The sequence below is a fragment of the Flavobacterium longum genome (genome assembly GCF_965137575.1).
GTDB classification, from domain to species: Bacteria; Bacteroidota; Bacteroidia; order Flavobacteriales; family Flavobacteriaceae; genus Flavobacterium; species Flavobacterium longum.
Genome location: NZ_CBCRZJ010000009.1, coordinates 57,672 through 161,404 on the forward strand (window position 1 = coordinate 57,672; position 103,733 = coordinate 161,404).

The following is a 103,733-nucleotide window of genomic DNA, read 5'->3' on the forward strand; positions in this document are numbered from 1 at the left end:
CGCCGCCCGGAGCGTGCTTTTCCCCGAGGAGAAAACTAAATACTTTAAAAGACTCTTCTGGCCACGCCAACTGCATCCTAAAGAGCATTGACATCCCAACTCCAATGACACCCATGATAATACCCGTAATGAGGTATTGCTTGGCAATCATCTTATGGTCGATACTAAAGATGTACTTTGTGATGAAAGTATCTTTATGGTGATGTGCGTGATCGTCGTGTCCGTGTGCGTGGTCGTGTGCGTGGTCGTGATCGTGAGCTGACATATCTTATTATCTTTTAGATTTTCTTATTTATTATTTCGACGCGACAACCATTTCTGGTTTCGTAGCCGCTGTTGTATCGTTTGCTTTAGCCGGTGCCGGTTTTTCGCCTGCCGGTGCAGCCTCTTTTTCTTCAGCGCCCGCTTTGTCTTCTTTCACTTTGGCGGCAAGCGTTTTTTGCGAAGCCATCCACTTCTTGAAATCTTCTGGTGTGTCCACCACGACTTTCATCTGCATGTTGTAGTGCGACGCACCACAGATTTTATTACAAGCCACGATGAAATCAAATGTATAAGGGTCGAGTCCGGTTTTGCCTTCCGCGATAAGCGCAGCACTTCTCTTCGAACGCAACTCGTTGATGTGCGCCACTTTTTCGATCATTGCCGGCTTTTCACGCATTTCAGCAGTGGTGACCGTCGGGATGAAAGAAAACTCTGTAACCATACCCGGTACACAGTTCATCTGTGCGCGGAAGTGCGGCAAGTAGAATGAGTGCAGTACGTCCTGCGACCTGAGTTTAAATACGATTCTTTTTCCTTTAGGCAAGTGGAGTTCTGTGGCTTGAACGTCGTCTTGAGCATTCGGATCGGCCAAATCTACACCTAACGTATTGATTCCTTCGATGTAGCGGACATTCGCTTTCCCAAGTACGTTGTCGTCTCCGGCATAGCGTGCTTCCCAGCTAAATTGTTTGGCGTAAACTTCAACAATCATCACATCTTCTTTCTCTTCGTCCACGAACATAATGTTTGTCCAAGCATACAACCCGTACAAAATCAAACCAGCCAAAACGATCGCCGGAATGACAGACCAGATGAACTCAAGTTTGTCGTTGTCTGCAAAATACAACGCTTGTTGCCCTTCGCGACCACGATACTTAAACGAGAAATAGTGCAAAAGTGCCTGTGTGATGATTTGGACGATGAAAATAATCACCATTGAAATCCACATGAGGCGATCCACTTCCGGCCCGTGTGACGATGCCGAATCAGACATCAACGGAAAATGACCATACTTCACGCAGCAGTAAATCATGATGATGTAAATGAAGCCAAGGAAGGCAAACATCAGGTAACCCTGTAAATTATTGTCCTTGTCACTGGCCACTTGTGTATCGTTGCCCGCATTTCCACTACTAATCTGAGTCAGGTCAAAGATTTTAGTCAGCTGCCACACTGCAACAGCCAATAAAACTAAAACTATAATTACCAACAAACTTGTCATCTGTTTCTTGCTTTAAATATTAATAATGAAAATGTTTACTTTCCTCGATAAACGGGTTGCGTTTTGGTACCAGTGGCGCTTTGGTCAATGCCGTAAAGACGACGATGATGAACAAGCCCAGGAAGAACAATACCGAACCAATCTCGGCAAAACCGATGAACCATTGTGTGCCAACAGTTGACGGCATGATCATGTTGAAGAAATCCAGATAGTGGCCACCCAAAATAAACATAGCGGCAGTGATCAAAATCCAGCTTACGCGTTTGAAATCTGTGTTGATGAGGATCAGGATCGGGAATACGAAGTTCATCACGAGCGCCAACCAAAATGGCAGGGTAAAGTCATTGATACGGGTGACGAAATAGGTGACTTCTTCAGGAATATTCGCGTACCAGATCAACATGAATTGTGAGAACCACAAGTACGTCCAGAATACCGAGAAGCCGAACATGAATTTCGCCAAGTCATGAATGTGGCTCGTGTTGACATGCTCCAGGTAACCGCGTGATTTCAAATACAACGTGACCATACAAATCACGGTTACGGCGCTTACGATGAAACTCGCAAATACATACCAGCCAAAGAGTGTGGAGAACCAGTGCGGGTCAACAGACATGATCCAGTCCCAAGACATGATTGATTCCGAAACGATAAAGAACACGAGGAACCCGGCCGACAATTTGAAATTCTTCTTGTAGAAGCTGTCGTCTGTTGATTCGTCTTGCGCCAAGCAGTTTTTCCTTGACAAGTAACGATAAAGGTTCCAGCCTGCGAGGAAAATCACCGCGCGGATGATCCAGAATACTGGGTTCAGATAACCTGACTTGCCAGCGATCATGTGATCGTAATTAGGACTTTTCGGATCGGTAACACCTTCGGCCATCCATGGGAAGATGTGGTTCATGTGGCTCATCGACAAAATCAGGAACACCAGGAAAATGACCGATGCAACCGGAAGATAAGCTGTAATGCCTTGCATCACGCGGAACAACACCGGAGACCAGCCCGCTTGCGCACATTGCTGAATAGCATAGAATGCGAGTACGCCCAATGAAATCAACATGAAGAAGATGCAAGCAACATAGAAAGCTGCCCAAGGTTTGTTCTGCAACTGGTGCAAAACGTGGGTCAAATGCTTTTCGTGCTCAGCATGCGCATCATGGGCTTCCGCCTTTTTGTGATGGGCATCCTCGGCAGGTGCTGCTTCTGTTGCTGCAGGCGCGGCATGAGCCATATCGGTCACCACAGCAATCGTATCTTTATGTACAGTATCTTTTTCTTTTTCTACGATAGGCGTTGTTGGAACAACCGCTTCATGGCTTTCAGCCTTTGGCGCTTCCTCATGGGCTGCGGCTTCATGTCCGGCAGCTTCATGTCCTTGTGCTTTATGGGCATCGCCATGACCGCCACCGTGGTGCGATTCCTGTTCGGCCAGAATCTTTTCAACATCCTGAATTGTCTTTGGTGCAGTTAAAAAACCATATCCAATCCCGAGCAGGCCCAAGACCATCAGGATGATAGAAAATGTTTTTAATTTACTCGAAAATGTATACATGGCTAATCTAATTCAGTTTGTTTTACAATTATTCGGCTTTGAGTTTCATAACATACTTCGCCACCATCCAGCGTTCCTTCGTACTGAGTTGGTTGGCGTATGAACCCATTGCATTCAAGCCGTAGGTTTGTACGTGGAATACACTGCCTTCCGTAATCGGGCGGTCTTTGTAGCTTGGAACGCCAAGGTATTTCTCGTTTTTCACGAGTTGGCCTTTTCCGTCACCTTTGTCACCGTGGCAAATACCACAATAAATGACATACAGGTCTTTCGCTTTCTCTTCATCGTAAGCCAATGAATCTAGTGGCGATTTCAGGTTGGCTTTGGCCAATTCATATCCAGCGGTCGAATTCTCATATTCGTACACCTCGAAGCCGCGTTTTACCGTGCCCTTCGGAGGCAACTGCGCCTCAACGCCGCCACGTGCAAAAGCATCAGATTCTGAATACGTCTCATATCCAACCGATTCATACATCTGCGGCATGTACTGGTAGTTTGGCTGCTTCTTGTTGAAGCAGGATGAAACCGCAACGCCGGCTAAGGCAATAAAGGCTATTTTATAAACGCTTTTCATATATTAATGCTTTTCGTGCTTTTCGATTACTTTCACTTCAACGGCGCCCGTGTTCTTGAAAAAAGACACCATATCGTCTTCATTACCGGCTACGGAAACTTCCATAAGGAAATGATCATCTGTAGTCCTGACATCAGGATTTTCAGCCTTTTTGAACGGCCAAAGTTTGCTGCGCAGATAGAACGTGATCACCATCAAGTGCGCGGCGAAAAATACGGTCATCTCGAACATAACCGGAACAAAAGCCGGCATGTTTTGGTAGTACGAGAAACTTGGCTTACCACCGATGTCCTGTGGCCAATCCACGATCATGATGTTGTTCATCATCCAGATGGCGGTAGAAAGACCGGTCAAGCCGAACAAGAATGCGCAAATCGCGATCCTTGTAGGCGCCAATCCCATGGCTTTGTCAAGCCCGTGTACCGGGAATGGGGTATATACTTCTTCAATATGATGATGCGCGGCGCGGGTTTGCTTTACCGCATCCATCAAGACTTCATCATCATTGTAAATGGCATATATTACTTTGTTAGTGTCCATGTCCTTCGTGTGTATTAGCTTCTCTGTGTTTTTTATAATATTCTCCAGAAGTCTTCAAGATGGTTTTCACTTCCGCTTGTGCAATAACCGGGAATGTCCGGGAGTACAAGAGGAACAAAACGAAGAAGAATCCGATGGTGCCAATGAAGATGCCGATGTCAACAAAAGTCGGCTGGAACATCGTCCATGCAGACGGCAGGTAATCGCGGTGCAAAGAGGTTACGATGATCACGAAACGCTCGAACCACATCCCAATGTTTACGACAATCGAAATAATGAAAGAGAACATGATGCTCGTACGAAGCTTCTTGAACCACATAAACTGCGGCGAGAACACGTTACAAGTCATCATCGACCAATACGCCCACCAATAAGGACCCGTTGCCCTGTTTAAGAATGCGTACTGCTCATACTCGACGCCCGAATACCATGCGATAAACAACTCGGTGATGTAGGCAACACCAACGATTGAACCGGTAATCATGATGATGATGTTCATCAATTCGATGTGCTGTAATGTGATATAATCTTCCATCTGACAAACCTTACGCATAACGATAAGGAGTGTGTTCACCATGGCAAATCCTGAGAATACTGCACCGGCAACGAAATATGGCGGGAAGATGGTCGTATGCCATCCTGGAATCACCGAGGTGGCGAAGTCCATGGATACAATTGTGTGTACAGAAAGTACGAGTGGTGTGGCCAAACCGGCAAGTACGAGGGAAACTTCCTCAAAACGCTGCCAGTCTTTGGCGCGGCCCGTCCAACCGAATGATAAAATGTTGTAAACCCTTTTTGTAAAAGGTGTTACGGCGCGGTCGCGAATCATCGCGAAGTCCGGCAAAAGGCCAGTCCACCAAAACACGAGTGATACAGAAAGGTAAGTTGAAATCGCAAATACGTCCCAGAGAAGTGGAGAGTTGAAGTTTACCCACAAAGAACCAAATTGGTTCGGGATCGGGAGTACCCAATAGCCTACCCATGGGCGACCCATGTGGATGACCGGAAACAAACCGGCCTGAACGACCGAGAAGATTGTCATCGCTTCCGCAGAACGGTTAATCGCCATTCTCCAACGCTGACGAAACAACAAGAGTACGGCAGAAATCAGCGTTCCCGCGTGACCGATACCAACCCACCAAACGAAGTTGGTGATGTCCCACGCCCAGTTTACCGTCCTGTTCAAACCCCAAGTACCGATACCGGTAGAAATGGTGTAGATGATACAGCCGACGCCCCAAAGGAAAGCGGCCAAGGCGATTAAAAATACTGTCCACCATTGTTTGTTCGCGCGGCCTTCGATAGGCTTGGCGATGTCAACAGTTACATCGTGATAAGATTTATCCCCGAGAACTAACGGTTTCCTGATGGGTGCTTCGTAGTGCGATGACATACTTTATATGTTTCTAATTAATACTATACGTTTCTGACTTTAACTTGGTAGAAGACATTCGGCTTGGTACCCACGTGCTCGAGCAAGTGGTACATTCTGTCGTCTTCCGCCAACTTAGCGATTTCGTTTTCTTTTACGTTCACGTCGCCAAACTTGATGGAGCCTGATGTACACGCCGCAGAACAAGCCGTAGCGAATTCATCGACACGTACTTCGCGTCCTTCGCGTTTTGCAGTAAGGATTGTGGCTTGTGTCATCTGGATACACATCGAACATTTCTCCATGACACCGCGCGAACGTACTACTACGTCAGGATTCAGCACCATACGGCCCAAATCATCGTTCATGTGGAAATCGAACTCGTCGTTGTTGCTATACAAGAACCAGTTGAAACGACGAACTTTATAAGGACAGTTGTTGGCGCAATAACGGGTACCCACGCAACGGTTGTAAGCCATTTGGTTTTGGCCTTGACGACCGTGTGAGGTGGCCGCTACCGGACAAACCGTTTCGCATGGCGCGTGCTGGCAGTGCTGGCACATCACCGGCTGGAAAGACACCTGTGGGTTGTCGTTGGCATTCTCCATTTCGTTGAAGCCGCCCAGTGAACCTTTCTCGCCGAACAATCCGTTGAAGTCTTCTTTCTTCTGGTTGTCGCCTTCGAATGTAGTTTCCGATGAATAGTAACGGTCGATGCGCAACCAGTGCATGTCGCGGCTTCTGCGCATTTCGAGCTTGCCGACTACCGGAACGTTATTCTCCGCATGACAAGCAATGACGCACGCGCCGCAACCTGTACAAGCGTTCAAGTCAATCGAAAGGTTAAAGTGATGGCCTGTTGAATGGTCGAAACTTTCCCAAAGGTCAACTTTGGTAGCCGCCACTTCCTGGTGGTCAAGTGACACGACCGGAACCGGATTCCATTCTTCAGCCGGTTTGTTGTTGAAGTCGTCGAGCGTGGTTTCTTTGATGATATCGCCGCGACCCATCAATGTCTTTTGCGACTGGATGCAGGCGAACTCGTGGTTGCCGTCGGCCTTCTTGATGCTGGCCGACTGCAGGTTGTTGAAACCAGCGTATAAAGCGTAGGCGTTAACACCTACTTGCATTTCTTCTTTCAGGGCAGCTTTGCGTCCGTAACCCAAAGCGATGCCTAACGTTCCTACCGCTTGGCCCGGCTGTACAATTACCGGAAGCGTTACTTTGACACCGTTTACGGCTACTTCGGCGTAAGAACCGTCGATACCGCCATTGGCCACCATCTGGTTCATCATCCCGAGCTTTTCTGCGTCGGCGCGTGAAACGGTTACGTAGTTGTCCCAAGAAACGCGGGTAATCGGATCCGGGAATTCCTGCAACCAAGGGTTGTTGGCTTGTTGCCCGTCGCCCAGACCAGTTTTGGTGTACAAATTCAACTCAAAACCTGAAGCATCTTTGGCTTGCGAAAGCGCCGTTGCAGCGGCGGCAGCGTTACCGGCTCCAGCACCTGAGATGACACTGGTCGCTGATTCGTACACACCGTCGTGCAATACTTTGTTCCAAGATGAACCTGAAGTATAAGCGGCCGAGTTGGCTTTGATGTAATCGTAGAAGCTACCGGAATTTCCGTTCCACATCATCAGCGCGTCCTGGAATTGACGCGTGTTGAACAATGGGCGGATGGTCGGTTGTGTCAGGGAATAATTGCCTTTGATGAGCATATGGTCATTCCAAGACTCGAGGTAGTGCGGTGCGGCAGCAGCCACAGTCGCGATGGAAGCCGTCTCGTCTTCTTTAAGCGAAAACGCCACGGACATTTTTGTGTTTTTTAGACCGGCCACGAAATCTGCGCTGTTCGGCAAGGTGTAAACCGGGTTCACGCCGCTCATGATCAGCGTGTGTACTTTTCCTTCTTTCATGTCGGCAACCAATTGGCTGACGGCTTGGTTTGATCCTTTGCGGATCTGGCGCGCACCAACGGTTGTAAAGGCTTCGCTACCCAATGCTTGGTTGATGGCCAGGACCAGCAACTGTGCATTTTTGTCCTGGATACCAGACACCAAAACACCTTTGCTACCGGCCGCTTTCAACTGTTGTGCAGCCTTGGTTACGGCATCTTCATTTTTGCCCAGGGAACGGGTAGAAACACCGCCACCGACGATGGCATTGTAAACTTTCAGCAAGGCTTGTTTTTGGTCGGCGGCTGTCATGGCCACGCGACGGTCTGCAGCAGCGCCAGACAAAGTCATGTTCGACTCCATTTGGATGTGGCGCGACATCTTGCCTTGTTTCGGAATGCGTCCTTTTGCGTATCCCGCATCGTAACCACCGCCTTGCCAATCGCCGAGGAAATCAGCACCGATGGAAACAATCATATTTGCTTTAGAGAAATCGTAATCCACCAACGCCCTTTCGCCGTAAGCCGCTTCAAAAGCGTCGAGGGCATCTGAACATGATACCGCGTCGTACTGTACGTGTTTGGCGTTTGGATATTTAGACAGGAATTCCCCGATAAGTTTTTCTGTAGATGGGCTGGCGAGTGTTCCGGTAAGGATGACCACTTGGCCGCCAGAGGTTTTTGCCGCATCAAGACCTGCTTTTACTTTGGCGTCTACATCGGCCCAAGAAGCGGTTTTGCCAGCGATTCTCGGGTTTTTCAAACGCATGCTGTCATACAGCGAAAGGATTGAAGCATGAACCCTTGCGTTAGCCGAAAAACGTGCACCTGGCATGGTGTTGTTTTCAATTTTAATAGGACGTCCTTCGCGTGTTTTTACCAGAAGGTTTGCGAAATCGAACCCGTCGAAAACCGTCGTTGCGTAGAAGTTAGGAACGCCCGGAATGATTTCCTCAGGCTGCACCACGTAAGGGATCGATTTGTGAACCGGTCCTTCGCAGGCAGCGAGCGTTGCGGCGGCGGTACTAAAACCTACGAACTTCAGGAAGTCACGACGCGAAGTCTGTGCAGACGACAGGCCTTCTTTGTTGCCGAGAAACTCCTCAACCGGAATCGGTTCGGCGAACTCGTTATGCTTAAGCGCCTCAACAATAGAACTGTTTTCGTTTAGTTCTTCAACACTTTGCCAGTATTTTTTGTTTGATGACATCGTATATAAAATTTGCTTCTTAATAATTGATTAGTAGTGGCACTTGCCGCATTCAAGGCCGCCCATTTGAGCAGCAGTCAACTTGGTCACACCGTATTTCTTGGAAAGCTCGTCGTGGATTTTCTTGTAGTAATCGTTGCCTTCCATTTTCACGTCGGTCTTGCGGTGGCAATCGATACACCAGCCCATAGTAAGCGGCGAGAATTGCTGCATGATTTCATAAGTCTCGACCGGACCGTGGCAAGTTTGGCATTCAATACCGGCAACGGTGACGTGTTGTGAGTGGTTGAAGTAGGCAAAATCCGGCAAGTTGTGGATGCGCACCCATTTCACTGGCTTGGTTACACCTGTGTATTTTTGCGCGGTTTTGTCCCAACCTACAGCATCGTAAAGTTTCTGGATTTCGCCATCGTAGAACGGCTTGCCATAGTCTGCCGTATTGGTAGTATCGGAAACCGCAGAAATATTCTTATGGCAATTCATACAAACATTCAGCGAAGGAATGCCTGCATTTTTGCTTACGCGGGCCGAAGAGTGACAGTATTTACAATCGATTTTGTTGATGCCGGCGTGAACCCTGTGCGAATAGTGGATCGGCTGCACCGGCGCGTAGCCTTGATCCACACCAACCTGCATAGACCATCCGTAGAACAGATAGCCTGCGGACAGGATCAAGAAAACAGAAGTTACGAATACCAGGAATTGATTCTTCGCAAACGCTTTCCAAACCGACATGCCAGATGTTGACTCCGGGATTTCAACGCCATTGTTTTGGGCGATTTTGCGCAGCGTGCGGTTTACGGTATAAAGCATCACCACCAAGATGGCCATAACCACAGCAAGCGCACCGAAAATCACGTTGTTGGAAACGCCGCTTTCTACTTTAGCGCCACCTTCTCCGCCGCCAGCCGCAGGTTTCACCGGCGCCGGTTTTGGTTCAGACGTGTAAGCAATGATGTTATCGATATCGGCGTTTGACAACTGTGGGAAAGCCGTCATCACCGCCTTGTTATACTCATTGAATAAAGCCACGGCAGTTGGGTCGCCGGACTTGATCACTTCAGAACTGTTGTGGATCCATTTGTAGAGCCACTCCTTGTCACGCCTTTCAGCGACACCGCGAAGTGCCGGACCTGTTGCCTTGTCATCAAGTTTGTGACAAGCGGCACAATTGGCATTGAACAGCGCTTTTCCAGCCACCGGATCGCCACCGCCGGCAGGCGCAGCAGCCGGTGCTGCAGCAACTGGAGCCGGAGCAGCAGCTGGTGCCGTTTGGGCCGAAGATGTTAAGGAGAAATTCAGCATCAGAGCCAAACCAACGGCTAAAATGCCTGAAATCGAATTATGGTTTCCCACTTTTTTCATATCTAAAATGATTATCGACTGTAAATGGTATATGAACTTTTTGGGCATAATTCGCCCAGTATTTTCAAAACTGCCACAAAAATACGAACTATGCGCTATTCTCAAAACCTTAAAATAGTCTTAAAACCCAATTTATATTTATTCTAAATAGAAAAATTAACAGCGCGTTAAATCGAAATAAGTACATTTGTATAAATATCACCGCTTTATGAAAATTTCCCCTTTGAAATCGGCACTCTTAACAGTTGGCGTTTTGGTTTTCGGAGCCGAAAATTTGTCTGCCCAAGAGGACAAAACGACACTCTCACAGGACGTTAAATTCGAACAATTGTTAGCCGAAAAGCGTAAGATTAATACGTCAATAACGGTAAATGACCGTTACAAAATTCAGATTTACAATGGCGACAGTGAAAACGCAAAAAAAGCGCTGATCGACTTCAAAAAAGAGTTTAAAAGCCTTGATGGCACGATTGTTTTCAGCACGCCGGTTTATAAAGTTTGGGTCGGCAATTTCCGATCGAGAATCGAAGCCGAACGAAGCCTGTCAGACCTTCGGAAAAAGTATCCGAACGCGCTTTTGATCAAGCCGAATAAGTAAAACATTCCAAGTTCAGGGTTCAAAATTATACGGAACCGAACATTCAAGCATAAAAAAAGCATCCGTTTGTGGATGCTTTTTTTATTGAGAAACTTCAAACGAGAAGCCCGTAATTATTTCAACTTCTTCTTCACCGCGACTTCCTGGAAGGATTCAATCAAATCGTTGATTTCGATGTCATTGTAACCTTTGATCTGGATACCGCAATCGTAGCCTTTGGAAACTTCCTTCACATCGTCCTTGAAGCGTTTCAACGCGGTCAATTCGCCAGTGTGAACCACTACGCCGTCGCGGATGATGCGTACCTTGGCCGAACGGTAAATCTTTCCGTCGGTAACCATACAGCCCGCAATCGTACCGACTTTCGAAATCTTGAACAACTCGCGGATTTCCGCCGTACCTGTGATTTCTTCCTTCATTTCCGGCGACAACATGCCTTCCATCGCATCCTTCAAATCGTCAATCGCGTCATAAATGATCGAGTAATTACGGATGTCGATTTCCTCGCGGTCGGCCAACTGTTTCGCGCTCGATGACGGACGCACGTTAAAGCCGATGATGATGGCATCTGATGCCGAAGCAAGATTCACGTCGGTTTCGGTAATGGCACCAACGCCTTTGTGGATGATATTGACCTGGATTTCTTCGGTTGACAATTTCGAGAAAGAGTCGGAAAGCGCTTCTACCGATCCGTCCACGTCACCTTTGATGATGATGTTGAGTTCCTTGAATTGGCCCAGCGCGATTCGCCTTCCGATTTCCGCAAGCGTAATGTGCTTTTGCGTACGTACCGAAAGTTCCCGTTGCAACTGCGTGCGTTTTGCGGCAATTTGCTTGGCTTCGCGCTCGTCTTCGAACACGACAAACTTGTCGCCTGCCGTTGGCGCGCCATCGAGTCCGAGCACCGATACCGGCGTGGACGGGCCAGCTTCCTTGATTACGTGGCCGCGCTCGTCGTGCATCGCCCGTATTTTCCCGTGGTTCTTCCCGGCCAGCATGTAATCGCCAACGCGTAACGTGCCGTTTTGCACCAGGATTGTAGCGACGTAACCTTTCCCTTTGTCGAGTTGCGCTTCCACCACCGTTCCTTGCGCCAGACGATCTGCGTTGGCTTTCAGGTCGAGGATTTCGGCTTCGAGCAACACCTTTTCAAGCAATTCCTTGACTTTCAAACCGGTTTTGGCTGAAATATCTTCGGATTGGATCTTTCCACCCCATTCTTCCACGAGCAAATTCATGGTGGCCAATTGCTCCTTGATTTTATCCGGATTGGCGGTTGGTTTATCAACCTTGTTGATGGCGAAAATGATGGGAACGCCCGCTGCTTGTGCGTGGCTGATGGCCTCACGTGTCTGTGGCATGATGGCGTCGTCAGCCGCGATTACGATAATGGCGATATCAGTAACCTGGGCACCACGGGCACGCATCGCGGTAAACGCTTCGTGACCCGGTGTATCAAGGAATGTGATTTTCTGACCGTTGTCGAGCATTACACCATAAGCACCGATGTGCTGTGTGATACCGCCCGATTCGCCCGCAATCACATTCTCTTTACGGATGTAATCCAGGAGCGATGTTTTACCGTGGTCAACGTGGCCCATGACGGTCACGATTGGCGCACGCGGCGTCAAATCTTCCGGCCTGTCTTCTTCCACCATGAGGTTTTCCTCGATATCGGTGGTGATGAATTCTACTTCAAAACCAAATTCGTCGGCTACGATGGTCATGGTTTCGGCATCCAGACGCTGGTTTTGCGTCACCATGATGCCGAGCGACATACAGGTTCCGATGACTTTCGTGATTGGTACATCCATCATCGCGGCCAATTCACCAACAGTTACAAACTCGGTGACTTTGAGCGTTTTGCTACCTTCTTCGAGCGTTCTTTGCTCGTCTTCAGACTTTAATCGGTGCGTGTCACGCTTTTCCCTACGATACTTCGCGGCTTTGGATTTGCTTCCTTTGCCCTGCAGTTTTTCGAGCGTTTCCCGGATTTGGTTTTTGACCTCTTCCTCGGTTGGCTCCACTTTGGCTACGATGGCAGGACGGCCTTTGCCGATACCAGGACGTTGTCCGCCTTTGCCCGCATTCTGGCCTTGACCCATTCCCGGACGCGATTCGCCCGGTTTGGTTGGGATGCGTTTGCGCTTATTCTTGGCTGCAGCATCGCCGCCAGCCGCTGGCTTCGGATCTTCTTTTTTCTTTTTCGGCCTATTAAATTGAGACAGGTCGATGGTTTGTCCGGTTAAGGTGGCACCGGAGAGTTTTTGGTATTGTGTCTGGAAGGTTTCCTCTGCTGGCTTTTCGGCAGCAGGTTCAACCGATGGTTCCGCCGCAACTGGTTTTACCGGCTCGACTTTAGGCGCTACAGGTGCGGCCTCGGCCTTCGGTTCAGGCGCGGCTTCCGGTTTTTTAGGATCGAGATCGATGCTGCCCACGGTTTTCGGGCCGGTGACCGATGCTTTTGCCTTGATCACTTCCATTTGGCGTGCGCGCTCTTCGTCATAACGACGCTTGTCTTCGATTTCTTTCTCGCGCTCGATTCGCAGCGCCTCTTTTTCCTTGCGCTTTTCCTCGCCCACTTCCATCGAAGCGACCTTGTTGCCTTTGTCGCCGGCAAACTGGGCCTGCAGGATTCCATATTCCGCCTCGGTGATCTTGGCGTTCGGGTTAGACTCGACGGCGATTCCCTTTTCCTTCAGGTAATCGACGGCGCGGTCCAACGAAATATTGAATTCCCTTAAAACCTTGTTGATTCTTATTGTTTTTTCTTCAGACATAAATACCTTTTAAGTTACCTTGGGTTGTGTTGTTGTTGTCGTTTAATTTTCAAACTCGGCCTTGAGGATGCGCATGACATCGAGGATTGTCTCTTCCTCAAGGTCTGTGCGGCGTACCAGGTCAGACACGTCTTGTTTCAGTACGCTGCGCGCCGTATCAAGCCCGATTTTCGCAAACTCGTCAATGACCCAGCCGTCGATTTCGTCTGAGAATTCAGTGAGTTCTACGTCGTCTTCTTCTTCGGCCACATTGCCTTCACGGATGACATCGAGTTCATAGCCGGTGAGCAATCCTGCCAATTTAATGTTGTGCCCGCCGCGGCCAATGGCTTTCGATACTTCTTCCAGTTTCAAAAATACTTCGGCGCGTTTGTTTTCTTCGTCGATTTTAATGGACGATACTTTCGCCGGGCTGAGTGCACGGGTGATGTATAAATTCGTGTTGGTCGTGTAGTTGATCACGTCGATGTTTTCGTTGCCCAATTCACGTACGATGCCGTGGATGCGCGAACCTTTCATACCCACGCAGGCACCAACCGGATCGATGCGGTCGTCGTACGAATCTACGGCGACTTTCGCTTTTTCGCCCGGAATGCGCACCACGTTTTTCACCATGATCAAACCGTCGAATACTTCAGGGATTTCCTGCTCGAACAATTTCTCGAGGAATTTCTCTGAGGTACGCGACATGATGATTTGCGGCTTGTTGCCTTTTAGTTCCACGTTCTCGATGATGCCGCGGACACTGTCGCCTTTGCGGAAAAAGTCCGACGGGATTTGCTTTTCTTTCGGAAGGACGATTTCGTTGCCTTCGTCGTCCACCAAAATAACGACACGTGGCCGTACGTGATGTACTTCGGCAGTATAAATTTCGCCGATCAAATCCTTGAATTGCTTGTATAGATTGGTATTGTCGTGTTCGTGGATTTTAGAGATCAGGTTCTGGCGCAAGGCCAAAATGGCACGACGGCCGAGATCTATCAGTTTTACTTCTTCTGAAACTTCTTCCCCGATTTCAAAGTCAGGTTCAATTTTGCGCGCTTCGGTAAGCGTAATCTCTTCATTCTCCAGGTCAAGATCTTCGTCGGCTACGATAACGCGCCTTCTCCAGATTTCCATATCGCCCTTGTCAGGGTTGATGATGATGTCAAAATTGTCATCTGAGCCATATTTCTTCTTCAATGCGTTGCGGAATACATCTTCTAGGATCGCCATCAGCGTCACGCGGTCGATGAGCTTGTCATCCTTGAATTCTGAAAACGACTCAATCAATGCTAAATTTTCCATTCAAATTGTAATTTAAAATGTTATAGTAACCACTGCTTCTTTTATGTCTGCGTAAGGGATTTCCAGTTTTTTCTGGACGGTCTCCTTGCCTTTTCCCACTTTTTTGGGTTCGCGCGCCTCCCATTCCAGCACGATGGCGTCATCAGTGGCGGCGGTAAGCGGCGCTTTGATGGTCTCCGTGGCTGTTTTTACTTTCAGCGTACGGCCAATGTTCTTTTTATACTGTCGGGCGATTTTCAGCGGTGTCGATACGCCGGCCGAAGCCACTTCAAGTGCAAAATCATGTTCTTCGCGATCGAGGTTGTGTTCGATGGCGCGGCTCACATCAATGCAATCTTGTAGCGTCACGCCGTTATCTCCATCTAAAGTAACAATAATTTTGTTACTGTCGTTGATGGACAACTCGATCAGGAACAACGACGGACGCTCTTCCAGTGCGGTGTGTAACAAGCCGGTAACTTTTTCTTTAAACGTCATAAGTATAAAAAGAGGGGACAATCTGTCCCCTCATTATTTAGCTTTATAAATAACGGTGCAAATATAGGCTTTTTTTCAAAAAACAAAAATGATTGGCGATGTTAAAAAAAACCTTACCTTTATTGGGTAAAAAAGATGTTCAATTTATAATACAATCACTTACAATTTATGAAACGAATTTTAGTCCCGACCGATTTTTCCAAGCATGCCGAATACGCCTTAAAAGTGGCCGCACAAATAGCCCGCGCGAACAACAGCGAGATTATTTTGTTGCACATGCTCGAGCTGCCGCATCAGGGTGGCGACGCTTTGAGTTCGGGAAGCGATATCCCTGAGATCATGTATTTTAAGAACCGCGTCATCAGCAAACTCGAAGACCTGATGGAAGTGGACTACCTCAAGGGCATCACCGTTTCTGAAGTCATCCAGTTTGAAAAGGCTTTCGAAGGCATCATCAACATCAGCAAAAAGAACGATGTAGATTTCATCGTCATGGGTTCGCACGGCGCCAGCGGTTTCCAAGAAATGTTCATCGGCTCGAACACTGAAAAAGTCGTACGCGCTTCTGAAGTACCGGTTTTGGTCATCAAGAACGAAACGCCGAATTTCTCTGCCGCCAACTTCGTTTTTGCGTCAGACTTCTCCGCCGAAATCAAGAAACCATTCCAAAAGGTAAAAGCGTTGGCCGATATTTTCAAGGCGCATTTGCACCTGGTGATGATCAATACGCCAAATAGCTTCAAGCCCACGCACATCGCAGAAGGCATCATGAGCGATTTCATCAGCGAATTCAACCTAAGCAACTATTCGGCGCACATTTACAACGATGCGAACGTAGAAAAAGGCATCTTGAATTTCGCCAATAAAGTAGATGCTGACCTCATTGGCATGTGCACGCACGGACGCACCGGTTTCTCTCACTTCTTCAATGGCAGCACCGCAGAAGATTTGGTGAACCACGCGGTGAGGCCGGTGATTACGTTTAAGATTTGATTTTCGATTCTTCTAAATCAAAAATATATAGACAAAAAGCTTCCACTTACGGAAGCTTTTTTTGGCTGTGAATCGGCCAAAAAACAAAAAATCCCCACTCGATTGAGCAGGGATTTTTTTGTTGACCCACTAGGACTCGAACCTAGAATGACTGAACCAAAATCAGTAGTGTTACCATTACACCATGGGTCATTACCGGGGTGCAAATTTAGTACATATTTTATTTCTTCCAAGCGTTCGGCGAAATTTTATCAAAAAAATCTTTTTAGCATTTCGTTAATCAAAAAAACAGTTTCTTTGTATCACAAAATTAAAACCTTACGCATGGTGCCATTCAACTTCAAGAAATGGGATACTATTCTTGGCTGGACTGCCTTTTTGATTGCCCTTATCACCTACTCGCTTACCGTAGAACCGACCATGAGTTTCTGGGATTGCGGCGAGTACATCGCAACGGCCGCCAAGCTTGAGGTTGGACACCCGCCAGGCGCGCCATTGTTCCAGATGCTCGGGGCGTTTTTTGCGCTTTTTGCATTTGGAAACGACCAGCTTATTGCCTTGATGGTCAACATGCTATCTGTAATTTCGAGCGCATTTACGATTTTGCTGATGTTCTGGTCATCCACGATTGTACTGCGCAAAATCGTATCGGGTTATACCGAAGTCACGAAAGACCATAATATTGCCATTCTCGGAAGTTCATTTGTCGGGAGTTTGGCGTTTGCCTATTCGGACAGCTTTTGGTTCAACGCCGTGGAAGCCGAAGTGTATGCGATGGCGTCATTGCTCATTGCGCTGCTCTTCTGGCTCGGCCTGCGTTGGGAACAAGACATGGACAAACCGCGCGGCAACCGTTGGCTGTTGGTGATATCGCTCGTTGTCGGGCTTTCTTTCGGCGTGCATTTCATGGCGCTCTTGACCATTCCGTCCATCGGGTTACTCTACTATTTCAAACATTACAAAACCATCACGGTAAAGAATTTCATCATCGCCAATGTGGTGATCGTGTCGATTTTGCTTTTCATCTTTAAATTGCTTTTGCCCTGGACGATGGCGTTCTTCGGCAATACCGAGATTTTCATGGTGAACAGTTTCGGGATGCCGTTTAACTCCGGGACGATTTTCGCGCTGTTGTTGCTCATCGCATTCTTCTATTTCAGCCTGCGATATACCAAGGCGAAAGGACATGCGCATTTGAATACGATTTCCCTTTGTTTGCTTTTCCTGTTCATTGGATTCTCAACTTGGATGATGTTGCCGATCCGTGCCAATGCCAACCCGCCAATCAACGAGAACAAACCGTCCGATGCTGCCGAAGTCCTGGCCTATTACAACCGCGAACAGTACGGTGTTAACCCGCTGTTCTATGGCCCACAATACACCGATATGTTTGCCGGGCTCGATAAGGAAAACCCATACCTGGACAAAGCGCCCAACTACGAGCGCGATTACGCGAGCGGAAAATACATCATCACCAACCGCTGGGAAAAAACCGAGCAGAACACGGACGATGCACACAAAGCCATCCTACCGCGCCTTTGGAGTACAGACCATGCGGAAAATTACATGAATTTCACCCGCGTGCCGGACTTCAGGCTGAATCCGAATTATGATTATATCGACGAATTGGGCAAATACGGCATTGACCCGAACCGTTTGACCGAAGAAGAACTGGCCGCCGCCGAACAGCAACTTCGCGGCGAAGTCGAGAAAACCGTGACGGAATTCCGCAAGGCGTATGCGTCAGGACAGATTGACACCGAAGGTTACGTGCAGTTCCTGAAAAGCTACGGCGACTATTTGATCATCGACAAACCGACTACGGGTGACAACCTCAGCTTCATGTTCGAATACCAATTCGGTTACATGTTCTGGCGTTACCTGATGTGGAATTTTACCGGCCGCCAGAATGACATTCAAGGAAAATACGACAACCTCGACGGGAACTGGCTCTCGGGCATTGGTTTCATTGACCGGATGCACTTGGGCTCGCAAGACAATTTGCCGGACGATGTGGCCAACAACAAAGGCCGAAACGTGTATTTCTTCCTGCCTTTCATCCTCGGGATTCTGGGCATGATTTACCACGCCAACAAAGACCAGAAAAGCTTTTATGTCCTACTCGTGCTGTTCTTGTTCACTGGATTGGCGCTCAAGATTTACCTCAACGAAAGGCCGTTTGAGCCGCGCGAACGCGATTATGCACTTGTAGGGTCGTTCTACGTCTTTGCGATTTGGGTTGGGTTTGGCGTGTACGCGATTTACGATTACATCCGGAAGTTCCTCCAGCCACGCACGGCGGGGATAATCGCCGTTGCCGCGTCACTTTTGGCTGCACCGGTGTTAATGGCCTCGCAAAATTGGGATGACCATGACCGATCTGGCCGTTACACCGCCATTGCGATGGCGAAGAATTATCTCAATTCATGTGACAAAAACGCCGTTCTGTTTACCATCGGAGACAACGATACATTCCCGCTGTGGTATGCGCAGGAAATCGAACATGTAAGACCAGACGTCAAAATCGTCTGCACGAGCTTGCTCATGACCGATTGGTACACCGACCAGATGAAGTTCAAGACCTACGAAGCCGATGGGCTGCCGATTTCCTTCAAACACGAAGAGTACGTCGGCGACAAACTCGATTTCGTGGCGCACCAACCGGTGTTTGATTCGATTATTACGTTGAACGAACTGATGCGTTTCATTAAAAGTGACGATGACCGGACGACGCTCGAATTGAGCAATGGGCAAAAGATCCACTTCTACCCGACCAACCGCATCCGCATTCCGGTGGACAAAGAAGCCGTCATCAAGAACAAGGCCGTAAGCGCCAAGGATTATGACTCCATTGTGCCGTACATCGACATCAAAATCACCGGTTCAGGTTTGTACAAAAACCGATTGATGATGCTGGATTTCCTGAACAACAATAATTGGAAACGCCCGATTTATTTCACCGGCGGCAGCTTTGGAGACGAAGATTACCTTTGGATGAAAGATTACCTGCAACTCGACGGCATGGTGTACAAACTCGTACCAATCAAAACGCCGATTGCGAAAGACGCCAGCCCGTTGGACATGGGCAAAATCGACTCGGATAAAATGTATGACCTGGTCATGAAATTTGACTGGGGCAATGGCGAGAGCACGAAAATTTACCAAGATCCGGAAACGCGCAAAAACAGCATTACCTATCGCACCAACTTGTCGCGACTGATGGACCAACTCATCAAGGAAGGCAAGATCGAAAAGGCCAAAAACATCATCGACCTGGCCATGACCAAAATGCCGGTTGATCTTTATGGCTACTATACGATGGTTGAACCTTTTGCCGCCGGCTATTACAAAGTGGGCGAAACCGAAAAGGCGCGCCAACTACTGGACAAACTGGCAAAGAAATACCAACAGAACCTGACATTCTATCACGGGATGGACATCAGCCAGCAAAGCAGCATTTCGATGGACATCATGACCGATATTGAGCGCTACCGCAGTTTGCTCATCGTGATGAAAGACCACCGCGATTTGGACTTCTATAATAAGAACCGCCCGATATTCAACAAGTACAACGAAATGTTCAAGCGGTTTGGACGCGACAACGAATAAATAATAAATGCCGGTGAATGCCGGCTTTTTTATGAAACCGTATTGGATTAAGACGCACTGGCTCATCAAGAAGTTGTTCCCGGAGTATATTTGGAGTATACCGTCGGGCAACAAGACTGTTTACCTTACGTTCGACGACGGCCCAACTCCCGAAATCACGCAATGGGTTCTCGATAAACTCGAACCCTACAACGCCAAAGCCACGTTTTTCTGCATCGGGCACAACATTGCATCCCACCGTGACATTTTCCAGAAAGTCATCGCAGCCGGACACACCGTAGGCAACCACACCTACAACCACATGAACGGCTGGAAAACCGACCACGACACCTATTTGGATAATGTGGCAAAATGCGAACAGGAAATGGCAGGCATCAACAAACAACTGTTCCGTCCGCCGTACGCCAAAGCGAGCAGGTCGCAATCGCGCGCGTTGCGTAAAATGGGATACCGGATTGTCATGTGGGATGTATTGAGCGCCGATTTCGACCAAACCATCACGCCGGAGCAATGCCTTGAAAATGTCCTGAGAAACATCCGGCCCGGCAGCGTGGTGATTTTTCACGACAGCGTAAAAGCGTTCGAAAATCTGCAGTTCGCCCTGCCGAAAACCTTGGCGTATCTAAAAGAAAATGGCTTCGCGATGGAAGCCATTCAATAACCTATATAAGTAAGATTAAATCTGTTCTTGGACCAACCCTATCAAGGTGTTGGCATCAAGTTCTCCCGACTGTCTCCAAACCATCTGGCCTTCCTTGTAAATCATCAAGGTCGGCAGGTTTTTAATCCTGAGAGCATCGGCCAATTCCTGGTTTTTGTCAACGTCTATCTTGATTACTTTCGCCTTATCGCCCAAGGCCGCAGCCACATCCCTGATGACAGGATGCATCGACACGGACTGGTCATTCCACTCGGTGTAGAAATCTATCAGGACCGGAACCGGGGCATTAATAAGTTCTCCGAATTTTGACATCTTAATGAATTTTAGTTGGCGTTTTAGCGGGTAAAATTGCGCTTAGTGATACAAATGTAACATTTTAAACGAATTATGCCATATCACCTCGTTTTTTTAGTTCAATAACGGTTATTTCAGGCCTGATGCCTACGCGACCCGGATACGCATGGTAGCCAAACCCGCGGTTGACATATATATAGCGGCCCAGATGTTCGTACAGGCCGGCCCATTGCTTGTAAAAATACTGCGCCGGACTCCATTTTACGACACCTGGAATTTCAATCCCGAACTGGAAGCCGTGCGTGTGCCCAGACAATGTTAAATGATACGGCAAGTGGTAATCCTTGACTTCCATGTCCCAATGTGACGGATCGTGTGACATCAAAATCTTGAAATCATCAGGCGCCAAGCCTTCCGAAGCCTTTTTCAAATCGCCGGCCTTCTTGAACTTGTAGCCCCAGTTCTCCACGCCCACCAGCGCAATCTTGTCGTTGCCTTTTTTAATGTAACGGTTTTCGTTGAGCATCAAGTTGAACCCGATTTGTCGGTAAACGTCTTTGATACCTTTAAAGTTTTCCTCTTTTTCCTTGAGCGATTTCCACTGAATGTATTCGCCGTAATCGTGGTTCCCCAAAACGGCATGTTTCCCGAATGCCGGCGTATGCATTTTGTTGAACGTCTCAATCCAAGGATGCATTTCGGTCGCGTGCGTATTGACGATGTCACCGGTGAACAAAATCATGTCGGATTGTTGCGCGTTGATGAGATCGATCGCATATTGGATTTTCTCCGGATTGTCAAAACTGCCCGAATGGACATCTGAGATCTGTGTGATTGTAAAACCGTCAAAAGCATCGGGCAAATCATCGAAATACACCCGCTGGCGCATGACGTGGTAATCATACTTGCCTTTGACCATGCCATAAATCAGCGACAGGAAAGGAATCGCGGCCAGTCCAAGACCAATCTGGCTAACGAATCTCCGACGGCCCGGAATATATTCTTGTAACTCCGTTCCCGATGGCTTGCTGAATCCGCGGAAAATCGTGGTGACGAAACTGACCAGGTCTTCGCCCAAGAGCACAATGGTCAAGACCAATTTGGGAACGAACCAGAGCAGCAAAAGACCGAGCGTAAATAATGTGGTTTTGGTTTGCCCGACAGACCGATCAAATTGCGCCATCTGCCAGACGATATATATAAAGGTAAGAATGCTGACGATTTCATAGGCCGTCGCAACCCATTTCACCTTCACCGCTGCCCGGACGGCTTGGTAGGCATAATCCTCGATCATTATGAAAACGGCAACGAAAAGCAACAGCCGAAACACCATGGGCAAAAGAAATTTACTTTGTAGTACGAGGCTTTTGGCCTTTGCGTCACAAATTAACGACGATTACCTATACAAATGTAGCCGCACTAGGTAATTTTTAACATTTGTTGCAGAAGCGAAAATTCATCCAATAAATCAAGAGGTTTGTTATCTTTGGGAGAATGTCTGTCCTCGCGAAAAATAAAAGTTTCATCGGGTATGCGCTGTCCATGGCGGTCGTGCTCATCGCCTTGCGTTGGCTGGAAGTGAAATTCCTGATTTACCGCCATTCGTTTGAGATTTACGCCGGGCTGATTGCGTTGATTTTTACAGGTTTGGGCATCTGGCTCGCGCTGAAACTGAACCGCCCAAAGGAGAAAACCGTCATTGTCGAAAAGCAGGTTTTGCCGCCTCAGGAATTCAGTCGCAACGAGGCCGAATGTACCGCACGGAATATCAGCAAACGCGAAATCGACGTGCTCGAACTCATGGCATCGGGCCACAGCAACAAAGAAATCGCCGACGCATTGTTCGTTTCCACCAACACCGTGAAAACCCACGCCACCAATCTATTTGAGAAACTCGAGGCCAAACGGCGCACGCAGGCGGTGGAAAAAGCCAAGCAACTCGGCATCATCCCGTGACTCATCAAAAAGGGTGAAAAGCCGCATATGACGGTCAATTCACCCGAAAGTATGACCGCATAAAAATCCCGATTGTGCAACTTTGCGTCAATTAAAAACCATATCACATGAAAAAAATTGTACTTACTTACGGCTTGATTGCAGGCGTGATTTCTTGCCTGGCCATGATCATCACTTTGATTATCGGAATGGATTGCGTGGACGGCATCTGGGGAATGGTGCTGGGCTTCACCGGAATGATCATCGCGTTCTCGTTCATTTTCGTTGCGGTCAACAAATACCGCGAAAAGCACGGCAACGGCGCCATTTCGTTCGGGAAAGCATTCTTGATCGGGCTGCTGATCAGCGTGATCGCTTCAACGGTTTACGTGAGCGCTTGGACGTTTGAACATTCTTTCTTCGTGCCCGATTTCATGGAAAAATATTCCGCGGGAACGATAAAACAGATGCAGGATTCAGGTGTTTCGGCCGATGTCATCGCAGAAACCCAAAAAGAGTTCGACGTCATGATCGAAAACTACAAGAATCCCGTGTACGTTTTCTTCTCGACCTATCAGGAAATCCTTCCCGTGGGCATTCTCGCCTCGCTTCTGGCTGCCATCATTTTGAGGCGAAACCGCCAGGCGCCGTTGGCCAACACGTAAACATTTCCAAACAAAAAAGGAGGCCGAAAAAGCCTCCTTTCATATAAGTATGATTCTGATTGATTAGTACCGGGTGCTACACTAAAAGTATGACCGGACATCGGAACTTCTTTGCGATGATATAAACCATCCGAAAGACGTGTTTTCCAAATCATTAATAAATCAGAACCACGACTTAAAATTACATCACAATCAGCAAAATGCCAAATTCAAAATACACTTTTTTAGAATTTTAACACGTTAACAACCAAAGGATTACATTTTTGATTGACTTGCAACTTTATCAACATCATCATGGGCAAACTCGTACAAATAAAAACCCAAGCCACGACGGCAGTCGTTGAAGATTTCCTCAATACGATTGCCGACCCAACCAAGCGCGACGACAGCTTTAAACTGCTTTCGATTATGATGACATCCACCGGGGAAAAACCGAAAATGTGGGGCACATCCATCATCGGCTTCGGCGAAGTGCGTTACAAAAGTCCAAAAACGGGGCGCGAGGTCAATTGGTTTAAGATTGGTTTTTCGCCACGCAAGGCCAATTTGTCGCTTCACTTGGTTATTGACATTAATGCCCTGCAGGACGAATTACAGATGCTCGGTAAACACAAAACAGGCGTGGGTTGCCTTTACATCAACAAGCTCGAAGACGTGAACCTATCGGTATTGGAAAAAATCATCCAATCGGCGGCAAAGAACCCGTAGCGTTTTTTAGTTTACGCCGCTTTGCGTACTTTTACGAGCCTACGCGACTGCGTAAAAACTTGTAAATTTTCTTTTTATGGCCGAACAAAAACGCCTTTTCCTGCTCGACGCGTACGCCTTGATTTTCCGTGGCTATTATGCTTTCATCAAAAACCCGAGGATCAATTCCAAAGGCATGGACACGTCCGCGATATTGGGTTTCATGAATTCATTGCTCGATGTCATCAAACGCGAAAAACCCGATCATTTGGCCGTAGCGTTTGACAAAGGCGGCAGCCATGTGCGCAGTGAAATGTTCGCCGAATACAAATCAAACCGAAGCGAAACGCCCGAAGCGATACTCATCGCCGTGCCGTACATCCATAGGATTCTCGAAGCAATGCACATCCCGATCATCGAGCTCGAAGGTTGCGAAGCCGACGACTTGATCGGCACGATCGCCAAACAGGCCGAAAAGGAAAATTACCAGGTGTTCATGGTGACGCCAGACAAGGATTTCGCGCAACTCGTTTCAGAGAATATTTTCATCTACAAACCGGCGCGGCTGGGCAACGGCATCGAAATCTGGGGCGTGCCCGAAGTCTTGGAACGCTTCGAAATTGAAAGGCCGGAACAAGTCATCGATTTCCTGGGCATGATGGGCGATGCGGTCGATAACATTCCCGGGTTGCCCGGCGTGGGCGAAGTCACGGCCAAGAAACTCCTGAAGGAATTCGGGTCGATGGAAAACCTGCTCGAGAACACACACCAACTCAAGGGCAAGATGAAGGAAAACATCGAAGCCAACAAAGAACTCGGACTGTTGTCCAAACAACTGGCCACTATTCTCTGCGATTGCGACGTAAAATTTGTAGCCGAAGATTACGAATTGTCGAAACCGGATTCCGCCAAAGTGGAAGCGCTGTTCCAGGAATTGGAATTCCGCAGGCTCGCCGAGCAATTCAACAGCTTGTTCTACAGCAATCCGGCATCTTACGCAGCTGTGGAAACCACCACGGAACTTGCCCCGACAAAAACCATCACCAAGAGCGACCAATTTGATTTGTTTTCGGGGCCCGACGGTGAAACAGACTACGTTAAAAATAATTTTAATACCCTCGAAAATACCGAACATTTCTATCAAGTCGTGCAAGGCGACATGGGCGTTAAAATCCTCGTACAAAATCTCTTGAAACAAGCTGCCGTGAGCTGGGACACCGAAACCACCGGCATTGATCCGCTCACCGCCGAACTCGTCGGGATGTCATTTTCGTGGGAAAAAGGCAAGGGTTTCTATGTGCCGTTCCCCGATGATTTCCAGCAAGCGAAGGCTTTGGCCGAGAAATTCCTGCCGTTTTTCGAGCATGAAGGCATAGAGAAAATCGGGCAAAACCTGAAATACGACATCAAGATCATGATGAATTACGGGATTGCGGTAAAAGGCAAATTGTTCGACACGATGCTGGCGCATTACCTCATCAACCCAGACATGCGCCACAACATGGACGTACTGTCTGAGAGCTACCTGAATTATTCGCCCAAATCCATCGAATCGCTCATCGGCAAAAAGGGCAAGAACCAAAAGAGCATGCGCGACGTGGATTTGGAAGACATTAAGGAATATGCCGCCGAAGATGCCGACGTGACCTGGCAACTCAAGGAAGTATTTGCGCCACAACTCGACCAGACCGGCACGCGCAAACTCTTCGACGACATCGAAACACCGCTCGTGCAAGTCCTGGCCTCGATGGAAATGGAAGGCGTGCGGCTCGATACGGATTTCCTGAAATCGCTGTCGGGTGAAATGGCCGAAGAAATCAAAATCCTTGAAGCGAAGATCTACGAAGCTGCGGGAGAAAAATTCAACCTCGCCTCACCGAAGCAACTCGGTGAAATCCTGTTCGACAAACTCAAGATCGGCGGCGCAAAACAGAAAAAGACAAAAACCGGTCAATACGCCACCGGCGAAGATATCCTTTCCTACTTGGCGCTTTCGAGCCCATTTGTGCAAGACATTTTGGATTGGAGACAATTGGTGAAACTACAAAATACGTATGTGGAAGCCCTGCCGCTACAAGTGTGCACCAAGACTGGGCGCGTGCATACAGACTATATGCAAGCCGTCGCCGCCACCGGAAGGCTCAGTTCCAACAACCCAAACCTGCAGAACATCCCGATCAGGACCGAGCGTGGCCGATTGATCCGGAAAGCGTTCGTGCCCCGAGATGAAAACTACATTTTGCTCTCTGCCGACTATTCGCAGATCGAACTCCGCATCATTGCCGCACTCAGCGGCGAACCGAATATGATTGAAGCATTCCGCAACGGCGAAGACATTCACCGCTCAACGGCCGCCAAAGTATTCAATGTGTCGCCCGAAGACGTTACGCGAGACCAACGCAGCCATGCCAAAACCGTCAACTTCGGGATTGTGTATGGCGTGTCTGCATTTGGACTGAGCAACCAAACGTCATTGTCCAGAAGTGAATCAAAAGACCTGATTGATGCATACTATAAAACCTATCCGAGGCTGCGTCAATACATCAACGAACAAATCGATCTGGCGCGCGAAAACGGATATGCCCAAACTATTTCGGGCCGCCGTCGCTACTTAAAAGACATCAATTCGCAAAACATCGTGGTGCGTCAAGCGGCAGAACGCAACGCCGTCAATGCACCGATCCAGGGCAGCGCCGCCGACATCATCAAGATTGCGATGATTAACATCTACAAGAAACTTTCGTCAGAAAATTGGAAAAGCAAGATGCTTCTGCAGGTCCATGACGAATTGGTTTTCGATGTACACAAAGACGAATTGGACGCCATCAGGCCGATGATTAAATCGGAAATGGAAAATGCATTTACGTTAGCCGTGCCGCTTGAAGTGGAAATGGGGACAGGAGAAAACTGGCTGTCAGCGCATTAAGTAATTTATTTCGTGCTTGTACACCTAAAATCTACCTGAAAACCGGACGAATCGGAGCGGTAAAGCTGTAACTTTGGGGAAACTTAAAACTCCTTATTGGTATGAAAAAAACTTTACTCGCGATGTTGTTTGCCGGAGCGGTATGCCAGGCACAAACAACCCACATGGTCAATTGGTTCTTCGGCGTGCCGTCCAGCCAAACGACTTTAACAATCCAGTCGGGCGACACGGTGATGTGGATGTGGACCGACACCTCAATGCCGCACACGGTAACCAGTTTGGGCAGCGCCGTTGAATCTTTTAATAGTGGCACCATTACTGGGGCAGGCCAATCGTTCGAGCACACATTTACGGTTGTGGGCGCCAATCCTTATCGTTGCGCCTTCCACGCGGGCATGACTGGAACCATTACCGTTACGGCACTTTCAACACCAGAAGTGCGTCAGGACGAATTCAAATTCTACCCGAACCCTGTAACCGATTACATGACGATTTCCAGCCCAGTAAACATTGGCCGTGTAACCGTTGTTGACCTTACCGGCAAAACCATTATCGACATGAACGCCGGAACGCCGGAAGTTGTCGTGCATTTCGAGAATTTCCCGACAGGCCAATATTGGGTAAAAGCCGAAACTGCCTCTGGCATACGCACGTTTTCCGTAGTGCGGAAGTAATTTTTCGCGGCGTGGTCGCAAAAGTTCGCGCGGAATTCCTATTTTTATTGGACACATAAACCAATTCTTATGAAGAAAATGTTATTCCCTGCTTTGGCGCTGCTGTTGGCTTTTGGCGCCTGCAAAAAAGCGGAAGACAAAGCCAAAGATGAAACCGCCGCCGACACAACGGCCACGGTAAAAACCGAACCTGCGGAAGCTGCCAAACCGATGGATTCTGCTGCCGTCGAAAAAGCATGGACCGCTTACATGACACCAGGCGAGCCGCACAAAATGATGGCCGCCGAAGCCGGTTCATGGACCACCGAATCAACGATGTGGATGGGCGCCGATGCACCGCCGCAAAAATCCACGGGAAGTGCCGACATCAAGATGGTATACGGCGGGAAATACCAGCAATCCGTCCACAAAGGAACCGCGATGGGCATGCCTTTCGAAGGAACAGCCACGGTAGCCTACAACAATGCGTCGAAGAAATACGAATCGACTTGGATTGATAATATGGGAACCGGCATGATGTTCTTGACCGGCGACTACGATGCCGCGACCAAAGCCATAACTTTCACTGGAAAATGTGTCGACCCCATCAGCGGTGGTGAAAAATCGCTTCGTGAAATCTGGACGGCACCCGACGACAACACCCGCAAGATGGAAATGTTCGAAACTGGTCCCGACGGGAAGGAATACAAGTCGATGGAAATGATCATGAAACGAAAATAACCGAATTCTCTTGAAATGTAAAACCAGTGAAATTCACTGGTTTTTTTGTGGTTTGATGTTACAGTTTATTCGTAGAGTCGCGCTGGCGCAATTCGGTTTTGATGGTCACCGTTTTGGGCTTGAAGAATTCCTCTTTGCTTTCAAGGCGTTCAATCAAGAGGTTGGCGGCTGCCGCGCCGATTTCCGGGCCGTGTTGGCTTACGGTAGATAAACTCGGCGTCAATCTTCTGGACCAAACGCCGTCAGCAAACCCGATGAGCGACAAATCCTGCGGGATTTTCAAACCTTTCTTCACGCCTGCCTTCATCGCCGTGACCGAAGCGTGTTCATCGAGCGCAAAAATACCGTCGATACTTTCCTTGTCGAACAACGCCGGAAACCTGCTGTCGAAGTCCTCGGGCGAATCTGTCTGGAGTACGAGTTTATCGTTTACCTTAATATTGTTCTTCGCCAACGCCTCGAAATAACCTTTGGCCCGCAATTTTCCGACACTGAGATTGTCTATGGCCGACAGCAATGCAATGTTTTTACAGCCGGTTTTGATTAAATGCTCAGTGGCATGCACCGCCGACTCGAAATCGTCCACGATGACTTTGTCGCATTCCACATCGTCCGAAACCCGGTCGAACATCACCATCGGGATGCCTTCCTCGATGATTTGTTTGAGGTGATCGAATGATTGTTCCTTTTGCGCTTCTTCGGAAATCGACAGGATAAAACCGTCAATCGCACCACGGCTGAGAATGTCCAGCGCATGGATTTCCTTCTGGAGCGATTCGTTGGAAATGCACGTAATGATATTGTAGCCTTTCGCTTCCGCCGCCTTTTCAATCCCGCTGAACACTTTCGCGAAAAACGGATTCAAGATGTTTGGGATGACCACGCCAATGGTCATCGTGCGGCGGTTTTTGAGATTCAAACCGGCCACGTTCGGGCGATAGTTCCTGAGTTGCGCATATTCCTGTATGCGTTGCCGCGTTGGTTCGCTGATTTCCGGGCTTCCGTTAAGCGCTTTTGATACCGTTGAAACCGATACGTGCAGTTCGGCGGCGATTTGTTTTAGCGTGGCTTTCTCTTTCATCGCAATGGGCTTAATGCTGTAATTTATCTAGTAGACTGTGTAAGTCAGGTTAACAAAATCGACGTGAACTTTACAATTCTCGAAATTAGAGAATTCCCTACCAATAGCAATGCAATCCGGATTTAATTTTTAACACTGTTCCGAAAAACTGGACGTTGCATTATTTCGTATCAATTAGAACCAATAGAACCGACATACAAGCCTATTTATCAACTAAACATTTGTATTATGAAAAACCAAGTTACGGTTCATGAAGTCAATCCGGCGGTACTCAAAGGGCGTCGCGACTTTTTGAAGATCAGCGGGCTCGCCATTGCAGGGACCGGATTATTGCTCGCGGGCTGCTCGAGCGACGACGACGGTACGCCCGATTCACAACAATTACCCGGCATCCGAAACGGAAAGTTCGACTTCGGCGGTGGCGATTTGGGCGTGCTTACCTATGCGTATGCGCTCGAACAACTCGAAGCCGATTTTTACACGAAAGTAGTCAACGCGACCGGATTCACTAGCACATTCAATGCAACAGAGCAGCAAGTCCTGACCGATTTGTACCGGCACGAAGTCATCCACCGCGAATTTTTCCGTACCGCTATCACCGGTGCGCTAAACAGTATGGGCGAAGACGTGGACGCGCGCTTGCTCCCAGATTTGACCTTCCAATATACCGGATTGAATTTCTCGAGCCGCGACCAAGTCCTGGCTACCTCAAAAGCGCTTGAAGATACCGGCGTGGCAGCATACAATGGTGCAGGTTACATCATTGCGAACCCGGATTACTTACTGATTGCGGGTAAAATCGTCTCGGTCGAGGCGCGACATGCATCGGCCATCCGGAGTTTGATCAATCCGAACTCAAAAGATTTTGCCGGCGACGACATCGTGAGCAACACCACCGGGCTTGACCAAGCACGGAAGCCTTCGGTAATCTTGGGCGAAGTGGCATCGCTCAACATCATCCAGAACGAATTCACCGCCATGTATTTACCATAATCTTAATCCGAAATAGTCATGAATATCTTAAAATTTATATCATCGTTCGCCGATGAGAGAATCCTCAATGCAACCGGTTCGCGCCGCGAAAGTTTCAACCAATTCGGAAAGATTGGCAAAAATATGGCACTGGCCTCTATCCCATTCGGGTTCGCCGCGCTCAACACTAAGGCATTTGCTGCAGACATACAACCAACGCCCGCGACGGCCATCGGTGCATTGCAGTTGGCCTTGACACTCGAATATCTAGAAGACGAGTTTTACCAGACCGCGCTCGATACAGCAGGACTAATCCCGCCTTCCGAAAACAGTGGTCGCGACTTGAAAGTCTTTCAACAGATTTCGCAGCATGAGGCCGACCACGTGGCATTTTTGATTGCCGGACTCGGCGGCACGGGCAGCGCGAATTTTGTTGCGAAACCAACGTTCGATTTTACGGCTGGCGGTACATTCCCTGACGTATTCAGCAATTACCAAACTTTCCTGGCTTTGGCGCAGGCTTTTGAAGATACGGGCGTGCGTGCTTATAAAGGACAGGCCGGAAACTTGATTGGCGACGATGCGCTATTGACCGCAGCGCTTCAGATTCACTCGGTGGAAGCGCGCCATGCCTCTGAAGTGCGCAGGCTGCGTTCTGAAAAAGGATGGATTACGGGCAACACCAGCGCGCCGGCGCCAGCTGCACAAGCGGTGTACGACGGCGAGCAAGTCACCACACAAGCCGGGTATAACACCGCTGCGCTCTTTGGTGCAGGCGCTGGATCAGAGGCTTTCGATGAACCTTTGACCACGGCCGAAACGGTGTCCATCGCCAACCTTTTTATCGTGTAACGACGCGTTTTATGTCGTTTCCGAAAGCCGCCTCGACCAAGGCGGCTTTTTATTGTCAAAAAGTTTGTTGACAAACACGCTGTTATACAAGGCGAAAACCCCAATAAAAATAATATTTACAAGGCGTTTGCATTTCACGGAATTAATTGTACTTTTGCATCCCCTTTTATTGGGGATGGAATGTTTAATTAAATAAAATTTTATTGTGAACACATTGAGTTACAAGACTATTTCAGCCAACAAGGCCACTGTCACGAAGGAGTGGGTTGTTGTTGACGCTGAAGGGCACAACCTGGGCCGTCTTGCTTCTAAGGTCGCGATGATCCTTAGGGGAAAGTACAAGCCTAGCTACACGCCTCACGTAGACTGCGGCGACAACGTGATTGTCATCAACGCAGAGAAAATCAATCTCACAGGAACCAAAATGGACGACAAAATCTACATGCGTCACACGGGTTATCCTGGAGGTCAAAGAACCCTTACTGCCAAAGTAATGCAAGCAAAAAATCCTGCTTCATTGGTAGAGAAAGCCGTAAAAGGAATGTTGCCTAAGAACAAACTGGGTGCAGAACTTTTCAGAAACCTGAAAGTAACCGTAGGCGCTGAGCACAAATACGAAGCTCAGAAACCTAAAACTGTAAACCTTAACGATCTTAAATAATGGCTACAATCCACAAAATCGGAAGAAGAAAATGCGCTGTAGCACGTGTTTATGTTACAGAAGGCAGCGGTAAAGTTACCGTGAACAAAAAAGAAATGGCAGTGTATTTCCCAACTGCAACGTTGCAATACAAAGTGATGCAGCCGATGTCTATGACAAACAACGCTGAGAACTTTGACGTAAAAGTAAACGTTACAGGCGGCGGCACAACTGGCCAGGCTGAAGCTGTTCGTATGGCTTTGTCACGCGCCATGTGCGAAGTTGACGCTGAGAACCGCTCGATCCTGAAACCGGAAGGTCTTTTGACCCGCGACCCACGTATGGTGGAACGTAAGAAATTCGGTCAGAAGAAAGCACGTAAGAGATTCCAGTTCTCTAAACGTTAATCGTTATTTAGACGAAAGTCAAAAGACGAAAGAGACACGAGTTGACTACAAGAATTAAAAAGAAAATTAAAAACTGTTATTGTTGCATTTAGTTTAGCATCCAAATGAAGCCTTGCTAAAGCGCTTATAGGCGAAAGCCGACAGCCAAAGGGAACATTGCTAAAACAACAGAACGTAAACTAAAAATTAAAATGGCAAACAAAGTAGACGTTAAAGAGTTGCTGGAAGCCGGAGTCCACTTCGGACACATGACCCGCAAATGGGATCCAAACATGGCGCCGTATATCTATATGGAGCGCAACGGCATCCACATCATTAACCTGTATAAAACCGCTGCGAAAATCGAAGAAGCAAACGAAGCTTTGAAGAAAATCGCTGCCTCTGGACGCAAGATCCTTTTCGTTGCGACCAAAAAACAAGCAAAAGACATCGTTGCAGAGAAAGCTGCTTCGGCCAATATGCCTTACATCACCGAAAGGTGGCCAGGCGGTATGTTGACCAACTTCGTCACCATCCGTAAAGCTGTTAAGAAAATGGCTTCTATCGACAAGATGAAGAAAGACGGCACTTTCGCAACCCTTTCTAAAAAGGAGAAATTGCAAATCGAGCGTCTGCGCGCTAAGTTGGAGAAAAACTTAGGTTCTATCGCCGACATGTCACGCCTTCCTGCTGCGCTTTTCATCGTAGACATCAAGGCCGAGCACATCGCCGTAAAAGAAGCTCAAAAATTAAACATTCCAGTTTTCGCCATGGTCGATACGAATTCTGACCCTCGTGAGGTTGATTACGTAATCCCGGCGAATGATGATGCTTCTAAATCGATCGACAAAATCATGTCTTTGGTCACTGCCGCCGTCATCGACGGATTGCAGAACCGCAATGCTGACGCCATCGTAGAAGATGCAGAAACGGAAGAAACTGTTGATGCAGTTGAAACCGCTGCACCAGTTGCGGAAGCACCGGCTGTTGAAGAAGTAACTGCTGAAGTAGCAGAAACTCCTGAAGCAAACGAAGAAGCCAAGTCAGAAGAATAAATCTTTTTAATTCCAGTTTATCCGGCCGGTCCGATTCTGTGAATTTGCCCGAGGGTAAACTGGAATTTTCTTTTCAAACATTAAAAATTAAAAAAATAATTACAATGAGTACAGTTGCAATTACTGCTGCAGATGTAAATAAATTGCGTACCGCTACCGGCGCCGGTATGATGGACTGCAAAAAAGCTTTGGTTGAAGCCAACGGCGACTTCGAAGCTGCTATCGAAATCCTTCGCAAAAAAGGCCAGAAAGTGGCTGCAAACCGTTCAGACCGCGAGTCGACCGAAGGTGTTGCGATTGCTTTGGTAAATGCCGACAAAACAGAAGGTGTTGCCATCACTTTGAATTGCGAGACTGACTTCGTAGGCAAAAACGAAGGTTTCGTGAAGTTGGCCAACGATTTCGCTGCCATCGCTTTGAAATCAGCCGACAAAGACGCATTCCTCGCTGCCGATTTCGGTGGTATTTCAGTGTCAGAGAAATTGATTGAACAAACAGGTGTCATCGGAGAAAAAATCGAGATCGGTTCTTTCGAGAAACTCTCTGGCGCGTTCATCGGTTCTTACGTTCACTCAGGCAAAATCGCCGTTTTGGTCTCTTTGTCTGCCAACGTTGACGGTGCCGAAGAAGCCGCCAAAAACGTAGCAATGCAAGCGGCCGCCATGTCGCCAATTGCACTTGACGAAACCGGTGTTGACCAAGCTACCATCGACAAGGAAATCGAAATCGCGAAAGATTTGCTCCGTCAGGAAGGCAAGCCAGAAGCAATGCTCGACAACATCGCCAAAGGCAAATTGCAGCGTTTCTTCAAAGACAACACTTTGGTGAACCAAGATTACATCAAGGATTCATCTATGAGCGTTGCCGCTTACATCAAGTCTGTAAACGCTGATTTGAAAGTGACAGGCTTTAAGCGTGTGGCTTTGGGTTAATCCAAAACATCCAATAATAGAAAAACCCGGTTCGTTTGGATCGGGTTTTTTGTTGGGCGTTGCGCAAGCGCCGGGCTTTCCGCAGTGCACGGCACTTTGCTCCAATCCCTAACGCAGTCCGCACGCACCCGAAACATTCTTCAATGTCCTACGGACGCAACCATTTCATTAAAAACATATTTCCCAGATTTAATCCACGTATACTGTGAAACCTGTGTTTATTTTCTTGCCGGCCCGACCCTAAAACCGGCAATCTATTTTTAACGAAATCAACACCACTCATTTCGAAAAAATCTTACATTTGAAATCTTGTCGAAATTGCTATGTTCCAAACCAAGAAAGATACGGTGTATGTCATCCTTGCCGGGATTTTCATCACCAACGCCGTCACCGCCGAACTCATTGGCGGCAAACTCATCGATGTCTTCGGCATTCCGATGAGCATCGGCATCCTGCCTTGGCCAGTGGTTTTCCTCACGACAGACCTAATCAACGAATACTTTGGTGAGAAAGGCGTCCGGCGCTTGTCGTTCATCACGGCCTGCCTCATCGCCTATTGCTTTTTCATCCTGTTTTTCGCCATGCGTATTCCGGCGCATCCAGACATTCCCGGCGTGACAGACGCGCAATTCTCGGCCGTTTTTGGGCAAAGCCAATGGATCATCGTAGGCAGCATCACGGCGTTTTTGGTGTCGCAGCTCATCGACGTCACGTTGTTCCATTTCGTGAAAAGCAAAACCGGCGGCAGAATGCTATGGCTGCGCAGTACGGGTTCAACGGTGATTTCGCAGTTCTTCGACAGTTTCATCGTGCTCGGTATCGCGTTTTACATGACCGGGAAAATGACCACCGAACAATACATCCAATCGGGCTTGGCGGGTTATCTTGTCAAGTTGTCCATCGCGGTATTGCTCACCCCTTTGATTTATCTCGCCCACTCACTCATCGACAAATACATCCATGAAGACAAACGATAAAATCCGGTGCGCTTGGTGCGGCCAAGACGAACTGTATATGAAATACCACGATGAGGAATGGGGAAAACCCGTGTATGACGACCGCGTGTTGTTTGAATTCCTCATCCTGGAAACCTTCCAAGCCGGCCTGAGCTGGATCACCATTTTGCGCAAACGCGAGAATTTCCGCGCCGCTTTCGACAAATTCGACTACAAAAAAGTCGCGAAGTATTCAGAGGACAAAATCGCCGAACTCATGGACAACGAAGGCATCATCCGCAACGGTTTGAAGATCAAAGCCGCCGTGACCAATGCGCAGGCGTTCATGGAAGTGCAAAAAGAATTCGGGAGTTTCTCAAACTACATCTGGGGTTTCACCGGCGGCAAACCGCTGGAGAACAACCGCAAAACCTTGAAAGATATTCCGGCCACGACGCCATTATCTGACCAAATCAGCAAAGACCTGAAGAAGCGCGGGTTCAAATTCGTGGGTTCAACTGTGGTGTATGCGCACATGCAGGCCACCGGAATGGTGAATGACCACGTTGCCGATTGCTGGATCATGAACGAAATTTCGAACGGCGAACAGCGAACGGCGAACGATTGAAACATCAGACCAAAAAGATGCATGCCATGAGAAATGTTTTTGTTTTGACCTTGTTGCTGATTTCGGTTGTGTTGTCGGCACAATCCGCAAAGCCCAAGTCATACATCATCAGCAAGGAACAATACTATACGATTGACGTACGCGCAGGGAAACCGGCCATTGAAGCCTTTTCGCAAGAACGCAAATGGGTCGGCGACAAGGACGACTCGTTCGTGAAAGGCGACCGCATCAATTACACCGCGGCGTTCGAAGACATTTCCGATATTGAAGCCTTCAGTATTTCGCCCGGACAAAAGAAGGAAAAAGTAAAGAACATCATGACCGAAGACGTCGAGATTGAGAACATCTTCTACCATGACATGAAATACAAATATTTCTTTTTTGACAGGCTGGAAGAAGGTTCACAGACCTTTACGTCTTTCCGGAAACAATTCCGCCAACCGCATTTCCTGGACGCGTTCTATTTCCGCGACGGCATCGATTGCAGAAATGCCAAACTCGAACTCAAAGTGTCCAAAAACGTCGAAATCGGCTACGTGCTGCAAGGTAACGACACCGACAAGATTGAATTCTCGTCACAGCCAGACGGCGATTTCACCAAATACAGCTGGCAAATGACCGACAGCCCGCGCGACGAGCAGTTCAACGACGCGCCAGCACGTTCGTATTACAGCCCGCACATCATCTTCTACATCAAGAATTACAAAACGGAAAAAGGCGCGCAGGAAGTCGTAGGCTCGGTTGACAATTTGTACAAATTCTACTATCAAACGGTCAAGAATATCAACAAGACTGATCAATCGGCGCTAAAAACCTTTACGCTCGACCTGATCAAAAATGCCAAAACCGACGCAGAAAAAACCGGCGCGATTTTCAACTACGTACAATCTAAAGTGAATTATGTGGCCTTTGAGGACGGTATGGGCGGCTACATTCCACGCGATGCCGCCGATGTGTTCCAGAAGAAATACGGCGACTGTAAAGACATGGCCAACCTGCTGAATGAAATGCTGAAGTACGCCGGCGTGGAATCGTACATCGCCTGGATCGGGACGCGCCACAACAACTATACGTATGAAAAAGTCCCGACGCCGATCGTGGACAACCACATGATTGCAGTAGCCAAACTCGATGGACAATATGTATTTCTCGATGCCACCGGCCAATACACGATTTTTCCGGGTTTTACGCCGTTTATCCAAGGGAAACAGGCGCTGTTGAAGATCGACGAGAACAACCATAAAATTGTGCCGGTGCCCGTGATTGCGGCCAAGGAAAACAACACCACCGGCAAAATGCAAATCGGTTTCAACGGTGGAAAATTAACCGGGAAGGCGGTTTTTGCCCTGACAGGTTTCACCAAATCGCAATTCAACGGCTATTACAAATCGACGATCGAAAAGACCGACATGCTCAAGAATTACCTCTCGCGGTTCATCAACAGCATCAACACGGGCAACATCCAGATCAGTGGCGATGATTTGACCGCGCAGCCGCTGGAGATCAAATACGATTTCACACTAGAGAAATGGACCAAAGACACGGGCGGCGAAATGCTGTTCAAGCCGATACTGTTTTTCCCGTACGCCGATTCGCGCATCGACATCGAAAAACGCAAAGTGCCGTATGAATTCCAGTTCAACAAGTCGTTTGATTTCGAGTATGAGATTGCCGTCCCGGAAGGCTACAAAGTGGAATTCATCCCTGAAAACTTCAACCTGAAAACCGACTTGATTGAAGCCGACATCACTTACACGGCCGGTGGCGGGAAAGTCATCGTCAAACAAAAAATCGCGACCAACGTGCTGTTGCTGCAAACCGGCCAATTCGAGGCTTGGAATAACGCCATCAAAAGCATCACGAAACAATACAACCAGAACATCATTTTTAGCAAAGCATGAGGAATTTTTTAGCCGTCATCGCCTTTTTGGCCGGCATGCACACCTTCGCCCAGGTTGAGGAAGTCAAAAATTACACTTGGCAGGCCGTCCCGAAATTCAGGGAAATCCCAAAGGAATTTGAATCCTATCCGGCCGTTGTCCTGAAGGATTACCGTTTGTACGAAAACCGCATCGGGCAATACGCCTACAAAGCATTTGTGGTAAAACACACGGCCATCAAAATTTTGACCGACGACGGCATCAACAACTACAACAAGGTAAGTATCAACAAGAAATACGTTCGGGATTATCGGGATTTACAGGCGCGCGTGATCAAGCCCGACGGTAAGATTATCCCGCTGGCGGAGAACCGCATCATCGAAAAAGAAAAATCCGACGAGAAACAATTCGTGTTTGAAGGCGTCGAAAAAGGAGACATCATTGAATATTATTACGTCATCAAGGATTATCCAGATTTCAATAACGTGGAATATTTCCAGCGCGATATTCCGGTGCTTGAAGGGAAATTCCAGCTCAACCGTATTCCCGAAGGCAAGGCGTATTTCCTAAACGTAGGCATGAATGAACAGGTTTTCAAGAAACACCATCTCTTTACCGTAAGCAATCTGCCGGCCTACAAGGAAGAAATCAGCGCGACGAACCTGGCCAATTTGACCAAGGTGTACTATTTCGTGAGCGGGAATTTCAACTACGATTTCGACAGCTTTTACTGGGAATTGAACGGTTTTGCCGATGGCGTCAGCGCGAAATCGATGGTGAAGGATTTCATCAAGGAACTCCAGCTGGATGATGCGTCGGTACCGGTGGACGACCGGTTGAAAAAAATGGACATCTTCCTTAAGGAAAACATCGAGATTGACCGTCAATACCAGTACAAGAAAATCCTGGAGACCAAGAAAATGATGCCCGCCATGGCGCTGTATCTGTACAAAGACGTGCTCGACGCCTTGAAAATCCCGTACAAATTCATGGTCTCGACAGACAAGTTCGACAACGCGTTTCAGAAGTCTTTCGCGATACCGTCGACGCTGACGGAAATCCTGATTTACATTCCGGAAACCAAAAAATACATCATGCCTTTTTACTATTGGATGCCGTACGGGCCGCCGAGTTCGGTGTGTTTGAACAACGATGCCGTGGTATATCATCCAGAGAAAAAGAAAGTGACGTACGAATACACCAAGATTGGCGGCGTATCTATGGAAGACAACGTCAACCATACCTTCAGTGAGATTACCGTGGATGCCGACATGGAAACCGTTTCAGTAAAAAAGAAAAGCGACTTTACGGGCTATCGGGCTTATTATTACCGAAGCGTATTGAAGGACATCCCGGAAGACAAAATCAAGGAATTCGTAGGGAATGCGGTGTTCAACGACATCGACATCGACTTGAAGAAACACGAATTCAAGAATAAGGAATACCGCCACAACTACGGCAGCGAACGGCCATTCACGTTTGAGACCGAAGCGGTCATCAAGGAATCGTGGCTGGAAAATGCCGGCAAGAATTACCTCATCACGTTAGGGAAAGTCCTCGGCGACCAAACCAACCTGTATCAGGAAACCGAGCGCAAATACCCGATTGATATTGCGTATCCGCGAAAATTCATCCACGCCATTACCCTGAACATCCCGGACGGTTACACCGTGAAAGATGTCAACACTTTAATTTTCAATAAAGAATTGAAGGATGACGAAGGAAACGTCGTGGGCAAGTTCACATCTTCGGCCGCGGTCAATGGGAAAAAAGTGGAAATTTCTATTGAGGAATTCTACGATTTTACGCATTTGGGTGTCGAAAAATACCCGCAATACCGCGACGTGATGAACGCTGCGTATGATTTCTACAAATCGGCGTTGGTGTTGGTGAAGGTTTAAATTTTAGGAAAATGTACGGGATTCCCGTCGTAAAACCTGAAAGGTTTTAAAAACCTTTCAGGTTTTACATTTTTAGCCTTTCGACAAAATACTCATAAACGCATCCCGAGAAATTTCCCGCGCACCCAAACTGGCCAAATGATCATTATGGTTTTGACAGTCAAGTAACTTGTAGCCTTTTGATTCTAGTTGTTGCGCCCAATAGATGAAGGCGGTTTTTGACGCATTCGGCACTTTTGAAAACATACTCTCGCCACAAAAAATATGGCCGAGGTCTACCCCGTACAAGCCACCCACCAGCAAATCGTCTTGCCAGACTTCTACCGATTGCGCGATGCCTTGACTGTGTAGTGCACAATAGGCTTCCACCATTTCGTCGGTGATCCATGTGCCGTCCTGGCCTTCCCGGTAAATGTGTTTGCACGCCAACATCACGGCTCGGAAATCTTGGTTGACTGTCACTTTAAAAATCCCTTTTCGGATGACTTGACGCATGCTCTTGGACACCTTCAGCTCCGGGAAAAACAATACCATGCGTTTAGGCGGCGCCCACCAAAGAATAGGGTCATGCTCGTCGAACCAAGGAAAAATGCCGCTGCGGTAGGCCAGCATTAACCTTTCTGGGCGTAAATCGCCGCCAATGGCCAGCAGCCCGTGCCGGTCGGCCTTGATGACAGGCGGAAAATACAGCGATTCATTGAGGATGTACATGGTCAAAAATAAAAGCCAGAATTACTCCTGGCTTGTGTTGTTGAATGTCGTTGAATGTTAGAACGGCAAATCGTCGTGCTCTTCTTCGTTGAAGTTTGCAGCCGGTTCAAACGCCGGAGCGGCCGGCATTGGTGTTTGTTGCGCTTGTTGTGCGTACTGTGGTTGCGCCGGTGCTTCGGCCTGTACACGCTCAATGCGCCAGCCTTGGATGCTGTTGAAATATTTCGTCTCGCCCTGCGGATTTACCCATTCACGGCCGCGCAGGTTGATGGAAACCTTTACTTCCTCGCCCGGGCGGTAATTGTTTAGCAAGTCACATTTGTCTTGCGTGAACTCGATCATGATGTGCTGCGGATACTGCTCATCTGTCGTGACGACCAATTCCCTTTTCCTGAAACTCGCGCTCACTTGCTGCTCCGGGTTGATCACTTTAATTCTTCCTGATACTTCCATCTTCTACTGTTTAAAAAATTAATATTATTGGGCCAAAAGGACTTTCCAGGCCGAAGCCACGTCATTCTTGCCGATGTATTCCTTGGCCAGTTCGTGCTGAAGCTTGCGGTCGTCGGCGCTCAAGACGCCTTTAACCGCAAAATGCTCCTTTACAAATGTATCGATTTCTTCGCGCGTAGGCAAGGCTTCCACATTGCCGAGCATGCCCAGATCGTTCCCATCGAAAACCGTACTGTTGCGGATGTGTTCCGGGATTTGATCGACACCGATGCCTAGCGTGGTAAGCGGTTTGGGCACTTCAAACAATCCTTGGTTGGAACGCGAATACCAGTTGCCGCCAAGCCGCGATACGAGATCTATTTTGTATTGGTCGATGTGGCCATTCTCGTCCAAGATGTTCTCGCCGACGTGGATTTTCACCACTTCGCAAATCACGAGGTTTCCGGCGCCGCCATTTTCACCAAGGGCGATGATGTCATTGACCTTACACTCGAATTGCACCGGCGATTCGGCCACGCGGTACGGTTTGACGATGTCCGACGGCAACATGGTAAGCCCGGATTTGACGAATTCGTTCACGCCTTCCGGATATTCGGTGCTTGAGAGCGACGCCTGTTGCACCATGGCGTAATTCACCACGTTGATGACCACTTGCTTGGTTTGCCGACAATTTTCAAGCGTGTGTTTGGTGGTATTGTCACGGACGCGGCGGGCCGGAGAAAATACCAACACCGGTGGGTTCGAGCTGAACACATTAAAGAAACTGAACGGCGACAAATTGGGTTTCCCGTTGGCATCAATCGTACTTGCGAAGGCGATCGGTCGCGGCGCAACGGCACTTTGCAGGTAACCTTGCAATTGGGCGGGCGATACTTGTTTCGGGTCTATGCTGCGCATGGAAATGGGTTTACGCAAAAATACGACGGGCAACGGATATTGGACAATGGATGTGGGATAATTTATTAACCGTGCGCGCGTTTTTATGAGACATTGGGCTTGTGGTTTCGGCTACGGAATTCTCGCTTTTCAACCGAAGCATTCGGCGGCGCGGGAGCCGCGTTAAGGATGGAAACGGCAGCCCGGAGCGCCAGCGAGGACTACAGTGGACAGCCTGGGCCGAAGGCAACGCCCAAGAAACTAATTTTGCTATCTTTACCGATGCCACTCATCGGGGTTTGCTTATGGATTTTTCCGAAAAAAGAAATGTCACGCGCTGGATCATCATTGCCGTATCGTTCTCGATTGTCTTGCTGATCCTTTGGAATACGTACACCTTTTTCGTGTTTTTCAAAGATGAGGAACGCGCCAAGATGGAGTATTGGGCCGAAGCGCAAAACGTGGTGATGACCTCTGACCTCGACGCCGATTTGTCTTTGCCACAGACAATCTTGAGCCACAACACCACAATCCCGATTATTTTGACCGACGAAAAAGGCAACATCATCAGCGCAAACAACGTGGATGAAATGGTGCTGAAAGACAAAGCCTTGGCGCGGCGCATGCTCTTGAAACTCAAGAAGGAAAACGACCCGATCGTGACCGAGTACGTCAAAGGCAAATTTCAATACATCTATTACGGCGATTCGTCGCTGCTCAACAAGCTCAAATATTACCCGATTGCACTGGTGCTGATCATCGTGCTTTTTGGCGGCGTGGTGTACAATTATTACCGAAGCACCAAAATGGCCACGCAGAACAAACTTTGGGCAGGTATGGCCAAGGAAACCGCGCACCAGATCGGGACGCCATTGTCGTCGCTCATCGGGTGGCTCGAGATCATGAAAGCCGACAACGTGGACGAAACCACGATAGCCGAAATCGAGAAGGACATCAACCGGTTGCAGACCATTACGGATCGTTTCTCGAAAATCGGGTCTGAGCCGGCTTTGGCCATGCTCGATGTCGTGGCCGAAACCGCAGAGTCTTATGACTATCTCAAGTCACGTTTTGGCGGGCAGGTATCGTTTTCATTCCATGCACCCAAACACGCCATCATGGTATCGCTCAACCAAGCGCTGCACAGCTGGACGATTGAAAACCTCATCAAGAATGCCATCGATGCCATGCGCGGCCGCGGCCGATTGACCGTCAGGATTGAGGAAGACGCGAAATTCGTCAAGATTCTCGTGTCCGACACCGGAAAAGGCATCCCGAAGAAGCAGTTTACGCGCGTATTCGAGCCGGGTTTCACGACCAAGAAACGCGGCTGGGGTTTGGGTTTGTCACTCACCAAACGCATCGTGGAAGATTACCACAAAGGCAAAATCAAAGTATTGCATTCTGAAGTCGGGAAAGGCACGACAATGCAAGTCTCATTTAAAAAACAAAACGTATCATGAACCAATCACTCCGTAAAATTTTGGCTATTGTATTTGTCCTGGGCTGTGTTACTGTAGGACAAAGCCAGACCGCCGACACCGAAAAACTTATCGCCAATTCATGGATGCTTATAAAATACAGCCGCAACGGCGAAATGCTGCCGCCGCCCGCCGGGCATGAAAAAGACAAGCTCAATTTGTATGTTGACCATACTTTTTACAACGAATCTGAACAAGATGAAGGCACGTGGAAATATGACGCGGAACAGAAAATACTGACGGTTTCAGGACAGATGACCATTGACTTCCGCGTCATCGAGGTTTCCGCAGACAGCTGTGTTTTGGAAGCCGAAAACCCCGGCGACAAAAGTATCTTGAGGCTGTTTCTGAAAGCCGCGCCTAAAGAGTAAAAAAAAGCCCGAACGAATCGGGGCTTATTTATAGTTTCTCTGCGATGGATCGGGCAACGGCCTGAAATTCTTCGGGCGTGAGTTTCACTTTCCGCTCAAAGCGCATGTCGTCCATGTCTTGTAATGGGATCAAATGGACGTGTGCGTGCGGCACTTCTAACCCGACGACCGCCATTCCCACGCGCTTGCACGGCACGGCTTGTTCGAGCGCAATGGCCACGCGACGCGCAAACTGGAGCAATCCGGTGTACCAATCTTCGTCCATATCGAAAATCTTATTGACTTCTTTTTTCGGGATACACAACGTATGGCCTTTCGCGTTTGGGTTGACATCCAGGAAGGCGAGGTAATTTTCGTCCTCGGCGACTTTATAGGCCGGAATTTCCCCGTTGACGATTTTGGTGAAGATTGTTGACATACTATGAATTATTTTCAAAAGCAACGGTTCATAAAACCTTGAACCTTAAACTTTGAACCTTATAACTAATCGCGTGAAATTTCCAACACCTCAAAATTCAACTTCCCGTTCGGGACGGTGATCTCGGCTACATCTCCAGCAGACTTGCCCAGCAAACCTTTCCCGATGGGCGAGGTTACTGAAATTTTCCCTGATTTAAGATCGGCTTCGCTTTCGGCCACCAACGTATAGGTCATTTCCATTTTGTTGGCCTGATTCCGGATTTTCACCCGCGAATGGATCAACGCTTTAGACAAATCCAGTTGTGATTCATCGATCAGACGCGCGTTGGCGTGCACTTCTTCGAGTTTCGCGATACGCATTTCAAGCAAGCCTTGCGCTTCTTTCGCGGCATCGTATTCGGCATTTTCAGACAAGTCGCCTTTGTCGCGCGCATCGGCGATGGCCTGCGATGCTTTCGGGCGCTCTATGTTTTTGAGATGGTCTAATTCGTCTCTTAATTTCTTTAATCCTTCTGCTGTGTAATAAGATACAGTACTCATAATCGTCATTTGTATAAAATAGAAAAAATCCCGTTGCGGGGATTCTTTTCGCAAAGATATTGTTTTCGTTTTTAACCTTTGATTAGGCGTTACCAAAGTTAAATAATTTATTTTTGTTTTCAGAACATATTGCCATGAAATCTTTAATTCAACAAATCCAAAAAAACGGCATCCGTAACGCGCGCAGAAAAACGTTGCTATTGCTTTTGACAACGGTTTTCCTTGCCTGCAATAACGACAATTTCAACAACCGGAATCCGTACATCCCGAGTTATTCTTTTTCGACCCAGATAGACATGACCTTGCCGTCGTTTAGCCAATTGCAGTTCCCGAGCAACGCCAAATATTACAACGATGGAATTACCGGTGTGCGCGGTGTGATTATCTTCAATACCGGCAGCGGTTACAATGCTTTTGATGCGGCTTGCCCGAATCAGGAATTGGGTTCGTGTTCAACGATGGTCATCAACGGAATTTTTGCCCGTTGCAATTGTGACGATGCCGAATATAGTCTTTTCACCGGGCAAACCGATGAACCGGGCCACGAATACCCGATGAAGCCTTACCGCGTCTCGAGAAACGGAAACATCCTCACGATTTACAATTAAACCGCGGACAGACAATCATCCGTCCGCAGTTAATCTTTAGAATTTCAAGGTCACGCCGCCCAGGACATTGATTCCGGCCTGCGGGAAATAACTCACATAATCTTCACCGTATAAATAGGCATTCGACACGTATTGCTTGTCGAAAAGGTTGTTCGCCAATGCCGTGAATACGATGGATTTGAACAATGTCTTGGTTTTCCATTCGTAGACAATGTTCAGGTCGGTCACGGAATAGCTGTCAAGTTTGGTGGCTTCGGTGTCGAGGTTTCCGGCATATTGCTCGCCGACGTATTTCGATAATAGCGACACCTGGAAATCGGGCGTGAACTGGTACGATGCCAAAATCCCTGAAACCACGTTGGGCGAAAACGAGATGTTGGTTGTCCCGAAGTTGCGCAGGCCATCGGCCGTCATAATCGTGTAATCCTTGATTTTGTTGGTACTCACCGCGAGGTTCGGGCTGAGCGTGAATTTTCGGGTAAGCGCGAGTACAGCGTCAATCTCAATGCCGGCGCGGTAACTGTCTGCGACATTCGCATGGATTTCGTTGCCCACATCGTCCAGTTCACCGGTCTTGACCAATTGGTCTGAATAGTTCATCAGGTAAAAGTTGGTGTTCACCCTTATTTTGCCCGATGCATAACGCCAGCCCAATTCAAAATCATCGAGTTTCTCGGAAGCAGGATTGCCGTTTTCGAAATCAGTACGGCTCGGCTCCTTGTTGGCGCGCGCGTAGGAGAAATAAAGGTTGTTTTTCTCGTTTACCGTAAACGTGATCCCTGCTTTGGGGTTGAAGAAATTGAACTGCGCGTCGATGTCGCGGGCCGGATCGACGGTGGTTTTGTAATCGACGTAGCGGTATTGCAGGTCGCCGAACAAACTCCATTGACGCGTGAGTTGGTAAGTTGCCTTCGTGAAAATATTCCCGTCGGTCTTAACTGCATTTTGGTCGTAATAACGGTCGCCCAATTCCGAAGTGGAAGCGAATCGCGCCCAGATGATATCGCCGAAATGGTCGCCTTCATAGTTATTTAACCCGCCGCCGATGGTTACGGCCAGTTTGTCTTTTTCATAATTGGCCGAAAACGTCATCCCGTAGAAATCGTTGTCGAGCCACTTGCGGCGCACCAGATCGGTTTGCGTGATGGTTTCGCCACCGATGACTACCGGCGTCAGGCCATACTCGGCAAAATCTGCATCTTCCTTGTAATTTTCATAATACCCTTTTCCGATGGTGTAATGCAACGACACGTTGGTGTTCCAATAATCTGACACCCGTTGGCTCCAGTGCAACTGGAAATGGTCTTGCTGGTAGTTGTCGACTTCGTTTTCATAGAATCGCGTATTGCCGAACTCGTCGGTGTAAATGCCTGCGTAATTAAACCTTGGGTTGGCCGCCAGTGTTTCGGCATCAAGGCCGTTCCACGCTTGATAGGTGCGTTCATGCCCGCCGAAAGCCAGCGCCTTGATGAGCGTATTTTTGCCGACGTAACTGCCCTGGAGGAAATACGATTTGAGGTCGGCGAACGCGCGGTCTATATAACCATCTGAATGGATGGCCGACAACCGCCCGGCGAGTTCGAAATGATCGCTGATGCGGCCCGTGGTGAATTTCACGGTATGCTTCCGCGAATTGAAACTGCCGAACGAGTTGGCGATTTCAGCCGAAGCCGAATCGGAGACTTTTCCGGTTTGCAGGTTCAAACTCGCACCGAATGCGCCCGCACCGTTCGTGGATGTGCCCACGCCGCGCTGCAGTTGGATGCTTTCGACCGATGAGGCAAAGTCGCCGATGTTGACGAAGAACGTCCCGCTGCTTTCGCTGTCGTTGTACGGAATGCCATTGATGGTGACGTTCACGCGTGTGGCGTCGGAGCCGCGGACACGAATGCCCGTGTAACCGAAGCCATTGCCCGCGTCTGACGTGGTGACCACTGACGGCAGGAAATTGAGCAGCAACGGAATGTCCTGACCCAGGTTGCGTTTGGCGATTTCCTTCTTACCGACGTTGCTGAACGTGACCGGCGTCTTGGCCGAAGCGCGTGTGGCGGAAATGGTCACTTCGTCGAGCGAGACGGTTTTGGTGGAATCTGTGGGTTGGGTTTGGGCTGCCGCCGTCAAGGATAACAAAAACAGGCTAAGACTGACGCCGTTGTGGAAACGGAAGCCCGCGTGAGCGGTTGGAGCGGCATCCTTTGGGAAACCCCAAAGGTTTTGAAAACCTTTGGGGTTTTTCCCAAAGATAAAGCGGAAGACGCGACGGCGGAGCGCAGCGGAGCCGGCACGCCAAAAAATGAACAAAGTTTTCATTCGTAAAATGGTTTACGAATAAAAGGGGCAATTATTCTGGTTAATATTGCTTGATACTCTGGCTCTGAGAGTTTGCAAGTCTGGGTCAGCTTGGCCTTCGCTGATCCGTGTTGCGCTGACGTCCTTAAAGACATCTTCTCGCTCGGCCGTCCCTAAACAGCATTACCTGTTCCAGGTTCTATGGGTATGATCTCAGCCCGATGGGCACCCCTTTGAGACGTTGCAAAGATAGGTTGATTTGACAACCGACAATGTTAATTCCGAAGATTTTATTCGTCTTTGCGTAAGTTATTGAGGTTTGGCTTTTTGCGGAACTGCTTCAGTGCGGAAATGGATTTTTTGTGCGCGATGCGTTTTTCAATCACCGCTTTCGGCACCTTGGTTTTCTTTCTTTTTTTGGGAACGATGAGCGCGTTGGCGATGATATCCAGGAAGCGTTGCGTGACGATTTGCTTGTTCCTGAGTTGGCTGCGGTCTTCGTTGCAGGCCAGCATCAATACATTGTCGGACGTAAGTCGCGGGGCAAGTTTGGTTTCGATGAGCGCTCTTTCTTCGTCAGACAGTGCTTTGGACGCAGAGACGTCAAACGTCAAAATGACCTTGCTGGATACTTTGTTGACGTTTTGTCCGCCCGGACCGCTGCTGCGGACCGCTTTGAACTGTAATTCGGGGATGAGCGCTGCGGTTTCCATTACGAGGGTTGGTGCGCAGGTTTGAGCAAGTCATTCACCGTTTTCACCGGATTAAACGTAATGAGCGGTACCTCAACGAACACCGTAATCCATTTGGCCATGGCGCCGTTCCACAAACCGGGCAACTCATACGCCTTGAGCGGTCGGCCGCCTTTGGTTTTCTCGACGATGAAGCCGCTGTTCGGATCCGTGAACCGATTCAGGTTAAATTTGTCGCCACGGTAATTTTTGGTGCCGCAAACCACATCTACCGGATTGAAATGGGTAGATCTGGCCCAAATGGCCGCCTGTTGCGGATTGTTTAGATCCACCTGCGAACTCTCAACGATTTGGAGCGACGCATTCCCTTTCTTGTCGAGCACCCAAAATGGACCGCCGCCTGGTTCGCCTTCGTTCTTGACCATGCCGCACACCCGGATCGGGCGGTTCAGGATTTCTGCCACGTGCTGGATTTTATGTTCGAGCGTGTATTTTGAAAAGTCCTCGATAACCTCAATGTTAAGGCTATTGCGGATAAAATGGGCAATGGCTTCCACACCGGTTTCGCCGATATCGCCGCTTTCTATTTCCCGTAGGCATTGGAAAATTTGGTGCTGCAAATGGGTCAGCAAACCCGCGAGCGCTTTCTTGTAAAAGGCGATTTCCTGTGAACGCTCCTGGATGACGTTGTCTATGTTCTTGACGAAAATGATGTCGGCGTCGAGCGTATTGAGGTTTTGCAACAGCGCACCGTGCCCTGCCGGACGGAACACCAATTTGTCGCGACTGTCTCGGAACGGGTTGTTGTCCAGATCAACGGCAATGGTGTCGGTAGCCGTGTCCTGATAGCTGAAACTGGCTTCGATAGTACAATTGGCGCGCGATTCTACTTTGGGCTTTACTTCGGCGATGATGTTCTCGAACAGCCGTTGGTGGCTTTCCGTCACGGTAAAATGCAGGCTGGTGATGTTGCCCGCTCCGTTGCCGTAATGGACAGTTTCATTTAAATGCTCTTCGACCGCCGTGGCCACGTAACCATCGTAATTGTGGAACGGCAACACGCCTTTGGGTTTGCTACAGTAGTCGAGCGCGTCCTGATCGAGCATCGTCTTGATGAAGGCGTAGTATTTTTTGTCCTGTTCCCAATCGTGGAACTCCGGATGTTGCGCCGAAAGCTTCCGGATAATATGCTCGTAGAACGGAAACTTCTCGATACCCGCCAAGAAAATACTCATTCCAGACGCGTTGCGGCGGTTGATGTATGCATTGATGCTTTCGTTCTCAGGGTCGAAATCATTGAGGAATTCGTTCAGAAATTTGAACATGCGGCTGGCCGCGCCAGATGCCGGAACGAATTTCTCGAGTTTCAGGCTGGTGCGTTTTGCGTCAAAAGCCTCGGCGAATTCGTGAAACTCTTTTTCGGACAACCGGATGACGCCGTCGCCCACCACTGCCGGCCGATCCAACACTGCTTTCGGAATGCCGCTCTTGAACTGCTGCATTTCGCTTTCGATGTCGTAGATCGATCTTCCATGCTGGTAAATCTGCACGAAATCATGCGAAGAAAAGCCGAGGCGTTTGGCTTTCTCCAAATCGTTCAGGATTTTGATGGCGCGTTCTAATCGTTGTTCTGGCGTTCCCGAAATGACGACAAAAGGCTTTTGGTTTTCTTCGAGGGCTTTCCGGAAGGTGTCGAACATGGCCTCGCGGTCATCTGGACGGTCTCGCAGATCGTCGGCTTCCCACGGCACATCGATATCGGTCAGGAAGAATAAATCGTATTTGTGCTTGCGCGACGGTTTCTCCAGCAATGGATCGACCGAACCATAATAAATTTCGGAATATACACGTGTCTGCAACAAGCAAGTATCACAAAACAAATACTGATTGGCTTTGCGCAGTTGCTCGTTTTCTGACGCGACCTGTCCGTAAGCAATCGGGAGAATGTCTTCGGGCTGGCAAATGGTACCGGCGTCGTTAAACTTCTGTTGCAGATAATCCCGGGCGAATTCCGGCGTCCAGACGGTGTTGAAATGCGCGGCAAGCTGAGATGCCAAAGTGGTCTTGCCCGTACTTTCGGGACCGAAGATGGCGATTTTGATGATATCGGAAATCTCGGGACTTACCGCGAGTTGTTTAAGCTTTTCCTCCATGAGACATAGGCCGCAATGGCCAGGATTGTAAAAAACACATACTGCAAAGACAACATTCCCAAGCCGCGATAAGCATACAACGGCACAGCGATGATGTCGCCTACGATCCATAAAGCCCAATTCTCGATTTTCTTGAGCGCCATATACCACATGGCGGTGAAGAACATGCCAGACAGGAAAATGTCTATCCAGTTGTCTGTGGCAATCGGGTGATCGGTGATTTTATAGAGGGTGAAAATTACGACAATTGTCGCAAAAAAAAGGAGCGCGCCTGTGATTTTTTCTTTATCATTTGTCTTTGTTATGGGCAAATCCTGCCCGACTTTCCCCTTGTGCCACCTATACCAGCCGTAAAAGCTTATTACGGTGTAATAGCCGTTCACGAGCATGTCGCCGAGGTAGCCCGCGGTGTAAAAAAGCCAAGCAGTGATGGCTGTGGCGATTAGCCCGACCGGATATACCAAGATGTTTTCTTTCTTGGCGAACCAAACGCTCGCGATACCAAAGAAAAACGCGACGGCTTCCAGTGCGATGTTGTACCACGCCATGCCGGAATAGTAGTCGAGGAAAAAGTGCGACAGGCTTTCCATCAGTCAAAGAAGTTCAGGTCGTTTTCAAACGCGGTCCCGATGACCACCATGTCGGCGCCTGCGGCAAAAGCATCATCAATGCCCTTTTTGCTTTTGATGCCGCCGCCAACGATGACGGGAATGCCGATATTTTTTGACACCAGTGAAACGATTCCCGTCGGGACAGGCTTTTGCGCACCGCTTCCTGCTTCCAGATAAATGAGCTTCTTGCCGAGCAATTCGCCGGCCTGCGCCGTGTGCAAAATGGTATCGGGACTTCTGAGCGGCAACGGCAGCGTGCGACTGACGCGGGCTACGGCGGTTTCGCTTCCACTCTCAATGAGCAAATAGCCTGTTGGAATGACTTCCAAATGTGACGCCTTTAGGATTGGCGCGGCCTGGGTCTGGTGCCCAATCAGGAAATCGGCATTGCGGCCCGAGAGCAGCGACAGGAAAAGAATCCCGTCGGCGTGGAGCGAAATCTGCGACGGATTGCCGGGAAACAAAACCACGGGCAACGAACAATTTTTTTTCAGGGTTGTGATCAGTTCATCTATCTTTTCTGAAAAAACCTGGCTGCCGCCAATGAGCAGATGTGTGGCTGGCGAGGCATTTATTTTTGCAGTCAGAACGGCCAGATTTTCCCAATCGATCTTGTCCGGATCGAGCAACACGGCAAGTAACTTTTCGCCCTTTTTTTTGGCTGCCAGTATTTGGGTATAAATGGGGTTTTCGGGTCTCATCTGCCGCAAATATAGCCAAAGATTCGGGCTATGTGGCACCCGTACATGGTCAAAAAAAATCCCGAATAACTTTACTCGGGATTTTTATGATTATAAGTGAACACGCAGTTATTTCAGGATTAACCGCTTCACATAGGATTGCTGCCCGGCGCGCACATTGAGTATATACATTCCTGTTGGGAATGCAGACAAGTCAATGGTCGAACTTTCGGTCTTCAGAATAGTCCGGCCTGTCAAATCGTTTACCTCAAAACTGGCCTGTGCTCCGGGCGGCGTGTTTACATAGAATACGCCCTCCGACGGGTTTGGATAGACGGTAACTTCATCCTGTCCTACAGCGAACTCAGGAGCATCCAGCACGCCGGCACCACTATTCAAGTATACTTTCCAATACCGGTTATTGCCGGTACCAAACGCGATTGCCTGATTCGAAAATTGTTCAAAATCAACAGACTCTGCGGTCACGACCAAATCAGGTTTGTTATCGTTATTCATGTCCAGCACGCTCCAGGTCTGGTTGCCCACATCGCCGCCCGTGGTAGAAGCGGCCAAAGCATTGTACCCATAATCTATCGTGGAATATACTTCACCACCCTGCGGAAGCGCCCAAGCGGAAGCTCCTAGGTTAAATCCCGTGCCATTGTTGATATACACTTTCCAGTACTTGGCATTCGCGGGCCCGAAAGCGGTGGCCTGATTGGAGAAACCAGGCAGCGATTTCGATTCAGCGGTCACGACCAAATCTGGTTTGTTGTCATTGTTCATGTCGATGACGCTCCAGCTCTGGTTCCCAACATCGCCGCCCGTCGTGGAAGCCGCAATGGCGTTGAAACCATAGTCGATGGTGGAATACACTTCGCCACCTTGCGGGAGTGCCCATGTGGTTGATGTGGTGCTGAATCCGCTGCCGTTGTTCAGGTATACTTTCCAATATTTGGCGTTGGCTGGCCCGAACGCGGTCGATTGATTGGAGAAACCAGCAACTGCTTTTACTTCTGCAGCCACAACGAGGTCTGGTTTGTCATCGTTGTTCATGTCCAAAACGCTCCAGGTCTGGTCACCAATGGTGCCGCCCGATGAATATCCGGCAATCGCATTGAAGCCGTAAGGAATGGTAGAATACACCTCACCGCCTTGTGGAATCGGCCAGTTGACCGAAGTGGTGTTAAACCCGCTGCCCGTGTTCAAATACACTTTCCAATATCGGTTGCTTCCCGACCCGAATGCAATCGGCTGGTTTGAAAACTGCGCGAATTCCGTCGATTGTGCCGTAACGACCAGGTCTGGCTTGCCATCGGCATTGATATCCATGACGCTCCAGGTCTGATCACCCAGCGTACTTCCGGCGGTATCCGCAAGGGCATCGAATCCGTAATTGATGGTAGAATACGTGTGGCCACCCTGTGGAATGGGCCAATTGACCGCAGTGGTATTGAACCCGCTGCCCGTATTCATGTAAACCTTCCAGTAACGGTTACTGCCGGTGCCAAAAGCAATCGCCTGATTTGAAAATTGCGCAAATTCGACAGTCTCTGCAGTGACCACCAAATCGGGCTTGTTGTCGTTGTTCATGTCCAAGACGCTCCAGGTCTGGTCGCCGAGCGTACCTCCGGCGGTATCCGCAAGCGCGTCAAATCCGTAGTCGATGGTTGAATACGTGTGGCCACCCTGCGGAATGGGCCAATTGATTGAATTGGCACTGAAGCCATTGCCGTTGTTTAAGTATACTTTCCAATACCGGTTGCTTCCCGAGCCGAAAGCGATGGCCTGGTTTGAAAACTGCTCAAATTCTACGTTCTGTGCCGTGACCACCAAATCTGGTTTGCCATCGCCATTGATGTCAAGGACACTCCAGGTTTGATCGCCTAATTCGCCGTCATCTGTACCGGCGACGGCATCGAAGCCATAATTAATCGTTGAATAGGTATGGCCGCCTTGTGGGATGGGCCAGTTGGTGGGCGTAGTTCCAAAGCCCTGCGAAAACGCTTGCCCGACGGCAAGACAGGTAATTAAGGAAAAAGTAGTGGTCAACTTCATGTCAAATATTTGGATTAGGTCCGATAAAAATTCAAGGTGTCAAAAGTAAACAAATCGATAAAATAAAATCAGGCAATGTATAAACGCTCGGATTACTCGGATGAACGTCCCATCGGCCGGGACAAGCGTCGTGACCAAATTTGCTCAAAGCCTGCCCAATGTTGTGGAATCAGGCAAAAATAGCAATGGCTGAACTGCTTGCCTTGGTTTGTGTACGCTGTAAATGTGATGGGTTAGACTTCGAAAAGATAGACCAAGCTATAGTCTCCAATCTCCTCGAAAAAAACCGAAAATTGGCGTTTCACGTCTTTGAAATGTAAATGTGCGGTTGTCTTTCTGTCGGCCATGTCAAATGGCTCGACATTGATATGGTCTTTGAAACTGATGCCTTTTTCGTTGCAGACTTTAAACACGGCTTCCTTCACGCCCCAGTTGACGGTGAGCTTGTTGATGTAGTCGGGTGCTGTTTTGTCTAACACAAACGATGGTTCGATGAACTTGTCTGCAATGAGCGCAATTTTTTCCCGTCGAAGTTCCAAATCAAGTCCGGTTATTTTGTCGCTGAGGATAACGGCCGAAAATTCGTGCGAATGGGAAATGGAGATGTGCGTCCCGTCGCGCAAATGCGGTTTACCGAACGCATCGTAATACAAATCGTGATCGGTATAGCCCGCGTGTTGCAAAAGCATCCGGACGGCAAGGAAACCACGTTTATGCGATTCGGACTTCATATTGCCGATGCGAAACAAAGATTGGTCTGTGACGTTGGCGCTGTCAAACAAATCGATCAGGCTCTCGGTGATGTTCCAAACCAGGATTTGGGTTTTCGCGTCGTGTTGTATGGTTTGGTGTAATGGCATTTGGTGTTGTTAGTTGTTAGTTGCTAGTTGTTAGTTGTTCGACGTTTGACGTTTGACGTTCGACATTAGCCCGGATGGCAGCAGATAGCCTTGTGAAAAAACCGCTCTCATTTGTGCGGTTTTGACGGCGACCAGCAGAAGCCGGAACAAAACGCAAACAAATGACGCGGGTTTGAGAAAGCTATGAGCGTACAGCCGGATTTGCTTCTGATAAAACAACCGTTGTGACACAGAAAGTTACACTTTTAAACAACTCATAAATATTTCTAGCGGCTGCTTTAAATAAAAAGTATTCCGTAAATTTGCGCCACGAATTTTCGCAAATACAAAGATAAAATAATGAGTACAACGACAATGCCTTATGTGGCACACAAAGTAAAAGACATTTCTTTGGCGTCTTGGGGACGAAAAGAGATTGAGTTGGCCGAGGCCGAAATGCCTGGATTGATGGCGCTTCGTGCGGAATATGGCGCATCGCAACCGCTGAAAGGCGCACGCATTGCCGGCTGTTTGCACATGACGATTCAGACTGCGGTTTTGATTGAAACACTGAAGGCTTTGGGCGCCGAAGTGACTTGGTCTTCATGCAACATTTTCTCTACGCAAGACCACGCGGCGGCTGCGATTGCAGACGCGGGTATCCAGGTTTACGCTTGGAAAGGCATGAACGAGGAAGAATTTGACTGGTGCATCGAGCAAACGTTGTTCTTTGGCGAAAACCGCCAACCGCTCAACATGATTTTGGATGACGGCGGCGATTTGACCAATATGGTTTTTGACCGTTACCCTGAACTGGCTTCGGGAATCAAAGGCCTGTCTGAAGAAACAACTACTGGCGTGCACCGTTTGTATGAAAGGATGAAAAACGGCACTTTGTTGATGCCGGCCATCAATGTAAACGACTCGGTAACCAAATCTAAATTTGACAACAAATACGGCTGTAAGGAAAGTGCGGTGGATGCGATTCGTCGTGCTACCGACGTGATGTTGGCCGGAAAGCGTGTGGTGGTTTGCGGATACGGTGACGTGGGCAAAGGTACGGCGGCTTCATTCCGCGGTGCAGGTTCCATTGTAACGGTAACTGAAATTGACCCGATTTGTGCGCTGCAAGCTGCGATGGACGGTTTTGAAGTGAAGAAATTAGATACTGTAATCGCGAATGCCGACATCGTCATTACGACAACCGGAAATAAAGATATCGTGGTTGGCCGTCATTTCGAGCAGATGAAAGACAAAACGATCGTTTGTAACATCGGGCATTTCGACAACGAAATCGACATGGCTTGGTTGAACAAGAACCACGGCGGGTCTAAAATCGAAATCAAACCACAAGTTGACAAGTACACCGTAAATGGCAAAGACATCATTATCTTGGCCGAAGGCCGTTTGGTGAACTTGGGTTGCGCCACCGGCCACCCGAGTTTTGTAATGAGTAACTCGTTCACGAACCAAACCCTTGCGCAAATCGAGTTGTGGAACAACGCAGACCAATACAACAATGAAGTGTATATGCTGCCGAAACACCTCGATGAGAAAGTAGCGGCGTTGCACCTCTCGAAATTAGGCGTTGAGCTTGAAACATTGAACAACGAGCAAGCGGCTTACATTGGCGTTGCTGTCAATGGGCCGTTCAAACCAGAATACTACAGGTATTAATCCTGTGCAATCGGATAAGAAACCCTCGCAGCGATGTGAGGGTTTTTTATTTAACATTTGATGCGGCTTTCCCGCAATTACCCCACCGTCCGCTCCTATAGTTTTACATCAACTTAAAATCATTATCATGAAAGATCTAAAACTTTATTTTGGTATCTTGGTCTTGTCAGTGGGCGTATTATTTTTGGCTTCATGCAGCGACCAGGAAAGTGCAACACAATTGCAATCGGTCAACTTGAAATTCAAGAATCAAGACCAAGTAACAAGACGCTTGAGCGATTCCATCTTTTCCGTGCATGTTATTATAGAATCCACGCAGCCTCTTCGTGTCATTTCTGACGAAGTCGTTGTGATGGAAGCCCATGGGGAAAACGGCGAATCGTTGGAAGGCATAGCATTGATAACCAACGACACAGCACGGGAAATCAGTCGCGCGGGTTACATTTTTAACAATGCAACCCAATGTTGGATTTGGGGCCGATACGTGACCAATACAAGTACTGGCGAAACGTATTTCCAGCCTGGGACGGCATCTGAACAAGCATACCACAATGTTTGCGCCCCGCAAGGCAGTTATTATGCAAGACCATGAAAAAGAAGACGATACTTTATTTACTGCTGGCGCCGCTTTTTTCATTCGGCCAGGTGGCGCCGGGTGGCACAACAGGCCAAGTCAAAATTCGCTATGCCAACCAACCCATCAGGTTACATGATCCGGCGCGAGAAAATCCGGTATTGGTGGTGTTTGGAAACCAAAGTTTCTTTGTGAAAGACAAGCGCACCGTAACCGACACGCTCGAAAAGCACTATAGATACCAGGTATTGACTAATTCCGACAGCATCCGCCGGTACACAAACTCTGCTTTTGTAAACGAAGTTTTGTTAGTCATAAGAAAGTAATTGCCGACGTTTGCCTCAAAAATTTTTGCAGCATGTATTCTTTTCTTATTTTTAAGGGAATTTAAAAACCCAAACACATGAAGAAAATAACACTGGCGCTGGCCGCGATGTTGGTATTCGCAGCCTGCAAAAAAGAAACAACCACCGTAGAAACTGCTGCCGGCGAAGACACTTTGACCACAACCGCCACAACGGTTGAAACGCCTGCCTTGCCAGACGGAGAAGACTTAGCTGAAGCGCAAAACAAGGCCGAAGCCAACTGGGAAGAGGCAAAAGCCAAACTCAAGGAAGCTATTGAAAAAGGCGATAAAAAAGCCGAAGAAGCAGCCCGTAAAGCCGAAGCCGACGCTAAAGCCGCTTGGGAAAAGGTTAAAGCCGAAACCAAAGAAGCCAGCGAAGACGTTAAGGAAGGTTTGGACAAAGCGAAAGAAGACGCAAAAGAAGGCTACAACGACGCGCTCGAAAAAGCCAAAATGAAGTAAGCCGCTTCGTCACAAAACAAAAAACCCCGACTCAATGAATCGGGGTTTTTATATTTAAAATCTTTTGCTGATTACGCCTCGAAAGGAGCAATTGAAACATAAGATTTGTTACCGGCTTTTTTCTGGAATTTCACAATGCCGTCAACTTTTGCATGCAGCGTGTGGTCTTTGCTGATGTAAACGTTTTCACCCGGATTGTGTTTCGAACCCCTTTGCCTTACGATGATATTGCCAGCAGCAGCGGCTTGTCCACCAAAAATCTTCACGCCCAAACGTTTCGATTCTGATTCCCTACCGTTCTTCGAGCTACCGACGCCTTTCTTGTGAGCCATAACTTTACAGGTTTATTTTTTAAGTTCGTTAAATCTTGTGATGTTTTCCACGATAGCCGCATCAACGTCTTCGTGTGTCAGGATGTTTTTTCCTGTAGCTTCTTTCACTTCCTTGCCCAAAGCAATCAAAGTTTCCCGGTTCTCTTTTGACTGAGAAAGATTGTTTTTCTTCAAGTGGTAGTTCAGTTCGTGGTCCTCGCCGAAGTTTACGGTAGCCCTGTCGCCGGTAGCGGCAGCTTTTGTTTCCGTTTTCTCTGCTGGAGCCGCTTCTTTCTTGGCAGCTGCTTTTTTAGCGCCACCGAAAGTGATCGCAGAAATCTGGATTTGCGTCAGAGATTGACGGTGTCCGTTTTTCTTCTTGTAACCTTTCCTTCTTTTCTTCTTGAAGACGATTACTTTGTCACCTTTCAGGTGCTGGAGTACTTTGGCTTCTACCGAAGCACCTTCTATAGCCGGGGCGCCCAAAGTGATGTTCCCGTTGTCGTCAGCCAGAAGGACTTTGTCGAAAGTAACTTTCGCTCCTTCATCGCTGGCCAAACGGTGAACAAAAACCTTCGAGTCTTTGCTTACTTTGAATTGTTGCCCTGCTATCTCTACGATTGCATACATAACAATGAAATTATTTGTTTATAAAAATGTGTGCAAATATACGACTAAATCGCATACGCGCAACCCGTTGAAGAAAAAAAGTTGTCGAATGTCGAATGTCGAATGTCAAACGAGTTGGAAATTGAGTATTTGTCTCGACTATTCATTCTTTTGGGCGTTGCCTTCGGCCCGCGCTATCCGCTACAATCTTTTGCTAAACCGCTGAGGTTTACAAAACCTCAGAGGTTTCCACAAAAGGATTTCCGCTGCTATCGCTAACGCGTGTTTCCGCTTCCATTCAAGAGTTGTTAACACTTTTGACTTTCCCCTTTCCTCTTTCGACTAAAAAATCTACTTTTGGCGTAACGAAAGAAACCATCTTTCGTCAAATCCAACTCAAAAATTCAAATTATTAATCTTTATGAAAAAATCACTAATGGCTTTAGGTGCTGTGCTTTCATTGGGCGCATCGGCTTACGCCCAAAAAGTTGCTTTTGAGCAGTATGACCTGTCCAACGGCATGCACGTCATCCTGCACAACGATCCGTCGGCCCCGGTGGTCATCACTTCGGTCATGTACCATGTTGGCGCCAAAGACGAGCAGCCAGACCGTACCGGCTTTGCGCACTTCTTCGAACACTTGCTTTTTGAAGGCACGCAAAACATCAAACGCGGCGAATGGTTCAAAATCGTAACTTCTAATGGCGGAACCAACAACGCCAACACGACAGACGACCGCACGTACTATTTTGAAGTTTTCCCATCGAACAACCTCGAACTCGGTCTTTGGATGGAATCTGAAAGATTGATGCATCCGGTGATCAACCAAATTGGTGTAGACACGCAAAACGAAGTCGTTAAAGAAGAAAAAAGGCTTCGTGTAGACAATCAGCCATACGGAAACCTGATTGCCGAAGTGAAGAAAAACATGTTCACCAACCACCCGTACCGTTGGGCAACCATTGGTTCAATGGAACACCTTGACGCTGCAAAGCTCGAAGAATTCCAAGCCTTTAACAAGAAATTCTACACGCCAAATAACGCGGTGCTGGTCGTGGCCGGCGACATCAGCGACATGGCGAAAACCAAAGATTGGATCCAGAAATATTTCGGCACCATTCCGCGTGGCGAAGACATCAAACGCCAAACGTTCTCTGAAGCGCCGATCACCCAAACCATCAAGGCCAATTATCAAGACCCGAACATCCAAATCCCGATGGTGGTTGCGGCTTACCGCACACCGTCGATGAAAACCCGCGATGCCCGTGTATTGGATATGATTTCTACTTTCTTGTCAGACGGAAAAAGTTCTAAACTTTACAAGAAAATCGTCGACGACAAAAAAATGGCCTTGCAAGTAGGCGCGTTCAGTTTCTCACAAGAAGACTATGGCATGTACATCTTGTACGGCATGCCGCAGGGCGACAACAAAACCGACGCTATCCTTGCGGAAATGGACGCTGAGATCGTGAAACTCCAAAACGAACTGATTTCAGAGAAAGACTTGCAGAAGCTAAAAAACAAATACGAATCAAACTACGTAAACAGCAACTCGAGCGTTGAAGGCATCGCCGAAAACCTTGCAACTTACTATCAGTTGTATGGCGACGTGAACCTCATTAATACCGAAATCGACATCTACCGTTCGGTAACCCGTGAGGAAATCAGGGATATCGCCAAGAAATACCTCAACCCCAACCAACGTTTAGTGCTGGATTACGTCCCTGCAAAAGATAAAGCTCAAAAATAAGACATCACGATGAAGAAAATTATAATAGCAGCATTAGGTTTGTTTCTTACCTTCAATATGCAAGCACAAGACAACAAGGTGTCGGGAAGTATTGCCGGCAAATCTGACCGACCGCAACCGAAACCGGGACCGGCACCAAAAATCAACATCAAGAAGCCTGAAACCTTCACATTGCCGAATGGTCTAAAGGTCATGGTCGTGGAAAACCATAAATTGCCTCGCGTTTCCTTTAACTTAACCATCGACAACGCTCCGTTCGCAGAAGGCAGCAAAAAAGGTGTTGACGAACTCACCAGTGCACTTATCGGCAGCGGCACCAAGACGATGACTAAAGATGCTTTTAACGAGGAAGTAGATTATCTGGGTGCAGACATCAACTTCGCGACAGACGGCGCTTATGCAAGTTGTTTGTCTAAATATGCAGGCCGCGTGCTCGAACTCATGGCCGAAGGATCACTCAACACCGTATTTACGCAAGAAGAGCTCGACAAGGAAAAAGCAAAACTCATCGACGGCTTGAAAGCCTCTGAGAAAAGCGTTCCTGCCGTTGCCGGCCGCGTGAGCAATGTGTTGGCTTTCGGAAAAACCCATCCGTACGGCGAATACCTGACTGAGGAAACCATCAACAACGTGACGCTCGACGACGTGAAAAAGCATTATGCTGACTATTTCGCGCCAGGCCGCGGCTACCTCGTTGTGATTGGCGATGTAAAAGTGAAAGATACCAAGAAAATGGTAGAAAAACTCTTCGGTGACTGGGTGGCTTCAACAGCGCCGGTACTGACGTATTCTGATCCGCAAAATGTACAGTACACACAAATCAATTTTGTGGACATGCCGAATGCCGTGCAATCTGAACTCTCGCTGATCAACAACGTAAAACTCCAGATGAAAGACCCGGATTATTTCCCGGTAATCTTGGCGAATCAAGTGTTGGGCGGCGATTTCAACAGCTACCTCAACATGAACTTGCGCGAAGCCCATGGCTGGACGTACGGCGCCCGCTCTTCTTTGAATGCAAGCCGTTGGCCAACCGTATTCAAGGCTTCATCACAAGTAAGGAATGCAGTAACCGACAGCGCCATCGTTGAATCGTTGAAGGAAATCAAACGCATCCGTACCGAGAAAGTAACCGATGAAACCCTTAACAACGTAAAAGCCGGCTACATCGGGCGTTTCGTGATGCAAATCGAAAAGCCACAAACCGTGGCCCGTTATGCGCTCAACATCGAAACTGAAGGCTTGCCTGCAGATTTCTACGAGAACTACATTAAGAACATCAACGCTGTAACGCCTGATGACATCATGCGTGTGGCCAACAAATACTTCATGGGCGACAACCTGCGCATCTTAGTCGTTGGTAAGGGCGCCGACGTCTTGCCAGGATTAGAGAAACTCAAAATCCCGATGTTCTATTTCGACAAATTCGGAAATCCGGTAGCCAAACCCGAAATGAAAAAACCGGTTCCTGCGGGCGTTACCGTAAAGACTGTGGTTGACGCTTACGTCAAAGCCATCGGTGGTGAAAAAGCAGTAAAAGGCGTTAAAACCATCGCTTCTACAGGTTCTACGAACATTCCGCAGGCACCAATGCCTTTGAGCTTCGTTTCTAAAGTCGACGCGAAAGGAAAAATGATGGTGGAACTGGCCATGGGTGGCATGAGCATCATGAAACAAGTGGTGAACGAAAAAGGCGGCTACATGATGCAGCAAGGCCAAAAGCAGGAAATCACCGGCGACGACCTCAAGGAAATGAAGGAAAGCGCTGTTCCGTTTGAGGAATTGACACTTGCCAGCAAACCGGGCGTAACGGTAAGCGGGATCGAAAGCATCGAAGGCAGCGACGCCTACGCCGTTAAAAATGGCGCCAGCACGTATTATTTCGACGTGAAATCAGGTTTGAAAGTAGCCGAATCGAAAGAAGAAGAGCAAGCTGGCCAGAAGATGACACTCATGACCAACTACAAAGATTACCGCGATGTGAAAGGCGTGAAATTGCCATTCAACATCATCCGTAATGTTGGCTTTGAGCTTGACATCAAACTCGACAGCGTTAAAGTCAATGAAGGTGTTACCGACGCTGACTTCCAATAAGTAAAGATTGATAATGTGAAAAAGGCTGCTCTCGGGCGGCCTTTTTTATTACTAAATGATGCCTTTTTACTATTTTCGACCAGAAAGATATACCCCGATGAGGATAATGGCCGCACCCAAAAGTTGCCAACCCGTCAAGGTTTCGCCGTAAACAATTCCCCAAACGCAAGCAACAACCGGAATCAGATAAGTAACCTGTGTTGCAAAAACCGGTGAGGAAATCTGAATGAGCCTATAAAACAATACATTGGCGATGCCTGTCCCGAGAATGCCCAATATCACCACGAATAAAGAGGCGTATTGGACATTGGCCTGGCCAACAACATCGAAATACCCTGAAGCCGCCAAAATAATGGAAGCCGGAATGAGCATCACGGCAAAGTTGCCTGCGGTGATGGTCATCGGGCTCAAATCAGACAAATATTTCTTTACGAGATTGACATTTGTCGCGTAACAGAGCGTGGCTACAATCACAAATCCCGCGAACCAGTAATTCTGTGACGGATTGTCCATCGCGCCCGATAAAATCAAGACAAGCGTTCCGGCCAGACCAACGGTTACCCCAATGGCCTGCGTCCGTCTTACGGTCAGACCAAAGAAAAAAGTTCCCAAAATCAAAGCGTTCACAGGCGTCAACGAATTTAAGATTGCAGTAACCGAACTGGTAATCTCGGTCTCTGCGATGGCGAAGAAATAGGCAGGGATAAAATTCCCGAACAAGCCCGTCATGGCCACGAATTTCCACTGCCGTTGCGGAATCTTGGGCAAATGCCTGAAACCAATAGCCAACAGGAAAACCGCTGCCGAAACAATCCTAAGCGAACCCAATTGAAATGGGTTGAGCGCGCCCAGCCCGAGTTCAATCAAGATGAACGAACTGCCCCAAATCAAGGCGAGCAGCAGTAGGAAAACCCATTTAATTTGGTGATTGGACATGGTGGTGATTTGCCCGCAAAGTTTAGAATAATTTAGGAATAGCGCCTGCTTTTTTTGCTAATTTTGTATTCGCTTCGCTTTCAGGTTGAAGCATCAAAAATTATCTTATTAAAATCCACAACTATGAACATCACAAAATCACTGCTGTCTTTGGTGTTGGCCAGCGCCTTGTTCACTGGGTGCAAAGACACGGCAAAAGAACCATCTGTCGCCGAAAACACGACTGCATCGGCCAAATCGAGCGCGCCCGTCGGCAAAGTTGAAACCGCCAGTTTCAACATCGAAGGCATGACCTGCGCCATGGGTTGTGCCAAAACCATCGAAAGTAAACTCTCACACATGGACGGCATCCAGAAAGCTTCGGTTGATTTCGACAAAAAATCAGCGACGGTAGAATATGATTCCGCCAAACAATCTCCGGAAAAAATCACTGAAGCCGTCGAAGCGGTTGCGGGCGGCGACACCTACAAAGTCACCAACATGAAATCATCGCAAGACCACGCGATGCTCATCAAGGAAAAAGAGAAAAAGAAAAAGAAAGCGAAAACCGAAGAGAAAAAAGGCGAAGAGAAAAAAGACTGCGGCACTGAAACCAAAAGCGGCGGTTGCTGCGCGGGTAAGAAACCAGCGTCTTGCCATTCTACGTAAAACCTCTTAAATTAGAAAGCCACGGATTCACTTTATGTAAATCCGTGGCTTTTTATTTTCTATAGTTCCGTTATTTCCACTTCAGCGTTTCCATCAACGTGCGCATGTCGTCGCGAACGTACGCAGCGGCCGGCAAGATGGAGTCGAAATTGGGCTTGGCGTAAAAATAGACCGATGCGGTTACGAAATGCCTGACGCTATCAGTCGCATAAAATTGTGCGTTGGTAGCCGCGTTGCCCTGAATCCGATAAAACATACCGTACACTTTATCTTTGTCGTTGATGAACGGCTGTTCCACGATGTCATCGGCCTTAATCACATGTTTATAGGTCAGCGTCTGGGCATCGCGCAGCAAATCGTTGATGTTGTTGTTGACGGGTTTGTAGCTCAGGTAAATCGTGGCCTTAAGCTTCGGGTAATTCACTTCGAAACTGCAATCGGGGTTGCCTTTGATCACCGCATCGTAGTTCATGTCAAAAGTGAACGGACATTGGTTCGAAAACGAAGCATACTCCGGCGCTTTGTACTCCAGCCGCAATTGTCCTTTAGGCTTCGGCAAGACGTCGTCCTTACAACTTCCCAGACAAACGGCCAGCAACAAAAAAAATGGGGTTTTCTTCAGCATATCAGAACGGGAGGTCATTCTCCGGCATATTCGGCGCATCATAACCGCCAGTTTTTGCATCGGGCGTACGCGTCGTCTCAGTATCTTTTTTGGTGGTCAGGAAAGTAAACTCGGTCACCTGGATTTCCGTGGTGTATTTCGTGACGCCGTCTTCGGCCTGCCATTGGCGCGATTTGATCCGGCCTTCCACGTAAATCTTATCGCCTTTCGACAAATATTTCTCGCAGATTTCGGCGGCCTTGTTCCGGACTACGAGGTTGTGCCATTCGGTGGAAGTGATCTTTTCGTTGGTTTGACGGTTGATATAAACTTCGTTGGTCGCCAACGGAAACCGCGCGATACAGTTGCCGCCTTCAAAATAGTGCATCTTGACTTCATCGCCTAAATGGCCAATGAGCATGACTTTGTTTAACGTTCCATTCATTTTTTTGGTGGTTGATAGCTACCAAATGTACAAAACATTTGAAGATTATTTCCAATGGTTTTTTATAAAGTTGGCCAGCACAATTGGGAACGGATAGGCTTCCAAATCGGCTACTGCCACGCCGTCAGCCAATCGGCCACGGACTTTGACCGAAACGAATCTGATGTGCAACGATTGGTGTGTCAGTTTGTGCGTTGTCGCTTTCGAGTCAAGTGTTTTTACGGAAATAATATCTTGCTTTTCCATTGCGCTTTCAATAACTTTCGAAAGGTCTGCTTGCGCCGAGACCGATTCAACGAGCGGAAATTCGTACAAGTTATGCCATATGTCCTTGGCTGTACGTTTTTGAATCATTGTATGACCCGATTCGTCCTCATACACCAAGTAACTGAAATACCTCGATTTAGATTGACTTTTTTTGGACTTAACGGGCAATTGTGAAACCTTATTGTATTTAACGGCCAGACAACCATCGTTCAATGGACACGTATCGCAATCTGGATTTTTCGGAGTGCATTGCAACGCGCCGAATTCCATGATGGCTTGGTTGAAGAGCGCCGCCGAATCGGGCGGCATGAGTTCGGCAGCCAAGGCCGTAAACTCCTTTTTTGTGGCTTGTTGCGCAATGTCGGACTCGATACCGAAATAGCGCGACAACACGCGAAACACGTTTCCATCCACAACCGGAACAGCCTCGCCATAAGCAAACGACGCAATGGCCGCAGCGGTATAGTCGCCTACGCCTTTGAGTTTCAACAAATCATGGTAGTTTTCCGGGAATTTTCCAGCCAGTTCAAAAGCAATGTACTTGGCCGTCTGATGAAGATTGCGCGCCCGTGAATAATAGCCTAATCCTTGCCAAAGCCGTAGCACCTGCTGTTCATCGGCGCGGGCCAGATCTGACACCGTCGGGAAATGTTCCGAAAATGTTAAAAAATAGGGCAACCCTTGTGCAACGCGCGTTTGCTGGAGCATGATTTCCGACAACCAGATCAAATAGGGATCGGTCGTGTCGCGCCACGGCAAATCACGCTTGTTGTTTAAATACCACGTTATTAGAAGTTTAGCAAAAGGCATGTTTTGAAAATCGGAAGTTGCCAAAAGTAAAAGTTTATGTTGTTAAATTTTAATTGATTAGATTGATTATTTCTTTTTTAAATCCATATATTTGCACACTCAAAAATTTACACATAAACTAAAAATCGAAAAGAAAATGACGAAAGCAGACATCGTAGCGAAAATCGCTGAGAAATTGGGTCTTGAAAAAGGAGACGTTCAGGCAACTGTAGAATCTTTCATGGACGAAGTGAAAACGTCACTCGAGACCGGCGATAATGTTTACCTCAGAGGTTTCGGCAGCTTCATCATTAAGACAAGGGCTGAAAAAACGGGAAGAAACATCTCTAAAAACACCACGATTAAAATCCCTGCTCACAACATTCCGGCATTTAAACCTGCGAAAGTTTTCGTAGAAGGCGTAAAAACCAACACCGAAGCAAAATAATTAACACCTTAAAACTCTAAGTATGCCAAGTGGTAAGAAAAGAAAAAGACATAAGGTAGCGACGCACAAGCGCAAGAAGCGGGCGAGAGCTAACCGTCACAAGAAGAAAAAGTAGTGTGATGCTACTTTTTCTTTTTTTAAACGTTCATTGAAATCAGGTAAGTCAAAAGTTTAAAGTCGAAAGTCGAAAGGCTGTTGACCGAAACTAATGACTGAACCTACCGGGTAATTAATACCTGTTTAAATTATTGTTTAATCCATCCTTGCAGCAGCGGCTAGTATTGTAGTAGCTAGGGGCTAGAGAAATTGTCTAGCAACTAACCACTAACCACTAGCAACTAATCCTGGATAAAAATTTACAGTGTGAATAAAGAATTAATCATCAGATCAAGTTCTGAAGCCGTAGATTTTGCCTTATTAAAAGATGGAAAACTCATAGAATTACACAAGGAAGAAGAAAAAAGCAACTTTCAGGTTGGCGACATTTTCATCGCGAAAATCCGCAAGCCGGTTGCCGGGCTCAACGCTGCGTTTGTCAACGTCGGTTTTGAGAAAGATGCATTCCTGCATTACCACGACCTCGGGCCGAACCTTTCTTCCCAACTGAAATTCTTAAAACTTGTAAGCACAGGTAAATTAAAAGATTTCTCACTCAAAAATTTTCAGTTTGAAAAGGAGATTGACAAGAATGGTGCAATAGCCGATGTGCTTGCCACCAACCAGTCAGTCCTGGTCCAAGTCGTCAAAGAGCCGATTTCCACCAAAGGCCCGCGCATTTCCTCGGAATTGTCGCTCGCCGGACGTTACATCGTGCTCGTGCCTTTTTCCGACCGGATTTCCATCTCGCAAAAGATTGAATCCAAGGAAGAAAAAGACCGTTTGAAACGACTGGTCCAATCCATCAGGCCGAAAGGCTTCGGTATCATTGTTCGTACCGTCGCCGAAGGCAAAAAAGTCGCAGAACTCGACAAAGACTTGCAGAACCTGCTCAGCAGATGGACTGCAATGTGTAAAAAATTACCAACCGCCCATCATCCGTCAAAGGTGTTAGGAGAGCTCAACAGGGCATCTTCCATCCTTCGAGACGTGTTCAACGATACCTTCACCGGGATATTCGTCGATGATGAAGAGTTGTATCACCAAACCAAGGACTACATCGAAGAAATTGCACCTTCCAAGCAGAACATCGTCAAGTTCTACCAACACAAGGACATTCCCATCTTCGAAAAATTCCACATCGAGAGACAAATCAAGACTTCATTCGGCAAAACCGTTTCCATGGCACGCGGCGCGTACCTCATCATCGAGCACACCGAAGCGTTGCACGTCATCGACGTCAACTCCGGCAACCGCTCCAACAAAGCGTCCAACCAGGAAGACACCGCGCTCGAGGTCAACATGATTGCCGCAGCCGAAATCGCCCGCCAGTTAAGGCTTCGCGATATGGGCGGCATCATCGTCATCGACTTCATCGACATGTCAAACCCAGACAACCGCAAGAAACTCTTTGACCACTTGCGCGATGAAATGTCCGACGACAAGGCCAAGCACAAAATCCTGCCGCCTAGTAAATTTGGGCTTATCCAGATTACACGGCAACGCGTTCGTCCGGAAGTCAACATCAAGACCAGCGAAGAAAACCCAGATAACGGAAACGGGGAAATCGCCGCACCGATCTTGATCATCGAAAAAATCGAGTCAGACCTCGAAAGAATGCTTAAAACCCACAAAAACGTGACGCTCAATACGCATCCGTTTGTGGCTGCTTACCTCAGTAAAGGTTTTCCATCCTTGCGCGGGAAATGGTTTTTCCAGCACAAGAAATGGGTGAAAATCATACCACGTGATGCTTACACGTTCCTGGAGTATCATTTCTTCGACAAAGAAGGAAATGAAATTCTGGATTAAAATTAAACCGCCTCTCAATTATGATTGGCGGTTTTTTTTATGCCTTCTGTTTTCGATAAATCGAAAATACCTGAAGCCCACTGGGCTTCCTCCTCTCAAGCTCAAATGCGGGAAATGGTTTTTCCAGCACAAGAAATGGGTGAAAATCATACCACGTGATGCTTACACGTTCCTGGAGTATCATTTCTTTGACAAAGAAGGAAATGAAATTCTAGATTAAAATTAAACCGCCTTTCAGATATGATTGGCGGTTTTTTTATGCTCAAAAGCGCTGTTCTAAAATTTTTACCGATGCTATTTGGACGTTGCGCAGAGCGCCGGGCTGTCCGCTGTAGTCCTCGCCGGGCTGCGGGCTGCCGCTTCCATCCCTAACGCGGCCTGGCGGTGGTGCCATGCACGGCAGCAACCATAAAAAAAGAGGCTTGCAAAACGGCAAACCTCTTTCTTTTAGAAAATAATTGTGCTATTTTTTCAATAACTTCTTCACTTCCGAACCATTGTCTGTGGTTACTTTCACGAAATACAAGCCTTGCTGTAACGCAGACACGTCTAGCGCCAGTTGGCTTTCACCGTTTCGCTCCATAATCTTCTTACCCTGAACATCATACAATTCCACGGTAAATTCACTCGCGGCGTCAATGTATACCAGTTGTGTTGCCGGGTTCGGATAGAGTACAAACAAGTTTCTCTCATTTTCGCCAATGCCCAATTCGGCCAAAACGGTCATCACGGTATTGGTGACGATTGGCGCATTGAAATCAAAGAAAATATTGGCGGTGTTGTAAATGTCGTCGTTGCTGTTCAGCCCAGATTTCAGGTTTACTTCATAGGCCACAAACCCTTGGCTGTCCGGATCGCTCACAGACATTGGCGGCAGGTTGATGTTGTCAAACCTAAAGTCAACCAAACCGGTTTCACTCATGGTTGTCGTAAATGCATGGCTCGCAGCCACCGGCCTGAACGTTGTCCAATCCAAATTGGCGTCGAGTTGGTCGGTAATGTGTACGTTCACCGCATCGGCCGTACCCGTATTTTGGAATCGTACCACATAATGCAGGGCATTTTGTGTATCATCTGCCGCAAAACCGCTTTCTAAAACTGTCTTGTCATTCGGATCGTAAGAATTGACTACCATGGTGGTAAACGTCGATGAATTGTTGTACGGCGTGGCGTCTGGCAGCTCGAGCGGCGTGAAAGCATACAATTGCAGGAAATTGCCCTGCTCCACAGTCGGCGGCAAGGCCATCTGGAAAACAACTTCGGCTTCGTATGTTGCCCAAGGCGCCAATGCGCTGTAATCAAGGGTAATCATGCCCGCAGACTGCCCCGAAACAGCAGGAACGGAACTCGAAAAAGCCATATACTGTGGTTGGGTATAATTGAGCGTTAACGTCCCGCTTTGTGTGGTTGTTCCAACGTTTTTAAGAATCACCTTGCACGCAAATGGGAATCCCGGCCGCGCCACCGTCAACGGAACAATGTTCACTTGAAGATCGTCGGTTGTTCCGCTCGGCACGACACATAAATTCGCAATATCATTAGAAACAAGGGTAACGTTGACCACAGCCGGCGCGGAACTGCCGTACCCTTCGGTCATCACGGCAACAGTATGGCTTCCAACAGCCAACCCATCAAATGAATAGTTCCCATTGGCGTCGGTAACGGCATATTGCACGTTTCCATTTACCGTATCGCTCACCAAAATGTTCCCCATCGGCGGATCAGATTCGGTGCAGCCATTCAAATCGGCATCGAATCTTACCACACCTGAGATTGAATTGCAAACCGATGCAACAAGTTTCATTGTCGTGATGCCGTAACAACCGGCGACTTCGTCTGTCACCCGGATATAAATGGTCTGTGCAGGCGTGATATTGACGTACGGAGACAGGAGTGCGTTGGTTCCAAGTTCGGCATCTATCATCGTTTCATAAAAAGTCGCAGACCATGACGGCTGGCCGTTTACAATTTGCGGCACTTTAGACTCTAGGTCAAATGTCGCGAAACCATCGCCGTTGTCGTCACAAACCACAAAATCAGGCTGCGGTGGTACTTGAAGCGTCCCGATGGTCACGAAAAAGGAGCCTTCCGCAATACAAGGAGGCACGGTCGGCGTAGCGAAATAGATATAAATTTGCTGGGAACTCGTGATGACATCTCCGGCAAACAGCATGGTGCCGGTGCCGTTCGGGCCAGTATAGTAATTTCCACTATTTAGCGCAGGCAACACGTATGAGCCGCAGGCATAAACATCCGGAAGCTGATCTACGACAGGTGCAGGGAGTACAATCACCATAAAACTCGATTCGTCTGTACAATTCGGCGTGGTACCGGTCTCAGCAAAAACATAGATCGGCGTCACAGACGTAATCATCATGCCCGGAGGAATAAGGGTTTCAGGCGCGCCGCCCGGTGCAAAATGAAAGCTCTGCCCGGCCGGTAGCGGAAAAGGAACCCAAGCCTCACATACTACAAAGTCAGGAAACTGCAAGGCTACTGGTGGTGGAATAATCGTAACTTGAAATGAGCTTGGAATACTGCACGGGAAATCCGTCAGATGCCGATACACGGTCATCGATTCCGTAATGGTACTCGGTACGGCAATTGTCCCGGCCATATCCGCGGTATAATTCACCCCGAAAACGGGCAGCAACGTGTAACTTCCGCATGCCGTAACATCAGGAACATCAGGAACATCGAACGGCATCTCCCAATACACCAAAAAAGATGTCGTGGCAAAACTGGCGTCGAGGGCACTGTCTACACGCGCATAAACGGTTCCGAACTCTGGGGCGATGTAGAACGATGGCGTGGCAATCGCATTCGATCCGTTCTCCGCATCGGATAGCGATACATAGTAAGTGACCGAAAAATCCGAGGGCGATTGTGTCCCGAGAATGACCGACGTTTGAACGGTAAGATCAAAGACTTCGTTACCGCACTGGTACAAGTCTGAGGGTTGCGTGGCCGTAGCTTGCGAAAACGCAAAACCGGTCGAGACGCACGTTAAAAAAAGTAGTAATTTCTTCATCGTGTTAATTTTTAGCATTTTAACCAAATGTAATCAAAAAATCACTCGCTGATGATTTCTATTTTTCTTTTGATTTCGTTCCCATTCTCATCGGTCACGGTGATGTAGTGCAATCCCGTTTTAGGCTTGATGGCGAGTTCATGAAACGTTTTCGTCATGCCTTGGTATTGGTCATCCACATACCAAAAAAGAGGCGTTTCCCGACGCGAGTGTGCCACTTTCAAGATAACAGGTTGCACTTCTGAATTGAAGTTTCGGGTCAAGTAAATCTTGCCATTGTTCTTCGGATAAATAAAATCCATGACTGCGGTCGTGCCGGTGCAATCGTCGCGCATGGGCGGCAACGGCAAGTATTCTATGTGCTGGCTTTTGTAGTACCATTCCATCACGGGCGGCAGCACGAACCATTTTTTGGTGATCATTTCATCCACGCTGGCGCACGAACTGTTTACGCGATAACGCCCGCTCGCGTCCAGATGGACGGTTTTGTGATACGGGCAAACGGCTGTGGTTTTTCCCTTAAGCGGCACAAATTGTTTGATCTTGGGACAATCCGGTTGGGCAAGATAGCCGCTTTGTCGGCACACGTCCACTTCCTCCAAATCATTCAATGGCGCGCCAAACCATTTCTTTCTCGGCAATAGGTTAAATACGTCGAACAACAGCGGCGCCGCCGATTCAACGCCCGTCAACTCCGGTCTTCCTTCACCGGTCGCGTTCCCGACCCAAACGCCCACGACGTAACGGGAATTCGTGCCAATTGCCCACGCGTCTCGGTTGCCGAAACTGGTGCCCGTTTTCCACGCAATCTTGAGCGAACTGTCGTAAAATTTCCACGCTTCGTCGCCTTCGGGCCGGTTCACTTCTTCCATCGCATTGTAAGCCAGCCAAATCGATCCTGCGCCCAGAATGGTTTTCTGGTAACTTTCCTTGCCGAAATTATTTTCAAATCCGGCGATGTAATTCAACTCCGCAAACTCTCTCGTTCGGTATTTTCCCTGATGCGCATTGAAATAGTTCACCGTCGCCGACATACCAGCGTACGTGCGAGACAAATCCCATAAGTTGCTTTCGGCGCCGCCTAAAACTAAGGACAGGCCGTAATTGTCTGGCCGTCTTGAAACATCACGTAAATTAAACTGTTGTAGCTTTTCATAGAATTTATTTACACCGAAATCTTGCAACATTAGAACGGCCGGGATATTCAGCGAGCGTGCCAATGCCCGATGCGCAGGCACCGCGCCGTCAAAGGTCAAGTTAAAATTTTGCGGCGCATACCCAGAGATTTGCGTCGGGATGTCGGCCACCAAAGTATTCGGCAACAGATAACCATCGTCTAGCATCGACGCGTACAACAACGGCTTCAGGATGCTGCCCGTACTTCTTGGCGCGCCAATAATGTCCACATCTTTTTGATGCGCCGCGTCCGTTGGCGCATTGCCCACATAGGCAATGATGTCCCGATTTTGGATGTCCACGACGATGACCGCCAAGTTGTTCACGTCATTTTGCTTGAATTGGCTGTGGTAATACTTGGCCAATTGGTTGACGCGGTGCTGTAACGAGGCATCAACGGTAGTAGTGATGCGCGCCCCAGCGTGTGATTTGGCGACACGCTGTAATAAGTGTTGCGCCGTCTGGGGCAAATCAAAAGGCTTTTGAGGCAGCGGTTCGGCCAACGCGAGGCTGCAGGTCTGCGCATCGATGATGCCATCGCGCTTCAATTGGACAAGCAACCGATTCCTTTTTGCAAGCAGGAGTTGTTGGTTCTTTCCGGGATAAATCAGGCTGGGTGCATTGGGCAATACCGCCAGAGTAGCGCTTTCGGCCCAAGACAATTGGTGGGATTGGACGCCAAAATAACGCCACGAAGCCATCTCCAACCCGATGACATTTCCGCCGTACGGTGCGTGCGCTGCATAGAGCGCGAGAATTTCTTCCTTGGAATGTCGCAATTCCAGCCGCGTGGCCAGAATGACTTCAATGATCTTCTCGAAATAGGTACGCTTCTTTCCTTTTCGAGAGAGCCGGATGACTTGTTGGGTCAACGTACTGCCTCCACGCACGACGCGCCCGGCGGAAGCGTTCTGCCGCGCGGCGTTCACCATAGCGGCCGGATTAAATCCGGGATGTCGATAAAACTGCCGGTCCTCAAAGGCGACAATGCATTTCCTGAATTTGTAGGGAACGCTGTCTTGCGCCGGAAAACGCCATTGTCCGTCGGCTGCAATCTTGGCCGCCAACAATTCACCGTCACGGCTTTCAATGACCGTGGCATAAGGCTCGTGGAAAAGTTCTCGCGGCAAACAGAAATAATACCCCAACAGCAACAAGGCGGCAACCGCAGACTTGATCGGGTTGCGCTTGATCGCTTTCGCGATGCGGCCCGGAAAATTGCGTATTTTGGTCTTCAAATCCGTCATCGTTGTCGTGTAAGGTGGAAAATTGGATCCATTGCGCCGGTAAAACTACGGAGATGATTTTTCAAAGTCGTGGGAATCTGGAGTGTTTCAAATTAGCCCTGATTGCAGCGGCATCCTTTTGCGGCTGGCAAGCGCAAACGATACAGCGGAAAGCAGGACGAATCTCGTTGGGACACGTCCTGCCGCGCTACTTATTTACTTTATTACCTTAATCCATTGCCCTTTGTTACGCGCGATGAACGTGTGGTCATACATGGCTTCGCATTGCAACCCTGGCAAGTAATAGCTGCCGAGATACGACGCATTCAACAACACACGGAACGTTTTGGTTTCTCCGGCTTTCATGCCGAAATAGAAGTTGGTTCGGTCGTCGCGGATGTCGATATAATCGGCGGTATTGGCCGTGGCATCGCCGTAGTCGGTAAACCGCGTATTGACGATTTCAAAACCGGACGGCAGGATTTGCGTCAAAGCGATGTTCTGCACATACTCGTTGCGCTGGTTGGTCACCGTGATCTCTGCTACGAATTCGGTTCCTTGATTGATTTTCGAAACATCGATGGCCTTGCCTTTCCGGTCTTTGTAGGTCACTTTGGCCGAAACGTCACTTTGCATTGGCTGTTCCTTGCCAATCGGTAAAATGCCGGAATACAGGACCCGGACATAGACCATGTTTCCTTTTGTATTGCGCACCGTAACGCCGTTTGTGCCAGACTTGATGACTAAGTTCCGGTCTGCCAGTGACTTCGTCGTGGCAATCGTTTCGGATTTTCCGTCCTTGATATATTGGACACTGATGCCGCCTCCGCCGTTGCTTTTAGCGAATTTCGACATCGCGTACAGGCAGTAGGCCGTGGTTTGTGTGCTCATCCATTCGCTGCTTGCCATATCTTTTGCCACTTTCATGGCCATCGTAAATGCTTTCTGCTTTTGGTCGAGCAAGATGAGCGTTTCCAGTGCCATGGCGCGGTTCCGGTCGGCAGAACCGTAATAATACCAGCGATAATTGTCATCGGCATCATCTATTTTACTCTTGGCGAGCAACGTCAATGCGGCTTGTTTTTGGCCTGCGATGGCATAGGCGGCCGCAAGCCTCAATTTACTTTCGTTCGAAATCCCGACGGTTTCCCGAAGGCGGTTCATGGAGGCCAAGTCCGGCGACCCGGCCAAAGCCAAAGTGTACAATCTGTAAGCCTGCGCGAAGTCGTTTCCGTAGTCCGGGATAAACCGCCAATTTTTCGCTTCTTTCTGCTGGTAGCCGATCCATTTGCTGCGGAAGCTGATTGGAAGGACATACCCTTTCTTCTCGGCTTCCAATAAGAAATGTCCGGCGTATGATGTGCCCCAATCGTCAACACTGGTCTCGCCTGGCCAGTACGAAAACCCGCCATTGGGCTGCTGGAATTTTGACAGCCTGTTGATGCCCGCCGTAACGTTGCGCTGGATAGCCGACTTGCGGTTGGCATCTACGTCGGCCACCTCGGTCAAATACAATTGCGGGAATACGGATGACGTAGTTTGTTCGATGCAACCGTGCGGATATTCGATTAAGTATTGCAACCTTCGGTTCGAATCCATGGTAGGCAACGATGACACTTCCAGCCGTGCTTTGTTGGTGCCGGCCACGCCAAAGGTTTCCCAGGAAATGGTTTTGGCCGAATTGGCTTCCAGAATGACGTCTTTGTAGGCGTACGTTACCGGATTCGGGTTGGTCATGTCAATCTCGACCTCATAAGTAGATTTTTCCTTACCCGAAGTCGCGATGACCTGCACTTTCCCGATGCCGGTCAGTGCACCCACTTCCAGATTGAAATAGGCCAATTTTTCGTCGGGCTGTGTGAACGTCACGTTTTGCGATGCGCCGCCGACAATCTTCAGGCCGTTGGCTTTAACCTGAACATTCACATTCTTGACGTGCTTTTCCATCGCGAAAACCGTTACGGGCAATGTCACGCGCTCAGCGGGCGAAATTTTACGTGGCAAAGAAGCCAATACCATCAGCGGGCTGCGTACAGGCGTGGCTTTTTCGGCACTGCCGTAGGCGCTGCAAGACGCATCGCCGGCTACCACCATCGTCCGGACCGAGCCGACGTATTTCGGCAATTTCACCTGATGCGCCTTTGTCTGTCCTTTTTCGAGTTTAAAGGGCCCGAGATAGATGACCACCGGCTTGAAACGGTTGGCTTTTTTGGCTTTTCCGCCACCCAAATCTTGGTCGCCGCCGATGCTGAAGATTTGGTTGACTTTGCCGCCGTATGCGCCGATGACATTGTCGTAAATATCCCAGGTCTTGACGCCCAAGGCTTCGCGTGCATAGAAATTATCCCACGCATTTGGCGTCTTGAAACGGGTAAGATCAAGTAAGCCTTCATCGACAATGGCAATCGTGTAAGTCATCGCGCGACCCGACTTCTCGCCTACAGTGACCGTGAATGGCTGTTCGGGTTTGAGCACTTCCGGCATTTTGACGGTCGGTTCAAGTATCGTATTCTTGTCTATGACTTCCACCGGAACGATGCCATACATCCTTATCGGCGAATCATTTTTGGTTGACGCATGCGGTTGCAGCAAAGTGATGTTGAAGTAAACGTTTGGCGCCATAGCGGCGGTAATCGGGATTTCAACTGCCGTCTCGCCCTTTTTGGTTTTCGCCCAATAGGTCTTGACGACTTTGGTGCCGTTTTCGATGGAAATCAGTGCGCGGCCGCCTTCGCTGGACGGGAATGAAATCCGGGCCTTTTCACCGACGGCATATTTTTCCTTATCGGTCGAGAATACGAGCATCGTCGCCATGGATGCGTCGTTGTTCCTTGTCTTCCCGGACCAATACGGCCAATCGATAGAAACCGTTGTTGCGGTGGAATGGCCACTTTCCGGATCGGTTACGCGTATCAGATACCTTCCCCATTCATCGTCGGTGAGTGCAAATTGGAAATGGCCTTTGCCAGACGCATCGGTGTTGATTTCAAAATTCTTGAATGCTGTCGTGACATTGTCTGCATTATAATTAGACAGATCATCATCGTTTGACGCGTCCCACCACCAGCGCCAATCCACTTTGTAAATGCGCACATCAAGATTTTTAGTTGGTTTCGGACGGCCGTTTTCATCGACGGTCACCACATCGAAACGATTCATCCGACGCGTTTCCAACATCCCGTATTTGCTTGGCTCGGGCGTTCTCAAACCGACATAGGCACGATATGGCGAATAGGTTGTGGATACGACATCCGTCGAAACATCGCCGCCTTCTTCATACACTTTGGTGATGAACGAAGCCTTGAGCATGCCCGGCGCGACGCCTTCCAGATTCGGGTTGATGGGCACCGAAGCGCGACCGACATCGTCAATCTTGCCGGTGAAAATATTGATTTCCTCCGTGCTGAATTTGTGCACGACATCATCAAACGTATATTTTTCAAACCCTTTGAACGCCGTTATCTGTTGCGAAAACTTGGCTTGCATGTCCACTTTAAGATTCTTCGCCACGGCGCCGTGCAGCCAAGTCACTTCCAGGTTTGCGGCATTGCCGTAGGCAGATGATAACACCGCTTTCTTGAATGTATTCTTGATGCGCAGTCGGTTCGGCTTGATGGTTTCGATTTTGATATTCTTGTAGAACCGCGCGCCGCCCACGCTGACCATGGCTTCCCAACTGCCGGTTGGCGCGTCGCTGCTTGTAGGCACGATGAACGAATAATGGTTCCATTCGTTGGCTTTTTGTACGGTTTGATAGGTGATTTTTCCCTTCGGATCAGTCAACCGGAATTTGATCGGGTGCGACTTCGGCAGTTTGTTGTTCGCGTCATTCAGGAAAAAGGACAAATACAATTGGTCGCCCGGACGCCATACGCCGCGCTCGCCGTAAATAAACCCTTTGAGTCCCTTTTGCAGCGTTTCGCCCGACACGTTGAAATTGCTCAGCGATAGCGAATTCCCATCGTCGAGCTTGACATATGTGGCATTCGTACCCTGCGTCACGATGGCGAAGTAAGCATACGAATTGAGCTTGAAACTCGCCGTGCCCATGGCGTCGGTCGTCCCGGTGGCCAGCCTTTGTTGCTGGTAGCTGTACAAGTCAACCTTTGCCCCGCCGACAGGTTCCGTGGTTACGATGTTGTTCACCGCCACGAAATACGATTTATTTTCCCCGCGCTTGGCAATCACGCCCAGATCTGTGGCGAGTATGTTTGTGCCGATTTTGGTGTCGTAATAATACGAGCGCGTACACGGATCTTCGCGTTCCTCCCAATTGTAGTAACCGTAATATTCATCGTCGTAATCATAATCGTTGCCGCCGCTGTAGTTTACGTCGTTTTCGTCAATTTCTTCTTCGTCACGTTCAATATCGGCGTCGGTTTCTGCAGGCGCTTCGGTGCAGGCGTACAAGGAATATGCACGTTTGAAGGACATTTCCACACGGTAAATCGCTCCGGGTTCGGGCGTAATGAGTTTAGACAAATCGAGTGCGTACGCATTCCACTTCCCGGAGTTGGAAAGTTTGCTGTCTTTCAGGCTTAACGTGGTCTTGGCCACCGGTTGGCCCACGCGGCGTAGCGCCGAATTGCCGTTTAACTCGTTGTTTTGCAGGAACTGCAGGATGTTGTTCTTGTAGATCTTGAAGACCTTGACATCCACATGGCTCAGGTTGACCGCTTCAAAATTGAGCTTAAGATTGTTGGAACTCGGCAAAATTGTTCCGCTTTTCATGAAGCGTACACTTGGTTTGATCTGCTCGAACAGCACGCGTGTCGCGAACGACTTTTTCATTTTGAAACCGTCTTCGCTTTCCATGCCTTGGAAAACCTCCAACAACTGGCTACCGCGCAACGGCTCGTCGAAAAACACTTTCAACACATTTCCCTGCGTCGCGTACCGTAAATCCTTGGCCGACTCAATAGACACCAATCCTGAAAAATCCTGGTCGGTCTTGAGCGGATCCGAAAAATTAATGTGCACGGATTGGTTGCCTTCCGGCACTTCCACGTCGATGATCTTAAAATTGTCCTTGCCCACAATCGGATAAGTCACCTTGCCTTTCTGGGCTACGTCGGCAAGATCGCCGTCATATTTTATTTCAAGCGTCGTGTCTTCCGGGTAACGCCTAATGCTGTCCACTACGAACTTAAATTCTGTGGCCGTGCTCAGCGCTTTGTCGAATTTCACCTGGAGCTGAAGGCCTTTCTGTTCGGCGGTGATGAGTTTTTTCGCGACCTCGAAATCCATGTGGTCGGCGGTCTTCATGACGCAATTCAAATACTGGAAATCCTTGCTGTACGATTGCAGGTCGTTGGTCGTGATGATGAAATCCTGTTTGATCGTTTTGACGGTGAACCGGAATTCTTCAAGTCCTTTCGTAGTCTTGATGACTTCGGAGAGTTTGAACTTTACTTGATATTCGGTGTCTTGGTCTAGTGTTTTTTCGGGAATAAATGCGACAGTGTTGCTAGACAGCGCAACGACTTTCCCGTCAACCGACGGCGAGATGTCAAATAGGCTGTTGTCCAAGACCTGTTGCGGTTTCCAGTCTTTCTTGTCGAAAGCCAGCACAACCCTGATATCCGATCGCGTCGACACTATACCGCTGGTAAAACTCGAAATGTACTCCTTGAATAATGAAAAATCTGAATTGAAATCTGCAGCCGACTGCTTTCTGCAGGATTGGAACACGACAAATAATAATAATGCGCAAACAAATCCTTTTGTTTTCATTTGTATCAAGGGTTAAGGGTTACGAGAAAGAACGGCGGAATTTAACACTTCCGGTTTTCGCCATAACTGCGAAGCCGCACTTTATATTGCATTAAAAGTAGCGTATTTTTTAAATTTCTTTGAGAAGAATTTTCCGCCAAAAATTTAGCCTTATTTTGCTGGGTTTTTGGGCGTTGCCGATGGCCGGGCTGTTCGCTCCTATCTTTTGCAAAAACGCGTCTGTCCACGCGTATTTACAAAAGGATATCCGCTGCCATCCCTAACGCGCCGCACCGGAAGATTGGCTATTTCCTTCGGGCCTGAAAAAAACGCAACATCAGTTCGCCGCATTCTTTGGCCAAGACGCCACTCGTGATTTGCGTTTTTGGGTGCAGTTTTGTTCCCATATTTAAATAGCCGCGTTGCGGATCGGCCGCACCGAACACGATTTTCGAGATTTGGCTCCAATACAACGCGCCGGCGCACATTTGGCAAGGCTCAACGGTAACGTACAACGTACAATCTTTCAGGTATTTCCCGCCCAAATAATTGGCCGCGGCAGTAATGGACTGCATTTCGGCGTGCGCCGTTACATCGTTGAGCAATTCGGTCAGATTATGACTTCTTGCGATGACCTGATTATTCACAACGACCACGGCGCCAATCGGGATTTCACCTTTCTCAAAAGCCATTTCGGCTTCGGCGAGCGCCTTTTTCATGAAGTATTCGTCGGTGAAAATGTTTTCCATGCGGTAAAAATACAATTTCAAAATGTACCTTTGTCTCATGCCTGAAAATTTGCTTTCGCATATTGATTTCCCGCATGATCTTCGCAAGCTCCAACTGGCGCAGTTGCCGCAACTGGCCACGGAATTGCGCGACTTCATCATCGATGTCGTGTCCAGAAGCGAAGGCCATTTGGGCGCCAGCCTTGGCGTGGTAGAACTCACCATTGCGCTACATTATGTATTCCATACGCCGGATGATTTGTTGGTTTGGGATGTCGGACACCAAGCCTACGGACACAAAATCCTGACGGGAAGAAGAAGTGTTTTCCACACGAATCGTCAGTTTGGCGGGATTTCCGGTTTCCCGAAAAGAAGTGAAAGCGTGTATGATACGTTCGGCGTCGGACATTCGTCCACGGCTATTTCAGCGGCTCTGGGTATGGCCATCGCCTCCAAATTAAAAGGCGAAAACCGGCATCATATTGCGGTAGTCGGCGACGCATCGATTGCATCAGGCATCGCCTTCGAAGGGTTGAACCACGCGGGTGTGACAGATGCGAACCTGTTGGTCGTCCTGAACGACAACGCCATCGGCATCGACCCTAGCGTGGGCGCACTCAAAAATTACCTGACAGCGGTCAAAGACGGCAAAAATCCCAAACAGAACAACATCATCAAGTCGCTCAATTTTGACTACTCAGGCCCGATTGACGGCCACGACTTGTCCGCATTGATACGCGAACTCGAGCGCCTAAAGAACGTCCCAGGCCCGAAATTCCTGCACGTCATCACGACCAAAGGGAAAGGCATGCAGCTGGCTGAGGAAAACCAGGTGAAATATCATGCGCCCGGCAAATTCGATAAGGCTACGGGCGAGGTCATCATCAAATCAGAGGAAAACCTGCCGCCAAAATTCCAGGACGTGTTTGGGTTGACATTGCTTGATTTGGCTCGGAAAAACGATAAAATCATTGGCATTACGCCCGCCATGCCAACGGGCTGTTCATTGAAATTCATGATGGATGAATTTCCCGAGCGCGCCATCGATGTAGGCATTGCCGAACAACATGCCGTTACATTATCGGCAGGCATGGCTACGCAAGGCATGACGGTTTTCTGCAACATCTATTCGACGTTCCTGCAACGCGCTTACGATCAGGTCATCCACGATGTCGCACTGCAGAATCTTCCCGTTATTTTCTGTTTGGACCGCGCGGGTTTGGTAGGCGAAGATGGCGCTACGCATCACGGCGTTTTTGACATCGCCTATTTGCGCTGCATCCCGAATCTCATCGTTTATGCGCCGCGTACCGAAGCCGATCTTCGCAATATTTTATATACGGCGCAACTAGGGCTGGATCACCCAATAGCCATCCGGTATCCGCGCGGCCGCGGCATCACCGCAGATTGGCAGCAACCATATCAAAAAATAGAGATTGGGAAAGCGAATGGCTTGAAAGGCGGTGAAAAAGTCGCGATTTTGTCTACCGGTTTCATTGGCAACAACGTCGTCAAAGCGCTGGCCACGATGGAAAACAGCAGTGATTTTGCCCATTATGACTTTGGCTTCGTCAAACCGTTGGACGAGCGCATGCTGCATGAAATCTTCCGGAAATTCACCAAAATCATCACGGTCGAAGACGGCGTCATTGCTGGCGGATTTGGAACGGCTATTTTGGAATTCGCTGCCGAAAAAAGTTACGCCGCCGTGGTAAAATGTCTTGGAATTGATGATGAATTCATTGAGCACGGCACCGTAGACGAGCTTCAGAAATTAATCGGTATTGACGTAAAAACACTACAACATAAGTTCTCAACTTTTTGAAAATCAATCAAAGCACTAATCTGCCCCGATGAAACGCATTTTTTTTCTGACCGTACTGTTATTTCCACTACTTCATTTTTCGCAGACCAAAGATTCCACGATTGTCGTCGAACAAAAAATCGTGATTCAAGTGCCTGCCAATCCTTCGAACTGGACCGCCAAGAACAACGTGGGTTTCGACCTCAGCCAGATTGCATTCGTGAACTGGAATGCTGGTGGCGTCAGCTCTGTTACGGGTTTGGCCAAAGCAGGATTTTCGAGGATTTACGCCAAATCGAATTTCAAATGGGGCAATGAGCTGCTGATGCGCTATGGCCTGAACAAACAAGATGGCATCGAATGGCGCAAAACAGACGACGCGTTTCAGTTCACCTCAACGGCGGGCTACCGAAAAGACACGCTGTCTCATTGGTACCATTCGGCGAAATTCAACTTCAATACGCAATTTACCTCCGGATACAATTATCCAAACACGGCAGAATCCATCTCAAAACCATTTGCGCCGGCGTACTTGTTTCTGGGTATCGGTGCTGAATACGCAAACAAGGAAGAAAAAATCAACGTCTATCTTTCGCCGTTCACGGTAAAAACTACGCTCGTCCTGGAACAGCGGCTGGCCGATCTGGGTTCATTCGGCGTCGATCCTGCGGTGTATGATTTGCTCACTGGCGGAAAAGTGCGCGACGGAAAGAAATACCGGACAGAAGTAGGTGTTCTGGTCGCTTCCGCCTTTAAAAGGGAAGTCTTCAAGAACATCAATTGGGAAAACCGCCTCAGTTTGTATTCAGATTACCTCAACAGTTTTGGAAATATCGACGTGGATTGGTTCACGCAATTCGACTTTGTGGTAAACCAGTACGTCAAGGCCAATCTGGGTGTGCACCTAATTTACGACGACGACATCAAAACTTCCGAAGAAGTGAACGGCCAAACCGTGAAACGCGGTGCGAAAATCCAGCTCAAACAATCACTCGGGATTGGCATGGTGTACCGTTTCTAGACGCGCTTGGTGCCATTGATGGTATTGTACAACTCCAGCGCGTTGCCGTCGGTCAGGAGTGACACGTAATGGCAAATGTGCAGTAGTCTTTCATAGACCGTGTCCTTTTCGCCTACGAACTTCTCTGGCAACAACTTTAGTATCAGCCGGTCGTAGTTCGACATCGTGCCTTCCGCCTGGTTGTTGAACGCCGAAATGAACTTGTCAAGCAACGTCTGGATGATTTGGTAGCCCACGATTTCCTTCTCTACAACTTCCCGGCTCTGGTAAATGTTCTTTACACTCAGTTTGATGATGTCGTCCATTTGGGCCTTATACTTGCTTTTGTCGGTCAGCGCGTGTGGAAATTTTCCGGCGAGTATGGCTTCCTCATTTTCGACAAAAACATTGACGGCGTCGTTGATCAGGCTTCCGATGGCGAGCGCGCGCAAATAGCTGATACGGTCTTCCTTGGTAGTCAAGGCATGGTATTTTGCGTTGTCTATGGTGTCTTTCACGAGCTTGATCAAATATTCCAAAGCAAAATCTTCAGATACCAAGCCGAGGTTGATGCCGTCTTCAAAATCAATGATGGTGTAGCAAATGTCGTCGGCGGCTTCCACCAAATAAGCCAACGGATGCCGTTCGTAGCGGATGTCATCGCCGCCCTTTCTGATCATTCCCAGTTCCGTCGCCACTTCCGCGAAGAAATCCTTATCGGCTTGGAAGAAACCGTATTTCTTGTCGGAAATATCGGCAGTCGGCTTTTTCGGAAGGCTTTCCTTCGGATATTTGAGAAACGCTCCGAGTGTAGCGTAAGAAATCCTAAGCCCGCCTTCATTGCCCGGACGCGATGCCGTCAGCACCGAAAAACCATTGGCATTTCCTTCGAAGTCCACCAAATCCTGCCACTGCTTTTCAGACAATTGGCTCTTGTAACGCTGCCCGTTGCCATTCTTGAAATATTCGCCGATGGCTTTCTCCCCGGAGTGCCCGAATGGCGGATTACCGATGTCATGCGCCAACGCCGCAGCGGCCACAATGGCACCGAAATCGTTCATGTGGAAACCGTGCACTTCCTTAAGCGCCGGATATTTCTCGATGATTTTCTTACCGACCAACCGCCCGAGTGAACGTCCAACGACCGACACTTCAAGACTGTGGGTGAGGCGCGTATGGACAAAATCGGTCTTTGAGAGCGGAATAACCTGCGTCTTGTCTTGCAGACTGCGGAACGGTGCCGAGAAGATTATCCGGTCGTAATCTACTTCAAAGCCGAGACGTGTATCGTCCTGTTCCTTGCGAAGCCTTTTATTTTTGTCGCCTTGCCGTTTTAAGGACAAGAGCTGTTCCCATTGCATCATGATACGTCCGTTACGTTGTTGGTTTGTGTTTGCCTGCGGTGTTCGGCCATCATGTAATCGAGTTTTTTCTTGTCGACCACATAAACATCAGGAATACTGTCATGCCAGCCGCGTGCCGTTGCGCCTAAAAAAGACAATGGGTCAAACGGGATAAACCGGCAAAATGTCCTTTTGAGGATTGTGTTCGAATCGGGTCTGGAACCGTCTTCCATCACGACAACTGTTCCTGTGATAAGCTTGCCGAGTGTTCGGGCTGATGCAGTTTCACTAATGCCGTAATACAAAATGATGAGCAGCGCACTGATCAAATATTCCTGTAGCTTACCCATATTCTGCATCCAGTAAAGAAATCCGTCATTCCCGACAAGAATGGCTAAAAAGCCGATACAAAAAAATACGATGAACATGAAAATCATCATGAACACGAAATCTATAAAATAGTTGGCTATCCTTTGCCCGTGCGATGCCAAGACATCATCGGTCACGTAAAACTGTTGCATATTCTTGCTATGGTTTATAATCAAAAAAACAGCTGCCAAAATTTGACAGCCGTTTCTTGGTTATGGAATGTTGATTAAGATCCGCACATTTCGCAATCTTCCGGGCCGGATTCACGCGACCGTTCGAGCATGGCGCGGAATTCATTCGGATCAATGGCTTCTACTTCTACCGACGGCGCAGCGGTTTCCTGCCTGACCAAGCTCGGTTCTGCAACGGCTGCCGCGACTTCCTGTACTGGCTGTTGCTTTTTGTCGTTGTTGAGCGTGAACTTGATGGCATCCACGGCAGACTTGGTACGCAGGTAATACATGCCCGTTTTCAAACCAGACTGCCATGCGTAGAAGTGCATCGAGGTCAATTTGGCGTAATTCGCATCCTGCATGAACAGGTTGAGCGATTGCGATTGGTCAATGAAATAACCGCGTTGGCGAGACATGTCGATGATGTCTTTCATGGACATTTCCCAAACCGTTTTATACAACTCTTTCAAATCCTGCGGGATGCGTTCGATGTGTTGCACCGAACCGTTGTGGCGCATGATTTCTTGCTTCAATTCTTCGTTCCAGAGGCCGCGCTTCACCAAATCTTCCAAGAGGTGTTTGTTCACGACGATGAATTCGCCGGACAATACACGACGTGTGTAGAGGTTTGATGTGTAAGGTTCGAACGCTTCGTTGTTCCCAAGGATTTGCGAGGTCGAAGCCGTCGGCATCGGTGCCACGAGCAGCGAGTTGCGCACGCCATGTTGCATGACTTCTTTGCGCAGGCTGGCCCAATCCCAACGACCGGAAAGTTCTTCGTCTTTCAATCCCCAAAGGTTGTGCTGGAATTCACCCTGTGAAATCGGCGAGCCTGCAAAAGTCGAATATGGTCCTTCTTCCTTGGCCATTTCCATAGATGCGGTCACGGCTGCGAAATACAGCGTCTCGAAAATTTCTTGGTTGAGTTTCTTGGCTTCGTCGCTGGTAAACGGCATACGGAGCATGATGAAAGCATCGGCCAGACCTTGCACGCCCAAACCTACCGGACGGTGGCGCATGTTGGAATTTTCCGCTTCCGGCACCGGATAATAGTTGCGGTCAATTACCTTGTTCAGATTTTTCGTCACGCGCTTGGTGACATCATACAGCAACTGGTGGTTGAATTCGTTGTTTTCGATGAACATCGGGAGCGAAATCGACGCAAGGTTACATACTGCAATCTCGTCAGGCGCGGTGTATTCCATGATTTCGGTACACAAGTTCGAAGAGCGGATCGTGCCCAAATTCTTTTGGTTGGACTTACGGTTGGCCGCATCTTTATACAACATGTACGGCGTTCCCGTCTCGATTTGCGATTCGAGGATTTTTTCCCAAAGTTCGCGCGCCTTGATGGTTTTGCGGCCTTTGCCCTGCGCTTCGTACGACTCATACAGTTTTTCGAATTCCTCGCCGTAAACATCGTACAGTCCCGGGCATTCGTTCGGGCACATCAGCGTCCACGAGGCGTCTTCCTGAACGCGTTTCATGAACAAGTCAGATGTCCACATTGCGAAGAACAAGTCACGCGCACGCATTTCCTCTTTTCCTGTGTTTTTCTTCAAGTCGAGGAAATCGAAAATGTCGGCGTGCCATGTTTCCAGGTAAATCGCAAAACTGCCTTTGCGCTTGCCGCCACCTTGGTCCACGTAACGCGCCGTATCGTTGAACACGCGCAGCATCGGGACAATACCGTTTGAAGTGCCATTCGTGCCACGAATATACGAACCGGTTGCCCTGACATTGTGGATTGACAAACCGATCCCGCCTGCAGATTGCGAAATCTTAGCGGTCTGTTTCAGCGTGTCGTAAATGCCGTCGATGGAATCATCACGCATCTGCAAAAGGAAACAAGACGACATTTGCGGTTTTGGCGTACCGGCGTTGAACAGTGTCGGCGTCGCGTGGGTAAAATATTTTTTCGACATCAAGTCGTAGGTCGCGATCACTGCATCCAGATCGTCCAAGTGGATGCCTACGGCCACGCGCATAAGCATATGCTGCGGGCGTTCTACGATTTTGCCATTGATTTTCAACAAGTAAGAACGCTCCAAAGTCTTGAAGCCAAAATAATCATAGTTGAAATCGCGGTTGTAGATGATATGCGAATCGAGGAATGCTGCGTTCTTCTGGATGACTTCATGCACTTCATCCGAAAGCAGCGGCGACGCTTTACCCGTACGCGGATTCACGTAATGGTACATGTCGGCCATCGTTTCGGAGAATGACTTCTTGGTGTTTTTATGTAAATTGGAGATGGCGATACGCGCCGCCAACTGGGCATAATCCGGGTGCGCTACCGTCATGGATGCTGCGGTTTCTGCAGCGAGGTTGTCGAGTTCTGAAGTGGTCACGCCGTCATACAATCCCTCAATGACGCGCATGGCTACTTTAACCGAATCGACCAGGTCGTTCAAACCGTAACACAATTTCTTGACACGGTCTGTAATTTTGTCGAACATTACCGGCTCTTTGGTGCCGTTCCTTTTTACTACGTACATAAGTTTAGTTTTTGTGAAACAACGAAATCCCTTTCGTGCTTCTGGTTATTTGTAAAGATCAGTGGCTAGTTGCTAGTAGCTAGCGGCTAGATATTTTCTTGGGATTCGGGGGCATTTCATTTCCGAGTTTCCCAATTTTTCAATTAAAAATCGGCGTCGAATGAAATCTTCTGCGCCTCGCTGTCGCCTTTAGCGGTGTTGTTCAACACGCCTGCTTTCTGGTATTCCGATACGCGCTTCTCGAAGAAATTGGTTTTCCCCTGCAACGATATCATGTCCATGAAATCAAACGGATTGGTGACGTTGAACACGCGGTCACAACCCAATTCAACGAGCAAACGGTCGGTGACGAATTCAAGGTATTGCGTCATCAAGGTAGAATTCATGCCAATCAAACTTGCCGGCAACGACTCGGTAATAAACTCGCGCTCAATACTTAAGGCATCGGTCAGGATTTCGGTAATGCGTGCCTTTGACACTTTATTCACCAAATGATGGTTGTGCAAATGCACGGCAAAATCACAGTGCACGCCTTCGTCGCGCGAAATAAGTTCGTTGGAGAACGTCAAGCCCGGCATCAATCCGCGTTTTTTCAGCCAGAAAATAGAGCAAAAGGCACCCGAGAAGAAAATGCCTTCCACGGCGGCGAACGCAATCAGCCTTTCGGCGAACGAATCAGACTTGATCCAACGCAGCGCCCATTGCGCCTTTTTCATGATGGCCGGAAACACTTCAATGGCGTGGAACAGTTCGTTCTTCTCGGCTTCGTCCTTTACATATGTATCGATGAGCAAAGAATACGTTTCGCTGTGGATGTTCTCCATCATAATCTGGAAACCGTAGAAAAACTTTGCTTCCGGATATTGCACTTCGTTGACGAAATTCTCGGCGAGGTTTTCATTCACGATGCCGTCGGAAGCCGCAAAAAAGGCAAGAATGTGTTTGATGAAATATTTTTCGTCTTCACTAAGTTTGTTGTTCCAGTCGTTCAAATCCTGGTGCAGGTCGATTTCCTCCGCTGTCCAAAAACTCGCCTCCATTTTCTTGTACCATTCCCAAATGTCGTGGTGTTTGATCGGGAAGATGACAAATCGGTTCTTGTTTTCCTGCAAAATCGGTTCAATCTGGACTGACATATTGGGGTAGTTTTAAGGTAATATTTAAGAAATTTTTAAGGCTTTTTTGGTGTTACAAAGATTGGGATTCGAAACGGAAATTGAAAGCCATACTTTTCCACAATCGCCAATAGTTTTTAACAACGGCTTGAAAGCAACATCGCATTTTCAACGAAACGCAAAAGCCTGCAAATTAACGTATTGTAAAAGTTAAATTTCGCGAACGCCTGAAAACAAAGGGAATTCTAAGTAGTAGGATCGAGCCGGAAATCAGCGGCGTTTGCCGAACTGTTTTTGGTACTCTTCGGCCACTTTTTCGAGTTCCAAATACCAATTTTCGCCAAACCGCCTGATGAGTGCTTCCTTTACGAATTTATAGACCGGAACCTGCAATTCCTGGCCGAGCGAACACGCCGGATCGCAAATGTCCCATTGGTCGTAATTCACGGCAGCAAACTCCGAAAAATCCTTTACGCGGACAGGGTACAAATGGCAGGAAACGGGTTTCTTCCAAGACACTTCGCCTTGATTGTAGGCTTGTTCGATGCCACAGAGCGCGGTTTTCCCGTCAAAGATCACGTAGGCGCAGTCTTTGTCGTCGATGAGCGGCGTCTCGAGCGTACCATCGGTCCCGACAATCCATTTGCCTTGGGCTTCAATGGCCGCAATGCCTTCCGGACGCAGCATTGGCTTGACTTTCGGGTAAATTTCGTCGAGGATTTTGGTCTCTTCTTCGCTGAGCGGCGCACCGGCATCGCCATCTACACAGCACGCGCCGTGGCATGCCGTGAGGTTGCACACGAATTGCTTTTCGAGAACGTCTTCAGAAACGATGGTTTTGCCGAGCTGGAACATGGCGCAAAGGTAAGCGAAGCGAAAGATATTTGGACGGTAAGGGGAAATTAATTCTCCCAGACGTAATCTGCTTTTTTGATTTCCAAAACGTTGCGGGTTAAACCGGTACACTCGATTTTGGCGTGGCCTTTCTTCTTTTTTAGATGGATGTCAGACAACATCAACAACGATCGGTCATTGAACCCTGCATTCACCAAATCAAGCAAGTAGCGGTGCACGGGCAACTTATTGTACGAACCGGGATGTGCGGCGGGCGCGTCGTTGGTAAAGTAAAACACGGCCACTTCGTTCTCTGACTCGGCCTTGATCCCGATACAGTGGTAACCCAGGATGACTTTGTTTGGCAGTCTTGTACACACGTGTCTGGACGCGATGCGTTCTTTTAGTTTTTCGGGCTGAGCTATCTTAGCCTTTTTCCAGAACGTCCGAAACGCGATATTTCGATCAAAATCATTCACCTGAATGGCACCGGGCAATAGTTTCACGCCGAAACCGACATAATTCGCGTCTGGCTCCAGATAAAATGTGGTCGTGATGCTGTCGTTCTCCACCGTGACCTTTAAATCATAAGCCCAACTGAACTTGTACACATCGCGCACCCGGACGGTATCGGCCAATGTAACCTGCGCCGAACCAGCCACAAAACTGCACAAAAACAACATCGAGAAAAGCGCTTTCATCGGCGGGCGTATTTTCGCCAAAAGTACCGAAATAACTTAACGTAAATTTGGCTATCTTTCCTTTTTAATCGGCGTACTTTTGCACCCGCAAAAAATAGGGTTATGGAATTGAATTTTAGGGAAATGCTCACCGTGGGCATGGTGCTTTTTGCCGTCATCGATATCGTCGGAACCATTCCGGTGATTGTGGATTTGCGCAAACGCCACGGACACATTGAATCCGAGAAAGCCGCGCTCGTGGCCGGACTCATCATGATTACGTTTCTATTCGTTGGCGAAGAAATCCTGAATTTGATTGGCATCGACGTGAATTCATTTGCGGTAGCCGGCGCGTTCGTGCTGTTCTTCATCGCCTTGGAAATGATCCTTGGCATCCGGATTTACCGAGACGAAGAGTCGAATTCGGCGTCCATTGTCCCGATTGCGTTCCCGCTGATTGCAGGTACAGGAACCATGACAACCTTGCTGTCGTTGCGCGCGCAATACCAAACCGTGAACATCATCATTGCCATCGTTTTCAACATCATATTGGTGTACGCCGTGTTGAAATCGTCGGCGAAAATCGAGAAAATCCTGGGGAAAAACGGCCTGAACGTGGTGCGGAAAGCCTTTGGCGTCATCTTATTGGCCATCGCTGTTAAATTATTCGCGTCGAACGTTAAAGCGTTGTTTGTTTAGTCGCGATTTTTTTTACTTTTACCGCACAATTTTTCCCCATGAAAATATTCACTTTCATCTTGATGTTTGTGGCGCTGGCACTGATTGTCTTCAACATCACGCTCATCAATTTCGACAGTCCGTTTGAAGGCGACAGCATGGTAGCCCTTATCGGGATTGCGGCTTCCATCTGCGCCCTGCTGATCCTGGCGATTTTCCGGATGTCGAAAATGATTGCCGAAAAAATGAACGACAAATAATGTTCGACGTACTGATCATTGGCGGCGGCGTTTCCGGGATTTCCTGCGCGCTTGTGCTGGGTTCGGCCCACAATAAACCCTACGCTGCCGATAAAAAAATAGGCATCATCGCACACCAAAAAGCTTCGTCACTTCAAGAAGCTTTGTTCAACAACGCATACGGCATCGCGCCCGGGAAATTGGGTTCCGAGTTGCTTACGGAAAGCACGCAACACCTGGCCGATATGTATCCGCATGTGGCGCAAATCCCGAACGAAAAAGTACTTTCGGTCTCGGGCGAAGCGGGTAATTTCACCGTCACGACCAACAAGAATGTTTACCTGACGAAAATCATCGTAGTCGGCATTGGGTCGGCCAATACGTTCGCTATTGAAGGTTTGATGCAATACGTCATGCCGCACAAAAAAGCGATTCCGGAAAAGAACCGCATACAACTGGCCAATGAAGATCACAAGGTTTCAGACGGAATTTACGTTATTGGAACACTGGCCGGCTGGAGAAGCCAACTCGCGATTGCGGCCGGAAGCGGCGCTGCGGTGGCCACAGATATCCTGACGTTGTGGAATGGCGGCAACCAGTCACAAAGCCACGACAGCATCCGGAAATAACTAGGGCTGTTTCAGGACTTCCTTCACCATCGGATCTTCACGCAGGGTAATTTCAAAGTATTTTTCGTCGCCGAAAAGTTGCCGCGCGAACTCGGCCGTCAGGTAACGTTTCACCATGGGTTTGTTCTTGGCGACGTTAATCTGGACGCCATTCTCGGACAAATATTCCCGGAATGCATTGAAGTATTCGTCTGTCTTGTCCATTTTCTGAAGGAATGCAGTATATGAAATCCCGGAAAACGGCTTGCGGTTTTTGTCGAGTTGCTCGAACACAAAATGCCCGACAACGCCCGATTGCATGATGTACGCAAGGCTTTCCTGGCCGTGTTCGGACTCGATCGGAACAAAAATATCAGGCACGATGCCGCCGCCGCCATACACGATACGGCCTTTCTTGGTCTTGAACTTCAAGGTATCGGCAATCTTGATGGAATCTTTCGAATACAATTCGCCATTTTCAAAGCGCTTTTCGAAGTCGCCGAAATACTGCTCGGTGCCTTCGCTGTAGGATTTCTGGATGGAACGTCCGCTCGGCGTGTAATAGCGGGCCACGGTCAACCGAACTGCCGAACCGTCGTTGAAATCCATCTCGCGCTGCACCAAGCCCTTCCCGAATGAACGCCGCCCTACGATAATGCCGCGGTCGTTGTCCTGTACGGCGCCGGCCAGGATTTCGCTCGCTGACGCGCTGTTTTCGTCGATCAGTATGAAGAGTTTACCTTTTTCAAAAATACCTTCGTCGGTCGCAAACATCTTGTTTACGCGGCCTTTGCGGTTTTTCGTAAAAACGATGAGTTCTTTTTCTTTCAGGAAATCGTCGGCCATTTCTATCGCGCGTTCCATGTAGCCACCGCCGTTTTCACGCAAGTCCAACACCAGTGAATTCGCGCCTTTTTTCTGCAATGATTCGAGTGCTTCCCTGAATTCATCGTACGTCGTCTCCGCAAACCGATTGACTTTGATGTACGCCGTTTGGCTGTTGAGCATCACGGCCGCGTCGACGCTTTTGATTGGAATGACATCGCGCGTTACATCGACTTTAAATGTCTTCCCGATGCTTTTGCGGAAAATCGTCAGCCGGACTTTGGAGTCGACTTCGCCCTTGAGTTTCGAAAACAAACTGTCACTGGGCAGTTTGCGGCCATACAATTTGGTGTTGTCGGCAAACAGGATGCGGTCGCCAGACTTGATGCCCGCTTTTTCGGATGGGCCGCCTTTGATGGGATTGATGATGGCCACCGTATCATTGTGCATGTAAAAATTCACGCCGATACCCACGAAATCCCCTTTCATGAGTTCGGCTTCCGAGGATTGTTCGCTCGGCGGAATGTAAACCGAGTGCGGATCGAGTTCGGCTAAAATGTTATTGACGGTCAAGTCTACGATCGAATCCGTATCGACGTCATCGACATATTCGTTCTCGATGAAATCTATGAGCTTGTTGAGCTTCCCGCGGTAATCGTTTTGCGCCGTAATGCGGTTCATGGGCGATGGGAAATTCAAGAGCCAGCCCAACACGACGCCCATCGCCAGACATAAAAAAACAACAATCGGCAAATACTTACTTTTCATCTGCAACGCCTTCCTCAAACGGAATGTATTCTACTTCAACACCGGCCTTCTCCAGAAAATCCACACCCGAAGTATCGCGATAGCCATTCTGATAAACGACGCGCTTAATGCCCGATTGGTGGATCAACTTGCTGCATTCGCGACAAGGCGAAAGTGTGATGTACAAAGTTGCACCTTCGCAGGTTTGTGTTGAGCGCGCCACTTTCAGGATGGCATTCGCCTCGGCGTGCAGCACATACCATTTGGTGATGCCGGCTTCGTCTTCGCAACAATTCTCGAAACCAGACGGCGTTCCGTTGTAGCCATCGGAAATGATCATGCGGTCTTTGACGATGATGGCGCCCACCTGCTTGCGTTTGCAATAGGAAAGTTTGCCCCATTCCTTAGCGATTTTCAGGTATGCCCGGTCGTATTTATTCAGTTTTTTGCTATCCATTTATGTCCAGATTTCGCTGGTGGCAATCATCGGCAACACCACGCCGATAACGAAGGCCGAGGTGACGAGCGTCCAGTCGCGCTTCGAGAACCGAAGAAACGTCTGGGCGATGTAAGCCAAGATCAAAACCGCCAGAACCACAATGATTTGCGCACATTCAATCCCGAGCGCAAACTCGAGCAAAGGTAAGAGTTTATCGGCCGCATCGCCACCCAAAATCGCGTTAAAATAATTGGAGAACCCAAGCCCGTGGATGATGCCGAAAAAAACCGTAATCAAAACCGTCGCGCCAGCGTTGTCCATCTTGGCCGGCTTGCCCGCCGTAAACAGCCCGTAAAGCGCCGTGATGAGAATGGTCACGGGAATCAGAAACTCCACGATTTCCGCTTTAATAATCAAGATTTTGTACACCGAAAGCAGCAACGCGAGTGTATGGCCAAGGGTAAAAACCGACACCAGCAACAAGATTTTCTTCCAATCCTTAAAAGTGTACGGCACCATGAGTGCGGCCAGGAACAGCATGTGGTCGTAGCCTTTTAAATCCAAGACATGGCGCAGACCGAGTTGTAGGTAAATCCAGAATTCAGACATGTTATTTTATTTGAGGACAATAAACATACGATTAATTTCAATACGCCGTCAGTGCGCAAGTGATTAAAACGCCGCTGCCTATGGTTTGTTTTACACGGCAAACTTTTTAAAAAAGATTTTCGGCAAGTAACGAAATCGGTTATCTTTGCAACACTAAATTTTAAGATATGTCTATTGCAGATTTATTTGACAGCGAATTCAAAAGCAGGAACAAAGGACATTTTTCGGCAATCGTACGCGTGGCCATGGCCGACGGACATTTGGAACCAGCCGAAAAAACATTCCTTGACAAACTGGCTGTAAAGCTTGAAATTACGCCTGACGAATACGAAGAAATCCTCGAAAACCCACTCAAATACCCAATCAACCCGCCGACAATGTACATCCAAAGGCTGGAGCGTTTGTATGATTTGGGCCGCATGGTGCACACCGAACATCATTTGGGCGACAAGCAAGACATTATGTTGCGCCGTTTTGCACTCGCTTTGGGCTTCACCCCGGGCAATGTAGATTACATCGTGGACAAAGCGCTCAAATTGATTGACCAGAAAGTGGATTCGGACACATTCGTGTACGAGATGACGCACATGAACAAATAAAAAAAGAGCCAAGACCGCTTCGCTGAAAGACGCAAGACTTGATTCTGTATATAAAAAAATCCGCTCGATGTAGCGGATTTTTTATTGCTGTGTTTTTGACTGGTCTTTTTTCTTTTTTTGGCGTATTCTAACGATACTTTGCCATGAATTCCTCGGCCTTTTCCACCATGTTTTTGCTGCCGCAGAAAAACGGTACGCGCTGGTGCAATTCGGTAGGCGTGATTTCCATGATGCGCCCAAAACCGTCAGAGGCTTTCCCGCCAGCTTGTTCAGCGATAAACGCCATCGGGTTGCATTCATACAGCAAACGCAATTTTCCTTTTTGCGCCTTCGTGCTGGTCGGGTAAATGTAGATGCCGCCCTTGATCATGTTGCGATGGATGTCAGACACCAAGCTGCCGATGTAGCGCGACGTGTATGGCCGGTCGCCTTCTTCCATCTGGCAATACTTGATGTAATCCTTCACGCCCTGCGGAAAGTGGACATAATTTCCCTCGTTGATGGAGTAGATATTTCCATCTTCCTTGAATTTCATGTTCGGGTGCGACAGGTAAAACGTACCGATGGCCGGGTTCAACGTAAAGCCGTTCACGCCATGGCCAGTGGTAAATACCAACATCGTAGATGTACCGTAAATGACATAACCCGCGGCCACCTGCGCCGTTCCGGGCTGGAGGAAATCTTCCAGTTGCACCGGCGTACCCCCTGGCGTTACGCGTCGGTACACAGAGAAAATCGTCCCGACCGAAACGTTGACATCAATATTGGACGAGCCGTCAAGCGGATCCATCAGCACCACGTATTTATTATTGTGGCCACTGTCCAGGCCTTCAACCGTAATAAAATCGTCGTTTTCCTCGGACGCGATGCCACACACGATTTCGCGGTTCTTCAAGGTTTGGATGAAGATGTCGTTGGCGTACACGTCGAGTTTTTGCTGGTCTTCGCCTTGGATGTTCTGCTCGCCCGCCGCGCCGGTGATGTCAACCAATCCGGCTTTGTTGACTTTATAGTTGACGACTTTGGCGGCCAATCGGATGGCATTGATGATCTTGGAAAGTTCTCCCGTAGAATAATTGTGGTCCTTTTGCTTTTCAATGATGAACTCGCCTAAGGTACTGTTGCGTTCTTCCATTACGAAATCGTTGTAGTTGTGGCGCAAAGATAGGGTTGAAAATTTGAAAATTTGAAAATTTGGAAATGAATTTCCACTTTCAACTTTAGACTTTCGACTTTAGACTTTTCTCTATATTTGCTTCATGCCAAATTTCCACATCCGCAAAGCAACTCCCGCAGACATGCCGTCAGTCCTCGAACTGATTACCGAACTCGCCGTTTTTGAGCGGGAACCCGAAGCAGTTGTGGTGACCGTTGACGATTTGCGGCGCGACGGCTTTGGCGATAACCCGTTGTTTCATGCTTTTGTCGCGGAACAAGACGACAAAATCGTGGGAATGGCGCTGTATTATTACCGATATTCCACCTGGAAAGGAAAAACGATCCATCTCGAAGATTTGATCGTCACACAAACCATGCGCGGCACCGGTCTGGGCATGGCGTTGTACACCGAAATCATCCGTCAGGGCAAGCGCGACAACGTTAGAAGGATTGAGTGGAACGTGCTCGATTGGAACACGCCTGCCATCGACTTTTACGAAAGATCCGGCGCGAAAGTGCTTCCCGATTGGCGTGTGGCACAAATGGACGAGCACGGCATCGATAATTTTTTAAAATCAATTAGCAGTCAGGTCTGAAGCTCTTTCATTCGACATTCACATTTGACTTTTGACTTTCGACTATTATGAGAATATTCAAATTTGGCGGCGCATCGGTAAAAGACGCCGCAGGCATCAGGAACGTACACGAAGTGTTGAAATTTACCGGGTACGATGACGTATTGCTCGTGGTATCGGCCATGGGTAAAACCACCAACGCACTGGAAGCCGTCGTAAACAATTATTTCAACAAATCGGCGTCGTTGCAGGCGTCGATACAAGAAGTCAAGAAATACCACAACCAGATTTTGCTGGATTTGTTCGACGATGAGAAACACGCGGTTTTTACAGACGTGTCCAGGCTTTTCGGTGATATGGATTATTTCCTGTCGCACAACAAATCGCCCAATTACAATTTTGTGTATGACCAAATCGTGAGTTTCGGGGAACTCGTTTCAACCACGATCATCAGCCATTTCATGCAATCGGTGGGCATCAAGAACCAATGGATCGACGTGCGCAATTTCATCAAGACCGATGCAACCTACCGCGACGCTGGCGTAGATTGGGAACAGACGCAGAAAAACATTTCCAAAAACGTCAAAAAGAAAGCGCTCAATATTACGCAAGGGTTTCTGGGCTCAGATGAGAACGGCTTTACCACAACGCTCGGGCGCGAAGGTTCAGATTACACAGCTGCGATTTTCGCTTACTGCCTCGGCGCCGAAAGCGTCACGATATGGAAAGACGTTCCCGGCGTGATGAATGCCGATCCGCGCTATTTCGACAAGGCTGTTTTGCTCAATCAGATTTCGTATCGCGAAGCCATTGAACTCGCCTTTTACGGCGCGAGTGTCATTCACCCGAAAACGCTGCAACCGCTCCAGAAAAAGGAAATCCCGCTTTATGTAAAATCGTTTGTTGATCCTAAATTGCCCGGAACCAGCGTCAGCAAAGGCGCCGATTTAGAACCGTATACACCGTGTTTCATCGTCAAACGCAACCAACTGCTCATTTCGCTATCGTCCATCGATTTTGAATTCATCATGGAAGAAAACATCAGCGACATCTTCGCGCTGCTGCACAAATACCGCATGAAAGTGAGCTTGATCCAGAATTCGGCGATTAGTTTTTCGGTGTGCGTCGAGGACAAATTCGGGAATTTCAACGACTTGAAAACCGTTCTCGCGCGAAAATTCAAAGTGGCATACAACGAAAATGTGTCGCTTTACACGATCCGCCATTTTACCGACCAGGCCGCGCGGCTCATTTCAGACAACAAAACCGTTTTGCTGCGCCAAATCAGCCGTGAGACGATGCAGATTGTGACGAAGGAAAGTTAAGCCCGAAAATTGTCCGCGATTAACACTACTTTTGAAGCAATTGCGTTTTAATCCGGTATGCTGAAAAATGGGCTTTTAGCGGTGTTGCTGTTTTGGGTTTCCGTGGCTGTCGCACAAGACAACCAGTCGCCGTACCGAAGCAGGAAAGTCATGGCTTCAACCACGCCAATCCAACTCGATAGTGTCAGCATCAACAAAGTATTCTTCAAAGTGCTTGATGCCACGGGCAATCTCGTCGATACTACATTCTACAAAGTCGATTTTAAAAAAAGTACGCTCACATTTACCGACGGATTTTCTTCGCCTGACAGCCTTACCGTGCGCTTTCTGAAATATCCGGACTATCTCACCAAAACCTACAGCGTGTATGACGACAGCCGGGTAGTGTCCAACGAAGCCGGGCAAAACTTGTATTCCGTAAGCCGAGATCCGCTGAAGAAATTCACGCCCTTTGACGGTTTGAACACCTCGGGCAGCATCACGCGCGGCATCACCGTGGGCAACAACCAAAACGCTGTGGTGAATTCTAACCTCGATTTGCAGATTTCCGGAAAATTGTCCGACAAGGTAACCTTGCGCGCCTCGATCCAGGACAGCAATATTCCGCTTCAGGAAGGCGGTTACTCGCAGAAGTTGGATGAATTCGACCAAATCTTCATTGAACTTACAGGCGAGCGCTGGGCGATTCGGGCTGGCGATTTGTTCCTCGAAAACCGGCAGTCGCGCTTTTTGAATTTCAACAAGAAAGTGCAAGGCATTTCCACCACGTTCAATTTTGGGAAACCGGAAAACAGAACCACGGTATTTGCATCGGCGGCGCTGGTTCGCGGGCAATACGCCAGAAGTGCGTTTAACGGTCAGGAAGGCAACCAAGGCCCGTACAAATTGCGCGGACAGAACGGCGAATTGTACGTTTTGGTGATTTCGGGTTCCGAGCGCGTATTTGTCAACGGCATTTTGCTCGAACGCGGCGAGAACAACGATTACGTCATCGATTACAACGCGGGCGAAATCACCTTTACGCCTACTTTCCCCATTACATCCGAAATGCGGATCAACATCGAATACCAGTTCTCGGACCGGAATTATACGCGGTTCGTTGCCTACGGCGGCGCGATGCACGAGCAGAAAACCTGGAGTTTGGGCGGTTTTGTCTATTCAGAAAACGATGTGAAAAACCAACCTTTGCAACAGAACTTGTCCGAAGAACAGGCGCAAATCCTAGTAGCTGCAGGCGATGACCCGACTTTGATGACCGCACCTTCGGCCTATGAAGACAGTTATTCCGAAAACAAAATCCTGTATAGGAAAGTCACGGTAAACGGCGTGGAAATCTTCGAATATTCAAACGATGCCACACTCACGCTTTACAACGTCAAGTTTACGCTCGTTGGGAACAATCAAGGCGATTATGTCTTGGCGAGTACCGCAGCCATCGGTCGGATTTACCAATATGTTGCCCCGCTGAACGGCGTTCCCCAGGGCAATTACCAGCCCATTACCCGATTGGTGCCGCCTACAAAGATCCAGATTGCGACCCTGCTCGGTAAATACAATCCAAACGAGAAAACAGCATTAGATTTTGAAGCAGGCGTGAGTAACAATGACCTGAACTTATTCTCCAGGCTCGACGACAATGACAATGTTGGCATCGCCACGAAAGTCAACGCCCGGCAACGGCTGTTCACGAAAACTTGGAAGGCCGATGCCTTTGCAAGTCACCAATTCGTGCAAAAAAATTTCCGTACGATTGAGCGCTTGTTCACCATAGAATTCGACCGCGATTGGAATTTGACCAATCCGGCCGGCGACCAAAGTCTGCTGGTGGCAGGTGTCAATTTCGAGCTAATAAAACCCAAGGATTCCATATCGTCAGGGTACGCGCGATACCAATTCGAGAAATTGGATTTCACGGAGAATTTCAATGGCAGCCGACAGGTTGTAGACGCGTCGGTCAAACTCAGAAACTGGAACATCCGCCAACTGGGCAGTTACCTGAAAAGCGATGGCGATGAATCGACGTCCGAGTTTACCCGGAACACCACACTCGTGAAATATAACTTCAGTAAAAATTGGATTGGTGGCTCGTTCCGGTTTGAAGACAACCGCCAGAAAATCAGGGCAACCGGGCAATTGTCGGCACTCAGCCAGAAGTTCTCGGAGTATGGCGCATTTATCGGACGCGGCGATTCCACGAAAGTATTTGCGGAAATCGGCTACTTGCATCGCACCAACGACAGTTTGCAGAACGGCATCCTCCAACGCGTCAATACGTCGCAATCCTACTATTTGCGGTCTAAACTCATCCAGACCGATAGAAGCGATTTGTCGGTGTTCATCAATTACAGAAACCTCTCGTTCACGGATGCCGTCCGCGAAGACGAACCGTCGTTGAATTCCCGCGTGCTCTACAACGACAAATATTTCAACCAGTTCATCCAGTTGCAGACAGCGTATGAGGCATCGTCTGGGACCATCGCGCAACAGGAATTTACGTACCTGAAAGTAGATCCAGGCCAAGGCGTTTACATGTGGAACGACTACAACGACGACGGCATACAGCAGTTAGAGGAATTCGAGATTGCGCCCTTCCCGGACCAAGCGGTCTACGTGCGTGTTTTCTTGCCGAATCAGGTATTTGTCAAAACGCACCAAAACAAATTCTCCACGTCGGTTACGCTCAATCCGGCGCAATGGCAAAACAAGAGTGGTATCCGGAAACTGCTGTCGTATTTCTATGATCAGGCGGCGTTTATCGTCGATCGAAAAATCAGACGCGATGGAAGCAATTTCGATTTGAACCCTTTTGATTTTTCCGACGAGAACATGCTTGGCCTGAGCAATGGCTTTCGGAACACGCTGTTCTACAACCGTGGCAAGCAAGACCATTCGGTTACGTACACTTATTTGGTGAACCGCGCGCGAAACTTGCTTTCGGTTGGGTCGCAGGAAAGCCGGAATGAATCGCACCAATTGCAATACACGCATCTGTACAGAAAGCATTGGTTGTTCAACATGGGCGGCAAAACGGTATGCGCCGATGTGTTTTCGGAAAATTTCCCCGACAAGAACTTCGAAATCAAGGCCTATCAATTGGCACCTAAGATTTCCTACGTCTTTTCAAAAAATGCGTCTTGGGATGTCTTCTATGAATACCAGATAAAAGACAATACCATCGGTAACCTGGAAAACCTGACGCAGCATAGGCTCGGCACTTCCTTTACATATGCCGGCGAGAAAAAACTCACCATGAACGGCGAATTTTCATTGTACGAGAACAGGTTCACGGGCAACGAACTTTCGCCGGTGGCGTTTCAGATGCTCGAAGGATTGCAGCCCGGCGAAAACCTCACTTGGCGACTGCTTGTCCAGAAAAACCTAACGGATTATCTAGACATTAACATCAATTATCAGGGCCGGAAGAGTGAAACAAGCCAAACCATCCATACGGGAAGCATCCAATTGCGGGCATTCTTCTAAAAACGTGTAACAATTGCGGGGAATCGCGTAAGAAGTCGCAGGGATTTAGGTCGGAAATTTGACAAAAACCTAAATACTGAAATTATGACTACTACAGAATCCATTACCGCACTCAACGAACTCATCGAAATCAACAACGACCGTATTGCAGGTTACAAGACCGCGATTTCCGAAACCAAGGACAGCGATTTGCGCCGTACTTTCGTGGAGTTGATGGCAACAAGCGAGAAAAATCTCTCAGAACTCATTGAAGCGGTCTACAACTTGGGCGGTACTCCGGAAGAAAGTACCACGGCGTCCGGGAAAATCTACCGCGTCTGGATGGATGCGAAAGCAGCGCTCACCGGCGGAAACAAACACCAAATCCTGTCCTCTTGCGAATATGGCGAAGATGTTGCGCTCCGCACGTACGAACATGTCTTGGACCAACACGGCAACGAACTCAGCGCAGCACACCTTCAGTTGGTTCGTGCACAGCGTGAGAACATGCAACGTGACCATGACCGCGTCAAGATGATGCGCGATGCCGAGTAAAATTTCAACAGGAAACATTAAGCCACCGCAAGGTGGTTTTTTTATGCCAATTGTTTTGCGCGGTCTGATTAAAAAAATGAAAAGTATTATATTTGACGATATCCCAAAAACAATTGGACCGATGAGAAAGAAACATAGCCTTAATATTTTGATGGTATGCCTCGGCGGACTGACGCTGATTTCATGTAAGCAAGAATTGGAGCCGCAAGACAGTTCGCCTGCACAGGAATCTGTCGCCCCGTCACAAAACCAAGCGCCGCAAGCATCGCAAATCAATTCCCAGCCAACACCGGCGCAACCAACCGGGCAGCAAATGGCCGCAGCACCGGTTACCGTTGGTAAAGGAATGAATCCTGCACACGGCCAGCCCGGTCACCGGTGTGACATTGCTGTGGGCGCGCCGCTGAATTCCGCACCCGCCCAGCCACAGGCGACGCAAAACAAGTCTTTCACCGTAACGCCCGCCCAAGTTGGGGCGGCCAACGTAAAAGAAATTAAAGGAAATACCGCACAATTGACTTCCGGAAACACGAAGACCGCGCCGGGAATGAACCCGCCGCATGGGCAACCCGGACACCGATGTGATATCGCCGTGGGTGCGCCGTTAAATTCTACACCAACGCCAACACCGGCGGCCAGCGCAACGCCAGCGCCCGTCAACGCCGTGCCAGCGGTCCTGACACCTGCAGCCGGAGACACAAAAACCCCATAAAGCAAAACCCCTGCAACAATGTTACAGGGGTTTTTTACTGTGGAGAAGATGGGGCTCGAACCCACGACCTTTTGGCTGCCAGCCAAACGCTCTAGCCAACTGAGCTACATCCCCAGAGCGGATGCAAATATACAGCAATTCCTTTTTAAAATGCAAGCTGCTCTTAGAAAATAATAAGTTATTACCTTTGCCGAAAACCTCTGCAATGGCAAATATCAGGATTACCAAGCAATTCAGTTTTGAAACCGGACACGCCTTGTTCGGCTACGATGGTAAATGCCGAAACGTCCACGGGCACAGCTACAAGCTCTCGGTGACCGTCATTGGTACGCCCATCGCAGATTCCAACCACGTTAAATTTGGGATGGTCATCGATTTTACCGATCTCAAACGCATCGTCAAGGAAGAAATCGTCGATTTGTTTGACCATGCTACTGTCTTCAATCAAAATACGCCACACGTTGAACTGGCAGATGAATTAAAATCGCGCGGCCATCATGTGATTCTCGTCCCTTACCAGCCCACGAGCGAAAACATGGTGATTGACTTTGCCGAGAAAATCAAACTTCGCCTTCCCGAAAACATTTCGCTACATTCCCTAAGGTTACAGGAGACCGAGACTTCCTTCGCGGAGTGGTACGCCTGTGACAATTGATTTCCCTGGGGCGTGCCGGCGTTTGGGCACCACTCCCGGGATTGGCGCAGGGACGACGCCGTCGCGCAGAGCTTCGCTCGATATCTTCGAACAAAGTTGCACTTTGCTCTCGATAGTGCTGTATCTTTTGCTCGTAGCCTCACAAAAGGATGCCGCTCCCATCGCTCACGCGAATGCGCGCTCAACCCGGGACATGCCATAAAATCATCAAATGAAAAACCCCGGCTTGCCACCGGGGTTTATATTCCAATTTGGTTTGTTCTCTTTTTAAGGTTGCGGTGCGCCCTTTACGATGATGAACTCCGAGCGGCGGTTCTGCGCGTGCTGCCCCTCGGTGCACTCGGTGCATGGTGCCTTGGGCTCGGATTCGCCGTAGCCCTTGCCCGAGATGCGGTCGGCCTTGATGCCCTTGGAGAGGATGTACTGCACCGTGGACTTGGCCCTCCTCTCGGAGAGGGACATGTTGTAGGCGTCGGTGCCGCGCGAGTCGGTGTGGGACTTGACCATGATCACCATCTCGGGATACTTGCCCATCGCCTGCACGAGCTTGTCCAGCTCGAAGGCGCCCTCGCGGGTGACGTTGCTCCTGTCGTACTCGAAGTAGATCTCGTTGAGGGTCACCGCCTGCGGCCCTACGATGG

The 103,733-nt window shown here is 48.5% G+C and carries 91 protein-coding genes and 2 tRNA genes (1 of these 93 only partly in view); 44 read left to right on the forward strand and 49 right to left on the reverse strand.

Annotated features, from left to right (window positions below; genetic code table 11):
• The 8 genes in view from ACM9J1_RS13820 to ACM9J1_RS13855 are tightly spaced (at most 30 nt apart) and all read right to left on the reverse strand, a layout consistent with a single transcriptional unit that may run on beyond the window.
• Positions 1-265: the start of a cytochrome c oxidase subunit I gene (locus ACM9J1_RS13820; RefSeq protein WP_415582674.1), read on the reverse strand. Its footprint begins 1,547 nt before the window's first position; 265 of the gene's 1,812 nt are visible here — the first part of the coding sequence; it begins with the start codon at positions 263-265; its stop codon lies off the left edge, out of view.
• A 30-nt stretch (positions 266-295) separates the two neighbouring features.
• Positions 296-1,486: a cytochrome c oxidase subunit II gene (locus ACM9J1_RS13825; RefSeq protein WP_415582675.1), complete on the reverse strand. Its 1,191-nt coding sequence runs from the start codon at positions 1,484-1,486 to the stop codon at positions 296-298.
• Positions 1,487-1,505: 19 nt separating this feature from the next.
• Positions 1,506-3,041 (reverse strand): quinol:cytochrome C oxidoreductase, encoded by a 1,536-nt coding sequence (locus ACM9J1_RS13830; protein WP_415582676.1) that lies wholly within the window; start codon positions 3,039-3,041, stop codon positions 1,506-1,508.
• A 28-nt stretch (positions 3,042-3,069) separates the two neighbouring features.
• Entirely contained in the window at positions 3,070-3,615 is a 546-nt protein-coding gene (locus ACM9J1_RS13835) for a c-type cytochrome (protein WP_415582677.1), read from the reverse strand.
• A 3-nt stretch (positions 3,616-3,618) separates the two neighbouring features.
• A complete protein-coding gene (locus tag ACM9J1_RS13840) occupies positions 3,619-4,155 on the reverse strand; it encodes a DUF3341 domain-containing protein (RefSeq protein WP_415582678.1) in 537 nt (178 codons plus the stop codon).
• The gene (gene nrfD, locus ACM9J1_RS13845) at positions 4,145-5,551 is read right to left on the reverse strand and encodes an NrfD/PsrC family molybdoenzyme membrane anchor subunit (protein WP_415582679.1); all 1,407 of its coding nucleotides are present in this window, start codon (positions 5,549-5,551) and stop codon (positions 4,145-4,147) included. Before nrfD ends, ACM9J1_RS13840 begins: the two co-directional genes overlap by 11 nt.
• Positions 5,552-5,574: 23 nt before the next feature.
• Complete coding sequence (locus tag ACM9J1_RS13850; protein WP_415582680.1) at positions 5,575-8,637, reverse strand: TAT-variant-translocated molybdopterin oxidoreductase; 3,063 nt, start codon at positions 8,635-8,637, stop codon at positions 5,575-5,577.
• 30 nt (positions 8,638-8,667) lie between these two features.
• Entirely contained in the window at positions 8,668-10,002 is a 1,335-nt protein-coding gene (locus ACM9J1_RS13855; protein WP_415582681.1) for a c-type cytochrome, read from the reverse strand.
• A gap of 208 nt (positions 10,003-10,210) precedes the next feature.
• On the opposite strand from ACM9J1_RS13855, the gene ACM9J1_RS13860 reads away from it, so the two are divergent.
• Positions 10,211-10,600: an SPOR domain-containing protein gene (locus ACM9J1_RS13860; RefSeq protein ID WP_415582682.1), complete on the forward strand. Its 390-nt coding sequence runs from the start codon at positions 10,211-10,213 to the stop codon at positions 10,598-10,600.
• Between the two features lie 113 nt (positions 10,601-10,713).
• Here ACM9J1_RS13860 and infB read toward each other — a convergent pair whose 3' ends face one another.
• From infB to rimP, 3 genes are read right to left on the reverse strand one after another with little or no spacing between them, the layout of a single operon-like run.
• The gene (gene infB, locus ACM9J1_RS13865) at positions 10,714-13,380 is read right to left on the reverse strand and encodes a translation initiation factor IF-2 (RefSeq protein WP_415582684.1); all 2,667 of its coding nucleotides are present in this window, start codon (positions 13,378-13,380) and stop codon (positions 10,714-10,716) included.
• A gap of 42 nt (positions 13,381-13,422) precedes the next feature.
• Entirely contained in the window at positions 13,423-14,667 is a 1,245-nt protein-coding gene (gene nusA, locus ACM9J1_RS13870) for a transcription termination factor NusA (protein ID WP_415582685.1), read from the reverse strand.
• 12 nt (positions 14,668-14,679) lie between these two features.
• A complete protein-coding gene (gene rimP / locus ACM9J1_RS13875) occupies positions 14,680-15,144 on the reverse strand; it encodes a ribosome assembly cofactor RimP (RefSeq protein ID WP_415582686.1) in 465 nt (154 codons plus the stop codon).
• Positions 15,145-15,312: 168 nt separating this feature from the next.
• On the opposite strand from rimP, the gene ACM9J1_RS13880 reads away from it, so the two are divergent.
• A complete protein-coding gene (locus ACM9J1_RS13880) occupies positions 15,313-16,137 on the forward strand; it encodes a universal stress protein (RefSeq protein ID WP_415582687.1) in 825 nt (274 codons plus the stop codon).
• A gap of 121 nt (positions 16,138-16,258) precedes the next feature.
• On the opposite strand, the gene ACM9J1_RS13885 is transcribed toward ACM9J1_RS13880, so the two are convergent.
• Positions 16,259-16,329, reverse strand: a tRNA-Gln gene (locus tag ACM9J1_RS13885).
• 132 nt (positions 16,330-16,461) lie between these two features.
• Here ACM9J1_RS13885 and ACM9J1_RS13890 point away from each other — a divergent pair.
• Positions 16,462-19,746 (forward strand): glycosyltransferase family 117 protein, encoded by a 3,285-nt coding sequence (locus ACM9J1_RS13890; RefSeq protein WP_415582688.1) that lies wholly within the window; start codon positions 16,462-16,464, stop codon positions 19,744-19,746.
• Positions 19,747-19,753: 7 nt separating this feature from the next.
• Positions 19,754-20,407, forward strand: coding sequence for a polysaccharide deacetylase family protein (locus ACM9J1_RS13895; RefSeq protein WP_415582689.1), 654 nt, complete (start codon positions 19,754-19,756; stop codon positions 20,405-20,407).
• Positions 20,408-20,422: 15 nt separating this feature from the next.
• Here ACM9J1_RS13895 and ACM9J1_RS13900 read toward each other — a convergent pair whose 3' ends face one another.
• Together ACM9J1_RS13900 and ACM9J1_RS13905 are read right to left on the reverse strand one after the other, a co-directional pair.
• Positions 20,423-20,719 (reverse strand): thioredoxin family protein, encoded by a 297-nt coding sequence (locus ACM9J1_RS13900; RefSeq protein ID WP_415582691.1) that lies wholly within the window; start codon positions 20,717-20,719, stop codon positions 20,423-20,425.
• A gap of 73 nt (positions 20,720-20,792) precedes the next feature.
• Complete coding sequence (locus ACM9J1_RS13905) at positions 20,793-22,034, reverse strand: metallophosphoesterase (RefSeq protein WP_415582692.1); 1,242 nt, start codon at positions 22,032-22,034, stop codon at positions 20,793-20,795.
• 161 nt (positions 22,035-22,195) lie between these two features.
• Here ACM9J1_RS13905 and ACM9J1_RS13910 point away from each other — a divergent pair, with 161 nt between their 5' ends.
• The 6 genes from ACM9J1_RS13910 (at position 22,196) to ACM9J1_RS13935 (ending at position 28,308) form a co-directional block, all read left to right on the forward strand.
• Complete coding sequence (locus tag ACM9J1_RS13910; RefSeq protein WP_415582693.1) at positions 22,196-22,657, forward strand: helix-turn-helix transcriptional regulator; 462 nt, start codon at positions 22,196-22,198, stop codon at positions 22,655-22,657.
• A gap of 107 nt (positions 22,658-22,764) precedes the next feature.
• A complete protein-coding gene (locus ACM9J1_RS13915) occupies positions 22,765-23,301 on the forward strand; it encodes a DUF4199 domain-containing protein (RefSeq protein WP_415582694.1) in 537 nt (178 codons plus the stop codon).
• A 294-nt stretch (positions 23,302-23,595) separates the two neighbouring features.
• The gene (locus ACM9J1_RS13920; RefSeq protein WP_415582695.1) at positions 23,596-24,009 is read left to right on the forward strand and encodes a DUF1801 domain-containing protein; all 414 of its coding nucleotides are present in this window, start codon (positions 23,596-23,598) and stop codon (positions 24,007-24,009) included.
• 76 nt (positions 24,010-24,085) lie between these two features.
• A complete protein-coding gene (gene polA, locus ACM9J1_RS13925; RefSeq protein ID WP_415582696.1) occupies positions 24,086-26,914 on the forward strand; it encodes a DNA polymerase I in 2,829 nt (942 codons plus the stop codon).
• A 101-nt stretch (positions 26,915-27,015) separates the two neighbouring features.
• On the forward strand, positions 27,016-27,588 hold the full coding sequence (locus ACM9J1_RS13930) for a T9SS type A sorting domain-containing protein (protein WP_415582697.1): 573 nt from the start codon (positions 27,016-27,018) through the stop codon (positions 27,586-27,588).
• Positions 27,589-27,657: 69 nt separating this feature from the next.
• Positions 27,658-28,308, forward strand: coding sequence for a DUF1579 domain-containing protein (locus ACM9J1_RS13935; RefSeq protein ID WP_415582698.1), 651 nt, complete (start codon positions 27,658-27,660; stop codon positions 28,306-28,308).
• A 58-nt stretch (positions 28,309-28,366) separates the two neighbouring features.
• Here the strand turns inward: ACM9J1_RS13935 and ACM9J1_RS13940 are convergent, their stop codons facing one another.
• Positions 28,367-29,389, reverse strand: coding sequence for a LacI family DNA-binding transcriptional regulator (locus ACM9J1_RS13940; protein ID WP_415582699.1), 1,023 nt, complete (start codon positions 29,387-29,389; stop codon positions 28,367-28,369).
• A 228-nt stretch (positions 29,390-29,617) separates the two neighbouring features.
• On the opposite strand from ACM9J1_RS13940, the gene ACM9J1_RS13945 reads away from it, so the two are divergent.
• The 10 genes from ACM9J1_RS13945 to ACM9J1_RS13990 all read left to right on the forward strand — a co-directional run bounded on the left by ACM9J1_RS13945 (position 29,618) and on the right by ACM9J1_RS13990 (position 39,570).
• Positions 29,618-30,382, forward strand: a complete 765-nt coding sequence (locus tag ACM9J1_RS13945; protein WP_415582700.1) for a ferritin-like domain-containing protein — start codon at positions 29,618-29,620, stop codon at positions 30,380-30,382.
• Positions 30,383-30,400: 18 nt separating this feature from the next.
• Complete coding sequence (locus tag ACM9J1_RS13950; RefSeq protein WP_415582701.1) at positions 30,401-31,213, forward strand: ferritin-like domain-containing protein; 813 nt, start codon at positions 30,401-30,403, stop codon at positions 31,211-31,213.
• Positions 31,214-31,418: 205 nt separating this feature from the next.
• A complete protein-coding gene (gene rplM, locus ACM9J1_RS13955) occupies positions 31,419-31,874 on the forward strand; it encodes a 50S ribosomal protein L13 (protein ID WP_415582703.1) in 456 nt (151 codons plus the stop codon).
• Positions 31,874-32,260: a 30S ribosomal protein S9 gene (gene rpsI, locus ACM9J1_RS13960; protein WP_415582704.1), complete on the forward strand. Its 387-nt coding sequence runs from the start codon at positions 31,874-31,876 to the stop codon at positions 32,258-32,260. Before rplM ends, rpsI begins: the two co-directional genes overlap by 1 nt.
• Before the next feature lie 191 nt (positions 32,261-32,451).
• Positions 32,452-33,294, forward strand: a complete 843-nt coding sequence (rpsB, locus tag ACM9J1_RS13965) for a 30S ribosomal protein S2 (protein ID WP_415582705.1) — start codon at positions 32,452-32,454, stop codon at positions 33,292-33,294.
• Between the two features lie 104 nt (positions 33,295-33,398).
• Positions 33,399-34,226 (forward strand): translation elongation factor Ts, encoded by an 828-nt coding sequence (gene tsf, locus ACM9J1_RS13970; protein ID WP_415582706.1) that lies wholly within the window; start codon positions 33,399-33,401, stop codon positions 34,224-34,226.
• Between the two features lie 323 nt (positions 34,227-34,549).
• A complete protein-coding gene (locus ACM9J1_RS13975) occupies positions 34,550-35,203 on the forward strand; it encodes a queuosine precursor transporter (protein WP_415582707.1) in 654 nt (217 codons plus the stop codon).
• On the forward strand, positions 35,187-35,789 hold the full coding sequence (locus tag ACM9J1_RS13980; RefSeq protein ID WP_415582708.1) for a DNA-3-methyladenine glycosylase I: 603 nt from the start codon (positions 35,187-35,189) through the stop codon (positions 35,787-35,789). The genes ACM9J1_RS13975 and ACM9J1_RS13980 overlap by 17 nt, the downstream gene beginning before the upstream one ends.
• A 26-nt stretch (positions 35,790-35,815) precedes the next feature.
• Positions 35,816-37,690 carry a DUF3857 domain-containing protein gene (locus tag ACM9J1_RS13985; RefSeq protein ID WP_415582709.1) on the forward strand — a complete coding sequence of 625 codons (1,875 nt, stop codon included), beginning with the start codon at positions 35,816-35,818 and terminating at the stop codon, positions 37,688-37,690.
• Complete coding sequence (locus ACM9J1_RS13990; RefSeq protein WP_415582710.1) at positions 37,687-39,570, forward strand: DUF3857 domain-containing protein; 1,884 nt, start codon at positions 37,687-37,689, stop codon at positions 39,568-39,570. The genes ACM9J1_RS13985 and ACM9J1_RS13990 overlap by 4 nt, the downstream gene beginning before the upstream one ends.
• A 72-nt stretch (positions 39,571-39,642) precedes the next feature.
• Here the strand turns inward: ACM9J1_RS13990 and aat are convergent, their stop codons facing one another.
• From aat to ACM9J1_RS14005, 3 genes are read right to left on the reverse strand one after another with little or no spacing between them, the layout of a single operon-like run.
• Positions 39,643-40,281, reverse strand: coding sequence for a leucyl/phenylalanyl-tRNA--protein transferase (gene aat / locus ACM9J1_RS13995; RefSeq protein ID WP_415582711.1), 639 nt, complete (start codon positions 40,279-40,281; stop codon positions 39,643-39,645).
• A 57-nt stretch (positions 40,282-40,338) separates the two neighbouring features.
• On the reverse strand, positions 40,339-40,734 hold the full coding sequence (locus tag ACM9J1_RS14000) for a DUF3127 domain-containing protein (RefSeq protein ID WP_415582712.1): 396 nt from the start codon (positions 40,732-40,734) through the stop codon (positions 40,339-40,341).
• 24 nt (positions 40,735-40,758) lie between these two features.
• Positions 40,759-41,631: a flavin reductase family protein gene (locus ACM9J1_RS14005; RefSeq protein WP_415582714.1), complete on the reverse strand. Its 873-nt coding sequence runs from the start codon at positions 41,629-41,631 to the stop codon at positions 40,759-40,761.
• Positions 41,632-41,915: 284 nt separating this feature from the next.
• Here ACM9J1_RS14005 and ACM9J1_RS14010 point away from each other — a divergent pair, with 284 nt between their 5' ends.
• Both ACM9J1_RS14010 and ACM9J1_RS14015 read left to right on the forward strand, forming a co-directional pair.
• A complete protein-coding gene (locus tag ACM9J1_RS14010; protein WP_415582716.1) occupies positions 41,916-43,073 on the forward strand; it encodes a sensor histidine kinase in 1,158 nt (385 codons plus the stop codon).
• The gene (locus tag ACM9J1_RS14015) at positions 43,070-43,462 is read left to right on the forward strand and encodes a hypothetical protein (RefSeq protein ID WP_415582717.1); all 393 of its coding nucleotides are present in this window, start codon (positions 43,070-43,072) and stop codon (positions 43,460-43,462) included. The genes ACM9J1_RS14010 and ACM9J1_RS14015 overlap by 4 nt, the downstream gene beginning before the upstream one ends.
• Before the next feature lie 28 nt (positions 43,463-43,490).
• Here the strand turns inward: ACM9J1_RS14015 and ACM9J1_RS14020 are convergent, their stop codons facing one another.
• Together ACM9J1_RS14020 and greA are read right to left on the reverse strand one after the other, a co-directional pair.
• Positions 43,491-43,880 carry an HIT family protein gene (locus tag ACM9J1_RS14020; RefSeq protein ID WP_415582718.1) on the reverse strand — a complete coding sequence of 130 codons (390 nt, stop codon included), beginning with the start codon at positions 43,878-43,880 and terminating at the stop codon, positions 43,491-43,493.
• A 65-nt stretch (positions 43,881-43,945) separates the two neighbouring features.
• Complete coding sequence (gene greA, locus ACM9J1_RS14025; RefSeq protein ID WP_415582719.1) at positions 43,946-44,422, reverse strand: transcription elongation factor GreA; 477 nt, start codon at positions 44,420-44,422, stop codon at positions 43,946-43,948.
• 134 nt (positions 44,423-44,556) lie between these two features.
• On the opposite strand from greA, the gene ACM9J1_RS14030 reads away from it, so the two are divergent.
• Positions 44,557-45,030 (forward strand): Rieske (2Fe-2S) protein, encoded by a 474-nt coding sequence (locus ACM9J1_RS14030; RefSeq protein ID WP_415582720.1) that lies wholly within the window; start codon positions 44,557-44,559, stop codon positions 45,028-45,030.
• Positions 45,031-45,066: 36 nt separating this feature from the next.
• Here the strand turns inward: ACM9J1_RS14030 and ACM9J1_RS14035 are convergent, their stop codons facing one another.
• The 7 genes from ACM9J1_RS14035 to ACM9J1_RS14065 all read right to left on the reverse strand — a co-directional run bounded on the left by ACM9J1_RS14035 (position 45,067) and on the right by ACM9J1_RS14065 (position 54,373).
• Positions 45,067-47,340: a TonB-dependent receptor gene (locus ACM9J1_RS14035; protein WP_415582721.1), complete on the reverse strand. Its 2,274-nt coding sequence runs from the start codon at positions 47,338-47,340 to the stop codon at positions 45,067-45,069.
• 269 nt (positions 47,341-47,609) lie between these two features.
• Positions 47,610-48,032 (reverse strand): alternative ribosome rescue aminoacyl-tRNA hydrolase ArfB, encoded by a 423-nt coding sequence (arfB, locus tag ACM9J1_RS14040; protein WP_415582722.1) that lies wholly within the window; start codon positions 48,030-48,032, stop codon positions 47,610-47,612.
• Positions 48,032-50,164: a DUF4301 family protein gene (locus ACM9J1_RS14045; RefSeq protein ID WP_415582723.1), complete on the reverse strand. Its 2,133-nt coding sequence runs from the start codon at positions 50,162-50,164 to the stop codon at positions 48,032-48,034. The genes arfB and ACM9J1_RS14045 overlap by 1 nt, the downstream gene beginning before the upstream one ends.
• Positions 50,134-50,745: a nicotinamide riboside transporter PnuC gene (pnuC, locus tag ACM9J1_RS14050; RefSeq protein ID WP_415582774.1), complete on the reverse strand. Its 612-nt coding sequence runs from the start codon at positions 50,743-50,745 to the stop codon at positions 50,134-50,136. Before pnuC ends, ACM9J1_RS14045 begins: the two co-directional genes overlap by 31 nt.
• 8 nt (positions 50,746-50,753) lie before the next feature.
• Positions 50,754-51,476, reverse strand: coding sequence for a phosphoglycerol geranylgeranyltransferase (locus ACM9J1_RS14055; RefSeq protein ID WP_415582724.1), 723 nt, complete (start codon positions 51,474-51,476; stop codon positions 50,754-50,756).
• A 108-nt stretch (positions 51,477-51,584) separates the two neighbouring features.
• Entirely contained in the window at positions 51,585-53,513 is a 1,929-nt protein-coding gene (locus ACM9J1_RS14060) for a T9SS type A sorting domain-containing protein (protein WP_415582725.1), read from the reverse strand.
• Between the two features lie 233 nt (positions 53,514-53,746).
• On the reverse strand, positions 53,747-54,373 hold the full coding sequence (locus tag ACM9J1_RS14065; RefSeq protein ID WP_415582726.1) for a 4-phosphopantetheinyl transferase: 627 nt from the start codon (positions 54,371-54,373) through the stop codon (positions 53,747-53,749).
• A 339-nt stretch (positions 54,374-54,712) separates the two neighbouring features.
• On the opposite strand from ACM9J1_RS14065, the gene ahcY reads away from it, so the two are divergent.
• From ahcY to ACM9J1_RS14085, 4 genes are all read left to right on the forward strand, one after another.
• Positions 54,713-56,029, forward strand: a complete 1,317-nt coding sequence (ahcY, locus tag ACM9J1_RS14070; RefSeq protein WP_415582727.1) for an adenosylhomocysteinase — start codon at positions 54,713-54,715, stop codon at positions 56,027-56,029.
• A 127-nt stretch (positions 56,030-56,156) separates the two neighbouring features.
• Positions 56,157-56,621 (forward strand): hypothetical protein, encoded by a 465-nt coding sequence (locus tag ACM9J1_RS14075; protein ID WP_415582728.1) that lies wholly within the window; start codon positions 56,157-56,159, stop codon positions 56,619-56,621.
• A complete protein-coding gene (locus ACM9J1_RS14080; protein WP_415582729.1) occupies positions 56,618-56,929 on the forward strand; it encodes a hypothetical protein in 312 nt (103 codons plus the stop codon). Before ACM9J1_RS14075 ends, ACM9J1_RS14080 begins: the two co-directional genes overlap by 4 nt.
• A 77-nt stretch (positions 56,930-57,006) precedes the next feature.
• Positions 57,007-57,411, forward strand: coding sequence for a hypothetical protein (locus ACM9J1_RS14085; protein WP_415582731.1), 405 nt, complete (start codon positions 57,007-57,009; stop codon positions 57,409-57,411).
• A 71-nt stretch (positions 57,412-57,482) separates the two neighbouring features.
• Here ACM9J1_RS14085 and rpmA read toward each other — a convergent pair whose 3' ends face one another.
• Entirely contained in the window at positions 57,483-57,743 is a 261-nt protein-coding gene (gene rpmA, locus ACM9J1_RS14090; protein ID WP_415582732.1) for a 50S ribosomal protein L27, read from the reverse strand.
• A gap of 12 nt (positions 57,744-57,755) precedes the next feature.
• Positions 57,756-58,352: a 50S ribosomal protein L21 gene (gene rplU / locus ACM9J1_RS14095; protein WP_415582733.1), complete on the reverse strand. Its 597-nt coding sequence runs from the start codon at positions 58,350-58,352 to the stop codon at positions 57,756-57,758.
• A 400-nt stretch (positions 58,353-58,752) separates the two neighbouring features.
• Here rplU and ACM9J1_RS14100 point away from each other — a divergent pair, with 400 nt between their 5' ends.
• Positions 58,753-60,081, forward strand: coding sequence for a M16 family metallopeptidase (locus ACM9J1_RS14100; RefSeq protein ID WP_415582735.1), 1,329 nt, complete (start codon positions 58,753-58,755; stop codon positions 60,079-60,081).
• A 9-nt stretch (positions 60,082-60,090) separates the two neighbouring features.
• Positions 60,091-62,175 (forward strand): M16 family metallopeptidase, encoded by a 2,085-nt coding sequence (locus ACM9J1_RS14105; protein ID WP_415582736.1) that lies wholly within the window; start codon positions 60,091-60,093, stop codon positions 62,173-62,175.
• A gap of 69 nt (positions 62,176-62,244) precedes the next feature.
• Here ACM9J1_RS14105 and ACM9J1_RS14110 read toward each other — a convergent pair whose 3' ends face one another.
• Positions 62,245-63,111: a DMT family transporter gene (locus tag ACM9J1_RS14110; RefSeq protein ID WP_415582737.1), complete on the reverse strand. Its 867-nt coding sequence runs from the start codon at positions 63,109-63,111 to the stop codon at positions 62,245-62,247.
• Between the two features lie 123 nt (positions 63,112-63,234).
• Between ACM9J1_RS14110 and ACM9J1_RS14115 the strand changes: the two genes are divergently transcribed.
• A complete protein-coding gene (locus ACM9J1_RS14115; RefSeq protein ID WP_415582738.1) occupies positions 63,235-63,759 on the forward strand; it encodes a heavy-metal-associated domain-containing protein in 525 nt (174 codons plus the stop codon).
• 70 nt (positions 63,760-63,829) lie between these two features.
• On the opposite strand, the gene gldD is transcribed toward ACM9J1_RS14115, so the two are convergent.
• The 3 genes from gldD to mutY are packed head-to-tail and all read right to left on the reverse strand — an operon-like array spanning position 63,830 to position 65,885.
• Positions 63,830-64,384 carry a gliding motility lipoprotein GldD gene (gldD, locus tag ACM9J1_RS14120; protein ID WP_415582775.1) on the reverse strand — a complete coding sequence of 185 codons (555 nt, stop codon included), beginning with the start codon at positions 64,382-64,384 and terminating at the stop codon, positions 63,830-63,832.
• 1 nt (position 64,385) lies between these two features.
• On the reverse strand, positions 64,386-64,808 hold the full coding sequence (locus tag ACM9J1_RS14125; RefSeq protein ID WP_415582739.1) for a single-stranded DNA-binding protein: 423 nt from the start codon (positions 64,806-64,808) through the stop codon (positions 64,386-64,388).
• A 45-nt stretch (positions 64,809-64,853) separates the two neighbouring features.
• Positions 64,854-65,885, reverse strand: a complete 1,032-nt coding sequence (mutY, locus tag ACM9J1_RS14130) for an A/G-specific adenine glycosylase (RefSeq protein ID WP_415582740.1) — start codon at positions 65,883-65,885, stop codon at positions 64,854-64,856.
• A gap of 91 nt (positions 65,886-65,976) precedes the next feature.
• On the opposite strand from mutY, the gene ACM9J1_RS14135 reads away from it, so the two are divergent.
• Both ACM9J1_RS14135 and ACM9J1_RS14140 read left to right on the forward strand, forming a co-directional pair.
• Entirely contained in the window at positions 65,977-66,312 is a 336-nt protein-coding gene (locus ACM9J1_RS14135) for an HU family DNA-binding protein (protein WP_415582741.1), read from the forward strand.
• Positions 66,313-66,675: 363 nt separating this feature from the next.
• Entirely contained in the window at positions 66,676-68,220 is a 1,545-nt protein-coding gene (locus ACM9J1_RS14140) for an Rne/Rng family ribonuclease (protein ID WP_415582742.1), read from the forward strand.
• A gap of 463 nt (positions 68,221-68,683) precedes the next feature.
• On the opposite strand, the gene ACM9J1_RS14145 is transcribed toward ACM9J1_RS14140, so the two are convergent.
• The 4 genes from ACM9J1_RS14145 to ACM9J1_RS14160 form a co-directional block, all read right to left on the reverse strand.
• Complete coding sequence (locus tag ACM9J1_RS14145) at positions 68,684-71,251, reverse strand: DUF7619 domain-containing protein (protein WP_415582743.1); 2,568 nt, start codon at positions 71,249-71,251, stop codon at positions 68,684-68,686.
• 41 nt (positions 71,252-71,292) lie between these two features.
• Positions 71,293-73,674 carry a penicillin-binding protein 1C gene (pbpC, locus tag ACM9J1_RS14150; protein WP_415582745.1) on the reverse strand — a complete coding sequence of 794 codons (2,382 nt, stop codon included), beginning with the start codon at positions 73,672-73,674 and terminating at the stop codon, positions 71,293-71,295.
• A 195-nt stretch (positions 73,675-73,869) separates the two neighbouring features.
• Positions 73,870-79,386: an alpha-2-macroglobulin family protein gene (locus ACM9J1_RS14155; RefSeq protein ID WP_415582747.1), complete on the reverse strand. Its 5,517-nt coding sequence runs from the start codon at positions 79,384-79,386 to the stop codon at positions 73,870-73,872.
• A gap of 284 nt (positions 79,387-79,670) precedes the next feature.
• On the reverse strand, positions 79,671-80,114 hold the full coding sequence (locus ACM9J1_RS14160; RefSeq protein WP_415582776.1) for a nucleoside deaminase: 444 nt from the start codon (positions 80,112-80,114) through the stop codon (positions 79,671-79,673).
• 37 nt (positions 80,115-80,151) lie between these two features.
• Between ACM9J1_RS14160 and ACM9J1_RS14165 the strand changes: the two genes are divergently transcribed.
• Positions 80,152-81,918 (forward strand): 1-deoxy-D-xylulose-5-phosphate synthase, encoded by a 1,767-nt coding sequence (locus ACM9J1_RS14165; RefSeq protein WP_415582748.1) that lies wholly within the window; start codon positions 80,152-80,154, stop codon positions 81,916-81,918.
• Between the two features lie 28 nt (positions 81,919-81,946).
• A complete protein-coding gene (locus ACM9J1_RS14170) occupies positions 81,947-82,918 on the forward strand; it encodes a DUF3078 domain-containing protein (protein ID WP_415582749.1) in 972 nt (323 codons plus the stop codon).
• Here the strand turns inward: ACM9J1_RS14170 and ACM9J1_RS14175 are convergent.
• The 6 genes from ACM9J1_RS14175 to ACM9J1_RS14200 all read right to left on the reverse strand — a co-directional run bounded on the left by ACM9J1_RS14175 (position 82,915) and on the right by ACM9J1_RS14200 (position 89,930).
• Positions 82,915-84,258 (reverse strand): deoxyguanosinetriphosphate triphosphohydrolase, encoded by a 1,344-nt coding sequence (locus ACM9J1_RS14175; RefSeq protein ID WP_415582777.1) that lies wholly within the window; start codon positions 84,256-84,258, stop codon positions 82,915-82,917. The genes ACM9J1_RS14170 and ACM9J1_RS14175 overlap by 4 nt on opposite strands.
• On the reverse strand, positions 84,258-84,761 hold the full coding sequence (locus ACM9J1_RS14180; RefSeq protein WP_415582750.1) for an RDD family protein: 504 nt from the start codon (positions 84,759-84,761) through the stop codon (positions 84,258-84,260). Before ACM9J1_RS14180 ends, ACM9J1_RS14175 begins: the two co-directional genes overlap by 1 nt.
• A gap of 74 nt (positions 84,762-84,835) precedes the next feature.
• Positions 84,836-87,280, reverse strand: coding sequence for a ribonucleoside-diphosphate reductase subunit alpha (locus ACM9J1_RS14185; RefSeq protein WP_415582751.1), 2,445 nt, complete (start codon positions 87,278-87,280; stop codon positions 84,836-84,838).
• Positions 87,281-87,423: 143 nt separating this feature from the next.
• Entirely contained in the window at positions 87,424-88,416 is a 993-nt protein-coding gene (locus ACM9J1_RS14190; RefSeq protein ID WP_415582752.1) for a ribonucleotide-diphosphate reductase subunit beta, read from the reverse strand.
• A gap of 249 nt (positions 88,417-88,665) precedes the next feature.
• Positions 88,666-89,250, reverse strand: a complete 585-nt coding sequence (locus ACM9J1_RS14195; protein ID WP_415582754.1) for a DUF3109 family protein — start codon at positions 89,248-89,250, stop codon at positions 88,666-88,668.
• 47 nt (positions 89,251-89,297) lie between these two features.
• On the reverse strand, positions 89,298-89,930 hold the full coding sequence (locus ACM9J1_RS14200; RefSeq protein ID WP_415582755.1) for a hypothetical protein: 633 nt from the start codon (positions 89,928-89,930) through the stop codon (positions 89,298-89,300).
• A gap of 102 nt (positions 89,931-90,032) precedes the next feature.
• Between ACM9J1_RS14200 and ACM9J1_RS14205 the strand changes: the two genes are divergently transcribed.
• Genes ACM9J1_RS14205 through ACM9J1_RS14215 form a run of 3 tightly spaced genes read left to right on the forward strand, consistent with a single transcriptional unit; the run spans position 90,033 to position 91,455 of the window.
• Positions 90,033-90,608, forward strand: a complete 576-nt coding sequence (locus tag ACM9J1_RS14205; RefSeq protein ID WP_415582757.1) for a MarC family protein — start codon at positions 90,033-90,035, stop codon at positions 90,606-90,608.
• 38 nt (positions 90,609-90,646) lie between these two features.
• On the forward strand, positions 90,647-90,847 hold the full coding sequence (locus ACM9J1_RS14210; RefSeq protein ID WP_415582758.1) for a hypothetical protein: 201 nt from the start codon (positions 90,647-90,649) through the stop codon (positions 90,845-90,847).
• Positions 90,847-91,455, forward strand: a complete 609-nt coding sequence (locus ACM9J1_RS14215) for an FAD-dependent oxidoreductase (protein WP_415582759.1) — start codon at positions 90,847-90,849, stop codon at positions 91,453-91,455. Before ACM9J1_RS14210 ends, ACM9J1_RS14215 begins: the two co-directional genes overlap by 1 nt.
• Here ACM9J1_RS14215 and ACM9J1_RS14220 read toward each other — a convergent pair whose 3' ends face one another.
• Genes ACM9J1_RS14220 through ACM9J1_RS14230 form a run of 3 tightly spaced genes read right to left on the reverse strand, consistent with a single transcriptional unit; the run spans position 91,456 to position 94,054 of the window.
• Positions 91,456-93,033 carry a S41 family peptidase gene (locus ACM9J1_RS14220; RefSeq protein WP_415582778.1) on the reverse strand — a complete coding sequence of 526 codons (1,578 nt, stop codon included), beginning with the start codon at positions 93,031-93,033 and terminating at the stop codon, positions 91,456-91,458. It abuts the gene before it with no gap.
• Positions 93,017-93,463 (reverse strand): deoxycytidylate deaminase, encoded by a 447-nt coding sequence (locus tag ACM9J1_RS14225; protein WP_415582762.1) that lies wholly within the window; start codon positions 93,461-93,463, stop codon positions 93,017-93,019. Before ACM9J1_RS14225 ends, ACM9J1_RS14220 begins: the two co-directional genes overlap by 17 nt.
• On the reverse strand, positions 93,464-94,054 hold the full coding sequence (locus ACM9J1_RS14230; RefSeq protein ID WP_415582764.1) for a HupE/UreJ family protein: 591 nt from the start codon (positions 94,052-94,054) through the stop codon (positions 93,464-93,466).
• 167 nt (positions 94,055-94,221) lie between these two features.
• Between ACM9J1_RS14230 and ACM9J1_RS14235 the strand changes: the two genes are divergently transcribed.
• Complete coding sequence (locus ACM9J1_RS14235; protein ID WP_415582765.1) at positions 94,222-94,653, forward strand: TerB family tellurite resistance protein; 432 nt, start codon at positions 94,222-94,224, stop codon at positions 94,651-94,653.
• Between the two features lie 127 nt (positions 94,654-94,780).
• On the opposite strand, the gene fbp is transcribed toward ACM9J1_RS14235, so the two are convergent.
• The gene (fbp, locus tag ACM9J1_RS14240) at positions 94,781-95,788 is read right to left on the reverse strand and encodes a class 1 fructose-bisphosphatase (RefSeq protein ID WP_415582779.1); all 1,008 of its coding nucleotides are present in this window, start codon (positions 95,786-95,788) and stop codon (positions 94,781-94,783) included.
• Between the two features lie 124 nt (positions 95,789-95,912).
• Between fbp and ACM9J1_RS14245 the strand changes: the two genes are divergently transcribed.
• From ACM9J1_RS14245 to ACM9J1_RS14265, 5 genes are all read left to right on the forward strand, one after another.
• The gene (locus ACM9J1_RS14245; protein WP_415582766.1) at positions 95,913-96,407 is read left to right on the forward strand and encodes a GNAT family N-acetyltransferase; all 495 of its coding nucleotides are present in this window, start codon (positions 95,913-95,915) and stop codon (positions 96,405-96,407) included.
• A gap of 47 nt (positions 96,408-96,454) precedes the next feature.
• Complete coding sequence (locus ACM9J1_RS14250) at positions 96,455-97,711, forward strand: aspartate kinase (protein WP_415582767.1); 1,257 nt, start codon at positions 96,455-96,457, stop codon at positions 97,709-97,711.
• Between the two features lie 57 nt (positions 97,712-97,768).
• Positions 97,769-101,191 (forward strand): hypothetical protein, encoded by a 3,423-nt coding sequence (locus ACM9J1_RS14255; protein ID WP_415582768.1) that lies wholly within the window; start codon positions 97,769-97,771, stop codon positions 101,189-101,191.
• An 84-nt stretch (positions 101,192-101,275) separates the two neighbouring features.
• Positions 101,276-101,725 (forward strand): ferritin-like domain-containing protein, encoded by a 450-nt coding sequence (locus ACM9J1_RS14260; RefSeq protein ID WP_415582769.1) that lies wholly within the window; start codon positions 101,276-101,278, stop codon positions 101,723-101,725.
• Between the two features lie 121 nt (positions 101,726-101,846).
• The gene (locus ACM9J1_RS14265; RefSeq protein WP_415582770.1) at positions 101,847-102,437 is read left to right on the forward strand and encodes a hypothetical protein; all 591 of its coding nucleotides are present in this window, start codon (positions 101,847-101,849) and stop codon (positions 102,435-102,437) included.
• A gap of 40 nt (positions 102,438-102,477) precedes the next feature.
• Here the strand turns inward: ACM9J1_RS14265 and ACM9J1_RS14270 are convergent.
• Positions 102,478-102,551 (reverse strand) — tRNA-Ala (locus ACM9J1_RS14270).
• 91 nt (positions 102,552-102,642) lie between these two features.
• On the opposite strand from ACM9J1_RS14270, the gene ACM9J1_RS14275 reads away from it, so the two are divergent.
• Positions 102,643-103,092, forward strand: a complete 450-nt coding sequence (locus ACM9J1_RS14275) for a 6-pyruvoyl trahydropterin synthase family protein (RefSeq protein ID WP_415582771.1) — start codon at positions 102,643-102,645, stop codon at positions 103,090-103,092.
• Between the two features lie 267 nt (positions 103,093-103,359).
• Here ACM9J1_RS14275 and ACM9J1_RS14280 read toward each other — a convergent pair.
• Positions 103,360-103,733: OmpA family protein (locus tag ACM9J1_RS14280; RefSeq protein WP_415582772.1), on the reverse strand; the 374-nt coding region annotated here is incomplete at its 5' end.

What these genes read in the sequence shown, in the direction of transcription:
- ACM9J1_RS13825 (WP_415582675.1), bottom strand. Translation starts at nt 1,486, where the DNA reads ATGACAAGTTTGTTGGTAATTATAGTTTTAGTTTTATTGGCTGTTGCA.
- ACM9J1_RS13830 (WP_415582676.1), bottom strand. Translation starts at nt 3,041, where the DNA reads ATGTATACATTTTCGAGTAAATTAAAAACATTTTCTATCATCCTGATG.
- ACM9J1_RS13835 (WP_415582677.1), bottom strand. Translation starts at nt 3,615, where the DNA reads ATGAAAAGCGTTTATAAAATAGCCTTTATTGCCTTAGCCGGCGTTGCG.
- ACM9J1_RS13840 (WP_415582678.1), bottom strand. Translation starts at nt 4,155, where the DNA reads ATGGACACTAACAAAGTAATATATGCCATTTACAATGATGATGAAGTC.
- nrfD (WP_415582679.1), bottom strand. Translation starts at nt 5,551, where the DNA reads ATGTCATCGCACTACGAAGCACCCATCAGGAAACCGTTAGTTCTCGGG.
- ACM9J1_RS13850 (WP_415582680.1), bottom strand. Translation starts at nt 8,637, where the DNA reads ATGTCATCAAACAAAAAATACTGGCAAAGTGTTGAAGAACTAAACGAA.
- ACM9J1_RS13855 (WP_415582681.1), bottom strand. Translation starts at nt 10,002, where the DNA reads ATGAAAAAAGTGGGAAACCATAATTCGATTTCAGGCATTTTAGCCGTT.
- ACM9J1_RS13860 (WP_415582682.1), top strand. Translation starts at nt 10,211, where the DNA reads ATGAAAATTTCCCCTTTGAAATCGGCACTCTTAACAGTTGGCGTTTTG.
- infB (WP_415582684.1), bottom strand. Translation starts at nt 13,380, where the DNA reads ATGTCTGAAGAAAAAACAATAAGAATCAACAAGGTTTTAAGGGAATTC.
- nusA (WP_415582685.1), bottom strand. Translation starts at nt 14,667, where the DNA reads ATGGAAAATTTAGCATTGATTGAGTCGTTTTCAGAATTCAAGGATGAC.
- rimP (WP_415582686.1), bottom strand. Translation starts at nt 15,144, where the DNA reads ATGACGTTTAAAGAAAAAGTTACCGGCTTGTTACACACCGCACTGGAA.
- ACM9J1_RS13880 (WP_415582687.1), top strand. Translation starts at nt 15,313, where the DNA reads ATGAAACGAATTTTAGTCCCGACCGATTTTTCCAAGCATGCCGAATAC.
- ACM9J1_RS13890 (WP_415582688.1), top strand. Translation starts at nt 16,462, where the DNA reads ATGGTGCCATTCAACTTCAAGAAATGGGATACTATTCTTGGCTGGACT.
- ACM9J1_RS13895 (WP_415582689.1), top strand. Translation starts at nt 19,754, where the DNA reads ATGCCGGTGAATGCCGGCTTTTTTATGAAACCGTATTGGATTAAGACG.
- ACM9J1_RS13900 (WP_415582691.1), bottom strand. Translation starts at nt 20,719, where the DNA reads ATGTCAAAATTCGGAGAACTTATTAATGCCCCGGTTCCGGTCCTGATA.
- ACM9J1_RS13905 (WP_415582692.1), bottom strand. Translation starts at nt 22,034, where the DNA reads ATGGTGTTTCGGCTGTTGCTTTTCGTTGCCGTTTTCATAATGATCGAG.
- ACM9J1_RS13910 (WP_415582693.1), top strand. Translation starts at nt 22,196, where the DNA reads ATGTCTGTCCTCGCGAAAAATAAAAGTTTCATCGGGTATGCGCTGTCC.
- ACM9J1_RS13915 (WP_415582694.1), top strand. Translation starts at nt 22,765, where the DNA reads ATGAAAAAAATTGTACTTACTTACGGCTTGATTGCAGGCGTGATTTCT.
- ACM9J1_RS13920 (WP_415582695.1), top strand. Translation starts at nt 23,596, where the DNA reads ATGGGCAAACTCGTACAAATAAAAACCCAAGCCACGACGGCAGTCGTT.
- polA (WP_415582696.1), top strand. Translation starts at nt 24,086, where the DNA reads ATGGCCGAACAAAAACGCCTTTTCCTGCTCGACGCGTACGCCTTGATT.
- ACM9J1_RS13930 (WP_415582697.1), top strand. Translation starts at nt 27,016, where the DNA reads ATGAAAAAAACTTTACTCGCGATGTTGTTTGCCGGAGCGGTATGCCAG.
- ACM9J1_RS13935 (WP_415582698.1), top strand. Translation starts at nt 27,658, where the DNA reads ATGAAGAAAATGTTATTCCCTGCTTTGGCGCTGCTGTTGGCTTTTGGC.
- ACM9J1_RS13940 (WP_415582699.1), bottom strand. Translation starts at nt 29,389, where the DNA reads ATGAAAGAGAAAGCCACGCTAAAACAAATCGCCGCCGAACTGCACGTA.
- ACM9J1_RS13945 (WP_415582700.1), top strand. Translation starts at nt 29,618, where the DNA reads ATGAAAAACCAAGTTACGGTTCATGAAGTCAATCCGGCGGTACTCAAA.
- ACM9J1_RS13950 (WP_415582701.1), top strand. Translation starts at nt 30,401, where the DNA reads ATGAATATCTTAAAATTTATATCATCGTTCGCCGATGAGAGAATCCTC.
- rpsI (WP_415582704.1), top strand. Translation starts at nt 31,874, where the DNA reads ATGGCTACAATCCACAAAATCGGAAGAAGAAAATGCGCTGTAGCACGT.
- rpsB (WP_415582705.1), top strand. Translation starts at nt 32,452, where the DNA reads ATGGCAAACAAAGTAGACGTTAAAGAGTTGCTGGAAGCCGGAGTCCAC.
- tsf (WP_415582706.1), top strand. Translation starts at nt 33,399, where the DNA reads ATGAGTACAGTTGCAATTACTGCTGCAGATGTAAATAAATTGCGTACC.
- ACM9J1_RS13975 (WP_415582707.1), top strand. Translation starts at nt 34,550, where the DNA reads ATGTTCCAAACCAAGAAAGATACGGTGTATGTCATCCTTGCCGGGATT.
- ACM9J1_RS13980 (WP_415582708.1), top strand. Translation starts at nt 35,187, where the DNA reads ATGAAGACAAACGATAAAATCCGGTGCGCTTGGTGCGGCCAAGACGAA.
- ACM9J1_RS13985 (WP_415582709.1), top strand. Translation starts at nt 35,816, where the DNA reads ATGAGAAATGTTTTTGTTTTGACCTTGTTGCTGATTTCGGTTGTGTTG.
- ACM9J1_RS13990 (WP_415582710.1), top strand. Translation starts at nt 37,687, where the DNA reads ATGAGGAATTTTTTAGCCGTCATCGCCTTTTTGGCCGGCATGCACACC.
- aat (WP_415582711.1), bottom strand. Translation starts at nt 40,281, where the DNA reads ATGTACATCCTCAATGAATCGCTGTATTTTCCGCCTGTCATCAAGGCC.
- ACM9J1_RS14000 (WP_415582712.1), bottom strand. Translation starts at nt 40,734, where the DNA reads ATGGAAGTATCAGGAAGAATTAAAGTGATCAACCCGGAGCAGCAAGTG.
- ACM9J1_RS14005 (WP_415582714.1), bottom strand. Translation starts at nt 41,631, where the DNA reads ATGCGCAGCATAGACCCGAAACAAGTATCGCCCGCCCAATTGCAAGGT.
- ACM9J1_RS14010 (WP_415582716.1), top strand. Translation starts at nt 41,916, where the DNA reads ATGGATTTTTCCGAAAAAAGAAATGTCACGCGCTGGATCATCATTGCC.
- ACM9J1_RS14015 (WP_415582717.1), top strand. Translation starts at nt 43,070, where the DNA reads ATGAACCAATCACTCCGTAAAATTTTGGCTATTGTATTTGTCCTGGGC.
- ACM9J1_RS14020 (WP_415582718.1), bottom strand. Translation starts at nt 43,880, where the DNA reads ATGTCAACAATCTTCACCAAAATCGTCAACGGGGAAATTCCGGCCTAT.
- greA (WP_415582719.1), bottom strand. Translation starts at nt 44,422, where the DNA reads ATGAGTACTGTATCTTATTACACAGCAGAAGGATTAAAGAAATTAAGA.
- ACM9J1_RS14030 (WP_415582720.1), top strand. Translation starts at nt 44,557, where the DNA reads ATGAAATCTTTAATTCAACAAATCCAAAAAAACGGCATCCGTAACGCG.
- ACM9J1_RS14035 (WP_415582721.1), bottom strand. Translation starts at nt 47,340, where the DNA reads ATGAAAACTTTGTTCATTTTTTGGCGTGCCGGCTCCGCTGCGCTCCGC.
- arfB (WP_415582722.1), bottom strand. Translation starts at nt 48,032, where the DNA reads ATGGAAACCGCAGCGCTCATCCCCGAATTACAGTTCAAAGCGGTCCGC.
- ACM9J1_RS14045 (WP_415582723.1), bottom strand. Translation starts at nt 50,164, where the DNA reads ATGGAGGAAAAGCTTAAACAACTCGCGGTAAGTCCCGAGATTTCCGAT.
- ACM9J1_RS14055 (WP_415582724.1), bottom strand. Translation starts at nt 51,476, where the DNA reads ATGAGACCCGAAAACCCCATTTATACCCAAATACTGGCAGCCAAAAAA.
- ACM9J1_RS14060 (WP_415582725.1), bottom strand. Translation starts at nt 53,513, where the DNA reads ATGAAGTTGACCACTACTTTTTCCTTAATTACCTGTCTTGCCGTCGGG.
- ACM9J1_RS14065 (WP_415582726.1), bottom strand. Translation starts at nt 54,373, where the DNA reads ATGCCATTACACCAAACCATACAACACGACGCGAAAACCCAAATCCTG.
- ahcY (WP_415582727.1), top strand. Translation starts at nt 54,713, where the DNA reads ATGAGTACAACGACAATGCCTTATGTGGCACACAAAGTAAAAGACATT.
- ACM9J1_RS14075 (WP_415582728.1), top strand. Translation starts at nt 56,157, where the DNA reads ATGAAAGATCTAAAACTTTATTTTGGTATCTTGGTCTTGTCAGTGGGC.
- ACM9J1_RS14080 (WP_415582729.1), top strand. Translation starts at nt 56,618, where the DNA reads ATGAAAAAGAAGACGATACTTTATTTACTGCTGGCGCCGCTTTTTTCA.
- ACM9J1_RS14085 (WP_415582731.1), top strand. Translation starts at nt 57,007, where the DNA reads ATGAAGAAAATAACACTGGCGCTGGCCGCGATGTTGGTATTCGCAGCC.
- rpmA (WP_415582732.1), bottom strand. Translation starts at nt 57,743, where the DNA reads ATGGCTCACAAGAAAGGCGTCGGTAGCTCGAAGAACGGTAGGGAATCA.
- rplU (WP_415582733.1), bottom strand. Translation starts at nt 58,352, where the DNA reads ATGTATGCAATCGTAGAGATAGCAGGGCAACAATTCAAAGTAAGCAAA.
- ACM9J1_RS14100 (WP_415582735.1), top strand. Translation starts at nt 58,753, where the DNA reads ATGAAAAAATCACTAATGGCTTTAGGTGCTGTGCTTTCATTGGGCGCA.
- ACM9J1_RS14105 (WP_415582736.1), top strand. Translation starts at nt 60,091, where the DNA reads ATGAAGAAAATTATAATAGCAGCATTAGGTTTGTTTCTTACCTTCAAT.
- ACM9J1_RS14110 (WP_415582737.1), bottom strand. Translation starts at nt 63,111, where the DNA reads ATGTCCAATCACCAAATTAAATGGGTTTTCCTACTGCTGCTCGCCTTG.
- ACM9J1_RS14115 (WP_415582738.1), top strand. Translation starts at nt 63,235, where the DNA reads ATGAACATCACAAAATCACTGCTGTCTTTGGTGTTGGCCAGCGCCTTG.
- gldD (WP_415582775.1), bottom strand. Translation starts at nt 64,384, where the DNA reads ATGCTGAAGAAAACCCCATTTTTTTTGTTGCTGGCCGTTTGTCTGGGA.
- ACM9J1_RS14125 (WP_415582739.1), bottom strand. Translation starts at nt 64,808, where the DNA reads ATGAATGGAACGTTAAACAAAGTCATGCTCATTGGCCATTTAGGCGAT.
- mutY (WP_415582740.1), bottom strand. Translation starts at nt 65,885, where the DNA reads ATGCCTTTTGCTAAACTTCTAATAACGTGGTATTTAAACAACAAGCGT.
- ACM9J1_RS14145 (WP_415582743.1), bottom strand. Translation starts at nt 71,251, where the DNA reads ATGAAGAAATTACTACTTTTTTTAACGTGCGTCTCGACCGGTTTTGCG.
- pbpC (WP_415582745.1), bottom strand. Translation starts at nt 73,674, where the DNA reads ATGACGGATTTGAAGACCAAAATACGCAATTTTCCGGGCCGCATCGCG.
- ACM9J1_RS14155 (WP_415582747.1), bottom strand. Translation starts at nt 79,386, where the DNA reads ATGAAAACAAAAGGATTTGTTTGCGCATTATTATTATTTGTCGTGTTC.
- ACM9J1_RS14160 (WP_415582776.1), bottom strand. Translation starts at nt 80,114, where the DNA reads ATGGAAAACATTTTCACCGACGAATACTTCATGAAAAAGGCGCTCGCC.
- ACM9J1_RS14165 (WP_415582748.1), top strand. Translation starts at nt 80,152, where the DNA reads ATGCCTGAAAATTTGCTTTCGCATATTGATTTCCCGCATGATCTTCGC.
- ACM9J1_RS14170 (WP_415582749.1), top strand. Translation starts at nt 81,947, where the DNA reads ATGAAACGCATTTTTTTTCTGACCGTACTGTTATTTCCACTACTTCAT.
- ACM9J1_RS14175 (WP_415582777.1), bottom strand. Translation starts at nt 84,258, where the DNA reads ATGCAATGGGAACAGCTCTTGTCCTTAAAACGGCAAGGCGACAAAAAT.
- ACM9J1_RS14180 (WP_415582750.1), bottom strand. Translation starts at nt 84,761, where the DNA reads ATGCAACAGTTTTACGTGACCGATGATGTCTTGGCATCGCACGGGCAA.
- ACM9J1_RS14185 (WP_415582751.1), bottom strand. Translation starts at nt 87,280, where the DNA reads ATGTACGTAGTAAAAAGGAACGGCACCAAAGAGCCGGTAATGTTCGAC.
- ACM9J1_RS14190 (WP_415582752.1), bottom strand. Translation starts at nt 88,416, where the DNA reads ATGTCAGTCCAGATTGAACCGATTTTGCAGGAAAACAAGAACCGATTT.
- ACM9J1_RS14195 (WP_415582754.1), bottom strand. Translation starts at nt 89,250, where the DNA reads ATGTTCCAGCTCGGCAAAACCATCGTTTCTGAAGACGTTCTCGAAAAG.
- ACM9J1_RS14200 (WP_415582755.1), bottom strand. Translation starts at nt 89,930, where the DNA reads ATGAAAGCGCTTTTCTCGATGTTGTTTTTGTGCAGTTTTGTGGCTGGT.
- ACM9J1_RS14205 (WP_415582757.1), top strand. Translation starts at nt 90,033, where the DNA reads ATGGAATTGAATTTTAGGGAAATGCTCACCGTGGGCATGGTGCTTTTT.
- ACM9J1_RS14210 (WP_415582758.1), top strand. Translation starts at nt 90,647, where the DNA reads ATGAAAATATTCACTTTCATCTTGATGTTTGTGGCGCTGGCACTGATT.
- ACM9J1_RS14215 (WP_415582759.1), top strand. Translation starts at nt 90,847, where the DNA reads ATGTTCGACGTACTGATCATTGGCGGCGGCGTTTCCGGGATTTCCTGC.
- ACM9J1_RS14225 (WP_415582762.1), bottom strand. Translation starts at nt 93,463, where the DNA reads ATGGATAGCAAAAAACTGAATAAATACGACCGGGCATACCTGAAAATC.
- ACM9J1_RS14230 (WP_415582764.1), bottom strand. Translation starts at nt 94,054, where the DNA reads ATGTCTGAATTCTGGATTTACCTACAACTCGGTCTGCGCCATGTCTTG.
- ACM9J1_RS14235 (WP_415582765.1), top strand. Translation starts at nt 94,222, where the DNA reads ATGTCTATTGCAGATTTATTTGACAGCGAATTCAAAAGCAGGAACAAA.
- fbp (WP_415582779.1), bottom strand. Translation starts at nt 95,788, where the DNA reads ATGGAAGAACGCAACAGTACCTTAGGCGAGTTCATCATTGAAAAGCAA.
- ACM9J1_RS14245 (WP_415582766.1), top strand. Translation starts at nt 95,913, where the DNA reads ATGCCAAATTTCCACATCCGCAAAGCAACTCCCGCAGACATGCCGTCA.
- ACM9J1_RS14250 (WP_415582767.1), top strand. Translation starts at nt 96,455, where the DNA reads ATGAGAATATTCAAATTTGGCGGCGCATCGGTAAAAGACGCCGCAGGC.
- ACM9J1_RS14255 (WP_415582768.1), top strand. Translation starts at nt 97,769, where the DNA reads ATGCTGAAAAATGGGCTTTTAGCGGTGTTGCTGTTTTGGGTTTCCGTG.
- ACM9J1_RS14260 (WP_415582769.1), top strand. Translation starts at nt 101,276, where the DNA reads ATGACTACTACAGAATCCATTACCGCACTCAACGAACTCATCGAAATC.
- ACM9J1_RS14265 (WP_415582770.1), top strand. Translation starts at nt 101,847, where the DNA reads ATGAGAAAGAAACATAGCCTTAATATTTTGATGGTATGCCTCGGCGGA.
- ACM9J1_RS14275 (WP_415582771.1), top strand. Translation starts at nt 102,643, where the DNA reads ATGGCAAATATCAGGATTACCAAGCAATTCAGTTTTGAAACCGGACAC.